Origin of the sequence: Nostoc sp. (assembly GCF_036916575.1) — a bacterium.
In the GTDB taxonomy this organism is placed as follows: Bacteria; Cyanobacteriota; Cyanobacteriia; order Cyanobacteriales; family Nostocaceae; genus Nostoc.
The window spans coordinates 1-115,343 of the sequence record NZ_JBALGC010000054.1 but is presented as its reverse complement, the minus strand read 5'-3'; the positions used below and the strand labels follow the sequence as shown (position 1 = coordinate 115,343).

At 42.2% G+C, this 115,343-nt stretch carries 100 protein-coding genes and 2 pseudogenes (1 of these 102 running past the window's edge); 59 read left to right on the top strand and 43 right to left on the bottom strand.

What is annotated here, in order from left to right:
- From V7L29_RS12845 to V7L29_RS12835, 3 genes are all read left to right on the top strand, one after another.
- Nucleotides 1–13: the 3' end of a DUF4214 domain-containing protein gene (locus tag V7L29_RS12845; protein ID WP_334735705.1), read on the top strand. Its footprint begins 2,396 nt before the window's first position; only the last 13 of its 2,409 coding nucleotides appear in the window; its start codon lies beyond the left edge, outside the window; its stop codon occupies nucleotides 11–13.
- Between the two features lie 351 nt (nucleotides 14–364).
- Nucleotides 365–1,324 (top strand): tRNA pseudouridine(55) synthase TruB, encoded by a 960-nt coding sequence (truB, locus tag V7L29_RS12840; protein WP_334735704.1) that lies wholly within the window; start codon nucleotides 365–367, stop codon nucleotides 1,322–1,324.
- Nucleotides 1,325–1,817: 493 nt separating this feature from the next.
- Nucleotides 1,818–2,681 (top strand): alpha/beta fold hydrolase, encoded by an 864-nt coding sequence (locus V7L29_RS12835; protein WP_334689391.1) that lies wholly within the window; start codon nucleotides 1,818–1,820, stop codon nucleotides 2,679–2,681.
- 215 nt (nucleotides 2,682–2,896) lie between these two features.
- Here V7L29_RS12835 and V7L29_RS12830 read toward each other — a convergent pair whose 3' ends face one another.
- The 5 genes from V7L29_RS12830 to carA all read right to left on the bottom strand — a co-directional run bounded on the left by V7L29_RS12830 (nucleotide 2,897) and on the right by carA (nucleotide 7,311).
- Nucleotides 2,897–3,205, bottom strand: a complete 309-nt coding sequence (locus V7L29_RS12830) for a DUF1816 domain-containing protein (protein WP_334689390.1) — start codon at nucleotides 3,203–3,205, stop codon at nucleotides 2,897–2,899.
- Nucleotides 3,206–3,292: 87 nt separating this feature from the next.
- Nucleotides 3,293–4,450, bottom strand: coding sequence for a 23S rRNA (guanosine(2251)-2'-O)-methyltransferase RlmB (gene rlmB / locus V7L29_RS12825; protein WP_334689389.1), 1,158 nt, complete (start codon nucleotides 4,448–4,450; stop codon nucleotides 3,293–3,295).
- 93 nt (nucleotides 4,451–4,543) lie between these two features.
- On the bottom strand, nucleotides 4,544–5,023 hold the full coding sequence (locus V7L29_RS12820) for a Mini-ribonuclease 3 (RefSeq protein WP_334689388.1): 480 nt from the start codon (nucleotides 5,021–5,023) through the stop codon (nucleotides 4,544–4,546).
- 581 nt (nucleotides 5,024–5,604) lie between these two features.
- Nucleotides 5,605–5,970, bottom strand: coding sequence for an STAS domain-containing protein (locus V7L29_RS12815; protein WP_190727785.1), 366 nt, complete (start codon nucleotides 5,968–5,970; stop codon nucleotides 5,605–5,607).
- A gap of 174 nt (nucleotides 5,971–6,144) precedes the next feature.
- Complete coding sequence (carA, locus tag V7L29_RS12810) at nucleotides 6,145–7,311, bottom strand: glutamine-hydrolyzing carbamoyl-phosphate synthase small subunit (RefSeq protein ID WP_334735703.1); 1,167 nt, start codon at nucleotides 7,309–7,311, stop codon at nucleotides 6,145–6,147.
- 515 nt (nucleotides 7,312–7,826) lie between these two features.
- Between carA and V7L29_RS12805 the strand changes: the two genes are divergently transcribed.
- Complete coding sequence (locus V7L29_RS12805; protein WP_334689386.1) at nucleotides 7,827–8,876, top strand: retropepsin-like aspartic protease family protein; 1,050 nt, start codon at nucleotides 7,827–7,829, stop codon at nucleotides 8,874–8,876.
- Here V7L29_RS12805 and trpD read toward each other — a convergent pair.
- Entirely contained in the window at nucleotides 8,806–9,897 is a 1,092-nt protein-coding gene (gene trpD / locus V7L29_RS12800) for an anthranilate phosphoribosyltransferase (protein ID WP_334735702.1), read from the bottom strand. The genes V7L29_RS12805 and trpD overlap by 71 nt on opposite strands.
- Before the next feature lie 132 nt (nucleotides 9,898–10,029).
- Here trpD and V7L29_RS12795 point away from each other — a divergent pair, with 132 nt between their 5' ends.
- From V7L29_RS12795 to V7L29_RS12775, 5 genes are all read left to right on the top strand, one after another.
- A complete protein-coding gene (locus tag V7L29_RS12795; RefSeq protein WP_298918215.1) occupies nucleotides 10,030–10,362 on the top strand; it encodes an ArsR/SmtB family transcription factor in 333 nt (110 codons plus the stop codon).
- Nucleotides 10,350–10,919, top strand: coding sequence for an SRPBCC family protein (locus tag V7L29_RS12790; protein WP_334735701.1), 570 nt, complete (start codon nucleotides 10,350–10,352; stop codon nucleotides 10,917–10,919). The genes V7L29_RS12795 and V7L29_RS12790 overlap by 13 nt, the downstream gene beginning before the upstream one ends.
- A gap of 123 nt (nucleotides 10,920–11,042) precedes the next feature.
- The gene (locus tag V7L29_RS12785; protein WP_334735700.1) at nucleotides 11,043–11,381 is read left to right on the top strand and encodes a cupin domain-containing protein; all 339 of its coding nucleotides are present in this window, start codon (nucleotides 11,043–11,045) and stop codon (nucleotides 11,379–11,381) included.
- Nucleotides 11,382–11,655: 274 nt separating this feature from the next.
- Complete coding sequence (gene clpP, locus V7L29_RS12780; RefSeq protein WP_334735699.1) at nucleotides 11,656–12,264, top strand: ATP-dependent Clp endopeptidase proteolytic subunit ClpP; 609 nt, start codon at nucleotides 11,656–11,658, stop codon at nucleotides 12,262–12,264.
- Between the two features lie 49 nt (nucleotides 12,265–12,313).
- The gene (locus V7L29_RS12775; protein ID WP_334735698.1) at nucleotides 12,314–12,724 is read left to right on the top strand and encodes a hypothetical protein; all 411 of its coding nucleotides are present in this window, start codon (nucleotides 12,314–12,316) and stop codon (nucleotides 12,722–12,724) included.
- A 387-nt stretch (nucleotides 12,725–13,111) separates the two neighbouring features.
- Here the strand turns inward: V7L29_RS12775 and V7L29_RS12770 are convergent, their stop codons facing one another.
- From V7L29_RS12770 to V7L29_RS12740, 7 genes are all read right to left on the bottom strand, one after another.
- Nucleotides 13,112–14,674: an ammonium transporter gene (locus V7L29_RS12770; RefSeq protein WP_334735697.1), complete on the bottom strand. Its 1,563-nt coding sequence runs from the start codon at nucleotides 14,672–14,674 to the stop codon at nucleotides 13,112–13,114.
- A 1,395-nt stretch (nucleotides 14,675–16,069) separates the two neighbouring features.
- Nucleotides 16,070–16,252: a phosphatase PAP2 family protein gene (locus V7L29_RS12765; protein WP_334735696.1), complete on the bottom strand. Its 183-nt coding sequence runs from the start codon at nucleotides 16,250–16,252 to the stop codon at nucleotides 16,070–16,072.
- Between the two features lie 57 nt (nucleotides 16,253–16,309).
- Nucleotides 16,310–16,468 carry a hypothetical protein gene (locus tag V7L29_RS12760; protein ID WP_334689378.1) on the bottom strand — a complete coding sequence of 53 codons (159 nt, stop codon included), beginning with the start codon at nucleotides 16,466–16,468 and terminating at the stop codon, nucleotides 16,310–16,312.
- A 13-nt stretch (nucleotides 16,469–16,481) separates the two neighbouring features.
- Nucleotides 16,482–17,327 carry a DNA adenine methylase gene (locus V7L29_RS12755; RefSeq protein ID WP_334735712.1) on the bottom strand — a complete coding sequence of 282 codons (846 nt, stop codon included), beginning with the start codon at nucleotides 17,325–17,327 and terminating at the stop codon, nucleotides 16,482–16,484.
- Nucleotides 17,328–17,342: 15 nt separating this feature from the next.
- Complete coding sequence (locus V7L29_RS12750) at nucleotides 17,343–18,092, bottom strand: DUF5131 family protein (RefSeq protein WP_334735695.1); 750 nt, start codon at nucleotides 18,090–18,092, stop codon at nucleotides 17,343–17,345.
- A gap of 51 nt (nucleotides 18,093–18,143) precedes the next feature.
- Nucleotides 18,144–19,088: a hypothetical protein gene (locus V7L29_RS12745; RefSeq protein ID WP_334735694.1), complete on the bottom strand. Its 945-nt coding sequence runs from the start codon at nucleotides 19,086–19,088 to the stop codon at nucleotides 18,144–18,146.
- Nucleotides 19,028–19,438 carry a hypothetical protein gene (locus V7L29_RS12740; RefSeq protein WP_334735693.1) on the bottom strand — a complete coding sequence of 137 codons (411 nt, stop codon included), beginning with the start codon at nucleotides 19,436–19,438 and terminating at the stop codon, nucleotides 19,028–19,030. Before V7L29_RS12740 ends, V7L29_RS12745 begins: the two co-directional genes overlap by 61 nt.
- A 277-nt stretch (nucleotides 19,439–19,715) precedes the next feature.
- Between V7L29_RS12740 and V7L29_RS12735 the strand changes: the two genes are divergently transcribed.
- Entirely contained in the window at nucleotides 19,716–19,895 is a 180-nt protein-coding gene (locus tag V7L29_RS12735) for a high light inducible protein (RefSeq protein WP_334692790.1), read from the top strand.
- 102 nt (nucleotides 19,896–19,997) lie between these two features.
- On the opposite strand, the gene V7L29_RS12730 is transcribed toward V7L29_RS12735, so the two are convergent.
- Together V7L29_RS12730 and V7L29_RS12725 are read right to left on the bottom strand one after the other, a co-directional pair.
- Nucleotides 19,998–21,089, bottom strand: coding sequence for a hypothetical protein (locus tag V7L29_RS12730; protein ID WP_334735692.1), 1,092 nt, complete (start codon nucleotides 21,087–21,089; stop codon nucleotides 19,998–20,000).
- A gap of 193 nt (nucleotides 21,090–21,282) precedes the next feature.
- Nucleotides 21,283–24,258, bottom strand: coding sequence for a molecular chaperone (locus V7L29_RS12725; RefSeq protein ID WP_334735691.1), 2,976 nt, complete (start codon nucleotides 24,256–24,258; stop codon nucleotides 21,283–21,285).
- Between the two features lie 239 nt (nucleotides 24,259–24,497).
- On the opposite strand from V7L29_RS12725, the gene V7L29_RS12720 reads away from it, so the two are divergent.
- Both V7L29_RS12720 and V7L29_RS12715 read left to right on the top strand, forming a co-directional pair.
- Nucleotides 24,498–25,310, top strand: a complete 813-nt coding sequence (locus tag V7L29_RS12720) for a hypothetical protein (RefSeq protein WP_334735690.1) — start codon at nucleotides 24,498–24,500, stop codon at nucleotides 25,308–25,310.
- Between the two features lie 171 nt (nucleotides 25,311–25,481).
- On the top strand, nucleotides 25,482–26,138 hold the full coding sequence (locus tag V7L29_RS12715; RefSeq protein WP_334735689.1) for a Uma2 family endonuclease: 657 nt from the start codon (nucleotides 25,482–25,484) through the stop codon (nucleotides 26,136–26,138).
- A 481-nt stretch (nucleotides 26,139–26,619) separates the two neighbouring features.
- On the opposite strand, the gene V7L29_RS12710 is transcribed toward V7L29_RS12715, so the two are convergent.
- Nucleotides 26,620–29,172: a proteasome protein gene (locus V7L29_RS12710; RefSeq protein WP_334693979.1), complete on the bottom strand. Its 2,553-nt coding sequence runs from the start codon at nucleotides 29,170–29,172 to the stop codon at nucleotides 26,620–26,622.
- Between the two features lie 378 nt (nucleotides 29,173–29,550).
- On the bottom strand, nucleotides 29,551–30,507 hold the full coding sequence (locus tag V7L29_RS12705; protein WP_334735688.1) for an aldo/keto reductase: 957 nt from the start codon (nucleotides 30,505–30,507) through the stop codon (nucleotides 29,551–29,553).
- Between the two features lie 224 nt (nucleotides 30,508–30,731).
- Here V7L29_RS12705 and V7L29_RS12700 point away from each other — a divergent pair, with 224 nt between their 5' ends.
- A complete protein-coding gene (locus V7L29_RS12700; RefSeq protein ID WP_334735687.1) occupies nucleotides 30,732–31,472 on the top strand; it encodes an SDR family oxidoreductase in 741 nt (246 codons plus the stop codon).
- A 46-nt stretch (nucleotides 31,473–31,518) separates the two neighbouring features.
- Here the strand turns inward: V7L29_RS12700 and V7L29_RS12695 are convergent, their stop codons facing one another.
- Entirely contained in the window at nucleotides 31,519–31,683 is a 165-nt protein-coding gene (locus V7L29_RS12695; protein ID WP_334693982.1) for a hypothetical protein, read from the bottom strand.
- 215 nt (nucleotides 31,684–31,898) lie between these two features.
- Complete coding sequence (locus V7L29_RS12690) at nucleotides 31,899–32,942, bottom strand: cyanophycinase (RefSeq protein WP_334693983.1); 1,044 nt, start codon at nucleotides 32,940–32,942, stop codon at nucleotides 31,899–31,901.
- A gap of 554 nt (nucleotides 32,943–33,496) precedes the next feature.
- Between V7L29_RS12690 and V7L29_RS12685 the strand changes: the two genes are divergently transcribed.
- Nucleotides 33,497–33,637 (top strand): hypothetical protein, encoded by a 141-nt coding sequence (locus V7L29_RS12685; RefSeq protein WP_334693984.1) that lies wholly within the window; start codon nucleotides 33,497–33,499, stop codon nucleotides 33,635–33,637.
- Between the two features lie 8 nt (nucleotides 33,638–33,645).
- Here the strand turns inward: V7L29_RS12685 and V7L29_RS12680 are convergent, their stop codons facing one another.
- Nucleotides 33,646–34,296: a hypothetical protein gene (locus tag V7L29_RS12680; protein ID WP_334735686.1), complete on the bottom strand. Its 651-nt coding sequence runs from the start codon at nucleotides 34,294–34,296 to the stop codon at nucleotides 33,646–33,648.
- Between the two features lie 388 nt (nucleotides 34,297–34,684).
- On the opposite strand from V7L29_RS12680, the gene V7L29_RS12675 reads away from it, so the two are divergent.
- Together V7L29_RS12675 and V7L29_RS12670 are read left to right on the top strand one after the other, a co-directional pair.
- Entirely contained in the window at nucleotides 34,685–34,828 is a 144-nt protein-coding gene (locus tag V7L29_RS12675; protein ID WP_334735685.1) for a hypothetical protein, read from the top strand.
- Nucleotides 34,829–34,858: 30 nt separating this feature from the next.
- Entirely contained in the window at nucleotides 34,859–35,803 is a 945-nt protein-coding gene (locus tag V7L29_RS12670; RefSeq protein ID WP_334735684.1) for a putative 2-dehydropantoate 2-reductase, read from the top strand.
- Between the two features lie 112 nt (nucleotides 35,804–35,915).
- Here V7L29_RS12670 and V7L29_RS12665 read toward each other — a convergent pair whose 3' ends face one another.
- Together V7L29_RS12665 and V7L29_RS12660 are read right to left on the bottom strand one after the other, a co-directional pair.
- Nucleotides 35,916–37,328 carry a thioester reductase domain-containing protein gene (locus tag V7L29_RS12665; RefSeq protein ID WP_334735711.1) on the bottom strand — a complete coding sequence of 471 codons (1,413 nt, stop codon included), beginning with the start codon at nucleotides 37,326–37,328 and terminating at the stop codon, nucleotides 35,916–35,918.
- Nucleotides 37,329–37,343: 15 nt separating this feature from the next.
- Nucleotides 37,344–38,993 (bottom strand): 4-coumarate--CoA ligase family protein, encoded by a 1,650-nt coding sequence (locus V7L29_RS12660; RefSeq protein WP_334735683.1) that lies wholly within the window; start codon nucleotides 38,991–38,993, stop codon nucleotides 37,344–37,346.
- A 286-nt stretch (nucleotides 38,994–39,279) separates the two neighbouring features.
- Here V7L29_RS12660 and V7L29_RS12655 point away from each other — a divergent pair, with 286 nt between their 5' ends.
- The 6 genes from V7L29_RS12655 (at nucleotide 39,280) to V7L29_RS12630 (ending at nucleotide 48,572) form a co-directional block, all read left to right on the top strand.
- Complete coding sequence (locus tag V7L29_RS12655; protein WP_334693989.1) at nucleotides 39,280–39,465, top strand: hypothetical protein; 186 nt, start codon at nucleotides 39,280–39,282, stop codon at nucleotides 39,463–39,465.
- Nucleotides 39,466–40,128: 663 nt separating this feature from the next.
- Nucleotides 40,129–42,006: an NAD(P)H-quinone oxidoreductase subunit F gene (locus tag V7L29_RS12650; protein WP_334693990.1), complete on the top strand. Its 1,878-nt coding sequence runs from the start codon at nucleotides 40,129–40,131 to the stop codon at nucleotides 42,004–42,006.
- Between the two features lie 51 nt (nucleotides 42,007–42,057).
- A complete protein-coding gene (locus tag V7L29_RS12645) occupies nucleotides 42,058–42,771 on the top strand; it encodes a carbonic anhydrase (RefSeq protein ID WP_334693991.1) in 714 nt (237 codons plus the stop codon).
- 104 nt (nucleotides 42,772–42,875) lie between these two features.
- Nucleotides 42,876–44,372, top strand: coding sequence for an NADH-quinone oxidoreductase subunit M (locus V7L29_RS12640; RefSeq protein ID WP_334735682.1), 1,497 nt, complete (start codon nucleotides 42,876–42,878; stop codon nucleotides 44,370–44,372).
- 94 nt (nucleotides 44,373–44,466) lie between these two features.
- Complete coding sequence (locus V7L29_RS12635) at nucleotides 44,467–45,774, top strand: CO2 hydration protein (protein WP_334693993.1); 1,308 nt, start codon at nucleotides 44,467–44,469, stop codon at nucleotides 45,772–45,774.
- Between the two features lie 569 nt (nucleotides 45,775–46,343).
- Nucleotides 46,344–48,572, top strand: a complete 2,229-nt coding sequence (locus V7L29_RS12630; RefSeq protein ID WP_334735681.1) for an EAL domain-containing protein — start codon at nucleotides 46,344–46,346, stop codon at nucleotides 48,570–48,572.
- A gap of 1,208 nt (nucleotides 48,573–49,780) precedes the next feature.
- Here the strand turns inward: V7L29_RS12630 and V7L29_RS12625 are convergent.
- On the bottom strand, nucleotides 49,781–50,722 hold the full coding sequence (locus V7L29_RS12625; RefSeq protein ID WP_334735680.1) for an N-acetylmuramoyl-L-alanine amidase: 942 nt from the start codon (nucleotides 50,720–50,722) through the stop codon (nucleotides 49,781–49,783).
- A gap of 300 nt (nucleotides 50,723–51,022) precedes the next feature.
- Complete coding sequence (locus V7L29_RS12620; RefSeq protein WP_334735679.1) at nucleotides 51,023–51,187, bottom strand: hypothetical protein; 165 nt, start codon at nucleotides 51,185–51,187, stop codon at nucleotides 51,023–51,025.
- 610 nt (nucleotides 51,188–51,797) lie between these two features.
- On the opposite strand from V7L29_RS12620, the gene bchH reads away from it, so the two are divergent.
- The 4 genes from bchH to V7L29_RS12600 all read left to right on the top strand — a co-directional run bounded on the left by bchH (nucleotide 51,798) and on the right by V7L29_RS12600 (nucleotide 56,826).
- Complete coding sequence (bchH, locus tag V7L29_RS12615) at nucleotides 51,798–55,490, top strand: magnesium chelatase subunit H (RefSeq protein WP_334735678.1); 3,693 nt, start codon at nucleotides 51,798–51,800, stop codon at nucleotides 55,488–55,490.
- A gap of 709 nt (nucleotides 55,491–56,199) precedes the next feature.
- A complete protein-coding gene (locus V7L29_RS12610; RefSeq protein ID WP_334735677.1) occupies nucleotides 56,200–56,385 on the top strand; it encodes a hypothetical protein in 186 nt (61 codons plus the stop codon).
- Between the two features lie 34 nt (nucleotides 56,386–56,419).
- A complete protein-coding gene (locus V7L29_RS12605; RefSeq protein ID WP_334735676.1) occupies nucleotides 56,420–56,641 on the top strand; it encodes a type II toxin-antitoxin system HicB family antitoxin in 222 nt (73 codons plus the stop codon).
- The gene (locus V7L29_RS12600; RefSeq protein WP_334735675.1) at nucleotides 56,641–56,826 is read left to right on the top strand and encodes a type II toxin-antitoxin system HicA family toxin; all 186 of its coding nucleotides are present in this window, start codon (nucleotides 56,641–56,643) and stop codon (nucleotides 56,824–56,826) included. The genes V7L29_RS12605 and V7L29_RS12600 overlap by 1 nt, the downstream gene beginning before the upstream one ends.
- Nucleotides 56,827–57,157: 331 nt before the next feature.
- Here the strand turns inward: V7L29_RS12600 and V7L29_RS12595 are convergent, their stop codons facing one another.
- The gene (locus V7L29_RS12595; protein ID WP_334735674.1) at nucleotides 57,158–57,325 is read right to left on the bottom strand and encodes a hypothetical protein; all 168 of its coding nucleotides are present in this window, start codon (nucleotides 57,323–57,325) and stop codon (nucleotides 57,158–57,160) included.
- 201 nt (nucleotides 57,326–57,526) lie between these two features.
- Between V7L29_RS12595 and V7L29_RS12590 the strand changes: the two genes are divergently transcribed.
- On the top strand, nucleotides 57,527–57,967 hold the full coding sequence (locus V7L29_RS12590; RefSeq protein WP_334735673.1) for a hypothetical protein: 441 nt from the start codon (nucleotides 57,527–57,529) through the stop codon (nucleotides 57,965–57,967).
- A gap of 685 nt (nucleotides 57,968–58,652) precedes the next feature.
- Nucleotides 58,653–61,247, top strand: a complete 2,595-nt coding sequence (locus tag V7L29_RS12585; protein WP_334735672.1) for an NACHT domain-containing protein — start codon at nucleotides 58,653–58,655, stop codon at nucleotides 61,245–61,247.
- Nucleotides 61,248–61,263: 16 nt separating this feature from the next.
- On the opposite strand, the gene V7L29_RS12580 is transcribed toward V7L29_RS12585, so the two are convergent.
- The gene (locus V7L29_RS12580; protein WP_334735671.1) at nucleotides 61,264–61,968 is read right to left on the bottom strand and encodes a Uma2 family endonuclease; all 705 of its coding nucleotides are present in this window, start codon (nucleotides 61,966–61,968) and stop codon (nucleotides 61,264–61,266) included.
- A gap of 172 nt (nucleotides 61,969–62,140) precedes the next feature.
- Between V7L29_RS12580 and V7L29_RS12575 the strand changes: the two genes are divergently transcribed.
- Nucleotides 62,141–63,061, top strand: coding sequence for an NADP-dependent oxidoreductase (locus V7L29_RS12575; RefSeq protein ID WP_334735670.1), 921 nt, complete (start codon nucleotides 62,141–62,143; stop codon nucleotides 63,059–63,061).
- A gap of 756 nt (nucleotides 63,062–63,817) precedes the next feature.
- Complete coding sequence (locus tag V7L29_RS12570) at nucleotides 63,818–70,423, top strand: HAMP domain-containing protein (protein ID WP_334735669.1); 6,606 nt, start codon at nucleotides 63,818–63,820, stop codon at nucleotides 70,421–70,423.
- A gap of 77 nt (nucleotides 70,424–70,500) precedes the next feature.
- On the opposite strand, the gene V7L29_RS12565 is transcribed toward V7L29_RS12570, so the two are convergent.
- From V7L29_RS12565 to V7L29_RS12545, 5 genes and pseudogenes are all read right to left on the bottom strand, one after another.
- Entirely contained in the window at nucleotides 70,501–70,977 is a 477-nt protein-coding gene (locus V7L29_RS12565) for a hypothetical protein (protein ID WP_334735668.1), read from the bottom strand.
- A 139-nt stretch (nucleotides 70,978–71,116) separates the two neighbouring features.
- Complete coding sequence (locus tag V7L29_RS12560; RefSeq protein ID WP_334735667.1) at nucleotides 71,117–71,281, bottom strand: hypothetical protein; 165 nt, start codon at nucleotides 71,279–71,281, stop codon at nucleotides 71,117–71,119.
- A gap of 86 nt (nucleotides 71,282–71,367) precedes the next feature.
- Nucleotides 71,368–71,562: pseudogene (locus V7L29_RS12555) on the bottom strand (tyrosine-type recombinase/integrase); the annotation flags it as partial.
- 4 nt (nucleotides 71,563–71,566) lie between these two features.
- A complete protein-coding gene (locus V7L29_RS12550; RefSeq protein WP_334735666.1) occupies nucleotides 71,567–72,622 on the bottom strand; it encodes a mevalonate kinase family protein in 1,056 nt (351 codons plus the stop codon).
- 177 nt (nucleotides 72,623–72,799) lie between these two features.
- Nucleotides 72,800–73,087: a hypothetical protein gene (locus tag V7L29_RS12545; protein WP_334735665.1), complete on the bottom strand. Its 288-nt coding sequence runs from the start codon at nucleotides 73,085–73,087 to the stop codon at nucleotides 72,800–72,802.
- 311 nt (nucleotides 73,088–73,398) lie between these two features.
- On the opposite strand from V7L29_RS12545, the gene V7L29_RS12540 reads away from it, so the two are divergent.
- Nucleotides 73,399–75,666 carry a cation:proton antiporter domain-containing protein gene (locus tag V7L29_RS12540; protein ID WP_334735664.1) on the top strand — a complete coding sequence of 756 codons (2,268 nt, stop codon included), beginning with the start codon at nucleotides 73,399–73,401 and terminating at the stop codon, nucleotides 75,664–75,666.
- A gap of 113 nt (nucleotides 75,667–75,779) precedes the next feature.
- On the opposite strand, the gene V7L29_RS12535 is transcribed toward V7L29_RS12540, so the two are convergent.
- Nucleotides 75,780–76,001 carry an Hfq-related RNA-binding protein gene (locus tag V7L29_RS12535; protein WP_334693589.1) on the bottom strand — a complete coding sequence of 74 codons (222 nt, stop codon included), beginning with the start codon at nucleotides 75,999–76,001 and terminating at the stop codon, nucleotides 75,780–75,782.
- Nucleotides 76,002–76,070: 69 nt separating this feature from the next.
- On the opposite strand from V7L29_RS12535, the gene dapF reads away from it, so the two are divergent.
- The gene (dapF, locus tag V7L29_RS12530; RefSeq protein ID WP_334735663.1) at nucleotides 76,071–76,910 is read left to right on the top strand and encodes a diaminopimelate epimerase; all 840 of its coding nucleotides are present in this window, start codon (nucleotides 76,071–76,073) and stop codon (nucleotides 76,908–76,910) included.
- Nucleotides 76,911–77,141: 231 nt separating this feature from the next.
- Here dapF and glf read toward each other — a convergent pair whose 3' ends face one another.
- The 3 genes from glf to ada all read right to left on the bottom strand — a co-directional run bounded on the left by glf (nucleotide 77,142) and on the right by ada (nucleotide 81,119).
- The gene (glf, locus tag V7L29_RS12525) at nucleotides 77,142–79,022 is read right to left on the bottom strand and encodes a UDP-galactopyranose mutase (protein WP_334735662.1); all 1,881 of its coding nucleotides are present in this window, start codon (nucleotides 79,020–79,022) and stop codon (nucleotides 77,142–77,144) included.
- 189 nt (nucleotides 79,023–79,211) lie between these two features.
- Complete coding sequence (locus tag V7L29_RS12520; RefSeq protein ID WP_334693592.1) at nucleotides 79,212–79,874, bottom strand: DNA-3-methyladenine glycosylase family protein; 663 nt, start codon at nucleotides 79,872–79,874, stop codon at nucleotides 79,212–79,214.
- Between the two features lie 171 nt (nucleotides 79,875–80,045).
- On the bottom strand, nucleotides 80,046–81,119 hold the full coding sequence (gene ada / locus V7L29_RS12515; protein ID WP_334735661.1) for a bifunctional DNA-binding transcriptional regulator/O6-methylguanine-DNA methyltransferase Ada: 1,074 nt from the start codon (nucleotides 81,117–81,119) through the stop codon (nucleotides 80,046–80,048).
- Nucleotides 81,120–81,487: 368 nt separating this feature from the next.
- Here ada and V7L29_RS12510 point away from each other — a divergent pair, with 368 nt between their 5' ends.
- From V7L29_RS12510 to V7L29_RS12480, 7 genes are all read left to right on the top strand, one after another.
- The gene (locus V7L29_RS12510; RefSeq protein ID WP_334735660.1) at nucleotides 81,488–84,076 is read left to right on the top strand and encodes a sensor histidine kinase; all 2,589 of its coding nucleotides are present in this window, start codon (nucleotides 81,488–81,490) and stop codon (nucleotides 84,074–84,076) included.
- Between the two features lie 63 nt (nucleotides 84,077–84,139).
- The gene (locus V7L29_RS12505; protein WP_334735659.1) at nucleotides 84,140–85,921 is read left to right on the top strand and encodes a sensor histidine kinase; all 1,782 of its coding nucleotides are present in this window, start codon (nucleotides 84,140–84,142) and stop codon (nucleotides 85,919–85,921) included.
- A 71-nt stretch (nucleotides 85,922–85,992) separates the two neighbouring features.
- Nucleotides 85,993–86,439 carry an urease accessory protein UreE gene (ureE, locus tag V7L29_RS12500; RefSeq protein WP_334735658.1) on the top strand — a complete coding sequence of 149 codons (447 nt, stop codon included), beginning with the start codon at nucleotides 85,993–85,995 and terminating at the stop codon, nucleotides 86,437–86,439.
- On the top strand, nucleotides 86,414–87,106 hold the full coding sequence (locus tag V7L29_RS12495) for an urease accessory protein UreF (protein ID WP_334735657.1): 693 nt from the start codon (nucleotides 86,414–86,416) through the stop codon (nucleotides 87,104–87,106). The genes ureE and V7L29_RS12495 overlap by 26 nt, the downstream gene beginning before the upstream one ends.
- Before the next feature lie 60 nt (nucleotides 87,107–87,166).
- Entirely contained in the window at nucleotides 87,167–87,763 is a 597-nt protein-coding gene (gene ureG, locus V7L29_RS12490) for an urease accessory protein UreG (RefSeq protein WP_334735656.1), read from the top strand.
- Between the two features lie 104 nt (nucleotides 87,764–87,867).
- Complete coding sequence (locus tag V7L29_RS12485) at nucleotides 87,868–88,056, top strand: hypothetical protein (RefSeq protein WP_334735655.1); 189 nt, start codon at nucleotides 87,868–87,870, stop codon at nucleotides 88,054–88,056.
- A gap of 372 nt (nucleotides 88,057–88,428) precedes the next feature.
- Nucleotides 88,429–88,920, top strand: a complete 492-nt coding sequence (locus V7L29_RS12480; protein WP_334688891.1) for an orange carotenoid protein N-terminal domain-containing protein — start codon at nucleotides 88,429–88,431, stop codon at nucleotides 88,918–88,920.
- Between the two features lie 392 nt (nucleotides 88,921–89,312).
- Here the strand turns inward: V7L29_RS12480 and V7L29_RS12475 are convergent, their stop codons facing one another.
- Together V7L29_RS12475 and shc are read right to left on the bottom strand one after the other, a co-directional pair.
- Complete coding sequence (locus tag V7L29_RS12475; RefSeq protein WP_334735654.1) at nucleotides 89,313–90,617, bottom strand: FAD-dependent oxidoreductase; 1,305 nt, start codon at nucleotides 90,615–90,617, stop codon at nucleotides 89,313–89,315.
- Between the two features lie 134 nt (nucleotides 90,618–90,751).
- A complete protein-coding gene (gene shc / locus V7L29_RS12470) occupies nucleotides 90,752–92,659 on the bottom strand; it encodes a squalene--hopene cyclase (protein ID WP_334735653.1) in 1,908 nt (635 codons plus the stop codon).
- A gap of 123 nt (nucleotides 92,660–92,782) precedes the next feature.
- Between shc and V7L29_RS12465 the strand changes: the two genes are divergently transcribed.
- The 3 genes from V7L29_RS12465 to V7L29_RS12455 all read left to right on the top strand — a co-directional run bounded on the left by V7L29_RS12465 (nucleotide 92,783) and on the right by V7L29_RS12455 (nucleotide 95,578).
- Nucleotides 92,783–94,021 carry a glycosyltransferase gene (locus tag V7L29_RS12465; RefSeq protein ID WP_334735652.1) on the top strand — a complete coding sequence of 413 codons (1,239 nt, stop codon included), beginning with the start codon at nucleotides 92,783–92,785 and terminating at the stop codon, nucleotides 94,019–94,021.
- Between the two features lie 544 nt (nucleotides 94,022–94,565).
- Nucleotides 94,566–94,802 carry a hypothetical protein gene (locus V7L29_RS12460; RefSeq protein WP_334688896.1) on the top strand — a complete coding sequence of 79 codons (237 nt, stop codon included), beginning with the start codon at nucleotides 94,566–94,568 and terminating at the stop codon, nucleotides 94,800–94,802.
- Complete coding sequence (locus tag V7L29_RS12455) at nucleotides 94,799–95,578, top strand: nucleotidyl transferase AbiEii/AbiGii toxin family protein (RefSeq protein ID WP_334735651.1); 780 nt, start codon at nucleotides 94,799–94,801, stop codon at nucleotides 95,576–95,578. The genes V7L29_RS12460 and V7L29_RS12455 overlap by 4 nt, the downstream gene beginning before the upstream one ends.
- Before the next feature lie 20 nt (nucleotides 95,579–95,598).
- Here V7L29_RS12455 and V7L29_RS12450 read toward each other — a convergent pair whose 3' ends face one another.
- Nucleotides 95,599–95,949 carry an ArsR/SmtB family transcription factor gene (locus V7L29_RS12450; RefSeq protein WP_334735650.1) on the bottom strand — a complete coding sequence of 117 codons (351 nt, stop codon included), beginning with the start codon at nucleotides 95,947–95,949 and terminating at the stop codon, nucleotides 95,599–95,601.
- An 80-nt stretch (nucleotides 95,950–96,029) separates the two neighbouring features.
- On the opposite strand from V7L29_RS12450, the gene trxA reads away from it, so the two are divergent.
- From trxA to V7L29_RS12405, 9 genes are all read left to right on the top strand, one after another.
- Nucleotides 96,030–96,353, top strand: coding sequence for a thioredoxin (trxA, locus tag V7L29_RS12445; RefSeq protein ID WP_334688899.1), 324 nt, complete (start codon nucleotides 96,030–96,032; stop codon nucleotides 96,351–96,353).
- 212 nt (nucleotides 96,354–96,565) lie between these two features.
- Complete coding sequence (locus V7L29_RS12440; RefSeq protein ID WP_334688900.1) at nucleotides 96,566–97,360, top strand: SDR family NAD(P)-dependent oxidoreductase; 795 nt, start codon at nucleotides 96,566–96,568, stop codon at nucleotides 97,358–97,360.
- A gap of 119 nt (nucleotides 97,361–97,479) precedes the next feature.
- Nucleotides 97,480–98,592 carry an alkene reductase gene (locus V7L29_RS12435; RefSeq protein WP_334735649.1) on the top strand — a complete coding sequence of 371 codons (1,113 nt, stop codon included), beginning with the start codon at nucleotides 97,480–97,482 and terminating at the stop codon, nucleotides 98,590–98,592.
- Nucleotides 98,593–98,710: 118 nt separating this feature from the next.
- Entirely contained in the window at nucleotides 98,711–99,142 is a 432-nt protein-coding gene (locus V7L29_RS12430) for a YybH family protein (RefSeq protein WP_334735648.1), read from the top strand.
- A 94-nt stretch (nucleotides 99,143–99,236) separates the two neighbouring features.
- Nucleotides 99,237–99,902: a nitroreductase family protein gene (locus V7L29_RS12425; RefSeq protein WP_334735647.1), complete on the top strand. Its 666-nt coding sequence runs from the start codon at nucleotides 99,237–99,239 to the stop codon at nucleotides 99,900–99,902.
- A 505-nt stretch (nucleotides 99,903–100,407) separates the two neighbouring features.
- The gene (locus tag V7L29_RS12420; protein WP_334735646.1) at nucleotides 100,408–101,706 is read left to right on the top strand and encodes an MFS transporter; all 1,299 of its coding nucleotides are present in this window, start codon (nucleotides 100,408–100,410) and stop codon (nucleotides 101,704–101,706) included.
- Entirely contained in the window at nucleotides 101,682–102,296 is a 615-nt protein-coding gene (locus V7L29_RS12415) for an NAD(P)H-dependent oxidoreductase (RefSeq protein ID WP_334735710.1), read from the top strand. Before V7L29_RS12420 ends, V7L29_RS12415 begins: the two co-directional genes overlap by 25 nt.
- Nucleotides 102,297–102,313: 17 nt before the next feature.
- Complete coding sequence (locus V7L29_RS12410) at nucleotides 102,314–103,003, top strand: SDR family NAD(P)-dependent oxidoreductase (protein ID WP_334735645.1); 690 nt, start codon at nucleotides 102,314–102,316, stop codon at nucleotides 103,001–103,003.
- Nucleotides 103,004–103,037: 34 nt separating this feature from the next.
- Nucleotides 103,038–103,805 carry a class I SAM-dependent methyltransferase gene (locus tag V7L29_RS12405; protein ID WP_334690717.1) on the top strand — a complete coding sequence of 256 codons (768 nt, stop codon included), beginning with the start codon at nucleotides 103,038–103,040 and terminating at the stop codon, nucleotides 103,803–103,805.
- Nucleotides 103,806–104,193: 388 nt separating this feature from the next.
- On the opposite strand, the pseudogene V7L29_RS12400 reads toward V7L29_RS12405, so the two are convergent.
- From V7L29_RS12400 to V7L29_RS12380, 5 genes and pseudogenes are all read right to left on the bottom strand, one after another.
- Nucleotides 104,194–104,496 (bottom strand): annotated as a pseudogene (locus V7L29_RS12400) (transposase family protein); the annotation flags it as partial.
- Nucleotides 104,497–104,659: 163 nt separating this feature from the next.
- Complete coding sequence (locus tag V7L29_RS12395) at nucleotides 104,660–105,253, bottom strand: FHA domain-containing protein (protein ID WP_334690715.1); 594 nt, start codon at nucleotides 105,251–105,253, stop codon at nucleotides 104,660–104,662.
- Entirely contained in the window at nucleotides 105,231–107,384 is a 2,154-nt protein-coding gene (locus V7L29_RS12390; RefSeq protein ID WP_334690714.1) for a serine/threonine protein kinase, read from the bottom strand. Before V7L29_RS12390 ends, V7L29_RS12395 begins: the two co-directional genes overlap by 23 nt.
- 212 nt (nucleotides 107,385–107,596) lie before the next feature.
- Nucleotides 107,597–108,271, bottom strand: coding sequence for a response regulator transcription factor (locus V7L29_RS12385; RefSeq protein WP_334690713.1), 675 nt, complete (start codon nucleotides 108,269–108,271; stop codon nucleotides 107,597–107,599).
- Nucleotides 108,272–108,369: 98 nt separating this feature from the next.
- Nucleotides 108,370–109,491, bottom strand: coding sequence for a sensor histidine kinase (locus V7L29_RS12380; RefSeq protein ID WP_334735644.1), 1,122 nt, complete (start codon nucleotides 109,489–109,491; stop codon nucleotides 108,370–108,372).
- A 241-nt stretch (nucleotides 109,492–109,732) separates the two neighbouring features.
- On the opposite strand from V7L29_RS12380, the gene V7L29_RS12375 reads away from it, so the two are divergent.
- From V7L29_RS12375 to V7L29_RS12340, 8 genes are all read left to right on the top strand, one after another.
- Nucleotides 109,733–110,599: a Pvc16 family protein gene (locus V7L29_RS12375; RefSeq protein WP_334690711.1), complete on the top strand. Its 867-nt coding sequence runs from the start codon at nucleotides 109,733–109,735 to the stop codon at nucleotides 110,597–110,599.
- An 89-nt stretch (nucleotides 110,600–110,688) separates the two neighbouring features.
- Nucleotides 110,689–112,356: a phage tail sheath family protein gene (locus tag V7L29_RS12370; protein WP_334690710.1), complete on the top strand. Its 1,668-nt coding sequence runs from the start codon at nucleotides 110,689–110,691 to the stop codon at nucleotides 112,354–112,356.
- Between the two features lie 89 nt (nucleotides 112,357–112,445).
- On the top strand, nucleotides 112,446–112,901 hold the full coding sequence (locus V7L29_RS12365; RefSeq protein ID WP_334690709.1) for a phage tail protein: 456 nt from the start codon (nucleotides 112,446–112,448) through the stop codon (nucleotides 112,899–112,901).
- Between the two features lie 31 nt (nucleotides 112,902–112,932).
- The gene (locus V7L29_RS12360; protein ID WP_334690708.1) at nucleotides 112,933–113,424 is read left to right on the top strand and encodes a phage tail protein; all 492 of its coding nucleotides are present in this window, start codon (nucleotides 112,933–112,935) and stop codon (nucleotides 113,422–113,424) included.
- A 20-nt stretch (nucleotides 113,425–113,444) separates the two neighbouring features.
- Nucleotides 113,445–113,801 carry a hypothetical protein gene (locus V7L29_RS12355; protein WP_334690707.1) on the top strand — a complete coding sequence of 119 codons (357 nt, stop codon included), beginning with the start codon at nucleotides 113,445–113,447 and terminating at the stop codon, nucleotides 113,799–113,801.
- Between the two features lie 41 nt (nucleotides 113,802–113,842).
- On the top strand, nucleotides 113,843–114,220 hold the full coding sequence (locus V7L29_RS12350) for a phage tail assembly protein (protein ID WP_334690706.1): 378 nt from the start codon (nucleotides 113,843–113,845) through the stop codon (nucleotides 114,218–114,220).
- On the top strand, nucleotides 114,217–114,366 hold the full coding sequence (locus V7L29_RS12345) for a DUF6760 family protein (protein WP_334690705.1): 150 nt from the start codon (nucleotides 114,217–114,219) through the stop codon (nucleotides 114,364–114,366). Before V7L29_RS12350 ends, V7L29_RS12345 begins: the two co-directional genes overlap by 4 nt.
- Nucleotides 114,367–114,375: 9 nt before the next feature.
- A partial coding sequence (locus V7L29_RS12340) for an FHA domain-containing protein (RefSeq protein WP_334735643.1) occupies nucleotides 114,376–115,343 on the top strand: 968 nt, incomplete at its 3' end.

Below are 115,343 nucleotides of genomic sequence, written 5' to 3'. Positions count from 1 at the left end.
TACATTCTCCTAATCATCACTCTTGTTTGAAAAAAGAAAGGACTGATCTATTATGGTTAGTCCTTTTTTTGGCTATAAGCATTTCAGCGGTTTTCTTTCTCAGGAATGCTCGTTTTATTGAGTTGGGTATACAACCACAAAAACCAAGACCAAGCGTAATTCCCAGCCTAACGATATAATCACTTTTATGAAGTTTTTTCTGATATTTCTCTATTCTTACAGTTTTATATATTTAAACTTAATTGTGATATTTGCGGAAAATCCTCGGCGTTATCTGCGGTCTTTGTGTATTATTCGGTAAAGCGCTGAGAGCATATCTTGAGCCTGGTTAATGCGTATAAATTAATGCTTTATCAAGAATAAAATGCCGAATATTGATGTTTTGAGCATTGAATTGAGGAGTATTTTAGAGAATCTAGAAGCTGTAATTATTAATTTTGTGTTATCTCAAGGTTTTATCAACTTAAACAAACCATTTGACTGGACTTCCCACGACTGCGTAGCGCGGGTGCGAAAATTGTTGCGCCTCAAACGTGTGGGACACGCAGGAACTTTAGATCCAGCAGCTACTGGGGTGTTACCAATCGCGCTTGGTAAAGCCACAAGATTATTGCAATATCTGCCAGAAAACAAAGCTTACAAAGCCACCATTCGGCTGGGTGTGCGTACTACAACCGATGATTTACAAGGTGAAATCATCACTTCTCAACCTTGTGCTGGATTGAGTTTAGCAGAGGTGAAAACTGCACTGGCACAATTTGAAGGCAAGATTGAGCAAATACCACCTAGTTACAGTGCAATCCAAGTGGATGGTAAACGTCTCTACGACTTAGCACGCCAAGGAAAAACGGTAGAAGTTCCAGTGCGAACAGTGGAAGTTTTTCAGATAGATATTTTGGACTGGAGAGAAGGAGATTTTCCGGAATTGGATGTGGCGATCGCCTGTGGTTCTGGTACATATATTAGAGCGATCGCTCGTGACTTAGGTACAATCTTAAAAACTGGTGGAACTCTTGCGGCTTTGATCCGTACCCAAAGCAGTGGTTTCGATTTAGCAGATAGTCTCACTTTGACAGAGTTAGAAACTAAACTGCAAGCCAAGACATTTCAACCTTCTGTACCTGATGCAGCTTTACAGCATTTGTCATCTGTTACTTTACCAGTAACAACTGCTCAAAAATGGTGTCAAGGTCAGCGAATTTCTTTAACTTTCGATGTTCGTGAAATAGTTCGAGTTTATGATCAAGAGACTCGCTTTTTAGGTATTGGGCAATTACAAGACAAAGTGTTGATTCCCCAAATGGTTTATGAACCGATTTCTTAAAACTGTGATAAGTTGAAGGTTTTAATTTGAACACATTTGGACACAATGTGTAAAATTATCATCAACAGTAACTTAAATGGTAGATTTACTATGATATCACATATCAAACAACAAGTAATTTGCTAGTTTCCTTTAGCCAAGAGCAAATAAAACTGGGAATAAGACATGACCATAATGGCAAATATTTAAAAGCTATTGAGAAAGGGCAAGTTCCGCCACGAGGATTTGTAGATGAAAATTGGCTTTTAGATATTAATTCCCCTTTTTTGGATATCAAACTTCCTCACACCTGAATACTGTAGCAGCTTGAACTGTAATTGAACACTGCAATGCTTGGCAGCTAGCCGTATGACACGATTAGAAAAATAATATAACGAACTACTATGACAGAAAGGCCAAATCGAATTGAGGCAATTTTAGAGCGGAAAGCAGAAAGGGCTGAAGCGAATACGACAATGATACAAGCGATCGCTAGACAGGAGAACAACCAGTAATGAGCGATCGCCATCCTACCACTGCTGCACGTCTCAATGTTTACATCCAAGGTCAAGGATTCCCCATTCTGGGCTTACATGGTCATCCTGGTACTGGTCGTAGTCTTTCTGTCTTCACCAATCATTTATCAAAACGCTATAAAACTTTTGCCCCTGATTTACGTGGATACGGCAAAAGCCGCTGGAATGGCAATTTTGATATGAATGACCATTTAACTGATTTAGAAGCGCTGCTAGACCGCTTTGAGATTGAAAAGTGCCTAGTATTGGGATGGTCACTTGGGGGTATTCTGGCAATGGAGCTGGCATTACGTTTGCCAGAGCGGATTACAGGGCTGATTTTGGTAGCGACAGCCGCAAAACCCCGTGGCAGTCATCCTCCTATCACTTGGCAAGATAATTTATATACTGGTGTTGCTGGCTTATTAAACTATATAAAACCAAGTTGGCAATGGAATATTGAAACCTTTGGTAAGCGATCGCTTTTCCGCTACCTAATCCAACAACATACATCTACCACTTACAACTACATCGCAACCGTTGCAGTACCAGCTTATTTGCAAACCTCTCCTGCTGCTACTCGCGCCCTCTATAGTGCAATTCAATCAGGATACAACCGACTTCTAGATTTGCAACAAATACAATGTCCGAGTTTAGTTCTTGCAGGTGACCAAGACCGCCACATCACATCTGATTCCAGTTTAGAAACTGCTCAACACCTGCAAAATTCTCAGTGGCAGTGCTATCCGAACACCGCCCATCTTTTCCCGTGGGAAGTTCCCCAGCAGGTGCTAAATGATATTGACCATTGGCTGGAAGAACATCCGCAGGTAATTGGTATTGATACTCCCCACGACGGCTAAAGCAGGGGGATTCTTGAACAGTCAATATAGACTTTCAAAGGCGTGTACCAACCGCCCCGTCAATAGTCAAAAGTCCCAGAGTTTTTGACTATTGAACAAATAATTCGTAATTAGAACTCGAAATTACTAATTACGTAGCTTGCTTCTCGCCTTCTCTACGAGACGCTACGCGAATGGCGAGTATTACGAACTCCGAATTGTGTTCATTCTCTGGCCTAACTTAAAATTTGACCGCCAAAGGCAGGCTGTACTTTGCGGTCAATCTTTTCCCCCAAGTCGTCAGCGATTGTTAAAGTATTAGGTTTGCAGCGCTTGACATGCACAGAAATTCCCTGCGCTCCCTCGACTTCCAAATCTTCTATGTATCCAATGCTTGACAATCTGGCATCAGAAGAACTCAGAAATGGTCCGAAGTAGTACGTGCAGCGGGGATTCTGCGTTACAATCTCTACCCACCAAGCCAAGCCGAGGTAGTCGAATGTGTTAATCAACACTTCCTTGAGGTTATGCCAAATGGTTTTCATGATTTTCGCCGATTTATAAACGTGCTACAGGGTATTAAACGATATGCTACTTTATTAGCTTTTACATTTCTTTATACTCTTTTACTATTATTTTTTCAAAGAAAATTTTTGTAATTTATCTAAGTGCAGCGTATTTAGCGATCGCTGCCGATAAATCTCATAAAGCACCATACCCGTTGCTACAGAAGCATTCAGGCTGGAAGTCTTACCCTGTAAAGGAATCGATACTAAAAAATCACAAGAACGTTGAGTTAACATACTCAGACCTTCACCTTCTGAGCCGATTACCAAAACGATTGGGCCAGTGAAATTGACTGTATGCACAGGTTCACTGCCACTTGCAGCAGTGCCGTAAATCCAAAAGCCAGCTTCTTTTAATTCTTCTAAGGCGCGGCTGAGGTTGACAACTCTAGCTACAGCAAAATTTTCTAAAGCACCTGCTGCCACTTTCATGACAGTGGAAGTGATCCCAGATGCCCTTCTCTGTGGAATCACCAATCCTTGAGCGCCTATTGCTTCGGCAGTGCGAATAATTGCTCCCAAGTTGTGGGGATCAGTAATTCCGTCAGCCACTACAATTACGGCATCGGTTACAGATTTGGCCTGTTCAATTAGATCCGGCAATTCGATGTAGGCGTAGGGAGCAACTTGCGCCGCCACACCTTGGTGATTGGCTTTGTTGGTGAGATGGTCTAAGCGCTTGGGTTCAACTTCATCAATAACTGTGCCATTTTCCTTCGCTTGCAGGAGAAAATGGTGAAAGCTGGGATCGTACCGCAGACGGGTAGTAATCCAGATCCGGTTAAGATTGCGCTGATTTTGCAACGCACTCAATACTGGATGACGACCGTAAATGAGATCACTCTCTTCTTCTGTCGATTGTGTAGATGCAGACGGCTGGGAGAAGTTGCTATTTCGTTGTCGCGAGTTGCCATTGAGGTTGCTATCTATTTTTCTGGGATTGTGAGTGGGATTAGCAACAGAAATGGGGTTGCGAGTCGGATTAGCAACAGAAATGGGGTTGCTATCTATTTTCCTGGGGTTGCGAGTCGGATTAGCAACAGAAATGGGGTTGCTATCTATTTTCCTGGGATTGCGGGTCGGATTAGTAACAGAAATGGGGTTGCTATCTATTTTTCTAGGATTGCTAGTTGGATTAGTAACAACACCCTTACCTTTAATTTTTACGGGTTGTCCTCGATTTGGTTCGCTAGAAGTCTTGACTTTTCTCGGTTTATTCTGCATTGGAGTTATGGATTATAGCGTATGGTTGATCATCCCTATTACCTGAATTTATTGAACCTAATCTAGTGTTGTGGCTACTGTGAAATTGAGTTTTCACTCTTTTTCTATATGAAGTATTTGCAACAGTTCGGTTAAACGTTGGTAATCGGTGAGATATAAGTAGCCTATTAAAGTTTCTAGACTAGTTGCCTGTTGATAAATTTCGGGATTAAGTCGCTTAGGGCGTCCTGTAGCGGCGTTTCTGCCCCGTCGGACAATTTCTAATTCGGTGTCCCTGAGATAAGGAATCAGCGATCGCAAATGTAGCGCTTGTGTTTCCGCTCTTACCTGCTCCACTACCAGACGATGGTAAATTCCTGACCGCTGCAATGGCATTAGATAAAAGATTCTAACATACAACTCATAAATTGCATCCCCCAAATATGCTAAAGCACTAGGAGAAATTTGTTGCACTTGTAAGAAGGAAATCTGTTGGAATGGGGCTGTGGTTGCCAAGAGTGCTTGAGTCCAAGATAAACTCTGTTTGGGAGTTTCATCTTGTCCATCTAATAGCTCTTCCTCCTGTGACTTCACAAATAAATCATTCCTTGACGGGCTAGATTTGGCAGGCATTCTTTGCAAAGACTGATTTTTATGAAGTATGCCATGATAGTATACTTAGCATAATCAATACTATCAAAATTACTTCCTAATTTCATCTTTTTGATTGAGAGTTGGCATTTTAGATCACCCTGATGTCAACGCCTGTAAACCGAATTTCGTCTACTTCTTGTGGTCTATGCCTAAGATATAGTAAAATCTGCACATCAAATTCACCCTCTTAGTTGATCACATTGCCATGCTTACTTAGTAAGCGACAATTTTTAACTATACAGTATCAAGTCAAGTTTACATATAAACAAATTTGCTAGCTTTGTATTTCTTAGAACTTTTTCAGACTTGATTGTTTATCCGAATATTCTAGTCAATAATTACATACCCAAGAATTGGGGTGTTTATATCTTTAATTCTTACTCAACTTTAAAGATAATAGCTTAACTGGCTTTCTCCCTCTCCCACAAGGAGAGAGGTTTTCTGCCAGAAGTTGTAAAAATTAAGCTATCCGATGTTGAATCTGGATAGCTGAATTGATCTCTCGGTTCAAGCAATCAAGACTACTTGACGTTTTCTAGAGCTTCTTCAACTGATTTTTGCAAGGAGAGAAACTTCTCTAGGCGAACAAGCTTGACCGTTTGAGTGACGCGGGCATTCGTGACAATTTGCAAAGTGCCTTCAGCAGTTTGAGCCTGTTTGGCTAGCTGCACCAGAGCACCCAAACCAGAGCTATCAATAAAATCGATTTGTGAGAGATCCAAAATAATATGCTTAGGGCCCTCGTCAATCTTGCTGCCAAGTACCTTGCGAAATGTCGGCTCAGAAAAGGCATCTAACAAACCTGTGAGGCGGAATAGCTGACAGTTATCCCGGACTTCACGAGTGCCCCTCAGGCTAACGGTTAGATTCAGTGGTTCAGCAATAATTCCCTCCTCATGAGTTAGAGTGAACGCTCAAGTATAGATGGTTTTTGAGCAAGTTGTCTACAATCTGCTGGAATAGGGTACTGGGTACTGGAGATTGGGGATTGGAAGAAAATAGTATTTTTAATCTTATTTCCTATTCCCCAGTCCCCAGTCCCCATTCCCCACTCCCTATTTTTACCTCACCTCGGCTGCCACGGCTTGACGTGCTGTTCGCATGGCTTGGACAAATTGCTCAAACAAGTAATCAGCATCGTGGGGGCCAGGACTGGCTTCTGGATGATACTGTACGGAGAATACAGGTAGAGATTTATGACGTACCCCGGCAATGGTGCGATCGTTTAAGTTCAGGTGGCTGATTTCCACAACTGCCGTAGGTAAAGAATCTGGGTCAATAGCAAAACTATGGTTTTGGCTGGTAATTTCTACTCGTTGTTGTGACCCGGCAGGCTGATTTAAACCACGGTGACCAAATTTGAGTTTATAGGTTTCTGCCCCTAGTGCATGACCTAAAATTTGGTGTCCCATACAAATACCAAAGATGGGTTTTTGACTTAACAAGAGCGCTTTGGCAGTTGCAATCCCTTCTGTGACGGCAGCAGGGTCGCCAGGCCCATTAGAAAGAAACACACCATCTGGATTGTAGTTGAGAATTTCCTCTGGTGAGGTATCAGCAGGCACAACAATCACCCGACAACCGTAACTTGTTAAGCGACGCAAAATATTGCGTTTTACGCCAAAGTCAAGGGCAACAACGGTAAAGGGTTCCCCAAGATTTTCCGCAGCCTGAGAATTGAATTCCCAAGCTGGGATTGTGGGATCTGACCATTCATAAGCCGTTGGAGTAGTGACTTCACAAACCAGATTTAATCCTGCCATCTTGGGAGCCGCCTGTACTTGCTCTAGCAATTCCGCCTCATCGAGAATGGCTGTGGAAATGCCACCGTTCATGGCTCCGAACATCCGAATTTTGCGGGTGAGGGCACGGGTATCGATGCCGTAGATCCCTGGTACTTGGTTTTGTTTAAGGTAGTCAGGCAAGGATTGTCTTGATCGCCAATTACTTGGTTGGTGACAAATATTGCGGGCGATCGCACCTCGCACTTGGGGTCGATCTGATTCCTCATCTTCAAAATTGACGCCAGTATTCCCCAATTCAGGATAGGTAAAAATGACAATTTGACCGCAGTAGCTAGGGTCGGTCAGGACTTCTTGGTAGCCGGTCATCCCAGTGTTGAATACCACTTCTGCAATCGCGGTTCCCGTAGCACCGAAAGACCAACCGCGATAAGTGGTTCCATCTGCCAGGACAAGTAAAGCTGGTATTGCGTCAGACAGGGGCATAGGTGATAGATTAAGGATTGGGCATGGGGGAGGCAGTGCGGTCTTCTCCCTTCGCGCAGCGTCTCCAAGAGTTGGGGAGACGCCCGCCGTAGGATGCCCGTAGGGCTGTAGGGCGATAGCGGAGCGTAAAGCCTTTTCTTCTCCGTTGGCGTTAGCCTCTCCCTTTGGGAGAAGGGGAGACGCTGTTCGCGTCCCTTGGACTTGTCTGCGACACGCTGTTAGCGTTCGCCAACGGCATAGCTTCTCTACGAGACGCTAACGCCAACGCTTAGAGCGAGTCCGCGAGCGTCTAGGGTTTCACCAGTGGAGCAACTGCCGTCATTGGGCATTGGGCATTGGGTATTGGGAAAACTTTTTTCTATTCTCTATACTTTATGCCTCATGCCCTAATACTGCGCTTGTTAATTATCCCATAAGTTGAGCAATTGGAAGTTTTTAAAATAGTTAATTAAAATTAAAAGGGAATTAAATTAGCGGGAGTGGATTTGGCAAAGCTTGGGCAGTTAATATTAATTATGCTTCAGTTCTTTTTATCCCGTGCAACCCTAATTTTTCTATCAAGCGCTCTAGCGGTTTTGTGTGTTGCCTGTAGTGAAGACAAACAAAATACTGCAACTGGTGGCAATGAGCAACCCGCGCCAATTGGGGATCTGGCATCAATACAGCCTGCTGTCGAACCAACTACACCAGTAGCTACCCCAGAAGCACAGCCGCTAGAGCCGTTTGAAAGTGAACCAAGTCTTTTTGAGATGGGGCTAGACAAAGCCGTTGGCGCTTGGAGTATCAGCCAATCAGCTCAATCTCCAGATGATTGGAAATTGGTAGCGAGTCAGTACCAGGATGCGATCGCGCTGATGCAAAAAGTGCGGCGACAAAGCCCAGAATTTGCGATCGCTCAAACCAAGATTACTGAATATCAGCGGCAAATCAAATATGCTCAACAGCAAGCTATTCCTCGCCCTGTGCGCGTTGCCGAACCGAAGAGGATAGTAGTTGTTGTTCCCCACACAGCAATCACACCAAAGTATACCTCACCTCTATTGCCTCCTGTAGAAACAAAACCGTTGCCACCAAAACCAGCTTTGCCCTCATCAGTAGTACTGATTCCAGATGAAGCAGTATTTACAGCCCCGATTAAAAGGCGAATTGGTGGAACGCCAATTGTCGAAGTTACTTTTAATGGCCAGCAACAATTTGAGATGATTGTGGATACAGGAGCCAGTGGCACTGTAATTACCCAACAGATGGCTGATGCTTTGGGAATAGTGCCAGTGGGGAGAGCTAAGGCAAACACCGCTAGTTCTAGAGCTGTAGAATTTCCTGTGGGCTATGTTAATTCAATGGCAATTGGTGGCGTAATAGTAAATAAAGTAGCAGTAGCGATTGCAGGTGCGGAACTAGAAACTGGACTTCTAGGACATGACTTTTTTGGCAACTACGATGTCACCATCAAACGTAATGTGGTAGAATTCCGCCCTCAATCGCGATCGCAAATCAATTCCCCAGAAACTCAACTAACTGCTCCAACTTTGTCCAAGCTGCGCCACTTTGTAGGATATCCTTAGCTACTTTAATACCTTGGGCGTGATCCAGCAGGGCGATGGCATCGGCTACTTGCAGCGCCAACGACGCATTCAACGCTACTGCATCCTGTTGCGCTTGAGTTCCCTTACCTTGCAGTACCGCCTTAAGAATCACCGCATTCTCTTGGACATCCCCACCCCGAAGCATACCTATGGAAGCAGGCGTTAGATCCAAATCCAGGGGATTAATCGTAGTTAACTGCACTTCTCCATCTGATAAAACCGCTAAGTCAGTTACATCTCCTAACCCAGCCTCATCGAGTTTTTCTCGCCCGTGCAGCACAATCGCCTTTTCCTTGCCCAAATTCTGTAAAGCTTCGGCAACAGTTGCCAAAAGTTTGGGAGTAAATAACCCTACCACTTGCCCAGTTGGACACAAGGGATTTACTAACGGCCCAAGCAAATTAAAAACTGTTCGCACTTTCAAAGTCCGCCGTAATGAGGCAACCGCCTTGAGTGCTGGATGCCAACCAGGGGCAAACAAGAAAGTGATCCCCACTTCTTGTAATGCTGCTTGTACTTTTTCACTAGAAGCACTTAAGTTGACTCCCAAGGTTTCCAAGACATCTGCACTTCCCGCGAGACTTGACGCTGAACGATTGCCGTGTTTAGCGACGGGTACGCCATAAGCAGCAGCAACAAAAGCAACCGCTGTAGAAATATTAAAGGTTGATGACCCATCTCCACCAGTGCCACAAGTATCTATTACAGTAGTGTTAGCGGTAGCGGGGCTTTTAGCCCGTGCTGATTTATGAGTGCTAAGTGGGAAACATTGAGATTGTAATACTTCAGCCATGCCGGTCAACTCATCGGCAGAAATACCTTTAAAGTTCAGCGCTATTAAAATAGCCCCTGATAACTCTGGGGGAACCGCTTCACCGAGCCATCCTTGCATCAATTTAGCAGATTGAGTACGGGACAATGATTGACCATCTATTAATTGTTGTAGCAAGATATACCAGCTAACAGAGGATTCTTGAGCAGGGATTGGGGAACTTGTCATAGCTAAGGTTTTTGTGGGTATGGGAGCTATCCTACCGAAAAATGAGAAAGGTTCTTAGGGGTTGACATTTAAGCAATTACTTATGTATTATCTAAATAGTTAAGCGTTTGCTTAAATATATGGTTAATTGGAATGAGTAGACCTGCTGCCAGTGCCGATGTTTTTGTGGCGATCGCAGATCCCACACGCAGGGCGCTACTGGATCTGTTACGTAGTGGTGAGCAACCAGTCAAAGAACTAGCCCAGCCATTTGCCATGAGCTTGCCAGCTATTTCTCAGCACTTACAGATTCTTTGCGAAGCAGGCTTAGTACAAATGCGGAAAGCAGGGCGACAGCGTTTGTATCGGCTAAACCCGGAGCCATTAAAACAGATATCTGAATGGATTGCTCATTACGAGCAATTTTGGCAAGAAAAACTCGATGCTCTTGGCAATTATTTGGAGGAAAATTCATGTCCCGATTGAATATGGAAGTGTTCTATCCCTATCCTCCCCAACGGGTTTGGCAGGTACTCACAAACCGTCAGGCATTAGCCGTATGGTTAATGGAAAACGACTTTGAGCCGTGTTTGGGACACAAATTCCAATTTGTGCATTCGACACTCCCAGGGCTGGAGGGAAACATAGACTGTGAGGTAATTGAACTTGATGAGCCAAGACGGCTTGCGTTCACTTGGCAAGACAGTATGATGTGCCAGCCTTCAATTGTTACCTGGACAATCCAACCCGTAGTTGGGGGTACGAAACTTCTACTTGAACATAAAGGTTTGATTCAAAAAGCCATCAAGCTAAATGAATCAATGCAACTTTCCCAACCGTGGCAAGGCAAATTTATCCATGAATCCAAAGCAGGGATACAGACAATAATACCAAATAATCGCAGCACTGTATTTTCATCAATACCCGTTAGTAGATATGAGGCATTAGATAGTATCGTTTTTAGTTATTTTCTTAATGGTGGATGGAACTACAGTTTACATGAAAAGTTACCGCAAATCTTAGCTACACTCTGCACAAATTAAAATGGGAATTCACATATTGCACGTCAATATCTACATTGAAATTCAAAGCTTGGCAACATTATTATTTTTGGTTAGACGAGTATTAGCCAAGCCAAATTAAATTGAGCTTTTGGAGAATTCAATATGAATAAGCAGACTTTTGTTGACACAGAAGCTGAAACATGGTTTGAGTTTCAGCCTGTTCCGGGTACAAAATTATTGCCATTAGCTGAACCAGTGCCAAAAGGTTCAATTCATAGACTAAAAATGATTGCTGGCACAGTGATTCCAGTTCACTACCATCCTTGTGATGAATATGTTTATGTTTTGAATGGAATTATTGAAACTGCTGGACGTGAATGCAAAGCAGGAACATTTTGGTTTACGCCTGCTCATACCCAGAATGGGCCTCACAAAGCAATTACGTGCGTTGAAATTATTACAATTCGTCTTGGTGAGATGGGAAGATTTGAGGAGTTATAAAAATCCTAATTTATTCAAAAAACAGCCTAACGGGACTTAAACATTTTTGAGGGATAAACAAGCCTCAAACCCATGCAAGGCAAGGGAAATACACCAAGTACTCAAAAATGGCCCAAACCCAGATATATCAATAAACTAAGCAAAACGATGTCAAAATCTATCTGTGTATGGATTTGAGGCTTTTTTCTGGGTGTTTTTTGTCTAAATCCCACTAAGCATTTTATTAAAAACTATGTTTTGAATGAAATTTTTATCTTACTTGGAGATATCAAATATGAATTCTCAAATTCAAATTAGCATCCCAATGATTATTCAACAGTCAGAAAGAGGGGAGCTAGCATTAGACATTTATTCACGCTTACTTGCAGAGCGAATTATCTTTTTGCGAAACGAAGTTACAGATGAGACAGCTAACCTCATCGTTGCACAAATGCTATTTCTTGATGCTGAAGATCCAGAGCGAGATATCACATTATATATTAACAGTCCTGGAGGTTCAGTGACAGCAGGCATGGCTATTTACGATGCCATGAATCAAATTCGTTCAGAAGTATGTACTGTATGCATCGGTATTGCTGCCTCAATGGGATCATTCTTGCTTGCTGCTGGAAATAAGGGCAAAAGATATGCTCTACCAAATGCTCGAATTATGATTCATCAACCATTAGGAGGTGCTCAGGGAAAAGCATCTGATATTGAAATTGCAGCCAAAGAAATTTTGTATTTCCGCCAATTAATTAACAAAATACTCGCTGCTAATACTGGTAAAACGCCAGAGCAGATTGAACTGGACTCTGAACGGGATTTTTTCATGAGTGCCGAAGAAGCAAAAGCCTACGGTTTAATTGACAGTATCATCTTGAAAACATCAGCATCTATTTAATCTGTAAATAACTCTAATATGGATAAGCAGTAATGGAATGGAAACCAAAATGAAAATACTCATCATTGGTGGCACAAATTTTATTGGCCCTCCTGTCGTCTGTCAACTGATTGCAATGGGTCATCAAGTGAGCGTATTTCATCGAGGAAAAACTACAATTAACTTACCACTAGATGTGCATGAAATTTTGGGCGATTGCTTCCATCTTTTTGAGATGAAAAGCAAGTTTAAGCAGCTTTCGCCTCAAGTCGTGGTAGATATGATTGCCTATAACGAACAAGATGCACTAACTCTAACGAACACATTTGAGGGTATTGCCCAGCGTGTTGTTGTGATCAGCAGTATGGATGTGTATCGTGCATACGATGTGCTTTGGCGTAAGGAATCTGATGTTGTGCCTGTACCACTTACAAGTAAGCGCAGCAGTTTGCAGCACCGTGGTTGCTGGACTATGCAATAGAAGATGCGATTTTGTCTAAATTCTGAATCGCTGAAACAGAAAAAATATAGGACTTACGCAAAAACCCTCTCAAACTCTCATTACTCCGTGATCTCTGTGTCCTCTGTGGTTCGTTTTCCGTTACCTGTGCGTAAGTCCTAAAATATTCAAACTACCAAATACCAACATTTTCTCCATAAAAACGCCTCACCGAGTGATGGGGAGGAAGACTGATGGATTTTTGGCACTTTTCTGTATTAGGACTTACGCAAAAAACCTCTCAAACTCTATATTCCTCCGTGTCCTCTGCGTCCTTTGTGGTAGCCTGCGGCAAGCCGCTTTGCATCTACGATTTTCCGTTGCTTGTGCGTAAGTCCTATGTAATTTAGGGTGCGCTTGGCTTTACCTCTATCTATTCACTTCTCCTAATGGAGAGCTGTCAGGGTTAGCTGATGAACTAATGACATATTCAGGGTAGGCTGATATGCCATGCTCGTGTAAATCCAAACCCTCCAATTCGCCTTCTTTCGACACACGCAGTGTCCCGGTCAAATTTACCAAATACATCAACCCCATTGCCACAGCGAATGTAGATACAGTAATAATTAGGTTGCCGATAACTTGTGCGCTTAACACCTGTATCCCCCCACCATAAAACAGACCTCTTAATGGAGCAGAGACATCAGGTGAGATGGGACCAGTCGCGCCGAATTCACCAGTGGCAAACAAGCCCAGCGACCACGTTCCCCAGATACCGCAAAAACCATGTACAGGAACTGCACCGATAGGGTCGTCAATCCGAAGCCATTCCAACAGGTCTATGCCTAGAATGACAACTACGCCAGCCACCGCCCCAATGATGATAGAACCTGTCGGATTCACCCAATAGCAAGGGCAAGTAATCGCAACCAAACCCGCCAAGAACCCGTTGACTGTGAAGCTCAAATCCCACTTTTTTGTTTTCGGATATCCAAAAAACAGTGCCGACAGACCGCCTGCACATGCTGCCAAGGTAGTATTAGCGGCAACCCGTCCAGTCCCCACAAAGTCCATCGCCGAGAGTGTCGAGCCAGGGTTGAAACCGTACCAGCCAAACCACAAAATTAGACCGCCGGAAGCAGCAATTACAAGGTCATGGGGTAACATCGGCCCACCACCGTCGCGCTTGAACCGACGACCCAAACGCGGGCCGAGGGCGATCGCACCCGCTAGGGCAATGAATCCTCCAATGGTGTGAACAACTGTAGAGCCTGCAAAGTCATGGAAGCCAATTCCCAAGAAAGGCAGGAAAGTGTCTTTGCTGCCCATCGTTGCCAGAAAACCGTCTGGCCCCCAAGCCCAGTGTCCGATAATTGGGTAGATGAATCCAGAAACACCGAAGCTGTAGAGAAGATCGCCAATAAACCCTGTCCGCCCAATCATCGCCCCAGAGGTAATCGTCGAGCAAGTGTCTGCAAAGGCGAACTGAAACAGCCAGAATGCCAGAAACGCTACGCCTGTACTTTCATAAGTGGCAGGAGCTCCTTGCAAGAAAAACCAATTCAGTCCAATCAAGCCGTTACCATGACTGAACATGAAGGCAAAGCCCCAGGCATAGAACAATAAACCGCAAAGACAGGTGTCAACGATGCACTCCATCAAGACATTGACGGTTTCACGAGAGCGACAGAAACCTGCTTCCAGCATCGTAAAACCTACCTGCATTGCAAATACTAGGAAGGCAGCTAGCAGCGTCCAGAGGGTATTAATCGGGTTAACGATGTCATTGCCTTTGAGTACTGGATCGGCTGCCAAAGCTGGTGTTTCTATTAAATTGGGGATGAAGGCAAATACTATGAACAGCATCATGATAGCCATTGCCTTGCCCAGCAGTAGTAAGTAACCGTAGCGCCTCCACTCCGGATCACGTAAACGCTGTCCCAATCGTGCCAACTTGTTAACTTGCTGACTTTGCCCAACAGTCGTCGGCATTTTTTTCATTGTGGAGAATTGCTGATGCTTAAAGAGAAAAAAGCCTTTCTTGACTGGGGTAGATCCCGCCTTCACGAAAAAGACAATAAAGCTTGTTACCAAATAGCCAAATATGTTGAGGCAATTTAAGCTCTTTTTTACCAAAGAACTACAAGCCTTAAATAAGATAGTTTTTAGTCTGCTTTTCTTGTTAACCACTAAGTCAAACCTCCATCAAGGTAAGTATTTTTAAACAACCAAAGCTTCAATTACCAGTCAAGCTGTTGAGAAATAATCTAAAGGTCTTATATGTCAAATAAACTTGAGCGTGATTGTCTCAAAACTGACAGCCAATCACACTAGGATAGTTGCAGCGGCATCAACAAAAAAGGAGTTTTTCTGTAAGTATTTAACCATATTTTCCTAATATCAAAATCCTGATATTGCGATAAATCTAAATGTTCATTTACAGGAATGAACTAATAAATTTGACTAATTGTTTATTTCTTTCTGAAAAAAAACTGTATTATATAATACAGTTTTTTTTTCAGGAGGTCACATGAAGTTACTTTCGCCACATCATATATAACAACTGTATTCTTTACAGTATGAGTATTTACCGATATTAAAATAGAAACATTCAGAATGTTATTAATTTTATATACAACAAGTCAATAATTTGTTACTTTTTGGGTTCACAGCCTCATCAATATCGTCACACTTTTGTCATTATTTTGTCATATCATCGTCAATCTGATATGCAACTATGACCCACAAGAGGTTTATTCATTTTTATCAGGTGGGATGACCTGTCTTTCACTTATTTTTTAAGTTCTCCTCATCACCTCACCACGTATTCTAGAGGCTTTATTAATTTATGTGACTTATTGAGCAGTCCTACAACTTTGTACAATGGTTTTTTCTATCACGCGGTTGTGGTTCGTTGTAAAGTTCATAGTATTTTGTAAGAAAAAAATTAAAATAATTTTGTGAACAGAATATTGAAGATTTTGACCTAAAAGTCTGGTCAAAAAGAGTTTTAATAATTAGAAGTTATATCGAATATTAAAAACTAATTTAAATTAACTTTATATGGTTGCATAAATATCTCCGTAGACAGCAAAGAATAACTTAACCAAAAGCTGACTCCAGCATCAATCAAAGCGCAACATTCCCAACTCAAAACGATTGAATCTCAGTCAGAATTGAATGCTTTTAAAAATCAATTAGGCGAGTATTTACCTGAATAGATGAAAGGGTATCTCTTAGTGAAGATACCCAGGTGCTTAAGAAAAATAATGTAACCAAGTTATGAATTTACCACACAATGTCTGTATAGGACTTGGCGCTAGTGTGTCAGGAGTGTGTATTGGCATGGCGATTTTTGCAAGCACTTCATATAATCCGAAAATTTCTTCAATCATCTATAGAACCCATTTGACAAGCTGACTCCAACCGTCCACCCACTGCCACCATCCATCCTGCTAACACATCAGAAGGATAATGGACTCCTAGATACAAACGTGTCCAACCAATTATTAAGACAAACAGGGTTCCGATACTCAGAACAAACCAACGCCAACGGCTGTTCCAACTCAAAATGCTCTTGATTAAATCATCTGCGATCGCAGAACCTTGTCTACCACCACTGCGTAATTAATCCCACGCTGTCACTTCACCCATTGTCTGCATTAACTTATCTAAACGTCCCAGCTTTCCATCCCACGCCAGTAAACTCACTTGAGCTTGTACTGGCTGCAACTCTCGCAAAACAGCGAACTCATTCACCTCAAGAACCACAGCAGTTTGCAGCACCGTGATTGCTGGACTATGCAGTAGAAGATGCGATTTTGTCTAAATTTCGTTGAACTTCATAGTTAGTAATGAATAGCTCTTTTCCTTTAGCTGCACCACTTTGTTTATAGTTATTCATGCCGTACTGTAATTCCCACTCTGAAATATTAGCCCATTGAAAATTTTCTAGAATTTGCGTTGAGTTGTCGTAGGTAATTAGCCAGCGATGATGACATTGTTGCAAAAGTTCAGCAAATCTCTGATGTTCAAAATAAGTGTGTAAATTACCATCTTTACCATATAGCTTTGATTTGGTAGCAATAAAATATGGTGGATCTAAAAATAAAAATACATCTTTACCCTCTGATTTCAATAGATGGCTATAATCTAAATTCGTAATTTTGACGTTCTTTGATAAAATATTTTCTAACTTTTCTAATCGTTCTATTGAAGAATCAGTAAAGCGCTTATCAAAAGCTTCTTGGGAAAAACCGCCTGATTCTACAGTTCCAGAAAAAGTAATTCTGTTAAGGACAAAAAAGCGAACGGCTCTTTGTAAATCAGATAATTTATTGACATCTACACTGTTCAATTCTACAAACAATAATTTACCATCTGTATACTTTACTTTTATATAGCGAATTTCTTTAACTAACTGAGCTATATCAGATTGGGCAAATTTCCAGAATAGAAAGAGTTCGCGGTTTAAATCGTTAATCCAAATTTTGAGATCGGGAAACTTTTGTCTTAAATAAATAAATACAGAACCACCACCCACAAAAGGTTCTCGATATTCTGAAAAGCTCTCTGGCAAGTATTCAACTATTTGATTTATTGCTTTCGACTTACCACCAGGATATCGGAGAGGGCTTTTGATAATCATTTACGGACATATTCATTTTAAAACTGATAGTTGTTTAGTGCTTGTATCAGCTACATTTTCTGGAAAACTATCCCAAGTTCTTCCATCAAGTTCTCTGCCATATTTTTTCTTTTGAACACCTCCCCATTGTTTAAAGAAAAATGGCACATTAGCTTGGATACACTGCTCTCTAATATCTCTTACCCATTCAATGTTCATCGGACGAGCACCTACACCAGATTCTCCACCAACAATAATCCAATGTAGATCATCTAAACACAGCGTTAAAGAACCTAAAAGAGGCTCACAAGATAAAAATCTAGTTTTCGCAGGAATCTCTTTTAAAATTTCACTTCTCCATACCCAAGCTTGAGATTCAATACTTACTCCAGCCCAAACATTAGAAGGCCACTCTTTTATGCAGTTAGCTATTTTAAGCATCCTTTGGGGACGTTTAGTTAATACCTGAAACTGATGGCAACTAGCTTTTTTCATAACATCAAATACATCTTTGATAAATTCTTCTGAAATATCATCAAGGAATAAATCACTCATAGAATTAACAAAAATTAGGCGAGGTTTTTTCCATGAAAGAGGCATTCTTAATCTTTCATTCCAAGTTTTTAAATCAAAACCTTGTTCATAGGGATGACCAGCAACACCTCGCCACCGTTCTGCAAAACGTTCTGCATAACAATTTTGACAACCAGGACTAATTTTATGACAGCCAGTGGTAGGATTCCATGTAGCTTCTGTCCATTCTATTGTTGAAGATACTGACATAAAATTTTACTTTCCAACTAAAACTAGCTTAACTATATTAGTATGTTAGTATTATTGTACTGCTCTGACGTAATTATCCAAAGTTAAATTACCTCTTGCGCCCAATTCTTTAGCTTCTATGATATTTTTTTTATGAAAATCCACTAAAATTTCTCTATACTTAGGTCTACTTAAATAACCTAGTTTGCCAATTTCAAGAATAATAAGACTTATTACGTCTTTCAACATTATCCAATCTTGATTATTTCTTCGTAAGATTTCAATGATTTCAGGTCTAATTATTTCAACTCGCTCATCATTTTCACGATTCCATGATTGAGTCAAAAATTTATGATTTTTTCCACTTTTGTCATCTTCAAAGAAAAGCAACCTATTTTCTTCACAAAAAAATTCGTTTAAAAATTCACCAAAAGCCTTCCTTGGATGGTTGCTACCAACTACAATATTATACTGCGGTCTAGAATCATTGTATGTCTCCTTTATTTCAAAACTAGCCACTCCTTTAAAACTACTTTTTTCTTGAAGCCTAGACTTAAAGTAATCAAGCGCCCACCTTTCAAATTTTTGTTTTTGCTCTTGATCTTGGCATTCTAGCCACTTGGGTTTCCAGTCTAAATCAGAATTATGACCTAATAAGTTAGTTAAATTTTGTGTATATGTTTCGGCAGTTTTCTGATCTTTGGAATTTCTATAGCTTGTTTTATATAAACCTGCATGACGGGCTACTGCGCGGTTATGAAACAGTAAAAATAACTCTCCTTTATATTTACTGACGTAATCGGCAATAGAACATATTTGCTCAAAAGTTACTCCCTTAACTCCAAAGGCATCTAGAAAAAATAACGTTGGGTATTTGTCCAATTCATTCATGATTTGAGTTAACGCTTTATCGAATCTTTGAGGGTCATAAACTTTATAGGACAATCCTTCACCTATTAAATTACAATTACTCTTAAGTTCTTGGTTAAGGTCTTTATCTTCCTCAGTAAAAAACATCTTAAAGTAACACGTTCTTCAAGACCGAATATCTTAGCACATTTAAGAGCTATCAAAGGCGAACCGTCAGTATCCAAAAGTTCAGTGTTATATCTTTGCCAAAACTTCGATTGATCTACAAAGTTTTCAATACCAATACCTTCATCATATTTGCCTGCTCCTGCAAAACCATCAACATAGTTAATATACATAGATTGATAGGATTTGCTGCCGCCCAAATTATAGCAATGAGCCTGTATATATTTCAGCATTATCCTATGTTTGGCTGCTGACCAGGGTCTTTTACGAGCAAAAAATTTATTTAAATCTTCTGGTTGTTGATCAAATAGAGATAATTGTTTTACTGACATTGCTGAACCTTATGAAGTAACAAAATATCTGATGGCTTTGCACTAGGTTAGCAAATACAGGTAACGTTGGTAAAAATTGCAACAACTCTCCAAAAATTACTGTACCAATCTGCTGAATAGTGCGATCGCAAACCTGTTAAAATAAAATTACGTATCCGTAATATACACTCACTAACTGAATTTTGTCTTGAGTGTATATTGCATTTTTGTAAAAATCTGTTACATTACTTTACATACAGTTATAACTGTTACAACATAAAAGCTCGGAGTATTGTTTATGGCAAACGTTAAGAAGACTACGCCTTCGGTTTCCGAAGATCCTAATGCTTTGCGCTGGGGTTTCACTCCTCAGAGCGAAAACTGGAATGGTCGTTTTGCAATGATTGGTTTTTTATCTGTTGTTCTACTTGAAGTGTTTTCTGGCCAAGGGATTTTACACTTCTGGGGCATCCTTTAAATTTAAACGTTTTTACCTTCATTAGATTATGAGGCAAGGCGGGGATTAGTAAAATTGTCTAGCTTGCCTCATAATCTCAAGAATTAAAAAACTTGCCAGCAACTAGCGTGATGAGCGAAATATTACACGACCTGGAGATTCTTCCTGATTAATTCGCGTATATAACCGAAGGCAAGTTAACACTTCGCCAGGAATACCACCACAGTCTAGTTGTAAGTCATCCTTAGATGAAGCACAGATATCTGCATAAAGTCCCGATAATTGGCGAATTCGCACTTCATTACCTGCATTAATTGCCTCATCGGCGACTTTCTTCAGGATGCGTCGTGATTCATGTTGTAGTTTTCCCCACCAAGAATAGCGTTCAGCCGGTGGTACAAATACTAGAGAATGTATCGCTTCGTCCATGTCAATCCAAGCACGGAGAATTGACAGGGGATCAGTGTTTTTCTCTGCTTTTTGGGTGCGTTGGAAGCGATCGCTTAAAGCATCAATATATTGATGGCGCTGTTCTAGTTTGGAGTGTAAAGAGATGACATCGAAGTTAAAAACGCTTTTTAAAGCATGATGTAAATCTGGGTCTATTTCGATAAAATTCATATATAAAAATAGGAATGCCGCTGGTAAATCAGATGCATTACCTTGAGTAACTAGATGATTTGAAAGTGGTTGTTGATACAAGCTCAATCCCTGAGTTTGAACAGTACCACTAAGACCGGGGTAGATAATTTCATCGCGGATAAAGGGAAGTTGATAGAGGTTAGAATGATCTGCGATCGCACCAACTTCTTGAGCCAGATCCAAGGTGCGTTGTCGCCAAGATGCAGCTAAATCCTCTGGGACTCGCAGCAGTTTGCGTTGAATCTCATTCCACAAATCAGAATCTGTTTGACTTTGCAGTTGGGAATTACCCAGATAATAACTAAGTTCTGAGTCAGAATCGAAAGCTTCTCGGAGGTGACTTAGTTTTAACTCATTTGGCGGATCTTCCCAACCAGTATTTTGCTGTGGCGGTGTAGGTTGCAACAGGCTATGAAGTTCTTGCAGCACATCATCGCATACCTTGGCTCCTGGATCTAGTGGAAATTCTGTGCGAGCCTGATTTAAAGTAGCCTCTAATCCATAGAGATTAAACCACAGTAACCGGGCTAACTCCGAGTTATTTATCTCTAATAGCTGACGCAAGTGCTGCATGAATATTGCCTCCAAATATTACCTGTATGTAATGATTTTTTTAAAAACCTCACGCAAAGGTTTTCTTAGTACAGCATTTCATTAATTCGTAGCGAATTAAATTTGGCAAAACTCTGCGCCCCTACCCTACAAGAAAGCGAAGCGCCTATACGTTTAAATACTAAACTTTTGCGTGAGGCTATCATCACTCTAGTTAATGTATGCCGCAAAATGGATCGCGTTCTTTATCAACTTCATTAGGTTGCAGCTCTAATTCAGCAAGATAAACACATCCCTCTTCCTTCAGGCATTCCTGACTTTTTGATGTCCAGTAAGGCACTTCACCAGCGTGCATCCGCAGAATACCTTGATCATCGAGAGTTACACGATATTGGCAAGGATAATCAGTAGTCACATCGGGTTTGCTGAGTGCGCCAATTCGTATCCATTTTTTACTATTGGTTTGGGCGTCTGTTTGATAAACATAGAAAGTGTGTTGGCCAGTTTGCGGGAAGGGAGGTAAGGGATTACTAATTAACCCGGTTCCTGGTTGCGTCACCCCATCGCGCAAATAGTGAAATTTTTGGAACGTTCTACTACCATCATTTCCTACTTCAAATACAAGATGATAGGCATCTGGTTGATCAACAGTTGCTGACTCAATAACATTGACGGCAATATCACCATCATTCAAGTCTTTATTGAAGCGTTCTACAGCCAGATTCCAGTTCAATTTACCACCAGCAAAGAGTGCTGAAGTTTCTGAAACTACCGATTCCAAATCAATGCCAGGAATATCAATTAAATAATGGGGATTTCCCTGACAAAGCAAGACTTTAAATTCAAGGGTTTGGTCAATCTCAAACTGGACTTTGATTTTTTTGAGAAACTCTGCTTCTTGCATCCCCAGTTTTTTCATGAGATTTTTGCCGTCAAAGCTACCCCAAAGTCGTAAATCTCCATCTTCGTAGTCTTGACGATAGATGATATTAGTTAATTGTATTCCTTGCCACGCGGTACGAACTTTGGCGACAGTTTCCCAAGGCGCGAGTTGATAGAGTTCTTGTCCTGGCTTGAATATAGTCAGCAAATCGTTACTTTGAGTTTTGCGTTTGAAGTTGCAGGGCAAATAATAGAACAGGTTTTTGACATCAATTTCTAGCTGGTTGGCTCCCTTACGCAGCAAGCTTTTAGACTCTTCTGGATCGAATCTCAATCTTCGCAGTTTCTCGGCATAGCAAGCCCCGGCGGAAGTAGCTAGTTTGGTAAATTCCAATATAAAGGTAATTCGTTCTGGATTCCAGACAAAATATGGAGATTTACTAAATTCCTGGTAGATTTGGCGCTGCACTATGTCTAAATTACAAGTTTTACCAGACAAAATTAACCAATCAACTTTTTGAGAATTCCAAGAATCTTTGGTGAGATCATCGGGACGCAAACGACTTTCCATTAATCCTTTGGCAATACCGATCGCTTCTTTAATTCCAGAAGCGGCGGCTCGTTCAAATTGCTGGTTATCTAAGGTAACGCAGATTTTATTTGGATCATTGACTTGCAATTTCACGACGCTTTGGGTAAGCAGTTCAGAAATTTGCTGCTCAGAAAGTGTGAAGGTTAATAAAGAATTCTCTATTGGTGGCTTTTGTCCAAGTTTAAGTTTAGCTGCTTCTGCATAATCCCAGAGAATATAAAAGGATTGCAGACGTTGGGGTGCTGGTTGCCAACGGGTGGGCAATACTTTCTCAGCAGTATCTAGGGCATCTTTGTAAGTAACATCGCCTTCTGGATTTTCCTTGTCGAGACATTTCAAAAGACTGCCACTTTTGAATTTTCCTTGTTCTAAAAAGCGCTCATTTAACTCAGAGTTAATTAAATCTTCGAGCTTTTCACTTTCAAGATCACCTGTTGTTACTGCTGTTAATAAAAAGTCGGCGATCGCAACTTTTAATAATCTAAAAATTCGCAGTGTAATTAATTCACCGCCTAATTGTAAATGACCTGATGAACCTAATAGTTTTGGGGTAAGTTTATAGTAACGTCCTCCTAAACCTCGGTCTTCATAATCAGCAAAAGTAGGGGTTTTATCTTCCAAAGTCAGTTCAATTAAAGCTAAGTCGGTTGTTCCTCCGCCAATATCCAAGACGAGAACATTTTGTGACCATTTGTTTCCTGCTTGATGACAACGAGTTTTAAATGACTCAATCCCAATGTTGAGATTACCGCCAAATTCTCGCCATAAAAAGAATATTGCCACGGAAACGGCTTCATCATAAGCAGTTTGTACATCATCGATTCCCAATTGCTCAACCAGTTCTTTAACTTCCTTGCGAACAACTGGTGGGGCAACAGTGGGATAGGTAACAACTGCTGTTAAAAAATTCCCTTCTGAAAATCTGCGTCGGGCGCGTTGGCGATAATCTTCAGTTAACTCAATTAAATGCGCCCAAGCAGATTGGATCAGTTGGTTGGCGGTAATTGTTTCTTCTTCACCATCCAAAATAACTGAAAACGATCGCTCCTGACCAAAATAGCGTTTGGGTGAATGGTGAAACCTGCTGATAATTTCCTTTAAAGAACTGCTTGTACCTTGAGCGATCGCTTTTTTTCTGTTATCTCTAGCTTCCCTACCCATCCGCAGTTTTAAGTCCCCTAACTGCGAAATTTCCGACTCGCTAGGAATTTCTGTGTCGCGGCGATCAATATCCAGCACAACTGAAATCAGATTTTGCGACTCTAGGGTAGGGACGCGAAACACCTGATGATAGATTTGGTAAAGTTTTTTGCTGACAGCACGGCGGAACGTCTCGCTGTTTCCTAAGGAAAGTTCAATTTGGCGAATTGCTTCCAAAAATCGCTCTTTATTATCACTTTCAAATACTTCACTCAATTTTCTTGGTTCTATCTCCAGGTTTTTGCTAATTTCTGCAATAAATTTTTCCCAATCATCATCGCTAACATCTGGTAAAGCTTCTGAGGCGGGAGAACTTAGCCATTGTGATAAGCGATCACGCAACCGCATTTCTTGTTCTTTGGGTAAAATTTCTGCGATCGGCACTTCAATTGGATCGAAAAGTGTGACTGTAGAGTTCGACGTGCCAAAATCTAAGGCAAACCATCCTGGAAATCTTTTTTGTTGTTTCTCGCTTGGTTGTTGATCAGTATAGTTGTTCAATTGGAAAGGGTTCATTATACTATAATTTTCTGTTGTTTGCTTTATAGTTCGCTAAAAACTGTGGTATTATACCATAATATGACAAATTTAGATAATCTTTGTAGTAAAGACTTTTAATCTAAAATCTCAAATTAGTATAAGTTGCTAAAATTATTGCAGCACTATCCCCGCACTACATGAGTCAGTTTTAGTAGCAAAGTAGTTCAAAAAGGCTGCAACTGTTTCATGCAGACTGTTGAGATATCATCTGGAGAATGCCTGATTCTCTTGGCAGTAAGTATGTTCAGGACATTGAGTTGGGTGATGTTTACGAAGCACAGTTCCAGGTTGGCAACCAGGGTTTACTCAGTCCTCAACTCGATTTTTCCAGTCCATTAACATCCGATGGTCGCGTGCGCTACCGACTGAATGCGTTATACCGTCATGAAGATAGTTTGAGAGATAAGGCACAAGACTTTGAGCGGTTTTTTGTTGCGCCTGTTGTGAGTTGGCAGATTAGCGATCGCACCGATCTAACGGTGCAGTTAGAGTATTCCAATGATAAAGGAAACTTTGATGTCGGTCTTCCCGCTTTCGGAACGGGGATTGTCGATGTTCCCTTTGACCGACTAATTAACGAACCTAGCGATCGCACTGATAACAAACTCCTCAATGTGGGCTACAACCTGGCACATCGATTTAGTGACAACTGGCAGATCCGCAACGCCTTTCGCTACACAAACCGGGATCTTCATTTCAATAGAGATTTAACGCAACGAAATACGTTTCCCTACTCATTTGTTATTTCGGCGAACTCATTTGTTATTTCGGCGAACGCATTTGTTACTTCGGCGAACGCATTTGTTACTTCTGCGAACTCATTTGTTATTTCGGCGAACTCATTTGTTACTTCGGCGAACGCATTTGTTACTTCTGCGAACTCATTTGTTACTTCGACGAACGCATTTGTTATTTCGGCAAACGCATTTGTTATTTCGGCAGTTGCATTTGTTACTTCGGCGAACTCATTTGTTATTTCGGCGAACTCATTTGTGATTTCGGCAGTTGCATTTGCTATTTTTGCGTAGGCGTAGCCTGTTGTAGACATCGCTCATACAGCTACCCATAATTACACCAGTTATATAGATTAACGTTGACTTGTGTGCGATCGCTTTTACGTTGGATTTACCTCAACTGTGGGCGGTCATGCTAGGCTAAACCCATTCGCTTAACGTTCTATCTTCTTGCTTTTCATCTCAATGGTGACTCTGCAACTACGACAACTTGACGTTCCTCCTGGGCATCGCGTCATGTTTCATGATATCAGTTGGTCAGAATTTGAATTGATTCTTGATGAACTTGGACAACATCGAGCAGCTCGTTTAGCCTACAGCAACGGAACGTTGGAGATTCGGATGCCGCTACCGGAACATGAAGTTGATAAAGAACTTATTGGCGACATGGTGAAGATTTTGCTAGAGGAGTTAGAGATTGATCGCGAGTGTTTTGGCTCTACAATGTTTAAGCGCGAAGATATGGCTCAGGGAATTGAACCAGATCAGTCTTTTTACATTCAAAACTATGCTCGGATGATTGGGAAGCGACGGATTGATTTAACGGTTGACCCGCCCCCCGATTTAGCAATTGAGGTGGATGTGACTTCTAAGACTCAACTAAATGCCTATAAAGCATTGGGTGTGCCGGAGCTTTGGCGGTTTGAGTCAGGACAATTATACATCAGTGTATTGCGGAATGGACAGTACCTTGACTCACAAACTAGTCCAACGTTCGCAGGGATACCGATTGTAGAAATCTTCTCTGAGTTTGTGCAACAGAGTTTAGTAGAGGGCAGTAGCACCACGTTGAGAGCGTTTCGACGGTGGACAAGAGAATGGTGCGAACGCCCAAACAATTGAGTTGTGTAGTCAAAGAGTAACGGCAAAGCGCGATCGCCTATATTAGATAGTTTCCACCATCAACAACTCCACTTAGGGAATGAAACAGCCCTGCTTTTGCAAGGGGAGGGCTGAGGAGAGGTCAAAACTGCCAGGAAATCGTTCCTTGCACTGTGAACGGCTCACCTGGGTGAACACTCAACCTGCTTGCGGCTGATTCAAAATAGTTCACATTAAACAGATTCTTGAAATTAATTGCTGCCCGAAATTGGTCTCGCTTGTAGAATATAGCAGCATCAGTGCGAAGAGCAATCTTATCTATTTCAGAGGGGCGGTGATCCGCTTGAACCTTACTTGGGAATTGATACAGGTGGTGGCTGTTCTACTAACTCGAAAAGCAACTCTGGGACATGCTTGAAAATTGTATAAAAAATAGCATCATGTCTCACAAACACATCCTCGTAGCCGTACCCGATCGCAATCAGTCATTTTCTAAGTTGGCTTATCTCAAATCATCAGAGTAAGAAACAGCGGCGAGTTCTGAAAGAATCTGCAACCAAGTAGGAATTTCTATCTCAGATGGCAATTCCCCAGCTGCTAAATATCTCAGCAAAGTTTCTTTTTTTGAGAGGTTTTGCAGACTAGGAATAATTTGATCCAAAATGCCTCCTATTTCGGAATTAATTTGCTGATTAACTTCGCTAACATACTGGACAAGATGAAGACTGGCGCTAGCAGTGATTTCATCTCGCAGTCGCAGTACTAAAAGTTGGTGATTGCTCGATCTGGGTAAGCCTTGGCTTTTCTCTGGTGCCCAGTCAAAGATTTGACCAACGTTGTGTTTGTCGTCTTGACGTGCTAGGGGAAAGATGATTTCGGGTGCAACGGTTTTGTCTTTGCTACTGATTTCCGAGAGAATTGCTTCTTTCCATTCGTTAGGATCGCATCCTAGTAATAATTTGTAAAAGAGATCAGCATCTTCAAAACCAAATTTTTCTTCAATTTCTTGTTCCATTTCTGGATGGAAAAATGCCTGCAAGTGTTCGCGTTCTGGGGCTACAAAAATTGACAATTGGTTCAACAAATCTACCACTGCTTGATGGATGCGATCGCGGGCAAAATCTTCTACTTCCTTAACGGTTTTCTCAAATACTGGATAAAAATCATCACTCTTAGTCGGAAGGGAGCTATTTACACGGTTTCCCCGATCAAATAATTTCCCGGCTGCACCTTTAGATTCTGCCAGAGCGATCGCTCCATTGTTGGCTTTGTTGAAGAGTAAAGTCCACTGGTTCCAATTGAGGATTCTAAAGGTGAGTTCGTCTTTCACTACATCGCTGACGACAACACCGCGCCGATCTTTGAGCGGTTCTTTCCCCAAATCTTTTTGAAAATTCCTGTAGATTTTATCCAAGCTTTCGACCAGAAAGCGCAACTCGATAAAAGCGGGACTGTCTCCTGTGGAGATGCCTTGCTCGTGAATTTCATCTATGATGTCTTTCAAGTGATCTTGTTGTTGACTTACCACATCAGCAGCTCTTTTAGTATCTTCATACAGTTGCTTTAGACCATGAGTAGCTACGTGGGTTTGAATTAATTCCCGCAGCTTACTAAGACCCCCATCTTGACTAAAGTAACCCAGTTGTCTGCCCAAATAGCTGCGGGTGTCAGATTCTAACAACCGTTCACTTAATAGCTCCCATTTTTCTTGTAGCCGTTTAGACCGATCTAGGTAATCAGGATAGTCTAAGTTAGCCAAAAACTCTGGTGAGCCTGCTTTGACTGTAGTAGAACGTTTTGCTAATTCAGCCAATCCTAACAGTGGCGACAGTAAAACGATGCGGTCTTTTTGGGTTGTAAAGGCTTGTGCACCGTCAATGGTAGTTTGCAGAACTTTGAGTTTTTGGAAAACCGTTTCTTCCTGCAAATGGCTATTAGCTGGGCTATCTTCAATCAGTTGGTCAAGTTCTCTTTCGCCACCCTCGCTGTCTAAGGGTAGTTGATCGAAGCGACCCACACCTACGAGAATTAAATCTTTCAGGTCTTGTCCCGGTCGCTGCTGCTGCATCATCGTAAAGATTTTATTGGCGCGATCGCTACCCGGAGATTTACCATTTAGCAGTACTAAAATCGTCTGGACTTCTGCCAATTCCCGCAGTGACAAAAAGGTATCTCTAGCCCCGGAATTAGCAGCCCCCAATCCGGGAAAGTCGATAAGAATAAATTTAGCTGCGCCTGCAAAATCCCAAATTTCCCGTGATATTTTTACATCGATATCTACGCGGCGGATCAGTGGGAAGCTGTTTTGCAATAACTTTGTTGGTAGCCTTTGGGGTGGACTCGGTAATCGGATATGCGCTGGAGGTAGATCCTCAAAGTTCAGAGTTTGGATTGCCATTGGCTGTTCGACTAGCTGTAGTCCCTCGTGGGCGGTAGTAGCATCAATCTGGTAGCGGCCACCACACATAACTTCCCCATAAGCTTGATAAGCCCGCAAAAATAATACCAACTCCCGGAGTAAATAACGTAGCTCCAAATTATTACTACTATTCCATGCTTCTTCACACCAGCAAATAATATCTTTGCCAGAGTTGAGTTTTGATACTGGTATAGGAGGAAGCCCTGCTGCTGTTGTCCGTTTATTGGCTTCCCCTAGCATGAAGCGTAGACACTCATGTACTCCTTGATGAGAAAGATACTCTACAGTAAAATTACTTAATTGAGTGGTTGCAAAGTCGTCTTGCGGGATGATATGTATGGCGGTAACATTACCTGTAGTCGGGTTTTCACTGACTGGCAAAGCATCTGCATATCCAATTAGACTACCTAAAAGTAAGGTTTTCCCACTACTGAATTCCCCCATCACACCAATTTTCACAGGCGAAGTTGCAAGGTCTACAGTTTTCTGGGCAGCTGACCGCAGACGAAGCAGACAGTCATCAAGACTAGCTGGAACCCAATCTTCTTGTTTAGAAGGGTACTGGGGCACAGAATCTATCTTTCGGAGGATGAATTCGCCGTACTCCTTAAAACGGCCCAGTTTATCTGGTTCCATAAAGTAGTTTCCGCCTAACATGAATTTCTGTGAGCTTTATAACATATAAAATGGGTAAGCGTAGCTGGTCGTAGACATCGCCAGCCATTGTTACAAGGTAATGTATAAATAAAACTCTTTTATACAGATGATTTGAAGAGAATGTCCGAAAAGTATTAGGTGAATTCAATGAGACTATTGGCGAATTAAAAGAGGCTAAAACCAAATATCTGATAATAATGGCAGAGGAATTATAATCGGGCAGAGGGAATAGTTGCCGTAACCATTCTGGACTTGAAGACTGATACAAAGCTGACAATTAGTGATGATGGTCATCACCAATTGTCAGTGTCAAATATTGCCGTTCTGTTTTTGACTTTGGTAGGCGGTTCAGAGATTTTATGGATTCTCGCGCAGGAAAGTGCCAATCTGATCTAGTTCCTGCTGATTGAGGCGAAATTCTCCAGCACCAATGATTCCTTCCACCTGCTTTGGATTGCGTCCGCCAACGATCGCCCCTGTCAATGCCGGATTATTTAAAGTCCAAGCGATCGCCACCTCACCGGGGGAGCGATCGTGTTGTTGACTAATGTGCTGCAATACTTCCACCAGTTTCAGGTTACGAGATAGACGTGGTTCCTGAAATTCACCATTATTCTTGCGCCAATCATTATCTGGGAAATTAGCAACCCGTTCAAGTGTCATCTTTCCTGTAAGCAAGCCAGATTGCATCGGTGAATAAACAATCACACCTATGTTGTTTTCCTTACAAAAAGGTAGAATCTCCTTTTCGACATCTGGCTTAACTAGTGAATAAGGCGGTTGCAATGAGGTAACTGGTGCAATCTCCTGGATACGTTTCAACTGTTCTACATTGAAGTTTGAAACCCCGATATTGCGAACCTTCCCCTCATCCTTGAGCTTGGCCAAAGTCGTCCAGCCTTCTTCAACTTCTGAGTCAGGGTTGGGCCAGTGAATCTGGTAGAGGTCGATAGTTTCAATATCGAGTCGGCGCAGACTAGCTTCAACCTCCCCCCGCAGAGAATCCGCCTTCAGGCTGTGACCAATTTCACCCTTTTCATCCCAGATCAGTGAGCATTTAGTGAAAATGTAGGGGCGATTAGATCGACCTTTGAGCGCTTTAGCAACAACCTCCTCAGAATGCCCCAGACCATAGACAGCTGCGGTGTCAATCCAATTAACACCGAGGTCGAGAGCGTGATTAATCGCTGCGATCGATTCCTGGTCATCTTGCTCTCCCCAACCAAAAGCCCATTCACCTCCACCAATTGCCCAGGCTCCAAAGCCGATTGGGGTAATGTGAAGTTCCGAATTCCCAAGCTGTTTGGTTTGCATATCCACTTTCTCCAAGAATTTTTGAGTCAATTGCTAGTGTAGGCTGCAAATATTTTCTCAACCGCTATCTGAAGTGTGAATGACTACTGGTGGAAACACAACAGCCAATCACTACTTATGTAGGATTACTAAATCCTGAATGTTGTGTTGACACATACTTCTTATACATTAGATTTGCTCGAAGATAGTAACAGTGTCAGTGTTTATCAAAATAGAGAAGTAATATGTCAGAAGATTTAAAAGGCAAAGTTGCGCTAATTACAGGTGCAAACAAAGGTATCGGGTATGAAATTGCACGCCAATTAGGTTCTAAAGGTGCAACTGTTTTTGTTGGTGCAAGAGATATCGGACGTGGTGAAGAAGCAGCAAATAAACTTCGTTCAAATCAAATCGATGCCCGATCAATTCAGCTTGATGTCATCGACCAAAAAACAATCGAGTCTACGGCTGAAAAAATCGAGAGCGAATTCGGAAAACTTGACATCCTTGTGAACAATGCTGGCATAGTAAGTGATGGCGATCGCCTTCCACCTAGTCAAGTTGATATCGAAACACTGCGACACACTTACGAAACGAATGTATTTGGAGTATTTGCAGTTACAAAAACGCTGTTGCCACTTTTGAAGAAGTCAAAAGCAGGGCGAATAGTGAATTTATCAAGTAGCTTAGGTTCCCTGACTGTAAACTCTGACCCAAATAGTGAGTTCGCTGATTTTAAGTATCTTGCTTATAACTCATCAAAGACAGCAGTGAATGCGATCACAGTTATTTTGGCTGCTGATCTTAAAGATACCGCGATTAAGGTGAATGCTGCTGACCCTGGTTTCACAGCAACTGACATTAATCAACACCAAGGATACCGCACTGTTGAACAGGGAGCCACAGCAGCAGTGAGACTTGCTACTCTACCTGATGATGGTTCTAGTGGAGGATTTTTTGATGAAAATGGCGTGGTTCCCTGGTAGAAAGTAGGGGGCAGGGGAAGCAGGGGAGGCAGGGGAGGAAAGAGGATTATTGTTCAGTAATTCTTCTTTCCCCCTGCTTCTCTTCTTGAACTGCCCAAGAACAGCCTGCCTCAATCAAGAAATTCCTTAACCGAACGGTATTGGGAAGGATGGGGAATTGAGCAGGAGTTAGAAAACTCGGTTCATCCACCTTTGAACTGGATTCATCCACCTTTGATACTCATTAATGAGTCTTTTAGCTTCATTCATCCACCTTTGATACTCATTAATGAGTCTTTTAGCTCCATTCATCCACCTTTGATACTCATTAATGAGTCTTTTAGCTCCATTCATCCACCTTTGATACTCATTAATGAGTCTTTTAGCTCCATTCATCCACCTTAGAACCCCGTTCATCCACCTTGCCCCCTTGTCCCCACTTCTCACTTAATAGGGATTTGAATCAATCCGTCCCCTTTTGACGCTTCTGAGATAGTATCCAGAGGTTGGTCTGTTTCTCAAGTTAAAAGTGTCGCCACTGCGAACTTTCCAAATTTTGTAATTGGAAAAGGTCAAAGGTGTTCGGGGTTCGCATACTTCTGGCATATGATTGCCAAGTACAAAGTACGCCGCACCCCTACCTATAACTTTCACCAAACCGTTTTTATCCACAAGAACCGATGTACTTTCACTAACCGCTATGCCTAAAACACTGCTAAATACACCGTCTTTAATTTGACGGGCAATGAAAGTCATAATTCGACCCATTCTTTCCCGCCTATCGAAATGCGTATCTACGATGGTTCCCTTCAAATTGCTCCAATTGAAAAAGTTGTAAGTGAAAGTGATGTCCCGGTAAGGATCTTCGAGTGCATCCCTAGTTTCAATGCCTTTTTCGGAAGAAGCGCAAGCATCATAGACACAATCACTTTGGATCATCGCACCCGCACTAGTGCCACCAACACCACCTCCCTTTAGGTAAACTGACTTAACGGCAGTTTCAAGCTTGGTATCTTTCCAGTTGCGGATGTATTCACACTGGTCGCCGCCAGCAAAGAAAATCACATCAGCATTTTTGACTTTTTCAACAATCTCAGCTTTGTTTGCCTCTTGCCTATTGCTAATCACAAGAGTTTCCACAAAGTTTACGCCCCTCATGGCATAAATTAGCCGATTGTAATCGTGATTACGATTAGTGCGGATAACTACAACATTAACTTTAGTGGAGGAGTTAGTACCTCCCCTAACTTGGTTAATCATCCACTGGATAGCATCATCGACATCGGGGCCACCCCCACCTAAGCTAAGGACTGGGCCCGCTAAAGAAGAACGGACATCAAAGGAGGGGGAGGGGCGGACATCAACAGTGTCACCCAAGAAGTAGCGTTTCCAGTTTTCGATAAAACGGGTTATTAGGAAGGTTCCCATATTCAACAACTTGATTCCTGTACTTTTCAAGCGCCTTGCTATGCTTGGGAATGCCTTTGTCATACTAAGCTTCTGGAGCAAACTGCAATTATTGCTAGGCTGTTACGCATTTTAATTGCTTATTTATTCGCGATCGCCCTTGATCATTGGTCGTTAGTCACTTGTATTTACATTGGACTTTGGACTAATGACAGTTTTAACGAAAAATCCGCAATTTAGACGCGCACTAGCTTAACTCTGGCACTAGAGAGGGTAGAATTTCCAGCGTACAGGGCTTGTACTGTTTTTTAACGCGATAATAACCCAGAGTAATCATTAATTCTCTGCCCTACTCTGTGAAAATTTTCACATTGCTTGTGTCCTTTATAGCGTGGCGATCACCCTGACCGACAAAGACTCATGATACAAGCCCACGTAGGCTCCCTTACCTTGGCTTCTCTACGAGACGCTACGCGAACGCTCCGCACAAGTCGGCGTCGAAGTGGGCAAGCCGCTCAGTGCATCGCCTAAATTTATTTATGGGAATTATTAATTTTGACTTTTGAATGAGTGACTTTTTACTTCCCCGTACTCCTAGGTCGAAGCAAGCTACGCGCAGCGTCTGGTAGAGAAGTGAGGTGACTACACCCACTCATCCTGAATATCAAGGAGTAGCCTTCATGCGATCGCACTCCTGCACAGTCACTTTCGGAAAGTCGCAAAGCGCACCAGATGAAAGCTGTTCGCACTTCTTTGAATTTTTAACTACACCACTATAGCTGATAGTCTATTGAGTAGTAGCAATAGCAGATTTCAGTTGAAGTTTAATATTTGTACCTTTTTTAAGGGCAACTTCTCCACCAGGGCTAGACAAAACGAAAGCAGTCGCAGCCGCACCACCTGCTAGCCCACCATGCTTGAACTTAGCTTTATCACCAAGAAAATGACCTGCAACTGTACCACCTAAAATAATCCCTGCATTTTGAATGAACTTACCTTTAGTTTTTGTTTCTAATTTGGTGTTTACTAAAGTTGCATCAATCGGATAAGATGAGCCATTTTTAAGCGAAACATCATCAAAAACCAAATGTAAACTTGCTTTGTTTCCTTTAGCCGCTTTGACTACATCTTCCAAATGTCCCTGTATTTGACCATCTTGAAGAACTTTATTTCCTCCGACTAAGGAATTCTTAATTTTTAAGACAAAGCTGTCATTATTTTGGCTTTTAGCCGTAGATATATCTTGTTGAAGAACAGTATCAAAACTTGTTCCAGCAGGTACGGATATTTGTTGATTGTTTGACTGACTAGGTGTCTGTTGAGCGATTGCAGTTTTGTTGTTACTAGAAGTGCTGTCGGTCTGGCTATTAGTTTTATTACAAGCCACAGTGCCACTTAATAAGATAGCACTCAAGAATAATGAAAACAAATTTTTCATGGCTGGGGTGTTGATAAAATCAATAATCAGAATACAATCTTTTAAGCAAGATAAAAATTACAAAGCTGAAACTTAACGTTTAAAGGGTGAATCACCACAGAAGCGACACAGCTGATTACATCTGCCAAGGTAAGCGCATTATGTTAACAAAAGGATTTTAAGGCTTGCTCGGTGGGATCTTAATACAACTGTAGACTTTACAAACATCCTTTAAGCAACAGGACTTACGCACTCAAAACCTGAAACCTCGTTCGCGTAGCGTGCGCGAAGCGCACTCCCCCCTAACCCAATACGCTTGGGTTAAAGCCAAAAACGATTCGTGACAAATTAAGGTTTTTTAAGTTTTGTCAAGAGCCAGTATAAAGAGATTTAAAAAGCTGGGAAACTAGTGGTAGTGCATCATCTCGCCCAAAGCAATGCCAGTCAAAAAACCTTGAAGGGAAAAGCTCCGCCACAATTACATGAGCGTGGTTCACTACCTAGTGCCACACCAGCAGTTTTTGGCTGTGTATGCGGCGTATTTGCCTTATGATCATCATAGAAAAATCTCATTGTTAGCAAAATGTCCGAGCGTAGTTACGCCATTCTAGGAACTGGTGCATTAGGTGGTTTTTATGGTGCCAAACTGCAAAAAGCTGGTTTAGATGTCCACTTTCTGCTAAAGAGTGATTATGAATATGTCAGTAAATCTGGTTTGGTTATTGAGTCAAAAGATGGTGATTTCACGCTGACTCAAGTCAATGCCTACAATGATGTAGAAAAAATGCCACAATGCGATGTGGTGGTAGTAGCACTAAAGACGACACAAAACCATTTATTGCCGCAGATTTTACCGCCTGTCGTCAGGGATGATGGGGTAGTGTTGGTATTGCAAAATGGACTGGCGGTGGAAGAAGAAGTTGCCAAAATAGTTGGCAATGTCAGCATTATTGGTGGGTTATGTTTTCTTTGTTCCAATAAAGTCGAAGCAGGACATATCCGCCACCTCGACTATGGACAAATTACACTTGGAGGATATGCTTCTGGCTATGATCCTACTGGGATTACTGATAAGATGCGGCAAATTGCCAATGACTTGAAGCGTGCTGGTATCTCAATAGAATTAGCTGAAGACTTATTACTAGGGCGATGGAAAAAATTGGTGTGGAATATTCCCTATAATGGACTGTCTGTAATTCTCAACGCTAGAACAGATAAATTAATGTCCTATGTCCACACCCGCAAATTAGTTGAACAGTTGATGTATGAAGTTGCAGCAGGTTCCAAAAGTTGCGGACGCATCATTCCTGATAGCTTCATTCAAACAATGCTGGATTACACTGTGAAGATGAAGCCTTATCGTACCAGCATGAAAATTGACTACGACGAAAGGCGGCCTTTGGAAGTAGAAGCAATTTTTGGGAACCCATTACGGAAAGCGCATTCTAGGGGTGTGGATTTACCGCAGATTAGCTGTATATACCAGCAGCTAAAGTTTTTGGATGAGATTAGAAGAGTGGGAGATTGAAAAAACGCTTAATTCCTTTTGCTACTCTGCACTCCGTCCAACGCCAGGACTCAAGAATTATCGCCGTTGTCATTAAACATAACAGCACAAAGAAGTGTTTTAGTAATGTTCATCATTTCGCATCCAAAAAACTGCTACGAGTAAAGTAGTCAAAATAAGTATTCAGCAATTTAGTATCTACCGGAGGACAGATAATCGAACTTTCTGCCAGCGCGGTCTGCGTTGCTTGACAGCTAATTTCCGGTTCTCTAGCTTGTTGAGGCTCTGGAGAATTTTTGAGAAAGAAAGGCAAAAGAGGATATAAAGGATGTGATTGCGATCGCGCTTGGTTACTAAGCTGTGACTGCCAATCTTGATAAGAAATATGCTTAATGGGATAGCCTAAAGAACGAATAAAATCAGTTAGCTCTTTCCAAGAAATAGGTTGAGGATTGTTTAAATGGAAAGATTTACCAAGAGCTTCGCGTTGTCTTGATAAATAGACAATGCTTTTGCTGACATAATCAACAGGAGATAAATCCAATATGTCAGTTATACTAGCCATACTTCCTATTTGGATACAACCTTTAATCATTCGACAAATAACATCATCTGTATACCAAGCACCTGTTTGACTATGACCAGAGATAAAGGGTGGTCTATATATAGAAACGGGAATACCTCGCGAGCGTGCAATAGTAGCTAATTTTTCTGCAACCCATTTACTTTGAGAATAGGAAAGTTTCATTCCAGAGCTATGAGCAAGTGGGTCTGATTCGTTAACTGTTTTTCCAAAATAAAAAGATGACTCAAAAACAGCAATGGTAGAAATATGATGTACTGGTTTAATTTTACCAAAACTTGCCAATCGGAAAATCTCTTGCGTTCCCAAAACATTGCTAGGCTTTAAAGCTTCGTAGGGATAAACATAATTTAGCCAAGCTGCACTATGATAAATTACATCAATTTGACTAGCAATTTTTTGAAAATATTCGGTTGACAAACCCAACTGAAATTTTGATAAATCGCCTAAAATCGGAATAATTCTGCTCCGAAAAGCATCCTGCCAAATCCCATAATATTCTAAGTTATTTTGCACTTTGATTTGAGCAGAATCATTATCAGTAGCACGAACTAAGCAATAAATATCAGCTTGAGTTTGTTGCAGAAGTTCTTGCAGTAAAAAAGCTCCTAAAAATCCTGTCGCTCCTGTGAGGAAAATGGCTGTTGGTTCGGTAAGAAATGAGTCATAATTATGTTCTAGGTAGATTGCATGGTCTAAAATCACTTCAGCTTCTAAATCTATGACATCATTAGTAGCAATGCTTTTTGATGTTAATTGTTCAAGCAATATATCTACCAATTGATGAATATTTGACCCTGCCAGCAAAATTTCTATAGGTAAGTTTACACCAATTTCGGTATCAATCCGGTTTTTCAGGTCGATATTGCTTAAAGAATTTAGACCCATTTCATTTAGTGGCTTTTGTAAATCTAGATGTTGGGATTCATCTAACCCTAAAACTTTGATAACTTTTTCTCTAATGTAATTAACCAGAAGTTATTGGCGTTTTGTTTCGTCAAAGGAAGATGCTAGTTGTTGAAGCAACTGCAAATTTTTGGTCAATTGAGGTTCTGGTGGTTTTTCTCCTATATTTGCTATTTCTCGTTGAACTAAAAGCCGACGCAAAATTTTACCAGAAGCTGATTTGGGGATTTTATCGACAATTTCCAACCGACGAATTCTTTTATGTGGTGCGACAAGTCCTGCGACAAATTCCATAATTTCCCCAGTTGTAGCTTCGCTTTTGAGGACAACAAAACCTTTGGGAACTTCACCCGTACTTGGATGGGGACTGGGAATGACAGCAGCATCAGCGATCGCTGGATGGGATAACAATACAGCCTCTAGTTCTGCTGGTGCAATTGGATATCCGTTGTATTTAATTAACTCTTTAATCCGGTCAACTATGTAAAAATAACCATCTTCATCCACATAAGCTATATCACCAGTGCGAAACCAACCATCGGCATCAATTACTTTTGCAGTTGCTTCCGGGTTATTTAAATACCCTTTCATTACTTGTGGCCCGCGAATCCATAGCTCCCCTTGCTCGTGGAAACCCAAGGGTTTATCTGTTTCAATATCTACAATTTGACATTCAGTATTTCTCATGCAGGGGCCAACAGAACCGGGTTTGATTTTTTCACGTTCGTCAGGGTTGATATGCGTTACTGGGCTGGTTTCTGTCAAACCGTAGGCTTGTTTAACAACACAATTTAAACGCTGTTCGCATTCCCAGGTCAGTTCATTACCCAGTGGAGCAGCTCCACTGGTAATTATCTTTAAGCTAGAAAGGTCGTATTTATCTACTATTGGTTGTTTTGCTAAGGCTAAGACTATCGGAGGTACTAAATGAGCGCGAGTAATTTTATACTGCTGTACAAGTCTTAAAAAAGTCTCTAAATCAAATTGCGGCATCACAACTACGGTAGCACCGCAATAAAGGCTATAGTTTAAGAAAATTTGCAGTCCGTAGCTATGAAAGAATGGGAGAATGCCAATAATTGTGTCTGCTGAACTGATCAACTCGCGGTTTGAAAGTTGGTACACGTTGGCTGCTAGATTATAGTGTGTCAGTGTGACACCTTTAGGCAAACCAGTTGTGCCACTAGAATAGGGCAAAGCAACCGCGTCTTCTTTGGGATTAATTTGTACTTTTGGTAAGTCGTCAAAATCTTCTAAAAGTACAGAAAATGGGATTGCACCCGCAGCGTTACCAAACACAAATACTGATTCAACTTTTGACTGACTAGCGGCCTCTAATCCGCGTTCTAGCAGTTCCGGTACTGTCAGCAAATATTTAGCACCAGCATCATTTAATTGATATGCAAGTTCACTAGCTGTATAAGATGGATTTGCCGTGGTGCTAACTCCACCTAAACTAGCGATCGCCTGAAAAGCGATTGGATATTCCAGACAGTTAGGACTATAAATAGCAACTACATCCCCCTTAGAAAAACCCCTCGCAGCAAAACCAGCAGCCACCCTGTCAATTGAGTCTGCTAGTTCTCTATAAGTTATTGTTCGACCAGTTAGCCCGTCAATCATCGCTGGTTGAAGAGCAAATTCTATCGCTCGTTGCAAGACAATTTCCGTTAAGGGCTGTTCAGGGATGGAGATATTTGGTTCTGTACTGCGAAAAATCATCGGGTTTCCTTAGATAGAGAAAAGTTAGGTTTACAAGTATTAGAGCAGAAAGCCCACCAGTAGCAATTTGAAAATCCAAAAAATTTTCAGATTGCTACGTCCTTCAGGGGTGAGGACGCGAATAATACGGGAGGTACAGCCACACCGCATTTTCGCTCATGAATGCGTAGCGCCTTTAGGCGCAGTCCGTTGCACCCATCGCTAAGTCTGTGGTGTGTGTCTCAAGTATTCAAGTATTAATGTAGAGATAGGCACAGCACAATAACTTGCATTATAGGAAATACTAATGAACCGCTCGAAAATAATTGCCATTCTTACAGGTGCGATTTCTGTCATTCTAGCGATCGCCTACCTTATCCTAGTCCAACTCCTGGACTACCGGGACATGATACCCGCCCCCATCAGTCAAGTTTACTCAGCACCTGCAATTGCTATCTCTCACTGGCAGGTTGACAAAATCACGCAAATATAAATTAAATTTAAGTAGATGGGTGTAAATAAATATAATATCGACTGTCATGGCGTTGCCTTAGTCTCGTAAACAGAAAAGAAGCAATCGCAATGCCTGCGAGTGATTGTTACCCTTTTCTTGGTAAAGACCAAGGCGAAGGGGAAGGGTTCCTCCTCTCTACGAGGCGCTACGCGAACGCAATGACAGATATTACATTTAATTATACCTACCTACCTAATCGATTTTTAGAGATGCAAGTGATTGCGTCTCTTTTCATTTACAGCGTATTTCAGGTAAATGAAGTACACGGGTAGGGGCACAGCCATGTTCCCTACGATTATCTGTACCTCACCTTGGCGTAGCCCAAGGTAGAGAAGTTGCAATCTGCTGTATGTCAATTGATAAAACTAATGATGACTATTGATTAATACCAGATTCAGTTCATAAATAATAAATTATAGCTATTATTGATTAATCAAATAGTTTATTATATAAGAATTAATTAGAGTAATCATCTCAGATTTATTTAGATAAACTAATTCCATTGTGACACATATAACGGTAAGCTGTTTCTAACAAATTAAGCAAAGATAAATTTTGATTATCTGTGCTCGCTAGGTGACTGGGATCAACATAAGTTGATTCCAAACCCAGAAGTTTTAATGAAAATCTAGAGGTAAGTTGATGGCTCAGTTTCTACTTGAGACTGTTTGGCTAGTTCCTTGCTATGCCTTAATAGGTGGCTTGTTAGCCGTGCCGTGGTCGCCGGGAATCATTCGGAAAACGGGGCCAAGACCGGCGGGTTATGTAAACTTGGTGATGACATTTTTGGCGTTTGTACATAGTGCGATCGCCTTACAAGCAACTTGGAATCAGCCAGCCCAAGAAGTATTTATTCCTTGGTTATCTACGGCTGGTTTAAACCTGACAATTGCTTTGGAAATTTCCTCGGTGAGTGTCGGCGCTATGGTTGTGATTACTGGCTTGAATTTGCTGGCGCAGATTTATGCGATCGGCTACATGGAAATGGATTGGGGTTGGGGACGCTTCTATTCTTTGTTGGGATTATTTGAAGCGGGATTATGTGCCCTTGCTCTGTGTAATAACTTGTTCTTCAGTTATATAATTCTGGAAATCCTTACTTTAGGAACCTATCTGCTAGTCGGCTTATGGTTTAGCCAGCCGTTGGTAGTCTCAGGTGCAAGAGATGCTTTCTTAACCAAGCGGGTGGGAGACTTATTCTTGCTGGTGGGCGTGTTGGCATTATGGCCTCTCGCTGGAACTTGGAATTATACAGAACTAGCCCAGTGGGCGACTACTGCCAACGTCAACCCAACAGCAATTACACTAGTGGGTTTAGCTTTAATTGCTGGCCCGATGGGTAAATGTGCCCAATTTCCCCTGCATTTATGGTTAGATGAAGCGATGGAAGGCCCTGTTCCCAGTACAATTTTGCGGAATTCGGTAGTAGTCGCTAGTGGTGCATGGGTGCTGATTAAACTCCAACCTGTGTTAAGCCTGTCGCCGATAGTTTCCGCGACGATGGTGGGAATTGGTTCGGTGACAGCCGTGGGTGCTTCTTTAATTGCGATCGCCCAAATTGACCTAAAACGCTGTCAATCCTATTCTGTCAGTGCATACATGGGCTTAGTGTTCATCGCTGTGGGGGTGCAACAAGACGAAGCAGCGCTGTCGTTAGTCCTTAGCAACGCCATATCCGCAGCATTGTTGGTGATGAGTACTGGCGGAATTATTTGGAATAGCATCACCCAAGACGTAACCCAACTTGGTGGATTGTGGACACGCCGCCCAATTTCCGCAATCGCCTTTATCGTTGGAAGTTTGGGGTTAATTGGTTTTCCACCATTGGGTGGCTTTTGGGCGCTGATGGAATTAGCAGATGGGTTGTGGGAAACTCAACCTTGGTTAGTGGGAGTATTAATAGCTGTAAATGCTTTGACAGCTGTGAGTTTGACCAGAGAATTCGCTTTAATTTTTGGCGGTAAAGCTAGACAAATGGCCCAGCGATCGCCTGAAGCTCACTGGCCAATGACTCTGCCGATGGTAATCTTACTTGGCTTGAACCTACATCTTCCTTTAGTGTTGCAAAACTTATCACTTTTACCAGATTGGGCAAACCTAAATAAAGATGTCGCACTACTTTTAATGTGGTCGAGTATTTTTGGTTGCACTATCACTGGTGTGATTTATTTAAGCAATATTCCTAAACCGATTCGTCTTCCTTGGAAAGGTTTACAAGACTTAATCGCATACGACTTTTACACTCCCAAACTCTATCGGATGACCATTATTTTCAGTGTTGCCAAAATTTCCCAGCTTGCTGATATGATTGACCGCTTTGTAGTCGATGGCATCGTTAATTTAGTTGGTTTGTTTTCGCTATTAGGTGGTGAAAGTCTTAAATACAGCACTTCTGGACAAACCCAGTTTTATGCCTTCACTGTTCTTTTAGGAGTAGGCGTTTTAGGAATATGGGTAACTTGGCCATTTTGGGGAGTGCAGTTTTTAAATTTGATTTTTCAAATCTCGACGTTTAGGTAGCAATAACTATCCTACTAAAAGTTAATAGTTTGATATTGTGAGGATAATTACATGAGCATACAGCATTCCCAATTAAATCTTTCCAGAAGGAGTTTATTCCAGTTTGGTGCAGGTGCGATCGGTACAGGTATATTGACAGCAGGACTTGGCTCAAACTTACTTGCGCCCGAAAAAGCCTCAGCAGAAGATGATATTACCCCTGATAAGGCATTGCAAGAGTTATTAGATGGGAATGATAGATTTGTCAACAGAAAACGTCGCAGTCCCCACCAAACCTATTCACGTTTAGCCGAAGTTGCCAAAGGTCAAAAGCCCTTTGCTTCTATTCTAAGTTGTGCAGATTCACGAGTGCCTTCAGAGATTGTCTTTGACCAAGGACTTGGAGATTTATTTGTCTGCCGTGTAGCTGGTAATATTGCTACACGAGAAGAAATTGGTAGCCTAGAATTTGGCAGCTTAGTATTAGGTTCCAAATTAATTATGGTAGTGGGGCATGAAAGATGTGGTGCGGTAGATGCTACAATCAAAGGCGCTCAAGTACCAGGACAAATTGGCAGTTTGCTTGAGGCAATTAGACCAAGTGTAGAAAGCACAAAAGAGCAATCAGGAGATAAGGTAGAAAACGCCTGTAAAGCAAATATTTTGTCACAAATTAAAAAGTTGAAATCATCGTCAGTTTTATCTAAGTTAATAGATGAAGAAAAACTGACAATAGTTGGTGGTTACTATGATTTAGACACTGGCAGAATCACTAGAGTAGACTAGGTTTTTTTCACTCAAATCTTGTTTTCTCGTTTCCAGTCTACCACTGGAAACGAGGGACAGAGAGATTTATCACAATTACCAATTTCCTAAAATCCCAAATTACCATGTTAAGTGTTTTGATTTGGCTTCCAATTTTGGCTGCTGTTTTCATAGCAATATTACCTGTAAATATCCCTAATCATCGCATTCGGTTGACAGCATTAATTTTTTCAGCGGTAGTTTTTCTCTGGAACCTTTTCATCCTGCTGAAATTTGATATCAGTAATCCTGGGATGCAATTTGAAGAATATCTTCCCTGGAATGAAACTCTCGGTTTGAGTTATCAATTAGGAGCTGATGGGCTTTCTATATTGATGTTGGTGTTAAATAGCCTGCTGACGTGGATTGCTATTTACAGCAGTAGTAAAGAAACTGAACGCCCTCGCTTGTTCTACTCCATGATTTTATTAGTTAGTGGAGGAGTTGCAGGTGCTTTTTTAGCAGAAAATTTGCTGCTATTCTTTTTATTTTACGAACTAGAATTAATCCCCTTTTATTTACTAATTTCCATTTGGGGAGGGGAAAAACGGGGTTATGCTGGAATTAAATTCCTGATTTATACTGCCGTTTCGGGAGCATTAATTCTGGCAACATTTTTAGGTATGGTGTGGCTGAGTGGTTCTACCAATTTTGCTTTTGATGCAGTCTCTACAGAAAACCTGTCAACAGCAAAGCAAATCCTTTTACTAGCAGGAATAGTATTAGGTTTTGGCATCAAAATTCCCTTAGTTCCCTTCCATACTTGGCTACCAGATGCTTACGTTGAGGCTTCAGCACCAATTGCAATTCTTCTCGGTGGTGTGTTGGCAAAGCTGGGAACCTATGGACTGCTGCGATTTGGGTTGGGTATGTTTCCCCATGCTTGGAGTATTATTGCACCGACTTTGGCAATTTGGGGAGCAGTCAGCGCTATCTATGGGGCAGTAATTGCGATCGCTCAAAAAGATATCAAGCGCATGGTAGCATACAGTTCTATTGGCCACATGGGCTATGTATTGCTAGCTGCTGCTGCTAGTACTCCCCTAGCACTCGTTGGTGCAGTCGCCCAAATGTTTAGCCACGGTATCATCCTGGCGATTCTCTTCCACTTGGTGGGAGTCGTGGAAGCCAAAGTCGGCACTCGCGAGTTAGATAAACTCAATGGTTTGATGAGTCCTATACGCGGCTTACCTTTAATTAGTGCCTTACTAGTTTTAAGCGGCATGGCTAGTGCAGGTATTCCCGGTTTAACAGGATTCGTCGCTGAATTTATCGTCTTTCAAGGCAGCTTTTCTGCCTTTCCCATCTCGACAATTTTGTGTGTAGTAGCTAGTGGCTTAACCGCAGTTTATTTCGTCATCCTCCTCAACCGCACTTGTTTTGGCAGACTCGATAACTTAGCCTACTATCCCAAAGTCCTATGGTCTGAGAAAATGCCAGCTTTAATTTTGGCAGCTTTTATCATCTTTTTAGGAGTACAACCCATTTGGTTAGTGCGCTGGAGTGAACCCACAACTACAGCAATGGCGGCTGCAATTCCTTCCTTAGAAAAAACCGTAATCTCTGAAGTAGTAAATAATTGAGAGTTGGAATTTAAACGCAGAGTAGCGCAAAAAGGCGCAGAGTTTGTGAATTTGATTAGCTAGAAATTTACGCAATTTAGCAAATACCATTACCATGACAGCAATTAAGATAGCGACTAAGTTACCTCCTTCAAAGCACGAATTTGCTGAAGTAATTCATCGCTTAGAAGCAGGCGGTGCAATGTTACCCGATACCCCAGAAAATTTGATGCAAATCATCGGTTTATACAAAGCTTATGCTGTGCCGATGGATTTTTACTGGCGCGACCTACTTTATATTGCTGAACGCGAATTTTTAAACCCGCTTCCCTTGTTTAAATACTTTTTACCCAAAGAGTATTTAGAACTGCATAATCATTACGCTGGCGATGATGCCGATTTACGAATTTGGCGCGGTGAAGCTACTGCACATCCAGAACTTTTGGCATTTATTGAGAAGGGTGAAACTTTCAAAATGCCAAAGTTGCTGCACCACTTGTTCCACGATCGCATTAACATGGAATTTGCTGAAGCTTGTATGCGGGCGATGTTGTGGCATAGAGGAATGGGTGGACAATTTGACCCTTACCTAGATTCTGAAGAATACAAAGCCAACGCCGACAGAGCAATTAAAGCTTACTTCCAAGGCAACCCCGTAATGCTGGGACTGTACAAGCTGTTCCCCGATATGTTTTTAGAACAGTGTCGCCAGATGTCATACTACGCTAATCTGGGCTTATTCTGGGAAGTCATGGCCCCGGTATTCTTTGAAATGTCTGACCGCTATGACGAAGGCACGATTACCAGCGTTCCAGAAGCGATGAGTTTCTTAGTTAATGGTATATTCGCGATCGCAGGTCGTCCCATTTATCATCACGTTTATATTCGTGGTGAATGCTACGAAATTATCCCCAAATCCAAAGGTTTCATGTGGCTATATGAAGCTGCATTACCATATGTCGAAGCAGTTTTCTACCGCACTGCACCCTTCCGGGGAACAAAATCTTATAATGCTCAAGCGCGTCAAGTACCGGAAGACCAGAAAGATTTTCACTATGGTATTCTTTACGCTGATGTATTTCCAGTGGGTACTGCTGGCATTCCGCCAACATTATTAATGCAAGATATGTTGCATTTTTTGCCACCATATCTTGTTGATTACTACAGCCAACATTGCCGAGGTGAACAAGATATGTTGATTCAGTTGGGAGTTAGTTTTCAACGGTCAATGTACTGTGTCACTTCTGCGGTAATTCAAGCCTTGCGAACTGCACTTTTATATCCATTAGATGACCAAAATATCAAGCATTTGCAAGCCAATCGAGATTTTTTTGAGATGCAGCTAAATCGCTTTACTCGACTTGAATATAACATTCGTGATGCTGCACGTTTGCGAAGTATTCAAGAGCAAGATTATAGATAATATCTCCCTCCTATACTGCGCTGGCTCCCCTGAAAAAGGGGGGCTTTTTTACTAATAGTGGATTTACGGTTTTTCCTGATAAATATCTATGGATTTGATTAAAATCATGCCTTTAATAAATTAAACATTACTCAAATCCCTATCGGGACTTAAACATTTTTTCGGGACAAACAAGCCTCAAACCCATACAGGGTAAGAGAAATACACCAAATACTCAAAAATGGCTCAAACCCAGATATATCAAGAAACTAAGCCTAACGATGTCAAAGTCTTTGTGTATATAGATTTGAGGCTATTTTATGGATGTTTTTTGTTTAAGTCCCACTATGCATTCAATAGATTAAATTGTTATCTAAATGCTGATAAACTTACTTATTTGCAGAAAATATATCGGCAAATAGTTGAGCATTTAGGATAAATTTGGGGATATGTTGGTAAGTCAACAGTTCAACGAAAATATTTAGTTTGCTGAAATCATCAAATCTTCATCTATTTGAAGTTTAGTTTATCTTTTCCAAGAAAAATAGTGGGAATAATAAAGGAAATTGGATTGAGTAAATTAGTTAGCTATGAGCCAAATATGTCCTATCTCCAAAACCTGTGCTTGTCGCAATGTTACACGCTGCCGGACTAAGGAAGCAGGCAGGCTCTTTCTGTGGTTTCCCGTTCCACATACCTTAAAAAAAGTTACCTCCTACCTACAGCAGTTTGCCCTTAAGTATGAACTGATGCATGAGCGACCAGGTTTGAGTTTGGACTGTAGATCCGGAGAGTCCCTAGAAATTGCCCGTAACCTGGCTCAACTACTTGCACCGAGAGAATTAAAACAGACACAAGTCCTTTTCATTCGAGGCGCTATCCAACCTCAACTCCATGATTTTAGTGACATAACCTCATTACAACGCTTCATTAAGTTCAACCAATCCGACTGGCTGGTTGAAATGCTGGCAACGGAGCGATTCACCAGTTACTTCCAACCCATTGTCTATATTAAGGATACATCGAAGATTTTTGGATATGAATCGCTCTTGCGGGGACTGGATGAACAAGGCAATTTAGTGCTACCGGGACCAATTCTGGAGTTAGCAACTGAAGCCGGACTTCTACCACAACTTGACCAAGTTGCTCGCTTGAGCACAATTACTCAAGTCAGCCGCTATCAAGTAAGTGGGCACATCTTCATCAATTTTGCACCAACGTCACTTTATGACCCAGCTTTTTGCCTACGTAGTACGGTAGAAGCAATTGATGCTGCCGGCATTTCCCATGATCGGGTTGTTTTTGAAGTCGTGGAGTCAGACAATCCTCAAGATTTAGCCCACCTCAAAACAGTGCTTCAATACTACCGGAATGCTGGGTTTTTAGTCGCTCTTGATGACCTCGGTTCTGGCTATTCCAACTTAAACTTGTTGCATCAGTTACGTCCAGACTTTATCAAGCTGGATATGGAGTTAATTCGAGATGTGCATCAAAACCTTTACAAAGCCTCGATTACCGAGAAGCTTCTAGAGATTACTCAAAAGTTAAATATCCAGACTGTTGCTGAAGGAATTGAGTGCATTGAGGAACTGAACTGGCTGCAAGAACGAGGTGCAACTTTTGCTCAAGGCCATTTGATTGCTAAACCCAGTGCAGTTCCTGTCACTACAACCCCTTACTTTGATCCGATCGCGTTAACTGTAGCATCGGCAAATTGTAAGGTGGTTGAGCAGCAGGTTCAACAGCAAAGTGAGTCTGAGCGAATTGTCGCAGCTGTGACGCAGCGCATTCGACAATCGTTGGAGTTAGATGAGATTTTGCAAACCACAGCAGCCGAAGTGCGACAACTATTTGAGGTAGATCGAGTGGTGATTTACCAGTTTGAGCCAGACTGGAGTGGTTTAGTCGCTGTAGAATCCTTAGCAGAAGGATGCATGTCCATTCTGGGATTTCACGTTATGGACACGTGCTTTCAACCTAGCCGTGCAGCTTACTATCAACAAGGTAAGACCAAAGCGATCGAAGACATTGAAACTGCGGGACTATCCCCGTGTCATATTGACCTCCTGCGGAGTTTAGAAATCAGGGCAAACCTGATCGTGCCCATTTTGCAGCAAGAGCGTTTGTGGGGACTAATGATCGCTCACCAATGCCGTCAAGCCAGACAATGGCAGCAATCGGAGATTAACTTGTTTAACCAGTTAGCAGGTCAAGCTGCGATCGCTATTCAGCAATCAGAACTGTACCATCAATTACAACAAGCAAACCAGGAATTACAGCGCCTTGCCTGTTCGGATGGTCTAACCCAAGTGGGAAATCGACGCTGTTTTGATGACACGTTCAACGCGGAGTGGCAACGGTTGGCACGCGAGCAAGGCTCACTATCTTTGATTTTGTGTGATGTCGATTACTTTAAGCTTTACAACGATACGCATGGACATTTGGCAGGAGATGATGCACTTAGACAGGTTGCCAAGGCAATCTCTCAGACAGGTAAACACCCTGGTGATTTAGTTGCTCGTTATGGTGGAGAAGAGTTTGCAGTCATTTTGCCGAATACTGATAGCGAAAGGGCTATTACAGTCGCAAGAGATATTCAGAGCAATGTTAGTGCATTACAAATGCCTCATCACCATTCTCATGTCAGTGAATTCATCACGCTAAGTCTTGGTGTCGCAACCATCATTCCTCATAGCCAATTATCTCCTGCAACCTTAATTGCTGCTGCTGACCAGGGACTCTACAAGGCAAAAGCACAAGGAAGAAATTGTGTGGTGCAGATGAATTGTGAGGATGCTAACCGAATAATTTATAATTAAAGACATTCTACAGAGCGAGTATTGGCATAAGGATAATCGCATTCCCTCAACTTACGTAAAATTAGCTCGACGGGCGCTCAGAGCATTGGCAGTTTAATTTTAGCGGCGATCGCACTGAAATTCCTGAAATATTGGCTGGAGGTAGCGAGCACTCGCGCCAGGAACTTAGAAAAAAACACTGCTGATGCTTTCTTTGGCTTTGAAACCTAGAAAAATTGTGTTTATTTATACAACAAAGTCATAACAAATGTTATAGGCTTGAAAAGCCCTTGACTTTTATATTTTTGGCGAAACTTCACCGCCAAAAAAGTACCAGAGCGATAGGAAATTACCTGTGACCAAGTGCGATTGATAATTATCAAACGCAAACCTGGTTAAGTTGAACATATTCCTGTCAGCAGCATAGATGATTTCCTACGCCCTGGTTATTTCTTTTAATTATTTTAGGTTAACGGCTTCAGGCGATGTCTGTCTTGAAAAGTGACGCTCCTACCGGGACTTAAACATTTTTGAGAGAGAAACAAGCCTCAAACCCATGCAGGGTAAAGGAAATACACCAAATGCTCAAAAATAGCCCAAACTCACATACCCCGCTTTTGTCACTCTCCGAAAACAAAAATCAAAAGGAATGTTTAAAACTTTGACTGGGACTGGGTTTGTGACTTTATTTCCTAATATGATAAACGTTATCATTGCTTTAGACTGAAACCCTTGTGCAGCAAGTATTTCAGATTTTTATCTATGGAAAGTGACAGAAGAGGGATACAGCGTATTTCAGGTAAATAGACCACGCTCTACGGGCACAGCATTGCTGTGCCCCTACGACAGATGTGGTTCAAATACATGAAAACTGCTGTAAGTCCCACTAATGCTTAAGTGTGAGTATGTATTTTGGGTTTTAACCCTTTAACTTACTCAATAGGTTGAGCTTGATTTTTTTATCTACCTGATGTCAAATTTTTTCGAGCAATTTTGACCATCAAGATATAAGCTGTCGCGCATTTAAATTTGATAATTTAGCGCCTGAAACCGTTTCTTATCTTAGATTGCCTTGTAAAACTAGATGACGAACAGCTTAGAACTTTAAAAGGGGGCTTCAGCTTCAGTAGCTGACCCCCCTATCTCAAGTGAAAATAGCTATAGGATGCAGAAATTTACATTTGCGATCGCTATAGTTTTATAATCTAGATGAGCAATTTGCCATCAGCCTAACCAATTAATTTCTGCCAGCTAGCAGGTCCGACAATCCCATCGGCATCTAAACCATTTTGCTTTTGAAAGTTCTTAATTACAGCCTCTGTTTGCGGGCCATAAACGCCATCATTATCAACACCTAAACGGTATTGCAAGTATCTGACAACTGCATTACCAGCATGGTTTGGTCTGAGTATTCGTTTTGCCAAAATTAGATTTATGGCATTCCATGTAGCTGAATCAGTAATTCCAGTCGGCTGAACCCCGATAATAGTCTGAAATTTTTCTACGGCAGATTTTGTGTTAGCTCCGGTGAAGCCATCTTCCACTAACGCCTTACCGTTTTTATCAGTTATTTTGAGTCGATTTAAGGCTTTTTGCAGTCTTTGAATAGTCGTATCTACGTTGCCTTCTTCATCTGGTACGGGGTTAACAGGAACACTTGACACTTTACCAGTTAAGCCTTTGACGATCGCATTAGCCATTGCTTCCGGATTAAAAAGATTCATATCTTTTTGCGAATCCACAAAGCAACCTTCTACAAGAATCGCAGGCATATCCGTATTTTTCAGAACAAATAAGTGAGAACCACTCTTAACGCCGCGATTAAAAAATCCTAATTTGACGATTTCATCTAATACAGGTTTAGCGATTTTACTCCCAGTATCGCTAGTTGCAAATACTTCTGTGCCATTAGCTTGTCCGTTAAAGGAGTTAAAATGAATTGAGACATAAATATCTACTTTACTCCCATTCGCTGTAGAACATCTTTTTGAAAGCGATTCTCGAACTGTACTAGCACTACTTGGTCTACATACTACGACTTCATTCCCCAAAGCTCTTAACTTAGCTATAACTCTATTACCTACATCTAGAGTTAAATTATCTTCAAATTTAATCCCTCTGGCTCCTGTGTCTGGTGGACAATTGTGCCCGCTATCAATTCCGAATTTCATGATTTTATCCTCAACTTACTTATTTTTACACTAGTTCCAAACTCTTCCAATTATAGTGACAAAGTTTTGTTAATAAATTTATTGAAGTACTTGTTGGCAATGACCGCTTTCTTTTAAGCATTACTACGCTGGTAGACAACATCAGTTTTTGGGCGAACCTTAATAGCAAATTTTATGTGATAAAATCACTTAATTACAAGGTATATTTTCGCCAAAAATACAACAATTATAATTTATCAAAATCAAGAATAACCAGTTAATTTTTGCAATAAATTGAAATGCAGCAATTGCCTCCATGATTCAGATAATAACGCCTTGTAAAAGTAGAAAGCCATGACAAATGTACCTAGTACAGCACGGCGGAAATAGCGCAAAGTCGAGCCAGTCCGTTGGTGGGGTTCCCTCACTTAAAGGAACTGGCGTTGAGCGGCGGTTCCCGCCGTTGGCGTAGCCCGCCTTCGGCATCAGTTAGCGCAGCCTCTTCGACGCAGCGCAAAGTCTGAGCCGTACCACTTCGTGGAAGCAAGCTACGCGAAGCGTCTCGTAGAGAGGCTTCCGACGCTCTCTACGAGACGCTGCGCGAACGCGGACTCGCTCTAAGCGTTGGCGCAGCCTCTCGTTCGCTGTCTTCGTCTCTGAAAGAGAAGAGAAGCTATGCCGTTGGCGTTCGCGGAGCGTGTCGCAGACAAGCCTCTCGTTCGCTGTCTTCGTCTCTGAAAGAGAAGAGAAGGCTTTACGCTGCGCTATCGGTTGGCGTAGCCCGCCGTAGGCATCAGAACTTTGTAACAGAGGAGCGTCACTTTGCAAGACGAGCAACCATTTAAAATCCCTAAAAAGCTCATTCCATAATACTTTTGACTTTTGACTTCCGCCTTGCGGTACTAGTACAGCACGGCGTCAGTTTGCCTACCTTTAACAACTTGCTCTGAGCAACTTGTCTGGTTAATTGAGATGGTAGCTGGATTTACGCCCTACTTTAAGGAATTACTGACCGGAATCTGTCGGTAGATATTTAACAATCAGCCTAAAAGCACGTTTAAAATTTAAGTAAAGAAATATTTCGTAGCTTACAGGCATGAAACGCATCGTCTTGGTTGCTGGGTTTGAATCGTTCAACGCTGACTTGTACAGGAAAGCAGCTTTTTTGGCTAACTCTCGCTGTCCTGAGTTGGATATTCGGGTATTTAGCGATCGCGATCTTACCAACAAACGCACCGAGGTAGAAACAGCGCTTGATCACGCTGATGTGTTTTTCGGTAGTCTGCTATTTGATTATGACCAGGTTGTGTGGTTGCGCGATCGCATTGCTCAAATTCCCATCCGTTTGGTGTTTGAGTCAGCCTTGGAATTGATGAGTTTAACCAAGCTGGGTATCTTTGCCATTGGCGACAAACCTAAAGGAATGCCCAAACCAGTTAAATTCATCCTCGACAAATTTAGCAACGGACGAGAAGAAGACAAACTCGCTGGTTACATCAGCTTCTTAAAAATTGGCCCCAAACTACTGAAATATGTGCCAGTGCAAAAAGTCCAAGACTTACGCAACTGGTTAATTATCTATAGTTACTGGAATGCTGGCGGTTCAGAAAACGTCGCTTCATTATTCTGGACACTGGCAGAAAAATACTTGGGTTTAAAAGTCGGCGACATTCCCCCGCTAGTCGAAACCCCCAATATCGGATTACTCCATCCCGACTATCAAGGGTTTTTTGAATCGCCCCGCGAATATTTGAAATGGTATAAAACCTATTGTGGAGACGCGATGAATCGCGTCTCTACAAAACCGATTATCGGGATTTTACTCTACCGCAAACATGTCACTACCAAACAACCTTACATTCCGCAACTGATTCGCCGTTTTGAATCAGCTGGGTTAACTCCTTTACCTATTTTCATCAACGGTGTAGAAGGACATGTGGCGGTACGGGATTTGATAACAACCGACTATGAAATTCAGCAACGACAACTAGGTAATATAGAGACTGCCTCACTATCTAGTGAAGCAGTGAAAGTGGATGCGATCGTTTCGACAATTGGCTTTCCTTTGGTGGGTGGCCCGGCTGGTTCAATGGAAGCTGGGCGTCAGGTGGAAGTAGCAAAGCGCATCCTCACTGCCAAGAATGTACCTTATATTGTTGCTGCACCACTGCTAATTCAAGATATTCACTCGTGGACGCGTCAAGGTGTCGGCGGATTGCAAAGTGTAGTTTTGTACGCTTTACCAGAATTAGATGGGGCTATTGATACCGTTCCCCTCGGCGGTTTAGTGGGCGAAAATATTTATTTGGTTCCCGAACGGGTGCAGCGATTAATTGATAGGGTAAAAAGTTGGGTGGCTTTGCGGCAAAAGCCTGCATCGGAACGCAAGATTGCGATCGTTTTATATGGGTTTCCCCCAGGTTATGGTGCTGTGGGCACAGCTGCATTATTAAATGTTCCACGTAGTTTGCTGAAGTTTCTCCATGCACTCAAAGACCAAGGTTACACTGTTGGGGATTTGCCTGATGATGGGGAAGAATTGATTCGCTCTTTGAAAGAGGCGGATGAATCTTTAAATGATGTGGAGAATATCCCTGCCTCTGTCAATGTTCGCACATTAGAAAAATGGTTGGGATATCTGCAAACCTCCCGCATTGAAAAACAATGGAAATCTCTGACGGGGACTGGAATTAAAACTTATGGCGATGAATTCCAGATTGGTGGTGTGCAATTAGGGAATGTGTGGATAGGTGTACAACCACCTTTGGGTATACAAGGCGACCCCATGCGCTTAATGTTTGAACGGGATTTAACGCCCCATCCGCAATATGCTGCTTATTATAAATGGCTGCAAAATGAGTTTCAAGCTGATGCTATAGTTCACTTTGGGATGCATGGGACGGTGGAATGGTTACCTGGTTCTCCGCTGGGTAATACGGGTTATTCTTGGTCGGATATTCTGTTAGGAAATTTGCCTAATCTATATATATATGCGGCGAATAATCCGTCTGAATCGATGTTGGCAAAACGTCGCGGTTATGGTGTGTTGATTTCTCATAATGTGCCTCCTTATGGACGAGCAGGTTTATATAAGGAATTGGTGGCGTTGCGGGATTTGATTTCGGAGTATCGCGAAGATCCCCAAAAGAATTATGTTTTGAAGGAAGGGATTTGTAAAAAAATTGTGGATTCTGGGTTGGATGCAGATTGTCCGTTTGAGGATGCTAAACGATTGGGGATTGCGTTTACTCCGGAAAATGTGCGGATGTTTAGTGTTCATGCTTTTAATGATTATTTGGTGGAGTTATATGAATATTTGCAGGTTTTAGAAAATCGGTTGTTTTCTTCTGGGTTGCATACTTTGGGGGAAGCACCTAATGAAGAGGAGTTGAGGTCGTATTTGGAGGCTTATTTTGGGGAGGAGGAAGGAATAAACGAACCGCAAAGACGCAAAGGACGCAAAGAAGAAAGAGAAGAGGAGGAAAGATTAATAAGGGATTTGTTGATGCAATCTACGGATGAGTTAAGGAATTTGTTAAGGGGATTGAATGGGGAATATATTCCGCCTGCGCCTGGTGGAGATTTGTTGCGGGATGGGGCTGGTGTTTTGCCTACGGGGAGGAATATTCATGCTTTAGATCCTTATCGGATGCCTTCACCTGCTGCGTATGAACGAGGACGAGAAATTGCTCAAAAAATTATTGTGCAGCATTTGGATGAACATGGAAAATATCCGGAAACGGTGGCGGTGATGTTATGGGGATTGGATGCGATTAAAACTAAGGGTGAATCTCTGGGGATTCTGTTGGAATTGGTGGGGGCTGAACCTGTTAAGGAAGGAACTGGCAGAGTTGTTCGTTATGAATTGAAGCCTTTGGCGGACGTTGGACATCCCCGCATTGATGTCTTGGGTAATTTGTCTGGGATTTTCCGGGATAGCTTTGTAAATATCATCGAATTATTGGATGATTTATTTCAACGGGCGGCTGATGCTGATGAAGCGGATGATCAGAATTTTATTAAAAAACACGCTTTAGCTTTAAAAGCCCAAGGTGTAGAGAATGCATCGGCAAGATTGTTTTCTAATCCGGCGGGTGATTTTGGTTCTTTGGTGAATGATCAAGTTGTCGATGGTAACTGGGAATCTGGTGAGGAGTTGGGCAATACTTGGCAAAGTCGCAATGTATTCAGCTACGGCAGAGAAGATAAAGGTCAAGCTAGACCGGAAGTGTTGAATACGTTGTTAAAAACTAGCGATCGCATTGTTCAAGAAATCGATTCGGTTGAATATGGTTTAACTGATATTCAAGAATATTACGCTAATACTGGCGGTTTGAAAAGGGCAGCAGAAAAACAAGGCGGTAAGAAGGTTACAACCAGTTTTGTGGAAAGTTTCTCAAAAGATACTACACCCCGCAATTTAGATGATTTGCTGCGAATGGAGTATCGCACTAAGTTGGTAAATCCCAAATGGGCACAAGCAATGGCAAATCAAGGTTCTGGTGGTGCTTTTGAAATTTCCCAACGAATGACGGCGTTGATTGGTTGGGGTGGTACTGCCGATTTTGGCGATGATTGGGTTTATGACCAAGCCGCAGATACTTATGCATTAGACGCAGAGATGGCGGATAAATTACGCAAGGCAAATCCTGAAGCTTTTCGCAATATTTTAGGGAGAATGTTGGAGGCACATGGGCGGGGTTTCTGGGAAGCTGATGGTGAGAAGTTAGATAAGTTGCGGCAATTATATGAGTTGACAGATGAAGAGTTGGAAGGTGTCGTGGTTTAATTCAGTATTTATACTGGATTAATATTTAAATTATCTAAATAGAATAATTAAACCAATTTATATGCAGAATACTTTCCTGAAATAGGCTGTTTATGCTTATATTTTTATGTGACACCAAATATTATTCATAATTCTGGTTATCCAAAATTCTCTAAACGCATCTACACGTCTTGAAAATGTCTCGCGCGAACTATGGCAATTTCTTGGTTCCTATGAATCTGACATAAACGATCCAGCCAAATGCAAGCATATACACCAGAGGCTCTTATACTTCAATCAGAATCATTCAGAGAACTCAGACCATATCTCTGATGTTATCCAAGCTTTATCAAAAGGATTTTATCTGATTAAATCTGGCTTAGAATGGCAGGAGCCGACAGTTGGTCATAGCTTCGTTGACAAACCCGATGATACACATAAAGCACGTGGTATTCAGTGGCGACTTGTAATGACTTGGGGTGGATTTGAAACAATTACAAAAACATTGTTATTGAAAAAAGGTCATGGAGGTTTAAAGACATAAAATATTAAATATTTCACGGTTAAATGTGATTTACTAAACAATTATAATCCATTAAATCCACCCGATTTAACAAGACTCAATCTTGAGAAATGGCTTAATAAAAATCCATCAATTCAAGGAAAGAGCGCACTTGCAGATTTTCTCAGTCTTGAAAATGGAGATCAAGAAATCATCGAATATTGGATAGTGAAATCTCAACCTGTTTCTAACTGGGTTGAAGCTGTAAGACTCGCAAAAGCATTGCGAAATGCAACGGCTCATGGCGCTCTTTCTGCAAGTAAAGTTAAGGATTGGGGACTCCAAAAGCCACTTCTAGCTTTATCAGATAACCTGGCAGAAATTGTTGTGGCTGCAATGCAAAAGCTAGTATAGTTATAGACTCGAAGTGAGGTATTTGGGGTTGGGTATGGAAAACTCTTTTACTGCTGTATATGAAAAGTTAGATGACTGGTATATTGGCTACGTTCAAGAGTTACCCGGTGCTAATGTACAAGAAAGAACTCTGGAAGAAGCTAGAGAAAGCCTACGGGAAGCGATAGAGTTAATTCTAATATCAAATCGGGAACTTGCAGAGCAACAACTCTCCGGTAAAAATGTCGTCCGTGAACAGATTACTGTCAAATTATAGTGAGAAGACGTGAATTGATTCGCCATTTGGAAGAAAACGGCTGTTTGTTTCTTCGGGAGGGTGGAAGGCATACTATTTATTACAATCCATCAAACAACAGAACCTCGGCAGTTCCAAGGCATACTGAGATTGTTGATATTTTAGCTATCAAAATTTGCAAAGATTTGGAGATTTCCCCACCCTAGTGTTGTAAGTGTGTTATGGCTTCCGCAGGGTATCAAGAATCAGACGGAAATGGTGCGTTACGCGTTTCACATAAGGCAATACGGTTGGGTTGAACTTTAGTGTTACCCAACAAACCCCGCAAAATGTAGGGTTACCCTGCGGGAAGCAAGCTACGTTCCCCAACCCAACCTACGCAGTTCAAGAGGCAACTCTCTGGTAGTGACCATGCATTTAGTGATGTTGCTTGAGTACGACCAGATAAATAATAGGCTCTTTGGTGTTTTTATTTTTGATTCACTCCTACGCTTGAGATTGTAAAAATTTAAACCTTTGTAGCTAAAATTACTTCATTTATAAGAAAGGCTTAAGTTTTTCTTGCAAATGTATAAGCCCTTCCTGCAAACGCTTAATACTTTGCAACAATTGTTCTCCCATGTATAAGAAAGGCTTAAGTTTTTCTTGCAAATGTATAAGTCGTTGCTGCAATTGATTAATACTTTGCAACAAATGTTCTTCCATGTATAAGAAAGGCTTAAATCATTGCAGCAATTGTTGTAACAAACTTATAAATTTATTTAATACCTGGAATAAAAAATAGTCTAAGTGAAATTAACTAAACTTTGAAAAAGTCAATCGCAACTGATTTGCTATATTTTCCCATGACAATCAGAAATTTCTTAGTATAAAACAGTACTATTAACCTAGTAGCAGAGATGCATTATGGCACGTCGTAAAAGAAATTCCAGCGTTTTAGAACGAGCCGATCGCCGGATTGAAAGTTTACAATCTATCAGTGTAGAACTTGACTTTGGGGAAGGATTGACTATACAAGCTTACACCATGACAATTAACGATCTCCGGTCTAAGCTTGCTGCCTACAACACTGCATTATCTACCATTGACAAACTCACAGATGACGTGAATAACGCCGAACAGGTTGTAATAACCATGTCAGAAAAAATGTTACTAGGAGTTGGCAGCCGTTACGGTAAAAACAGCCAAGAATACGAGATGGCGGGTGGTGCGCGACGAGGTAATACCAAGAAGAAGCGAAGCGTACTAGGCAATTCTAAACTCAACAATTCTTTAGCAGCTGATTCTGTTAAGGTTTCTTCTGCAAATGAATCTATGAATGGGGTGTCGAGTGCGATCGTGAGTTGAGTAATAATCCAATAGGGTTTAGTGTCAACTTAAGCTCAAACACTCAATTTACCGTGGTTTGAGATCCCTCAACCCCATTAAAAAGGGGGCACTAGTTCCCCCCTTTTTAAGGCTACCGTGTATACACAAGTTAAATTACCCCTCTTAATCCCCCCTTGGAAAGCAGGATGGTTTCATAAGTAGTCATGCAAAATTAAATATACATTGTCATTGCGAGTGTAGCAAAGCGAAACGTTCGCGGAGCGTCTCGCAGAGAAGCAACCGCAAGGGTTTGGGATTGCTTCACTTCGTACCCTTCGGGTTCTCCGAAGGAGTACGCAATGACATAAATATTTTTGCATATACACTTACAAGCAGAGAAAAATTAAAACTGGGTTTCAAAGCCTCTCCCCCCGTGGGGGAGAGGTTTGGAGAGAGGGAAAAAGCCACGTCACAAAACGATAAATCAAGACTTATGTCTTTTTCTTTTTTCGTATGAAACCACCCTGCTTGGCAAGGGGGGTTAGGGAGGATCGAAAATCTAGGTAGTACATCGAAAAATTTTGAAATGCTTATCAGATATTCTTCAAGTTGAGCGCAGCCCGCCAGTTACTTCGTTTGTAGGACGGACACCATAAAAAGAATTGAGCGTTTTATTGTGTAGTATATAAAAGAGCGCTTAAAAGTCCTCGGTCAATTTACTACTATGGTTGCAGACCACAGCATAGATTTTCAAACGTATCTAAAATCTATCAGCGAGGATGACACATATAGAGATTGGCAAGATTTATACACGCCAACTGATGCCATAGACCGTCAAAGACTTGAACCCAAAAAATCGCGCAGACGCTTAGATTTGAGTTTGATGGTGCAAACGGTACCACAGCAACGAGAAGGTGAAGCACCAGACAGAGAAAAAATTGAACGGTTGAATATCTTCGAAGGGTTACGGAAGTATGCACCCGTCCATGTATTGCTAGTAGGAAAACCAGGTTCAGGGAAATCTACAGCTTTAGAACGTTTGTTGTGGGAAGAAGCCCAAAAGGGGAAACAGGGAGAACCAAATCAGAAAATTCCCGTGCTAGTGGAGTTAAGGCGCTACAAAACTTCGGTGCTGGATTTAATTCGCGACTTTTTGACTCGCCATAACTTAGACCTCAACAGCGAAGAGATTGAAAATCTACTGTTTACAGGGCAATTTTTGTTACTTGTAGACGGTTTGAATGAATTACCCAACGATGAAGCTAGACGAGATTTAGACGGATTTCGGCAGAAATACCACCGATTCATGCCGATGATTTTTACTACGCGGTATTTGGGGGTGGGGGGTGATTTAGGTATTGAAAAAAAACTGGAAATGCAACCCCTCACGGAAGCGCAGATGCAGCATTTTGTCCGCGCCTATTCAGAGGTGGGTGATGAAATGCTGCGACAGTTGGCTGGACGCTTGCGAGAATTGGCACAAACGCCGCTGTTATTGTGGATGCTGTGTGAAGTCTTCAATGATGCTAAACAAATTCCTACTAGTTTAGGTGAGTTGTTTCGTTGGTTCTCTGGAGAGTATCACAAACTGAAGGGAGATATACCAATTGCTGAAGGGTTGCGTAACTGGCAGGCTGATTTATTGCAGCATCTAGCATTTGTCATGATGCAAGGCGACAATTCGACTGAGTTGCGATTAACTATTTCTAAACAGCAAGCAAGGAATGTTTTAGCGACATTTTTACAGAACAAAGTAGCTTTTAGTGAGAATTGTGCAAGAGAATGGCTAGAAGATTTGCTCAAGTATCACTTAATTCAATTGCGAACAGATGACCAGATTGAATTTCGTCATCAGTTAATTCAGGAATACTACGCCGCAGAATTTATACTTACACAGCTTGACAAGATTAGTGATGAGAAACTTAAACAGGATTATTTAAATTATTTGAAGTGGACAGAACCTGTGGCATTGATGTTGGGGTTATTGGGTGATACAAGGCAGGCTTTACGAGTGGTGAAGTTAGCCTTAGATGTGGATTTGAAGTTAGGGTCAAGATTGGCAGGAGAAGTAAAGCGTGAGTATCAGAAAGAAACAGTTAATTTAATTTTAGAGTTAGATATTCATAAATTACTTAAACTTAAGTTTTTGGGTATCACTCATTCTGAGTATGCCGTTACTTTTTTAAGTAATTCATTGCAGGATGAATATGACTCTGTTCGTTGGAGAGCCGCACAGGCGTTAGGAGATATCGGCAATGAAGCAGCGGTATCTGCCTTAATTAATGCTTTGCAGGATGAATATAACTCTGTTCGTAGTAGTGCCGTAGAAGCGTTAGGAAAAATCGGCAATGAAGCAGCGGTATCTGCCTTAATTAATGCTTTGCAGCATGAAGATAACTATGTTCGTTGGAGTGCCGCACAGGCGTTAGGAAATATCGGCAATGAAGCAGCGGTATCTGCCTTAATTAATGCTTTGCAGCATGAAGATAACTATGTTCGTGGGAGTGCCGCACTGGCGTTAGGAAAAATCGGCAATGAAGCAGCGGTATCTGCCTTAATTAATGCTTTGCAGCATGAAGATTATTCTGTTAGTTGGAGTGCCGCACAGGCGTTAGGAAAAATCGGCAATGAAGCAGCGGTATCTGCCTTAATTAATGCTTTGCAGCATGAAGATTATTCTGTTAGTTGGAGAGCCGCACAGGCGTTAGGAAAAATTGCTAGCTCTGAAGTTTTGCATCATATCTGGAAGTTACAATTAAAAACTCCGTCACAAGATAAAAGCGATGCAATTTCTAAAATTCAAGAGCGGTGCAAATTTTATAACCATGAAATTTGTGATTCTGTCTTGAATGAGGAAACAAACAACGCCGATCCTTTAACTAGCGTTCTAAGCAAACTTGATAAAACACTCATAACTATGTCAGAAACTCCTAAAAATGATTTCACAGGTGCTACCTTTGGCAACATTGTAGGCAGTGTTACAGGAAATATCGAAGGTAATAACATTGGCACTCAAAACAATTACGCGTCTACAGAAGATATTGCTGATTTAAAAACCGTGCTTGAGCAGTTGCTTGAGAAAATAGAGCAGGATAAACCGACTGTAATCGATGCTCAACCTATTGTTGCTCAAGCTGTTGAAAGTCATCCAGTACTTAAAAATAGGCAAGCGATTGAGCAAGTTATCAAAAATAATCCAACACTCAAAGTACGTTTGCAAAGAGCAGTGACAGCAGCAGGTATTGAGACTGTAAAGGTTTTATTTGCTCCAGCTGGTATTGCGATTGAAGCGATTAGGGCTTGGAATGAACCTAGCTAGACGTGCCCTCCTATTCCTATTTCTGCAACTGCTGCACAAACGCATCATGTTCCGGTGACTTCAACCCCGCTTGCACCACCTCCAACACTCGCACCATCTGATTATTTAACAGCACCTCCACCGCTAACCACAAACCCGGAAACACCCCAGAGCGAATAATTCCATCTGCACCGGGAGATAGCAATCGATAGTCGCCATCAATTAGGCAAAACCATTCAATTTTATTCTCGTAAGATTGCCAGATTACGTACTCTAACACCCGATTACGGCGATAAACCTGCTTTTTGCTGCCTGTATCAATAGCGGCACTACTCGCTGCAATTTCAACAATCAATTCAGGAGATCCTTCAATGTAACCGTCGCTGCTTAAACGGGTTTGTCCGCCTGCGTCTGGTTCAATAAACAGCACTACATCTGGCTGGGGTTCATTGTCTAAATCTAGTCTGACTGTTGGTTCAACGCTTAAGTCAACGCCAGGAGTCAGTGATTGATAGACTCCTAACCAAGTTACCACCCGACTTTGGGGTTTGCCATGTTGCTCGTGTCTTACAGGAGATGCGATGTAAACGATTCCTTCAATCAGTTCTGCTTTCTTGATATGAGGTGCAGCCGCATAACGCCGTTCAAATTCAGGGCGAGTTAGGCGATGTCTACGACGGGCTACGCCTACGCCACTTTCAAGCGGAGGCAGATGTCTCTGGGGTGAATACTCTCTAACCATTTGCCAATCCTTGGAGTTGCCGGATATTTCTGACTTTAGCAAACCTCAGTTATCAGTTAAGAATTCTTGATTTACTGCTTTCCTCAAATTTTAAAAATCATAAAATGTAATCTTAATTGTCATCGTGAGTTCAGACACCGCTTGGTTAAAATATCATTTGATAGGAGAAAAAATGAAAGCAATAGTAATTAATGAATACGGCAATGAAGACGTTGTGAATTATACCGATATTGAGCGTCCAGAGCCGACGGCAAACGAAGTTCTGGTGAAAGTTCACGTCGCGGGGGTCAATCCGGTTGACTGGAAAATCCGCAACGGCGCGGGCGAAAGGCTGGGGCTGAAATTACCCATTATGCTTGGCGGCGAGATTGCCGGAACAGTCGAAAAGATTGGCGGTGATGTCAGAGATTTCAAAGAAGGTGATGCAGTCTACGGCATCATCACTTCTGGAGGTTTCGCCGAATACGCGATCGCCAAAAAGGGCGACATCGTGCCCAAACCGCAAAGCCTCGATTTCCAGAATGCAGCAGCGATTCCGCTCGGCGCGTTGACCGCTTGGCAAGCGATTTTCGATTTAGCCAATCTCACGAGCGGACAAAGAATTTTTATCACTGGCGCATCGGGCGGAGTCGGCTCGCTGGCTGTCCAACTCGCCAAAGCAAAAGACACATACGTGATCGGTATGGCTTCGGGACGCAATGAAGATTTCGTCAGGAATTTGGGCGTGGATGAGTTTGTTGATTACACGAAGCAAAACTTCGAGGATGTTGTCAAAGATGTTGATGTCGTCTTCGATACGGTCGGCGGCGACACTTTTGAAAGAGCGTTTCAAACTTTGAAAAAAGGTGGCTTTCTGGTGACGTCGGTAGAATTTCCGTCCGAAGAAAAAGCGCGAGAATTCGGCATTAAAACCGCGCGGGTTTTTTGCAAGCCGAACGCGGAAGAATTAACCGCGATTAGCAAATTGGTTGACGAAGGACGATTAAAAGCTCACGTTTCAACTGTCTTGCCGCTTGCAGAAGTGAAAAAGGCACTTCAACTTTCCGAAGGCGGTCGCACGCGGGGCAAGATTGTGTTGCAAGTCGAGCCATAGCAGTGCTGAGTGCTGTTAGTGGTAGCGGGGCGTTTAGCCTGTGCTGAGTGCTGAGTGAAAACCCATAGAACTTACGGACAGTTAACGGAAAACGTAGACGCAAAGCGGTGAAGCAGCGCGGTCTTGGGGGTTTCCCCCATGAGCGACTGCTAAACCCGGAGGACTTGCCGCAGGCTACCACAGAGAACACAGAGGTCACGGAGAAACGAGAGTTTCAGAGGGTTTTCCGGTTTCTGCATAGATTACGGGAATTATAACTTAATACAGTTCAGTTAAGGCTAAAACTCTTTGCCAAAGTCAATTTTTTTAACGAACCGCCTTCTCTACGAGAGGCTTCCGCCAACGCGCAGCGTCTCGTAGAGAAGGACGCAAAGGACGCAAAGAGAAGAAAGAAATGCTTAACCCAAGCGTATTGAATTATAACTAATTAACCGGACATGATATCACTTCATGCCATTCTGTTAACTACTTTTAACCATACCCTCGCCCAAGTTAGGCATCGCCGACAATTGATGCTGCATAACAGACGCCAAGTAGCTATCATTGGCTAAATGGGATGCCAAATACATCGATGGCAATACCATTTAGCTAGCAGTCTTTATCAACTGCTTACACTCGCACCCATAAAAATTAGTTTGATCCATTTTTTATTTCCTGCTCTCTATTGTGATACGCATTACCTAAAAGTACTCTAAGTAAGTACGGGGTGCAAAAAATACAAAAAATTCTTCAAGAATCAAGATTAAGGATAAGGCTATGGCAACCGAACAGTTAACTAGAGACAGCGACAATCTTGATTTAAATCAGCTGTTAAGAACGCTGAATGCTGTTAAACAGGGTGACTTTTCGGCTCGGATGCCCATAGACCATACTGGTGTAGCAGGGAAAATCGCTGATACGCTCAATGGTATTATTGATCAAAATCAGCGGATGGCGGCCGAACTACAACGCATTGGTAATGTTGTTGGCAAAGAAGGCAAAATTGCCGATCGCGCCTCTCTCGGAGATGTTCGTGGTTCTTGGTCAGATTGTGTTACTTCTGTCAATACTTTAATTACAGATTTAGTTCAACCAACAGCTGAAACTACTCGTGTGATTCACTCAGTCGCCAATGGTGACTTATCGCAAACGATCGCCACGGAAATTGACGGCAGACCTCTGCAAGGTGAGTTTCTCCAAACTGCTAATATTGTCAACACGATGGTGCATCGACTCGGTTCTTTTGCATCGGAAGTAACGCGGGTTGCGCGGGAAGTGGGAACTGAAGGTAAGTTGGGCGTTCAAGCCGAAGTGCAAGGTGTTGCTGGCACTTGGAAAGATTTGACTGATAACGTGAACTTGATGGCGGGAAATCTGACTGGACAAGTTCGCAACATTGCCGAAGTTGCTACTGCGATCGCTAATGGTGACTTATCCAAAAAAATCACCGTGAATGTTAAAGGCGAAATTTTGGAACTCAAAAACACTGTCAACACGATGGTGGATCAGCTTAATTCTTTTGCAAGTGAAGTAACGCGAGTTGCGCGTGAAGTAGGTACTGAAGGAAAATTAGGCGTACAAGCCGAAGTTAAAGGTGTCGCAGGGACTTGGAAGAATCTCACCGACAACGTTAATTTGATGGCAGGGAATTTGACTGCCCAAGTCCGTAACATTGCGGAAGTGACAACGGCGGTAGCAAATGGCGACCTTTCTAAGAAAATCACTGTTGATGTCAAAGGTGAAATTTTGGAGTTGAAAAACACCGTCAACATCATGGTGGATCAACTGAATTCCTTTGCATCGGAAGTAACAAGAGTTGCGCGTGAGGTGGGTGCAGAAGGCAAATTGGGCGGTCAAGCAGAAGTTCGCGGGGTAGCGGGTACGTGGAAAGACCTTACCGATAGTGTGAATTTCATGGCGGGAAGCTTGACGGCACAAGTGCGGAATATTGCGGAAGTGACTACGGCTGTGGCGAATGGCGACTTATCTAAGAAAATCACTGTTGATGTCAAAGGCGAAATACTAGAACTCAAAAACACCATTAATACAATGGTGGTTCAGCTTAATTCCTTTGCATCAGAAGTCACAAGAGTTGCGCGGGAAGTAGGAACTGAAGGAAAATTGGGCGTGCAAGCGCAAGTCCAGGGAGTAGCAGGAACTTGGAAAGATTTAACTGACAACGTTAACTTAATGGCAGGTAATCTCACCGGACAGGTGCGGAATATTGCCGAAGTTGCGACTGCGATCGCAAATGGTGATTTATCTAAAAAAATCACCGTCGATGTCAAAGGTGAAATTCTGGAACTGAAGAATACCATCAATATCATGGTGGATCAACTCAGTTCTTTTGCATCGGAAGTAACGCGGGTTGCTCGTGAAGTGGGCAGTGAAGGTAAACTGGGTGTGCAAGCCGATGTTAAGGGCGTGGCTGGCACTTGGAAAGATTTAACTGACAGCGTAAACTTCATGGCGGGAAGTTTAACGGCACAGGTACGCAACATTGCGGAAGTGACTACTGCTGTAGCAACTGGTGACCTTTCCAAGAAAATCACTGTTGATGTCAGAGGTGAAATTCTGGAACTCAAAAACACCATTAATACAATGGTGGATCAACTCAATTCCTTTGCATCAGAAGTAACAAGGGTTGCGCGTGAGGTAGGGAGTGAGGGTAAACTGGGCGTGCAAGCAGAAGTGCGCGGTGTGGCTGGCACTTGGAAAGACTTGACTGATAGCGTGAATTTCATGGCGGGAAGCTTGACAGCACAGGTGCGAAACATTGCCGAAGTCACGACAGCGGTTGCAACAGGCGACCTTTCTAAGAAAATCACCGTCGATGTCAAAGGCGAAATTTTGGAGTTGAAAAACACTATTAATACAATGGTGGATCAACTTAGTTCCTTTGCATCGGAAGTAACAAGAGTTGCCCGTGAAGTGGGAACTGAAGGTAAATTGGGTGTGCAAGCAGAAGTGCGCGGAGTGGCAGGTACTTGGAAAGATTTGACCGACAACGTAAATTTAATGGCGGGGAACCTCACCGACCAAGTGCGAAACATTGCCGAAGTTGCAACTGCGATCGCCAATGGCGACTTATCTAAGAAAATTACTGTAGCTGTCAAAGGCGAAATTCTGGAACTCAAGAATACCATCAATATAATGGTGGATCAACTCAACTCTTTTGCAAGTGAAGTCACAAGGGTGGCGCGGGAGGTGGGAAGCGAGGGTAAGTTGGGCGTGCAAGCAGATGTGCGCGGTGTGGCTGGCACTTGGAAAGATTTAACTGATAGCGTGAACTTTATGGCGGGAAGCTTAACTGCACAGGTACGAAACATTGCCGCCGTCACCACCGCCGTAGCAAATGGCGACTTATCCAAGAAAATCTCCGTCGATGTCAAAGGTGAAATTTTAGAGTTGAAAAACACCGTCAACACGATGGTGGATCAACTAAATTCCTTTGCTAGTGAGGTGACGCGGGTGGCGCGGGAGGTGGGAACTGAAGGTAAGCTGGGCGTACAAGCAGAAGTTAAAGGTGTAGCAGGCACTTGGAAAGATTTAACTGACAGTGTAAACTTCATGGCGGGAAGTTTGACGGCGCAAGTGCGAAACATTGCTGAAGTTACCACAGCAGTAGCTAACGGCGACCTCTCGAAGAAAATCACTGTTGATGTGAAAGGCGAAATTCAGGAACTCAAGAACACCATTAATACAATGGTGGATCAACTTAATTCTTTTGCATCAGAAGTTACAAGGGTGGCGCGGGAGGTGGGAACCGAAGGTAAATTGGGCGTGCAAGCTTACGTTAGAGGAGTTGCAGGCACTTGGAAAGATTTAACGGACAATGTTAACTCGATGGCGGGGAACCTCACCGGACAAGTTCGCAACATCGCGGAAGTTACAAAGGCGGTAGCTAATGGCGACCTTTCCAAGAAAATTACCGTCGATGCCAGAGGCGAAATTTTAGATTTGAAGAACACCACCAACACGATGGTAGATCAACTTAGTTCCTTTGCATCGGAAGTGACGCGGGTGGCGCGGGAAGTGGGAACTGAAGGGAAGTTGGGCGGACAAGCACAAGTCAAAGGTGTTGCAGGGACTTGGAAAGATTTGACGGATAACGTTAACTCGATGGCGGGGAACTTAACGGCACAAGTACGCGGGATTGCCAGAGTTGTAACGGCGGTTGCTAACGGTGACTTGAAACGGAAACTGATGCTAGATGCCAAGGGAGAAATTGAAACTTTGGCAGAAACAATCAACGAGATGATTGATACCCTAGCGACGTTTGCCAATCAAGTAACCACAGTGGCGCGAGAAGTGGGAATTGAAGGAAAGTTAGGGGGACAAGCGAGAGTCCCTGGGGCGGCTGGAACTTGGAAAGATTTGACAGATAATGTCAACGAACTCGCTGCTACACTGACAACTCAGTTAAGAGCGATCGCAGAAGTTGCTACAGCTGTCACTAAGGGCGATTTAACTCGTTCAATTGCCGTCGAGACACTAGGCGAAGTTGCCATCCTCAAAGACAACATCAACCAGATGATCGCCAATCTGCGGGAGACAACGCAGAAAAACACCGAACAAGACTGGTTGAAAACTAACTTAGCCAAGTTTACCCGGATGCTCCAAGGGCAGCGAGACTTGGAAACTGTATCTAAACTGATTCTCTCAGAACTAGCACCCTTGGTAGGAGCGCAACACGGCGTATTCTTCCTGATGGAGTATGGGGAAAATACGCCGTATTTGAAACTAATTAGTAGCTACGCTTACCGCGAACGCAGACATCTGGCTAACCGCTTCCAATTGGGTGAAGGTTTGGTGGGACAATGCGCTTTAGAAAAAGAGCGAATTCTGTTGACGGAAGTGCCAAGTGATTATGTGAGAATTTCCTCTGGTTTAGGAGAAGCAACTCCGCTTAATGCCGTAGTGTTACCTGTACTCTTTGAAGGACAAGTGACAGCGGTGATTGAATTAGCTTCCTTCCGCCGCTTTAGCGAAATTCATCTAACATTCTTCGACCAACTTACCGAAAGTATCGCGATCGTCCTCAACACGATCGCAGCATCCATGCGAACTGAAGAATTACTCAAGCAGTCGCAATCTTTAGCTGAAGAACTCCAAACCCAGCAAAGCGAACTCCGGGAAACCAACCAGCGTTTAGAACAACAAGCCCAATCACTCAAAGCCTCTGAGGATTTACTCAAAGGACAGCAAGAGGAATTGCAACAAACCAACGCTGAGTTAGAAGAAAAGGCAGAGTTGTTGGCTCAACAGAAGAAAGAAGTCGAGCGCAAAAATCAGGAAATTGAACAAGCAAGACTATCTTTGGAAGACAAGGCTGAACAACTAGCGCTTTCGTCAAAATACAAATCAGAATTTCTCGCCAACATGTCCCATGAACTGCGGACACCATTGAACAGTTTGTTGATTTTGGCGAAGTTGTTGGCAGATAACATTGATCACAACCTCACCGCCAAGCAAGTCGAATACAGCCAAACAATTTACTCAGCAGGTACTGATTTGTTGGCGTTAATCAATGACATTCTGGATCTCGCTAAAATTGAATCTGGAACTATGTCAATTGACATAACCCAAATGCCGTTAGCAGAGTTGGGCGAACAGACTGAGCGCACCTTCCGACAAATAGCTCACAGCAAAGGACTTGCCTTCGTAATTGAATTTTCTCCCGAATTGCCAATCAGCATCTATACAGATGTTAAACGCTTACAACAGGTGTTGAAAAATCTCCTCTCCAACGCTTTTAAATTTACAGAGCAAGGGGAGGTACGCTTACGGATTGCGGTAGCGAAGCAGGGGTGGAGTAACGACCAGGAAACTTTAAATCGCGCCCAGCATGTGATTGCCTTCTCAGTCAGCGATACAGGCATTGGCATTGCCCCCGACAAGCAGAAAGTTATTTTTGAGGCATTTCAGCAAGCTGATGGCTCTACCAGTCGGAGATACGGCGGTACTGGATTGGGCTTATCAATTAGCCGTGAAATCGCCCGTCTGTTTGGCGGTGAAATTAAATTAATAAGTCAACCCGGTCAAGGTAGCACATTTACGTTCTACTTCCCCCAATTGAATCCTGAATCTACATCAAAACCACTCCTCAGTACAGACGCGATTAATCGCGTCTCTACAGTACAGACGCGATTAATCGCGTCTCCTGACTCCCCACTCCTAAATGATGATCGCACTACTATCGGCATAGGCGATCGCGTGTTGTTGATTGTCGAAGATGACGTTAACTTTGCGCGTATCCTCATAGAAATGGCGCAACAGCAAGGATTCAAAGTAATAACTGCCCAAAACGGCACTACAGGTTTGACACTAGCGCAGCAATTCCTGCCTTCAGCGATTTTGCTAGATATCAGGTTGCCAGAAATGGATGGTTGGACGGTATTGGATCGCCTGAAACATGATCAAAACACGCGTCACATTCCTGTACATATTATGACTGTTGAGGAAGGACAACAGCGCAGTTTGCAACTAGGAGCGATCGCATATCTGCAAAAGCCTTTAAGCAGCCAGACAATATCCGAGGCGTTGACCAAAATTAAAGGTTTTGTTGAGCGCCAGGTGAAAAATTTGTTGGTAGTCGAAGACGACAACACACAACGGCTTAGTATTGTTGAGTTAATTGGCAACAACGATGTTTCTACCACTGCTGTGGGCATGGGTGCAGAAGCACTAGAAGCTATTCGCGCCCAGCATTTTGATTGCTTAGTTCTTGATTTAGGTCTACCTGACATGACCGGGTTTGAACTGATCGAGCAGATAAAGCTTCTACCTAACGGCAAAACATTGCCAATTATTGTCTACACAGGTAGAGAAATTAGCAAAGCTCAAGAAACGGAACTCAGGCGAATTGCCGAAACAATCATCATTAAAGATGTGCGATCGCCCGAACGTCTCCTTGATGAAACAGCATTGTTTTTACACCGAGTCCAAGCAAATTTACCTGCTCCTAAGCGAGAAATACTCGAACAACTGCATTCACAAGACTACTTACTTACTGGCAAAAAAGCGTTAATTGTAGACGACGATATGCGTAATATCTTCGCGCTTACCAGTATGCTGGAGCGTTATCAAATACAAGTTTTATATGCTGAAAATGGCAGGGAGGGTATCGCCTTGTTGGAAACTACACCAGATATTGATGTCGTTTTAATGGACGTAATGATGCCAGAAATGGACGGTTACGAAACAACACGCTTAATCCGTCAAAATAATCAGTTTCAATCTTTGCCAATCATTGCACTGACCGCTAAAGCCATGCAAGGCGATCGCGACAAGTGTATTGAAGCAGGCGCATCAGACTACATCACCAAACCTGTAGATACTGAACAACTGCTTTCACTATTACGTGTTTGGCTATACCGTTGACCGAAGAGACTCTTGATAAAGGAGCCGTCCCTTTCTTTTATTTTCACCACTTTATAGTATCAAGGAAGGTCGTGATTTTAGTCTATATAATCCGTTGGCATTTGCCAATCAATAGTGTTATCTGAAACTATTGGGCGGCTACCATCTATCTCTAGAGTATCTTGAACTTGAAAATTACTCTTAGCGATCGGACGTTGACCGTCTATTTCAAGAATTTCCTCAACCTCTAAATCACTAGGATCAATTGGACGTTCGCCGTCTAGGATTAGCATCTCATGCTCTTGAAAAGCGCTCTTACCAATCGGGCGTTGACCATCTATATCGATTGTTTGATTAGAATAATTTTCATTTTTGACAATTGGGCGCTCACCATCTATATAAATTGTGTCCTTAATTTCAATGTCACTTGGATCAACTGGACGCTGACCATCTATATTAATTGTTTTAGTTATCGGTATCAGTTCGTTAGATGATGAACGAATATCAGTTTCATTGCCTATTGTTTGCTGATCCAAATTATTTTTAGTAGTATCAGCCTTGTTCGTATTATCCATTTTTCTTCTATGATTATTTATTTAAAAATTTTCTTTCTTAACAAGGATACTGAAATAAAACTAAAAAATCTTCTACCATAGCACATAAAGCATCTCAGACTTGAGAGAGATTTATCACTGCTGAGTGCCCTTAGCTCACCTAAAATTTAATGTGCATTGGGGAGCCAGCGCGGTCTTCTCCCATTCGGGAGAGTCTAGCGGCTTCTCTGCGAGACGCCCGCCGTAGGATGCCCGTAGGGCTATAGCGCGAACGCGGAGCGTCTCGTAGAGAAGGGGGTTTTCCCCCATGAGTGACTGGTGTCATTAAGCAGTTCTTACTGGAGGTAGGAGTTAGAAAACTCGGTTCATCTATCTTCGATACTCGTTAATGAGTCTTTGAACTGGATGAATTCACCATCTAGAACAGTATATTTTTAGCTTACCCAGAAACATCTCTGACATCTCCCACAAGTCTTTATTCCGATTATCATCATAAATCATCAACGTTCTGGGGTCAGCATGACGGATCAATTTCTGCACCTTTCTGATATTTCCGCCTGTGACATCAAGCGCTGCTGTAATCGTTGAATGCTTGACCCTGTGTGGTCAATCATACGGGGAGTTTTGAAATAGTTAACTGTAACGCTTGCATTTGGGGAAAATCGCGCTGAATAATTTCGATAGTTTTTGTTTGACTTGATTGATTTTTAACGAGCAGTTGTGCAGTGCCATCACCCTGAGAACCCACACCTTTTCCTCCGAAAATATAAGGACTCAGAGGCTCGTGATGCAGAAGGAGATGCAGCTTTTTTGCAGTTAATTGTTCTGGACAAGCCGGAACTACGTGCTGATCAAATTCAGCTTGGGCTTTTGTCATTAAAGCTCCCAGAAGTTGGGCATCTCCGAGTTGTATTGCTTCAACTGCTGCCTGAGTAATTTCCGCACTAATAGAACCAAAATATTTTTGCACATTTTGCTCTTGAGGATTAGTAGCGAAAGGATAACACTCATTCAATCGTCTTAGTATTTCTTGTGTGTTTTTGCTGCCGCCCAGATCAACAATTACAAAAAACAAATCTTTGCTAACTTTCAACTCAATCAGATCGATTTGTTCACCATCAAATATCATCAAGATTGGGCGATTTCCATAAGCACAAGCTTGATCCATACGACCGCAAAGACTAGGAGTGGTTCTTTCTGCCTGGTAGGCCAACTCCATTTCTGAACGAATTGTCATCTTCAAATCATACAGACGATTAAAAGCCCTAGCAATGAGAACGCAAAAGGCAGCACTTGAAGATAATCCCTTTTGAATGGGTAAGTCGGTTAGATAATTATCAACCTCAATTCCGCCGACACCATAGTGAGTCAGAAATTGATAAGCTGTACCAGCAGCATAACTAAAAAAACCGCCCTCTTGCGCTACGCACTTGAGAGTATTAGATTCCATAGGTAATCTGAACGGTTCATAACGCCTGCCATCACAGAGAGAAGCACGAATAATTAACTCAGTAGAATTAGGTTTGATATCGGCATAAATTCCTTGATTAGTACCAACAATTAAGGTGTAGCCCTTTTCAATTAGAGGATTAATCCGGCGATATTCTCCTGCCCAATCGCTGTGTTCTCCGAACAAACAAAGACGGCCAGGAACAAAAATTCTCATTTGAAGTTTCCTATTGTTAATCGGGGTATAGACAATAACGATAGCAATGTTGCTATCAACTATTGGAATCCCTACCTCTTTTCCTGGAGTTTAGACTAAGGCAAACGAAAATAACTCGACAGAGGATTTGATTAATTCCAAGTCTAACAGTTATAGGATGAAGTAAGAGTAGAAGCATTAATTAGTATTTTTAGATACTTTATTGGGCTTAGTAAAGCCTTTTTTAACAACAGGATAACGAGTTCGTTGCTGTCGGGGTCTGCCTGGAGTCCAACCAGGAGACTTTCCTCTGGGTTTAGGAGTAGTGGCGGGTGTTCCAATCCGAGTCAAAACTGTTGCAAAGCAGTTAGCGACTCGACCAGGAGATAAATTTTGGGCAGGTTTTTGCCTTGGCGCTAGCCTCTCCCTTTGGGAGAAGGTAGGGGGCAATTTTTGATACATTCTTTGGACAACCACACCTGCCACGAGAGTAAAGGCATCAAATCACTCTAACATTCAGACTGCTCTGGAGTCGAAAAATGGGGTAGAGTCCAATGCAATCGTTGTTTCAAGAAACGATATCAGTGGTCAATAGCAAAACGGCGTAAATACGTCGAAACACTGGTGATATCGATAACTCAACAGATGACTTAGCAACTTCCAAAATTCCCCCCTGCCTCCCCTGCCCCCTGCTCAAAATAAGCAAATTTTGTCGCACCTTCACCAAACAAGCTGTTTGAGATGATAAAACTTTGTATGCTGAATTAATAGGTCTTAAATAGTTCTTTTTAAAACTGGTGCAAGAAGATTTTAGGCTAATTGTTGATTTAGTTTTAGTTCTAGGAGTTGCAGCCTGTGGCGGACTGTTAGCGGCACTTTTGCGATTGCCGGTGCTGCTAGGATATCTGATTGGCGGGATGATCGTTGGCCCAGCCGGACTGGGACTGATTAAAGAACTTATTCAAGTAGAGACTCTGGCACAGTTTGGCGTCGCCTTTTTGTTATTCGCCTTGGGTGTAGAATTTTCCTTTGGGGAACTCAAGAAGGTAAAAGCGATCGCTCTTGGCGGAGGTGGACTCCAGATTGCTTTGACAATTTTGGTCACAGTTGTGGTATGCGGGTTAACCGGAGCCTGGGGAGCCTTACCTGCTAAGGGGATGTTTTTGGGGTGTATTCTGTCCTTGTCTTCCACAGCCGTTGTCCTTAAGTGTTTGATGGAAGCTAACCAAACAGAAACACCTCACGGGCAAGTTATGCTAGGGATTTTGGTAGTACAGGACTTGGCATTGGGATTAATGCTAGCAGTCTTACCAGCCCTTAACCAACCAGCAGAAAGCATTGGCATTGCCGTGCTAACAGCGCTACTGTCGATTGGTTTATTTGCTGCTGGTGCAATAGCTGCGGGGATTTGGCTGATACCGCCTTTGTTGCAACTGTTAGCCCGTACTGAAAGCCGAGAACTATTTTTATTAGGGGTTGTAGCCCTGTGTTTGGGCATTGCTCTGTTGACAGAGCATTTGGGGTTATCGATTGAAATGGGGGCCTTTGTCGCAGGTTTGATGATTTCTGAGGTGGAGTACGCTGATCAAACCCTGACTTATGTAGAACCCCTGCGAGATATCTTTGCCAGTTTATTTTTTGCCGCCATTGGGATGTTAATTGACCCAGTGTTTTTGTGGAACAATCTAGAATTGATTTTGGGGTTGGTGGCAATAGTTTTTGTCGGTAAATTTTTGATTATCACCCCCCTAGTAAAGCTGTTCCGCTACCCTTTGAAAACAGCCATAATCGCCGGTTTGGGACTGGCACAAATTGGGGAATTTTCCTTTGTTCTCGCCAGTGAAGGGCAATTCTTGGGGCTGGTGTCCCGACAAATATACTTATTAATTTTAGGAACCACCGCAGTCACTCTCATGCTTACTCCCTTTGTCCTGCGGTTAGTGCCATTTTTATTTAACTTTGCCGAATCAATGCCCTGGTTGAAACCGTATTTAGAAGAACAAGAGGCGCGGGATGTGTCGGAAGATTTGCCCTTGAAAAACCATGTGGTAGTCTGTGGCTATGGGCAAGTTGGCAAAAATTTAGTCAAGTTGTTGCTCCAACATGACCTGCCTGTGGTAGTAATCGACCAATCAGAGAGTAGAATTCAAAAGTTGCGTGAGGCTGGGGTGTCTTATGTCTATGGTAATTGCGTGAGTTTGCATGTTCTGGAAACCGCCGGAGTGAATCATGCCAAAGGAATGGCGATCGCACTCCCAGACCCCATGAGTAGCCGTCTTTGCTTGAAACGCGCTTTGGAACTGTGCCCAGAATTAGATTTGGTTGTCCGTGCTACCCAGGATAAAAATATTGAGGTGCTGTATCAATTGGGAGCCAAAGAAGTTGTGCAACCAGAGTTTGAAACCAGCTTAGAAATGGCAACTCATTTATTAACTGGCTTAGGTTTGTTGTCGCCAGCTGTCGTCCAACGCCAAATGCAGCAAATCCGCAACGATCATTATTTAGATTTACGACCAGAGCGTTCTGCTACTGAAGTTGCTCGTGATTTGCGCCAAGCAACTCGCGATTTAAATCAGCGCTGGTATCCTTTACCATCTGCTTCGCCTTTAATTGGCATGAGCATAGAAGAAGTAGATATGCGCTACTTAACAGGAGCGAGTTTGATGGCGATTCGCCGCGCTAACGGGGATGAAATCGATTATCCCAATAATCAAACCAAATTGGAACAAGGCGATCGCTTGCTGGTAGTGGGAGCAGATGAAGAAATGGCGGCTTTGGCAGAGTTAGCTAAAGGACAAGCTGTTGTTCCCGGAGAAAATAGTGCTTGCCAGTGGATTACAGTTAATGCAGATGCGCCAACGCTAGGTAAAACCCTTAGAGATTTAGATATCGGCAAGCAATTTGGAGTACAAGTACAGGCGATTCGCCGGGATGGCAAATTTATCCGCTATCCTGATGGCGGTATGGACTTGCGAGTCGGCGACCAAGTATTATTATGCGGTGGCTTAACGGGTTTGAGTCAATTAGAACAATTATTTGTCGTCACCAGTAGAGTTAAGAATTAGGAGTTAAGAGTTTTACAGCAGTTTTCATATATTTGAACCACATCTGTCGTAGGGGCACAGCAATGCTGTGCCCATAGGGCGTGGTCTATTTACCTGAAAATACCTGTAACTCCTCACTCCTCACTCTTGGGTTTAATATAAGCAATCGCTTGTTTCCAAACAATGGTTTGCTGACTGTTTTGATCAGCAATACAGATACAGTGTGGATCTTGCCATAAAACCCTTCCTGTGATTACATCACCAGTCAGCAGCTTCAACTCTACTGGTTTTGTTTGTTTAATCAGGTTTTGGACTTGTCTAATACTAGGCAAAGAGGTGTCAAATTCGGTAAGCATTTTTAGTAAAGATCAACCTACAAGGCAAAATAAAGAGTAACTAATCCTTAATAATTCATCCTTGAGGAAATGGCAATCGAATTTACTAAGTATCATGGTCTAGGCAACGACTTTATTCTGATTGACAATCGCTTGTCATCTGTGCCTGTATTGACGCCAGAGCAAGCCATTAAGTTGTGCGATCGCCACTTTGGTATCGGTGCTGATGGTGTAATTTTTGCCCTACCTGGAGAAAACGGCACGGACTACACCATGCGGATTTTTAATTCCGATGGTTCAGAACCAGAAATGTGTGGCAATGGTATTCGCTGTTTAGCTGGCTTTTTAGCAGACTTAGAAGGCGAATCCCGAAATAAAGACTCATATCGCATTCATACTTTGGGTGGTGTAATGACTCCCCAACTCTTATCTGATGGTCAAGTTAAAGTAGACATGGGTTTACCCAGGTTACTAGCTAGCGAAATTCCTACCACCCTTGCACCCGCTCAAGAAAAAGTAATTTCTCAGCCGTTGAAGGTAGCGGGACAAACTTGGGATGTCACTTGTGTAAGTATGGGAAATCCTCATTGTATTACCTTTGTGGAAGATGTCGCAGCAATTGAGCTAGAAAACATCGGCCCGAAATTTGAGCATCACCCAGCTTTTCCGCAACGCATAAATACGGAATTTATGCAAGTGGTGCGCCGTGACTATTTGAAAATGCGGGTGTGGGAACGGGGTGCTGGGATTACATTAGCTTGTGGTACTGGTGCTTGTGCTTCCTTGGTGGCTGGAGTGTTAATAGGGAAATGCGATCGCACCGCGACTGTAGAATTACCAGGTGGTCTCTTGCAAATTGAATGGTCAGAAATCGACCAACGGGTTTACATGACAGGCCCGGCTGAACGAGTATTCACGGGTAAACTGTAACCGACTTAGGAACCGGGATTTAATAAGATCCACAACTTTTTTCTGGTAGCAGCGCACTGAAATGTTTCTACGTAGGAAATCTGGAAGTTAATAAATCCGCATTCCTTAGCATTGGCATTACTCAAGTAGTAGTGCCATAGAAATCAGCGATCATCAGATTTGGCGATCGCTGATTAAGCATTAAAAAATTGTAGACTGGGCAGTACCTGCCCATGATTAACGTCAACAAACTCAAGCTTTAACCGCTATTTGTTTGTATGTTGCCAAAGCCTGCGCTACACAATGATCCATGTTGAGATACTTGTATGTAGCTAGCCGTCCCACAAAATGTATTCCTGGTTTTTCATCAGCCAGCGCTTTGTATTGTTTGTAAATTTCTTGATTTTCAGGACGTGGCACAGGATAATAAGGCTCGCCCTCTGCCTTGGGAAACTCGTAAACAATACTAGTTTTGGAGTGTTCCTGTCCAGTCAGGTACTTAAATTCGGTGACACGGGTATACAGCTGTTCGTTAGGATAGTTAATCACTGGCGCTGACTGAAACACAGGGGTGTGATGCGTCTCGTGTTTAAAATCTAGTGAACGATACGGTAGTTTACCGTAGCGATAATCGAAAAACTCATCAACTGGGCCAGTGTAAACGATTTCGCGGCAAGGTATTCCTTTCTGGATTTCACGGTAATCAGTGTTGAGCATTAGCTTAATGTTCGGGTGATTTAGCATATTCTCGAACATCCGGGTAAAGCCGTGCAGTGGCATTGCTTGGTAACTATCCGTGAAATATCGACTGTCACGGTTAGTACGGGTGGGAATTCGGGCAATTACTGTTTTGTCAAGTTCCGATGGATCAAGTCCCCATTGTTTACGGGTGTAATTTCGGAAGAACTTTTCATAAAGTACTTGACCGACTTTACTTACCACTACATCTTCAGAGGTACGGATGTGTTCTCTCGGTTCCGCAACTGACTGAAAAAACTCTTCCGCCTGGAACGAATTAAGGTTCATTCCATAGAGTTTGTTGATGGTGTCAAGGTTAATAGGTATGGGAACGAGTTGCCCATCTACACTGGCTAGAACATGATGCTCGTAAGCACGCCAGGGTGTAAATTGTGAGAGGTATTCAAATACTTCACATGAGTTGGTATGAAAGATATGAGGGCCATATTTATGTACGAGAATCCCGTGGTCGTCATAATGGTCGTAAGCATTGCCGCCAATGTGGTTGCGCTTGTCTACAACCAATACTTTTTTACCGGAATGTTTCGCCAAACGTTCAGCTAGAACGCTACCAGAGAACCCCGCACCGACAACTAAGTAATCAAATAAAAACTCTCTGGTAATGATGCTTGGTGCTTCTAAGATATTTGTTGAGATATGAGATTTGCCATTTGTACCATTAACTGTGGCATCTTGTGTGCTAGCGATCGCAGACTCTATTAACTGCATCATTGATCCCCAAGTCCAATCCCAAGAAATTTGCTCTAAATCTGTAAACACTAAGCCTGCACGACAAAACAGTTCTGCTTCGTAGTTTTTTAAAGTAGGTGATGCTCCCTTAAAAGGAGACAATTCATCCATGTAATCATATATAACTGCTTGGGGTTGCAAATGACGTGTCCAAGCGATCGCCATTGGAGTGTAATACCAACAAATGTACTTGTTGATGTTATGCTCTACAAACAAACCATTAATCAACACTTGTAAATCTGCGTTTATTGCTTTTTCGCTCAGACCTTCTGGTAAGTGTGGTACAACAACAACAACTCCACTATCATCTTGGCTGACATTCAATCGCCCCGATGGTTCCTGGCTAAAAATTGGCTCTTCGATAAAGAACACCCGCTTTCCTTGAGCGCAGCGGCTTAGTATATGTTGTGGTCTTTGATAAACGAAATTCCAACGCAAATGAGATAGGCAAACTATATCAGGTGTCTCTGTAAATTTTTTTCTTCGGGAAGTTTTATTGAGTGAGGATAAATTCAGTGATGATGTCTTTAATGATTGGAATTTGGCTGGTTTTGATAGTTTTGCTTCACTCAGCTTTGGCGATACAATATCACTGACACCGTAAGTAGCACCGTTATTTTCTACTTGCACTTTCTTGCTTGACATAAATAATGATTAACTCAACTTTCCGAATATTGGAATAACAATTTTTATTCCTTTTATAAGTATTTCTAATATTTAATTTTTTTTCCCGGTTATTCATCTATCTAAATAAATGATAATGGACTCCTTTATTATTCCTAGGTATGAAATTTTCCTCAATTAACAGATGCCACTCTGTGCTAAAGTGCAAGTTTAGGGAGAATTGGCATTACTCAAGTAGTAGTGCCATAGAAGTCTTGCAGCAACTGCCCGCCACGGTCGCCAGTGCTGTGTCATTGCTTCTAGTTGAACTGGTGTTGGCCGCGTTGCCAATCCTTTGAGTTTTTGTAAAGCGATCGCGATTGCTAAATCACCTTTGGGAAAGACATCAGGACGTTGCAGCGCCATTAGCAAGTAAATATCAACTGTCCAGTCTCCTATCCCTTTGAGACACTTTAGCTCAGTTCTGATCGCAGTTTCATCCATTTTTTCCAACTTGTTTAGGTCAAGCTGACCACTTGCGATCGCATTTGCCAACCCACGACAGTATAGAATCTTTTGCCGACTGAATCCAATTCCTCTCAATTGAACATCATCCAATCTCAGAAAATTTTCTGGCGTTAGAGTTACAATAACTCCACATAGTCGGGTAAATACAGCCTTTGCAGCTGCTACGGAAACTTGCTGTTCCAGAATTATACACAACAACGTTGCAAAACCCGGTTCTCTTGACCATATAGGTGGAGGCCCCAGTGTCTCTAAAATCCGAGCCAAATCGCTATCAAGATTGGCAAGCACCATTAAACCACGGGTCAGATTTTCTTCAGTCAACGATTCTAGTTCAGGTGTTTGAGCGGCTGTTTCTTCCAATGTCATGTTTAATAAATTGCGATCAAAAAAGGGACTGGGGACTCGTTCATCTCTCTCAAATACTCATTCATCCACCTCGGAACTCCGTTCATCTCTCTCAAATACTCATTCATCCATCTCAGAACTCCGTTCATCCACCTCAGAACCTCAAACTTCCTAATCCCCAGTCCCTAATACCTAGTCTTGCGTGCAGCGTGACTCTTGTATGAGCAGTTTTTGTTTGCGCTCAATCCCCCAGCGATAACCACCAACACTGCCATCACTCCGCAGGACACGGTGACATGGTACAATCAGCGCTATCGGATTAGCTCCACAAGCATTACCCACCGCGCGGACTGCCTGGGGTTTGACAATATCATGTGCAATATCAGTATAGGTGCGGGTTTCGCCATAGGGAATTTTCTGTAATGCTTGCCAAACCTGTTTCTGAAATGCTGTCCCACGGACATCAAGTGGCAAATCAAGATGTGCTTTACCTCCTGCAATAAAATCGAGGATTGCTTGTATCCATTCCTTGTGTGTTTGGTCATCACGCATAATCTGCGCTTGGTGAAATTCCTTGATTAAAGTATGTTTAAGTTTGTCTGCTTCATCACCTAGTTTAACGGCACAGATACCCTTCTCTGTTGTTGCCACAAGCAAATATCCTAGTGGACATGGAGCGATCGCATAGACAATGCTGATTGTCTTTCCAGCTTGTTGGTAAGTCTTTGGTGTCATTCCCAGTTGTTTAGGTGCTTTCTCATACAGTTGACTACTTGAACCATACCCCGTGTCGTAAACTGCATGAGCAATTTCCTCCCCTTCTTGGAGACGCTGCTTTAATCGTTGGCTACGCAGCGCATCTGCATATTGAAAAGGGGATACGCCAATTCTTTGCTTAAATACCTTTTGTAGATAACTGGGACTCATTCCCACCTGAGAGGATAATTCTGAGAGGGTTGGGATGTGATCGACTTGTGCTTCAATATATCGACATGCTGTTAAGACTTTGGTTTTGGCCGGATTTGGAACTGTTTGAAATTGTGGCTGACAGCGCTTACAAGGTCGAAAACCTGCAATTTCAGCCTCTTGTACCGACTCGAAGAAACAAACTTGATTGCGATTCGGTCTGCGACTAGGGCAAATAGCTCGGCAATAAATGCCTGTAGAGCGAACACCGTAGAAAAGCTTGCCTTCAAAACTGGGATCTCGATTGAGAACTGCTTCCCAAAGAGTTTCTGACAAAACTGATGTCTGTTGTAGTTGCATTTATACCTCCTTGGATGTATAGCAAAGTATCGACTCTGAAATGCATCTTGTCTGTTGATAACTTTGTTTATTCTTTAGATAAAACTAGATTAAATGTATTGATAAACTACTTTCTATCTGATTATTGCGATCAAATCTGAAAAAGTGCCGTTGATTACTCTTTACAACTAACTTTTTTCTCACCTGATTCGCCCTCTGGCAAATGGTTCACCCGATTGGGTGAATGCGATCGCCTCATCAGGAACTACTCTGAAAGAAGGTACTATTTTGGTTCTGTTAGCGATTATGCCTACAGAATTAAAACTGTTAAATTCCTTATTCTGGCTTTTAATTGTATATCAATAGCTTATCTATCAAAGGGTCAAAGAGTGGATGAAACCGTTGTAAAATCGCAGTATACACCAGATTGCCAGCAAAAGCCTAACAACCTCCTCTCAAAACTTGCCGTCAATTTACCAGGAATAATTTTCCAAGTTCTGCAAAAGCAGGATGGTTCTATGTCTGTCCTTTATGTCAGTTCTGGTTGTCAATATTTGGATGAATTAGAACCAGAAGCTATACAGGCAGACTTTCAGGTGTTATACAAACTGATTCATCCACAGGATATAAAAGCTTTTACAGAATCTATTGCTGTTTGTAGTACCACTATTACACCTTGGCATTGGGAAGGTCGCATCATCACGCCTAGTGGCATTAAGTGGATTCAAGGTACTTCGCAACCCGAATTACAAGGTAACGGCGATTTTCTTTGGAATGGCTTGGTCATGGATATTACAGACCGAAAACTAGCCGAAGAAAAATTGCTTGAGAGTGAGGCACGGTATAAAGCAATTTTGGATGCTATCCCCGATTTGATGTTTCGCATCAGCCGTGATGGCGAGTATCTAGATTTGAAAAGTCAGGGAGCAAATATCACTCTTTCGAGGGAAGAAATAGTTGGAAAAAATTTGCACGAGTTATTGCCCAGTGATGTTGCGGCGATTAGCCAAGTAGCGATCGCTAAAACTTTAGATTCTGGAACTTTGCAAACTTGCGAATATCAGCTACCAACGCCTTTGGGAGTCAGAGATTATGAGGCGCGGTTGGTAGTGAGTGGTCAAGATGAGGTACTAGCAATTGTCCGAGATATCACAGAACGCAAACAAGCAGAAGTCAGCTTACAAAATCTTGCCCAAAAATTTGCTAAAGCTTTTAGTTGCAGTCCCGATTCAATTACGATTAGCACGCTGCAAGAAGGACGCTTGGTAGAAGTTAACGATAGTTTTGTGAAACTCTCAGGTTATGAGCGAGATGAAGCGATTGGTAAAACTTCTTTTGAGTTAAATGTTTGGGTACACGAGCGCGATCGGCTGAAGTTGGTGCAGGAGTTGCAAGCCACAGGGGTTGCTCGGAACTTGGAAGTTGAATTTCGGCCAAAGTCTGGCGAGATAATTACAGCATTGCTTTCAGCCGAAGTTATTGATTTGGATGGTATTCCCTGCATCCTAGCAGTCCATCATGACATTACAGAACGCAAACAGGTAGAAGCACAATTACGCCTATCAGCACAACGCGATCGCTTGTTGGCAGAAACCCTAGTGCGAATTCGGTCTTCGCTTAACTTAGAGCAAATTCTCCAAACCACCGTGACGGAAGTCAGGCAATTTCTGCAAGCAGATCGAGTTTTCATTAGTCTAAATAATGCCAAGTTAGGAGTCAGAACTCTTGCCGAATCAGTAGATCCCAAGTATCCATCAGTCTTAGGTTGGTCTACTAATGATGAAGCTTATTTACAAGAAGTGCGAAACTTACTAAAAGATAATCTTGTGCGTATCGTTGAAGACATCACACAAATGCCAGTATCTTCCAAAGTTAAAGCACACTGTCGGAAATTTCAAACGAAGGCTAGCTTGGCTGTACCAATTATGCTAGGTGACGAATTATTTGGGGCGTTAATTGCCAATCAATGCTCAGGTTCGCGTCATTGGCAGCCAATAGAAATTGATTTGTTACAGCAGATGTCAGAACAGGTAGCGATCGCCATTCAGCAAAGCCAGATATGCCAAAAACTAGCAGAACTTAACACTAATTTAGAATACCAAGTACAAGAACGGACATCACAGTTGCAGCAGAAAATGCAAGAAGTTGAAAAATTGCATCGCGTCAAAGATGTTGTTTTGCATACGGTTACCCACGATTTACAAACTTCGGTGATGGGTAACTTGATGGTGTTAAAGAATTTGTTAAATCAGGGAGTGGGGGGAGCAGAGGGGCAGAGGAGCAGGGGAGCAGGGGAGCAGGGGAGCAGGGGGGAAATTACAGCAATTTCCCCTCTGCCCACCATCCCCTCTGCCCCTCTGCCTCTTTCCCATGTCCAGTCCCCAATTCCAGTATCTCGCTCAATAATTGAGCGGATGATTCAAGGTAATGATCGCCAACTGACGATGATTAACTCATTGCTAGAAATTAATTCCTGTGAAAAACAGGGTATTGACATCAAGCCTGAACTTGTGCAATTTAGCACCCTACTGGGAGGAATATTTGCCCAGTTGGAACCCATGCTCACACAAAATCAAGCGACTCTGAAGAATTTGGTTCCCGCGGATTTACCGTTAGTAATGGCAGATGCAACTTGGTTGCAGAAAGTTTTGGCAAATTTATTAACACATAGTTTGCAAAATAATCCACCAGGATTAAATTTTCTTCTGAGTGCCACTGTTGAGGCAGGAATGATTCGCATTCAGATTCAAGATAACGGTGTGGGAATGAGTAAACTAGAGTGCGATCGCCTCTTCGATTTGCATGTCCGTGATCCCCAAGACTGTTGTTCCACAAGCATTGGCTTAAAAATGTATCTTTGTCGGAAAGTTCTGACGGCACATGGCGGTGAAATCGGTGTTATTAGTAACCGTAAGCGCGGGTTAACTTTCTGGTTTACATTACCTTTGGCAACTTCATCCGCAACAAATCGCCCATAAATCACCAAAAAATGCGAGGGTGTTATTTATGGCAATGTTGAGTAAGGGAAACACCCTCAAAGTATGGGCAAAGTTGCTCGGATGCTAATGGCTACTCCATTTACAACAGTGCAAAGCTGGTGGAGAAAAACCTTTTCTGCACCAACAAGAGATGAAACCACTACTTTTTACAGAACTTGGCGTAACCGTTTTTTGTGGCAGAGATTACGTTTATGGTTATGGCTGGCGCTGATCTGTCTGTTGTCTTTTACTTTGCGGGACATTTACGACTTGTTTTTCCCTTTTCAAGAGTTGGATAAGCTGCCAGAAGTACTTAGAACTCAACGCCTTGTAATCAATATTGCAATGCTCCTGAGTATACTGTTCTGCTTTGCTTTACATAAAACTAAATTAGGTCGTCATCGTCCAGATTTATTATTTTTGGGGTCTTCTTGGGCAATTAGTTTAGCATCGCAGTTGTTTGCAACTCTTAGAGGTTTCGCACTACCCGATACCATCGGCTGGTCACTGCTGTTCTTGAGCCAAGCTGTGTTGATGCCTGTCTGCTGGATTATTCACTTGCTGACTCAATTGAGTGTGCTGGTTTACTATTTTGGTGTGAATACGGCACTTGGGCTAAAAACATTAATCCCTGAACACCCAGAAATATATAATGTAACGTTCATTTTATACATTTTTTGGTTTTGTATTATATGTGATATTGGTGTTTATCTGTACGATCGCCTGCAACGTTCTGAGTTTTACGCCCGTCAAGAACTGGAATCTGCTTACCAAAAACTCAAGGTTGCAGAAGCTAAATATCGCAGCATTTTTGAAAACGCTGTTGAAGGGATTTTTCAAAGCAGTCCCGATGGACGTTATATTACCGCAAATCCGGCTTTAGCACGCATTTATGGCTACTCTTTAGCAGAGGAGGTGACAGCAAATTTCACTGATATAGAACATCAACTGTATATTGATCCGAACCGCCGGGCAGAATTTGTGCGCTTGATGGAAAAGTATGGCAGTGTTTCTGAGTTTGAGTCCCAAATTTATCGCCGAGACGGGAGTATTGTCTGGATTTCGGAGAAAGCCTACGCAGTGCTTGACGAACACGGAAAACTGCTTTACTACGAAGGTTTGATTGAAGACATTACCCAGCGCAAACAAACTGAAGAAGAACTACGAGTATTTTTCCATGCAGTTTCTCACGACTTACGCAACCCAGTGCTGGGTACTTTAATGGTGCTGAAAAATTTGCTTGCACGTCCAGAGGAAAATATTTCGATTTCCCGCTCAATTTTAGAGCGGATAATTCAAAGTAGCGATCGCCAACTTAATTTGATTAATTCGTTGATGGAAGCTCATCTGGGCGAAGTACAAGGTGTTGTTTTGCAACGTCAAACCGTACAATTACTGACAGTTGTCGAAGCTGCGATCGCTGATTTAGAGCCATTACTAGAGCAAAATCAAGCAACCTTAACAAATCTGGTATCCGCAGATTTGCCATTAGTGAATGCTGATCCCACGCAACTATGGCGAGTTTTTTCTAACTTAATTGTTAATGCCCTGAAACATAATTCTCCTGGATTGGTTTTGACAATCAACGCTACCCGTAAGGATGACAAAATTTATTGTACTGTTAGTGACAACGGCGTGGGAATTAGTCAACAACAAAGCGATCGGCTTTTTGACCTTTACTTTCGGGGTGCAAGTATCCGCAATTCTGTAAGTTTGGGATTAGGCTTATATTTGTGTAAGCAAATTATCAATGCTCACGGCGGCGAAATTGGTGTAAACAGTGAATTGGATGCAGGGGTAACATTTTGGTTTACCTTACCAATTAGTAGCCCATCTACAGGATGAAGTTGCTAATTAAACCTTCCTTATTAGTTAAATTAGAAGCATAATCAAAAGCGGAAGTTCAGGCGAAATGTATGCTGACATTTACCCAACTGAAATCACCTAACCCTGATGCCGCAGTCACTTTCACTCTGGCGCTGACAGCAGAAGAACGTACCCGCAGTCGTCATCGCTTTGAAACAGAAGATGGTAAAGTTGTGTTTTTGCATTTACCCAGAGGAACTGTTTTACACGATGGTGATATTCTGCAAGAACAAACCCATAACAGTTTAATCAGAATTACTGCCAAACCGGAACTCGTGCTAACTGCCTTTGCCCAAACACCACTTTTATTACTAAGGGCAGCATACCATCTGGGAAATCGCCATGTACCAGTAGAAATTACTCCGACTTATTTACGCTTGTCCTCAGATTCTGTTTTACGCACGATGTTGGAACAACTGGGGTTAAAAGTTAAAGAAGAAATTTTACCGTTTCACCCAGAATTGGGAGCTTATGGACAACAGTATCATGCTCACTGATAGCCATCTTTTGAGCATTTTGCAGTTGGCTAGCCCCGCTTTGCCTGTGGGAGCATATAGTTATTCTGAAGGCTTGGAAATGCTGGTGGAAAATGGTATGATCGCTAACCAGACACATCTCAAAGATTGGTTAAAAGCAGAGTTACTCTACGGGGCAATTCGACTAGAGGCAGCGGTGATGGTACGATCTGAGCAAGCTGCAAAAATAGGTGATGTTCAGTCGCTATGCCGTTGGAATCTGTGGTTATCCGCTGCTAGGGAAACAGAAGAGTTACGCGCTTCTAGTTGGCAGATGGGGCGATCGCTTATCCAATTACTTGCTAAACTAGAACCGCAGATTATACCTATTGCCAATGCTGTAGGTAATCCTTGTAATTATGCGATCGCTTTTGGCATTGCCATTGCTCATTGGCAAATCAGTATCAAAGCTGGATTACTCGGATATCTGCATAGTTGGGCAACTAATTTGATTACTGCTGGCGTGAAACTTATCCCCCTTGGACAAACAGCAGGACAGCAGTTATTGCTAGATTTGCAACCATTATTTAGCGCTGCGGCGTTAGAAATTCTAGTGTTGGAGGATGATCAACTCGCCTGTTGTAGTTGGGGTTTATCGCTGGCGAGTATGCAGCATGAAACGCAGTATACAAGGTTGTTTAGAAGTTAGTCATTGGCCATGAGGGCAAAGGAAACAGGATAATAACTAATGACTAATGACTAATAACTTATGAATGCATTTAGAGTAGGAGTTGCTGGGCCAGTGGGTTCGGGGAAGACGGCTTTGGTAGACGCTTTGTGCAAGGGATTGCGTGAGCAGTATCAGATTGCGGTAGTGACGAATGATATTTATACTCAGGAGGATGCTCAGTTTTTAGTGCGTTCTCAAGCGTTGGCAAGCGATCACATTTTGGGTGTAGAAACTGGTGGTTGTCCTCACACTGCTATCCGCGAAGATGCTTCGATGAATCTGGCGGCAATTGAACAGTTAGAGGAACGTTTTCTCGATTTGGATTTGGTATTTTTGGAAAGTGGCGGCGATAATTTGGCTGCTACTTTTAGTCCAGAATTGGCAGATTTAACGATTTATGTCATTGATGTTGCGGCTGGCGATAAAATTCCCCGCAAGGGTGGCCCCGGCATTACTAAGTCTGATTTGTTGGTGATTAACAAAACTGATCTTGCACCCTATGTCGGTGCAGATTTAAGTGTGATGGAACGAGATGCTAAAAAAATGCGCGGCGATAAACCTTTTATTTTTACTAATTTGAAAACTCAGTCAGGACTTGCAGACGTAATTAACTTTGTTTGCACAAATATCTGTTAAAAATAAAATGTTCAGGAATCAGAATTGAACAAAAATGCTTCGCTTCTCTACCAGACGCTTTGCGAACCCTATCGAGCGTCGGCACGAGCGTCACCCGAAGGGTCTTGGCATCTTCCCCGTTCCTTGAGCGTCCCGTTGGCATAGCCCAAGGTAGAGAAGGCAAGGAGAAGTTCACAGCAAAGCAAACCTCTACTCTGACTTTTCAGCAAGTGATGCAGGTAGTACGTTGCATATTTTCCACGGCAGTCGCTCATGGGGGGAACCCCCAAGACCGCGCTGCCTCCCCGTTGTAGCAACTGCCCTCAAGTGGCGTGGGTTGGGGGGAGCGACTATTTGATACCTTTCAAACATCCTTTAAACACTGTCACAATAAAGCTAACATCTATCCACAGAAATACATCCTGAAAATCTCTGAATCTTGTAGCAAACTTTCAATTCCCAACTCCTTTACCTTACCCTTCCCAAGCATTATTTTAGCTTTTGATTTCGGGTGCTTATCCAACTGTAATGCTTTGAATGCAGGACTAGACTCCGCCCGATTTATGTTCTATTTCTAATTGTTCTTCTTTATGATTCCAAAACATCTGTCTTCAGTAGGGTAAAACTCCGAATGTAAATTTGATAACGTTGTTCATAACACTGAGAAATCAAAATTGGAGTTAATAATGACATCTACGCAAACTAACGATCCAACTATTCGTGAACATGTTCAAGCTTGGCAAAACTTAGGTGTGGATCAACAGCTTGCTTTGTTTTGGTTTATCTATAAAGAAATGGGTAGCTCAATTACGCCAGCCGCCCCTGGTGCCAGTACTGTTTCCCCAGAAATAGCTGAAGGTTTATTTAATCAAGTTAAGGAATTATCTCACGAACAACAATTACAAGTTCAGCGTGATTTGATTAATAAAGTGGATACCGAAATTTCTCGTGAATATGGCTCTTTGGGTGATACCACTAAGCTACTGTTTTGGTATCGATTATCTCAAGGTATGGATAATGGTACTATCATTCCTGTACCTTCTGACTATGAACTTCCCTCAGAAGCTAAACCGTTGTTTGGCAAAATTCAAGGATTAGAGTATGAGCAACAGATTACTCTTTTCCGTGATTATGTTTCGCCAATGGGTGCCGAAGCAAAAGCAGGGGCTGAAATTTAGATTTAGTCACTTTCTTCAAACGTGTGCTGTAACAGCTTTGAGTTAGTAATCGGAGGTGGGGCTATGCCTCACCTTTATTTATAATTAGGAAGACTTGCATTTTTAAGTTAATTGTAATGGTATCTTCTCCCGAACAAATGAAAAACGCAGATTATAACTTTAAAGCACAGATTTTTCTCAACTGATGTTACTGGTGCTTTGGATGAACCACTGAATATCGCAAATTTAGCAAAAGCGATCGCCTCACTTGGTGGTAAGCATACAACAATCTGTAAGTCACTTTAGATAGAGATATAACTATGGGAAATCGTACCTTTAAAAAAGGCAATATCTTCAATACCAGACTGGATATTTCCCAGATTCTCTTTTTCCTTTATAAGTTATTAACCGCATCAATTACATAAAAACTTCTCATTTGCCCGCTTCACTTTTGCAATCCAATTCTTATAGATATTCAAAATTTCTGAGTAGGGAACTGTGCTTTCAGAAAGGAGTTGCAAGAATGAGGGGGAGAAGTATTTAGGAAATAGTTGATGCAGAATTTGAGCAGATCGCAATCTGATAAAAAACTCTAAAAATAGCAGTTTATTGGATATTGGAAAGGCATTGTCACTTAGCTCTACTAAAGCATGAGCATCTGGCTTTCGACGTAGAGAAAATTGCGCGATCGCTTTTGCAATATCATCAGAATATTCATCTAATAACTTATCAAAGAAAGCTACATCCTCAAAGGAAGCATTGCAACCTTGACCCAGCGAAGGAGAGGTGGCGTGAGCTGCATCACCAATCAATAGAACACTATCACCATGATGATAACGATTACAACGAATTGTTATAATGCTTGAGATAGGTCGATTTAAAAATGCTTCGGCTTCCGATTCTGGTAAAATCTGAGCAATTTCTGGAAACTGATCGTTAAAGAATTGGGATACTTCCTCTGTAGTAGAAAAATTTGCAATCAGGTTATTCTCTCTGGGAAAGTTAATGGTTCCGCTCAACGAACTGTCTGTACGATGCACCAGTATGGCTGCGATTCCGTCACTTCCTCTCCAAGTATGAATGTAGCCTGGTTTGAGGGATGTTACAGAATTTGCAGGTAAAAAGATAGATTTATAAGCTGAGGGAACATATTTCTGCTCCACCTCAAATTCATCTGTTGAGAGAAATTGCTCTCTCACTTGCGATCGCGCTCCATCTGCACCAATTAATAAGTCATAATTAACGGTGATATTTGTTGTATCATCTGTATTGCCAACGTTTGAAAATTTTACTGTTTTTGTCTCAAAATCAACTACATTACATTGATTTTCAAAATAAATCTTCAGGCGATCGCTATTATATTTTCCGGTCAGCGTTTCCAATAACATGATAATTAGTTGGGTCCGATCAAGAATATAAATAGGTTGACTTCGAGGTATTAATTGCGTTTTTCCATTTTTCTCATGATTCAAAGAGCCAGTACTCTCAATACTTACAGATTTGAGGATTTCTACAAGTCCTTTAATATTGCTGAGTGCAGTAATTCCTCGCTGATTAATAACAAGCGGAAATGTTCTAGATTTTGACAGGGGAATTGAGCGTGGATCGTTACGTCGTTCATAAATTTCCACCTGATAGCCCTGATCACGTTGCAACAAATAGTGAGCCAGAAGAACTCCACTGGGACCAGCACCCACAATTACAACTTTCCTAGCCATTCTCAATCCTCGTTTACTAAACTGTTGATAGAAAAATCGGGCTATTTGCTAATTTCAATGTTTAATTTCCAAATTTTACTTCTGAATCCTGTACAGACGCGATTAACCGTGTCTCCTGAATTCTAAATTATATTCTAAATCACTGTTTGATAGCGACCTAGAGCGATTAAGGGAAAGTATTGTTGATACATATGATATTTGAGATAAAAATGGCTAGGGAAGCCAGTACCTGTAAAGTCCGCCTCAAACCAAGTACCATCGGGCTGTTGAGTTGCCACTAGGTAGGCAATTCCCCGCTCAATAACCTCAAGAGCTAATTTACCAGTTGCTTCACCTGCTGCCAAGAGGCCAATTAAAGCCCAAGCAGTTTGAGATGCAGTACTATTTCCTTTTCCTTTGAGACTGGGATCGTCATAGCTGCGGCAAGTCTCACCCCAACCACCATCTGGGTTTTGACATCCAACTAACCAAGTTGCTCCTCGTTCTATACTGAGTTTATGCCTTTGAGGGTCAATCAACGCCAAGGCTGACAAAACGCCACTTGTCCCGTAGATATAATTTACACCCCAACGACCGAACCAACAGCCTTCGGTTTCTTGTTCGCGCAGAAGATAAGTAAGCGATCGCTCCAAATTATCACTATCAATTGACAGGTTACAAGCACCAAGCATTTCTACCACCCTAGCCGTGACATCTGCAGTGTTTGGATCAATCATCGCTTTCAAGTCGCCATAGGGGATGGAATTGAGCCAATCTTGGTCATTGTCCAAATCAAAAGCAGCCCACCCACCTGGTTTACATTGCATAGATGCAATCCAATTTAAGGCACGAGCGATCGCAGCCTGCTTGATTTTTTCATTAGGGAGTTTTGCAACATGTAGTGCCATCACCACCACAGCCGAGTCGTCTACATCAGGATAAAAGCGATTGTCAAACTCAAACGCCCAAGCCCCTGGTTTTCCCTGGCGATTTTTGACAGCCCAATCTCCGTAATCTAAAATTTGTTTTTGCAATAACCATTCTCCAGCCTTTACCACAGCCGGATGATCTGCTGCAAAACCAGATTCTACCAAAGCACGCATCGCCCAAGCTGTATCCCAGACGGGTGAAATACAGGGCTGTACCCGGTAGCTATCCTCTGTTTCAATCGCAAAGTTATCAATTGCTTGCAAACCTCGTTCCACAATCGGGTCGTTTGGGTGATAATCCAGACACCGCAAAGCTAACATTGAATTCAGCATCGCCGGAATAATGCCGCCCCAGTCGCCTGTAGCTTCTTGCCGTTCTAAAATCCACTTTTCGGCAGCTTTGATGCCTTGTTGGCGGAAGGGCACTAAATTAAGACTTTCTGCCAACTTGAACCCCTGATCAAGCGTGAGGAATAAATCTGTCCAATCGCCACTTTGAGGTAATTCCCACCGGACTTGATCAACACCTTCAACGTATAGCTCATCTAGGTTGATAGTTGGGTTGGTGATCAAAACAGGTTTGCGATCGCATACAATCAGCAGCGGCACAGTGCTGGAACGTGCCCAGCTAGACATTTCATAGATATTTACGGGGAAAGCTTTTGGCAACAGCATCACCCAAGCTGGTAGCGAGGGAATACCGCGCCAGTTGTAGCAGCCAATCAAAGCTAGGTGCAACTTGGTAAAAATTCGAGTTTTGCTGATCCCACCCCGTTGGAGAATAAAGGCTTGCGCCCGAATCATCGCCGGATCGGTTGCTGGTACACCTAGTAGCCTCAACGCCATGTAAGCTTCAACCGAGGTGCTAAGTTCTCCGCCATCACCATAAAAAAGTTCCCAACCCCCATGCTGGCGTTGCTCTTGACGCAAATATGCTTCAACTTTGTCTAAGGCTCTTGTTTGGTCTGTTCCCCAAATTTTATGCAAGAGGACGACTTCAGCAGTGATGGTGACATTAGATTCTAACTCTGCCCACCAGTAACCTGTCAGATTTTGAATCGAAAGCAAATATTCTTGACTGGCTGCGATCGCCATTGTGACTTGATTGACTTTTACCCTGTCTTGTGTTTGCATGAAAAACTATTTGACCTCAACACCTAACACTAGATATGAACACGGTATTACAGCGAAAAAATTTTTTTCTCTATTCAGTAGACATAGTATTCTGTCTGAGTTACTGAGAATTTGCAATAGGTCATGGGTGTAATTGTATTAGGATTGATGCTCTTATCCTTGACAATTTGGTTGGGATTACTATGTTTTTGGGGACAATTTTGGCGGACAGACCAGCAATTAGAGATTGGAGAAACTCAGCTAAAATCGTTGCCTGTGGTTTGTGCGGTAGTTCCAGCTCGTAACGAAGCTGAATTACTACCAACCACACTGCGATCGCTCCTACTCCAAGACTATCCTGGTTCTTTAAACGTATTTTTGGTAGACGATCGCAGTACAGATGGTACAGCAAATTTTGCCGAAGTGGTTGCACACGCTGTAAGTAAACCTGAGCAATTGCATATTATCTCAGGCGAATCACTGCCTCCCGGTTGGTCAGGCAAACTTTGGGCAGTTGAGCAAGGTATAAACAGTGCAAGTTTATTTGCACCTGACTATTTTTTGCTGACCGATGCAGATATCGAACATGATCCTAGTAATCTGCGCCGACTGGTTGCTAAAGCTGTGCAGGAAGATTTAGACCTGGTTTCGATAATGGTGCGACTTAGGTGTGAAAGCTTTTGGGAAAAACTTTTGATTCCAGCTTTCGTCTTTTTCTTCCAAAAACTCTATCCCTTCCTCTGGGTGAATAACCCAAACAATCTAACAGCAGCAGCGGCTGGGGGATCTATTCTCATTCGTCGAGAAGCTTTAGAGCGAATCGGAGGTATTCAAGTCATTCGCCAAGCTTTAATCGACGATTGCACCCTTGCTCATGCTGTTAAGAGAGGGACAAGGAGACAAAGAGGACAAGGAAGAATTCAACAACTATCTCCCTTGTCTGCCCCCTCCTCTTCAGGGGGGCGTATCTGGCTAGGATTGAGTACCTTGACTCACAGTTTGCGTCCCTATAATTCGCTGGGGACGATTTGGGATATGGTTGCCCGTAGTGCCTATGCCCAACTGAATTATTCTCCATTAGTACTAGTGGGAACTTTGGTGGGAATGATCTTGATTTATCTAGTTCCACCTGTGTGTGTAATTCTGGGTGCAGTTTGGGGCAATTGGGCAATCGCACTTACAGGTTTATTAGGATGGCTTTTAATGACCTTGGCTTACTACCCGACAATCCGCTTTTATAAATGTTCTCCCTGGTTAGCCTTCAGCTTACCTGCGATCGCTTTTCTCTATACCCTAATGACTCTAGACTCAGCACTACGTCACTGGCAAGGGCGCGGCAGCGCTTGGAAAGGAAGAGTGTACACCAACCCAAATAATTTATAGTTGGGATGTGGGGGCTTATAAAGGCGATCGCAATATCAAAGGCAGCAGCGATGAGTAACAAAACTTTGACAAATAGCATTTATTGTATAATCAAGCAAATAAGCATCAATATCTATACAATACTGTTTATTTGCTACATTAGGTCACGGAGAAACGAGAGTTTGAGAGGGTTTTTGCGTAAGTACTAGGAGCGATCGCCCTATGTCATTCTCGTAGAGCATTACTTTGCAGTTGTGCATCACCAAAAACAGTTTTTAATGAATGCTCTACCAAGCTTTGACTGTCCCTTTGATTATTCCACATCGACTTTTTCGCCATCTTCTAATACCAGTCTGATATCTAAGTTATTCTGTAAGATCCCATGCTTGGTCTAAATTGATAAAAGCAACATAAGTCTCAAACAATTGTGGCACATCGATAAAGGCAGAATCCAGATGAGAGTTTTTTAAAATTGGCTAAGGTATTGTGGAATAAAATTAAATTTCAAAATCGGTAGTGCTAATCTAAAATTAAAGTATGCCTCAAGTGGTTAATTAAAAGAGTTATGACAACCGTAACACCAGCAAATAATCCTGTTATTGCTCCTAAAAAGCTGCCTTTTTTGGAGTCAATTTGTTGGCAAACAGCCGATGTCTATCGCTTTACTCCAGAACAAATGCTGAGTCGCTACGAGCGTGGTTGGCAATATCGCAACCTATTTAATAATCTTGAGGCTGAAGAACTCAATTTCCTTAAGGAACTCGCCAAACGCTATAAATCCTGGTTACAAGTTTGTTTATGACCTCCAGGTTTGAACACCATAAAAAAATTCTCACAGTTCTTGAATGCTTAGATTCTGACATACTTAGGAAGGGTTCTGCTTACTTCGGTGGCGGAACCCTTCTTGCATTTGAGTTTGAAGAATATCGCTGGAGTAAGGACATTGATTTTATCGCTTGTGTTGGTACAGAAGGCTACAAATGCCTGCGGACAGTGGTATTTGAGGGTGGGCATGAAGCATTATTTCGTGATTTAAGTAAAATCCAAGTTGGACGTAGCACAACTGACCAATATGGAATTCGGATGATCGTTTTTGTAAATAATGTGCCGATTAAAACAGAAATTATTGCCGAAACTCGTTTTCAACTAGACCCACCAAGATATCTAAAGTGGTCACTCGTTCCTTGCTTAAGCTTCAATGACTGTTTTACCTCTAAGCTGCTGTCAAATTCTGACCGTTACGCAGATGACAGCGTTGAGGCAAGAGATTTAATTGATCTAGCAATTCTCAGGCTGCAATCTCCAATCCCACAAGCATCAATTGAGAAGGCTGAAAAAGCCTATGAGGTTATGCGCCCTTTGAAAAAAGCAGTCGAACGCTTTCAAGAAAGACCAGATTACAGGGAGAAATGCTTTCTCGGTCTGCAAGTTGATCAAGCTCAGATACCCAAAATTATTGACGGTATTGATTTACTCTCTACAGATTTAGGTTTATCTCACACTCCAAGGACTTTTCGAGAACAACATGATATCTTTGCTGATTTAGAAACACAAATTGAAAAACGAGCAGATTCTTAAACAGGTCATGCCTGATACCCCTAAATTCTTGAAGCTGTTTGTTTAGTACTGGCGGGTTCAACAGGCAATGGTTGAGCAGCTTTCAATACCACATCCAATAGCCCTGGAAACAGCACCTCTAAATCTTCACGCCGCAGGATGTTAATATGGTGTGTCCCTTCTTTGCGTGTCAAGACTATCCCCGACTCCCGCAAAATCTTGAAGTGATTGGACATAGTTGATTTGGCGATCGCAAAATCAAATTTGGCACAGCATTGTTCCCCCTCAGTCGCCAACAGCCGCACAATCTCTAGCCGCACTGGGTCGCCCAATGCATACAGCACTCCCGGTAAAGTAATATTTTTTCGATCTGGATGATAAAGAAATCTCATAGTTGCATTATCTCATCAGGTGGCATATATTTTTATTATTCGATATTATCGAACTATAGAATTAATTAGGAAGGCAATTTATGTCATCCATTACAAATGTCACAGAAGCCACATTCAAGCAAGAAGTCTTGGAAAGTGAAATTCCGGTATTAGTGGACTTTTGGGCACCGTGGTGCGGCCCTTGCCGGATGGTCGGCCCAGTCGTCGATGAAGTTGCTGCTGAACACCAAGGACAGGTGAAATTTGTGAAGTTGAACACAGATCAAAATCCTACTGTCGCTAGCCACTATGGAATTCGCAGCATTCCGACATTAATGGTTTTTAAAGGAGGTCGGCAGGTCGATACTGTCGTAGGGGCGGTTCCAAAAACTACCTTGAATAAGACCTTAGCACAGCATCTTTAATTTAAGTGAAGGGGATTAGGGACTGGGGATTAGGGATTGGGGATTGGATATTAGGGAGAGACTTCTTTAATATTTTTGTCCCTCTTGTCCCTGCAAAGTTTTGAGCGCCGGAAGTCGGCGCTTATACTTTTCTCTTTGTCCCAGTTCCTACTACCTAGTCCCCAATCCCCAATCCCAGATCATTCTGTTTCAAATAACGGGGAAAGAGCAAAATGGACTTGAAATTGCATGGTAAATCCGCCTTGGTGAGTGGCTCAACCGCAGGTATTGGTTTGGCGATCGCCCTTGGGCTAGCTCAAGAGGGTGCATCAGTGATTGTCAATGGTCGGTCTGAAGAACGAGTAGCTCAAGCGATCGCTAAAATTAAGCATTCTACACCCGACGCGAAAGTTTCTGGTGTTGTTGCTGACGCAGGCACTGCATCAGGAGTAGAGAAACTCATTCAAGAGGTTCCTCATGTTGATATACTCATAAACAATGTGGGTATTTATGAGCCAAAAACCTTTTTTGATATTACTGATGAAGACTGGTTAAAGATATTTGAGGTTAACGTTCTCAGTGGAGTCCGTTTGAGTCGGCAATATCTACAAAAGCAGCTAGAGCAAAATTGGGGGCGGATAATTTTTATCTCCAGCGAATCTGCTATCCAGATCCCAGTGGAAATGATTCACTATGGCACAACAAAGACAGCCCAGCTTGCCATTGCACGAGGCCTGGCAGAAATCACTGTCGGGACTGGAGTTACAGTAAACTCCGTCCTCCCAGGGCCAACTCGTTCAGAAGGAGTTGAAGATTTTATCAACAACCTGGCGCAGGAACGCGGTATTACTCGCGCTGAAGTTGAAGCTGAATTTTTTCAAAATGTGCGCCCAACTTCCCTAATTAAACGCTTTGCAACTAATGAAGAAGTAGCAGCGATCATAGTTTACCTTTCTAGTCCTGTAGCTTCAGCAACTAATGGTGCAGCTTTGCGGGTAGATGGTGGTGTTATTCGGTCGATTGTTTAGTATTTGAACTACATCTGTTGTAGGGGTACAGTCAACTTAACGCCAACGTACTGGCTCGTCTACACGAAACTTTACCCACCTCCGTGGGTTAAAAAACTTTAAATTGGAGCAACGCCAACATGACTACTGGTATCAACTTATTCTCTCCTTACCAATTAGGAAATCTGGAATTACCTAACCGGATAGTAATGGCACCCTTAACTCGAAACAGGGCAAGTGAGGGAAACGTACCATATCAACTGAATGCTACCTACTACGCCCAACGTGCTTCCGCCGGACTGATTATTTCTGAAGCAACACAGGTAACTCCTGAAGGACAGGGCTATCCCGCTACACCAGGAATTCATTCACCAGAACAGGTGGAGGGATGGAAGTTAGTAACCGATGCTGTGCATCAGCAGGGAGGGAGAATTTTTCTGCAACTATGGCACGTAGGCAGGATTTCTCACCCTGACTTACAACCGAATGGAGCTTTACCTGTGGCACCTTCTGCGATTGCTCCTAAAGGTGAAGCTTCAACTTATGAGGGGCCAAAACCCTTTGTTACTCCCCGTGCTTTAGAAACTTCAGAAATACCGCAGATAGTGGAACAGTATCGTCAAGGAGCGGCAAATGCTTTAGCAGCGGGGTTTGATGGGGTGGAAATTCACGCAGCCAATGGTTATTTAATAGATCAGTTTCTCCGCGATCGCACAAATCAACGTACAGATAAATATGGGGGTTCCATTGAAAATCGCGCCCGACTGCTGTTAGAGGTGACAGAGGCAATAATTAGTGTATGGGATTCTAACCGAGTCGGAGTACGTTTATCTCCAAGTGGGGCTTATAACGATATGCATGACTCGAATCCTCTAGAGACATTCGGTTATGCGGCTCAAGCGTTGAACCAGTTTAATTTGGCATATCTGCATATTTTTGAGGCAATAGAAGCAGATATCAGACATGGCGCGATAATTGTACCCACCAGTCATATACGCGATCGCTTTACAGGTACACTCATCGTCAATGGTGGTTATACCCGTGAAAAAGGTGATGCTGTACTGGCAAACAAAGCAGCAGATTTAGTTGCTTTTGGCACATTATTTATCTCAAATCCCGATTTACCCCGACGCTTCGCTTTAAATGCACCACTAAATCAAGCAAATCAAGCAACCTTTTATGGTGGCGATGAACACGGATATACAGACTATCCATTTTGGTCAGCTGCTAATGAGCAGGTGGTCAATGCCTAATTCTTCTCATCTGAGTAATTAAAACCCACTTTCCGCGCTCGAAAGTATCAAATCAAACTAATGAGTTTGAGATTTTTCCAAGATACAACAAAATGGTTGTGTAAATTGGTTGTCAACTATGAAAGATACTTTAGAAGAAACGGAAATCATAGAACGTGTTAACGATTGGCTAGCTGCGTTTAGTGCAGGCAATAAACCATTTGATTTTTCTGTCCTAGACAATCTCTACTGGCAAGATGAACAATTCCTCGCCTTCGATACCCTCTCACCGCAGACCACTCAAATTCAAGGATGGCAATCGTATGAGGAGATATGGAAGCCCTTCATGGCAGCACTAGCACAGTGGCAAGTTAAATCGGCTGGGGATATTCAGATATTTACAGGTGATAACATTACCGTCTCTGCTCTGATTTTTGAGAGTACAGCAACCACCATAGCGAATGAGGCGGTTAAAATTACGGCTCATGCGACGCTTGTATGGGAGAAGCGAGAGGGACAATGGCGCATTATCCACGAGCATATCTCTAACCCAGTTAAGATTGCCAATTAGAGAGGAACACATTACATTGCCCTGCTCTTTAACGCTCTAAGCAGAGTAAAATCCGAAACCCTTTCATAACTTATAAATCCATCAGGAGAATCTTATGAGTTCCATCACTCAAACCCAACCTTTAGATGTACCCAGTGCGATCGCTAAACGTCGTGCCATCAAAACTTTTAAAACAGACCCCATCGTCCCAGAACTGCTCAAGCAACTGGTAGAGTTAACCGTGGCTGCACCCAGCAGCTATAATCTCCAGGACTGGCAAATTATTCTTGTGCAAGATGAAGCGCAAAAGGCAGCACTGTCAGCAGCATCTTTTAATCAACAGCAAATTGTCCAAGCACCTGTAACCTTTGTCTTTGCCGCCGATCCGAACGCAGGCGAACAAAACTTGGCGCCAATTCTAGAGCAGGGACTCGAAACTGGAGCATGGAATGAAGGTACGGTAAACTACTTTAAAACCGCCATCCCGCAATTTCAATCAACGCTGGGCGACAAGCGACGCGAATATGCGATTAAAGATGCCATCATTGCCGCTACCCATTTGGTGTTAGCGGCAGAAAGTCTGGGATTATCCAGTTGTTTTATGAATGGTTGGATTGAGGATCAGGTAAAACAAGTGATTGGTGCTGGAGATAATCCAGATTTAGCGATCGCTGTTTTAGTTCCTGTTGGTTATGCAGCAGAACCACGCTTAAATCCAGGTCGTTTGCCATTCTCCTCCAACGTCTCTGTAGACAGAATTGGTAACCCTTATGCAGGGTAGCTTTCCCTAAATTAGGAATGGGGTATTGGGGAGCCAGTGTGTTGCGGAGGTTCCCGACGCTCGATAGGGCAGCGTTAGCGACGTAGGAGCGTCTGACTCGCTAACGCTGCGCTATCCATTAAAGCAACTAGCGTCATTAGGGATGAGTCTTTGATACTCGTGAATGAGTCTTTGATACCCGCCGACGAGTCTTTAATACTCGTGAATAAGTCTTTTATACTCCAATACGGTTCAGTTAGCGCCAAAAACCTTTCAGGACTTACGGAAAAACTCTCTGGAACTCTTATTCCTTTGTGTCCTTTGCGCCCTTTGTGGTTCGTTTTTCTTAATTTTCGGGTAAGTCCTGCTCTTAAACTAAGTGTATTACTTTATACTTATCTATGAGTCTTTTATACTCATTCACGAGTATCAAAGACTCGTGAATGAATCTTTGATACTCGTGAATGAGTCTTTGAACTCCACTCCCCTGCTCCCTGCCCCCTGCCCCCACTCCCCACTCCAAACCATGTCCTTAGCCTCCTTCTTAGTGCGTCGTTCCTTTCACTATGGCTGGCTCGTCGCGGGTTTAACATTCCTAGCCTTGTTGGTTGCAGCCGGAATTCGCTCTGCTCCCGGAGTATTTATAGTCCCTCTCGAACAGGAGTTCGGCTGGAGTAGAGCTACTATATCTTTGGCAATCTCCATTAATTTAGTACTTTACGGATTAATTGGCCCTTTTGCCGCCACACTTATGGAGCGGATCGGGATTCGCCGGATGATGGTGTTCTCACTTGCTGTCATTGCTCTCGGTGTCGGTTTAACCACTTTGATGTCAGCTTCCTGGCAACTAGTCTTGCTGTGGGGTGTAGTTGTCGGTTGTGGTAGCGGAATTATCGCCCTGGTTTTGGGTGCTATTGTCGTCAATCGCTGGTTTTTGGAAAAGCGGGGTCTAGTTCTGGGCATTTTAACTGCCAGTACAGCCACGGGGCAACTAGTGTTTCTGCCGATGCTGGCTTCAGTAGCCGATCGCTTTGGGTGGCGAACTGCGGCTCTAGCTCTTAGTGGTGCAGCACTTTTAATTATTCCAGCGATCGCAGCCTTTATGCGCGATCGTCCGGCAGATGTCGGTTTGCGGGCCTTTGGCGACAACAGCGAAACGGTGGAAGTCTCACAGCCGAGAGTGAATTCCATCACCTCCACCCTGAATGCCCTGTGGCTGGGAATGCGTAATCAAGACTTCTGGCTGTTATTTGGTAGCTTTTTTATCTGCGGTGCTAGCACAAATGGGCTGATTGGCACTCATCTAATTCCCGCTTGTATTGACCACGGTATCCCTGAAGTCAAGGCTGCTGATCTTTTGGCAATCATGGGACTATTCGATTTTTTTGGAACTACTATGTCCGGTTGGCTATCTGACCGCTGGAACAATCGCTACTTATTGTTTTGGTACTACGGATTACGGGGTTTGTCTTTGATTTTCTTACCCTTCAGTTTCAACTTTTCCTTCTATGGACTTTCCATTTTCGCCGTCTTCTATGGACTTGATTGGATTGCCACCGTACCACCTACAGTACGTCTTGTTGCTAATGTCTTTGGTAAAGAAAATGTCGGCGTAATGTTCGGTTGGATTGTAGCAGGACACCAGCTCGGTGCAGCCACAGCAGCATTCGGAGCCGGAGTGTTGAGAACTTGGACGGGTAGTTATTTACAAGCGTTTATTTTATCAGGCATTCTCTGTTTGATTGCCGCAGTTTGTGTACTGCAAATTGGTCAAAGTCCCACTAAGGGCAATTCACACTTATCTTCAGTCACACTCAATTCTTAGTATGTAAGATAAATGTCTTAATCGTTTATGCCCACCCAAATCCCAATAGTTTTAATCACGCCATTCTTGACTCTGTGGTAACTGGACTCAAACAAGCCGATCATACTCCCAAAATTAAGGATCTTTATACTTTATCTTTAAAAATTACCCTTGATGCCGAAGATTTCGAGCAAATTGCCAACGGAAAAACGCCAGATGATATCTTAAAAGAACAACAAGATATTCTTTGGGCTGAGGGACTTATTTTCATTTACCCCATTTGGTGGTATGACTGTCCAGCTATTCTCAAAGGCTGGATTGATCGGGTGTTTTTACAAGGCTTTGCCTTTGATATAGATGCCGATGGTATCAAAGGTTTACTCATGCATAAAAAAGCCATCATCTTTCAGACCACTGGCGGCACAGAAGCAATGTTTACACACATCGGCACTGATAAGGATGTACTCCGACACACCATGATGGAAAGTACTTTACAGTTCTGTGGCATTCAAAACATTATTTATAAGCCCTTTTATGGTGTGCCATATATTTCGCAAGCAGACCGAGAACAAATGCTGTCGGAAACTTATGAACTGGCTAAAAATTTCTAACAAGGAGAATTAAATTTATGGCAACAACAGCTTTAATTGTCGGTGCAGGTAGTGGACTGAGCGCTTCTTTAGCTCGCCTATTTGCCAAAGAAGGATTCACCGTCGCTTTAGCGGCTCGCCAAATTGAAAAACTCACTCAATTGAGCAGTGAAATTGGCGCAGTTAGTTTTGCTGCTGATGTCTCAAAAGCAGAGGAAGTAGAACAGTTATTTATTGATGTTGAAAATAAAGTCGGTTCCCCGAATATTGTCGTTTACAATCCCAGTTTCCGGGTGCGGGGGCCTCTTGTTGATCTAGACCCTGGTGAGGTGGCAAAAACTTTAGATGTAACTGCTTATGGAGGCTTTCTTGTGGCTCAAGCTGCTACCAAAAGGTTTTTGCAACTTGGCGGCGGTGCTATATTTTTTACTGGAGCCTCAGCAAGTGTTAAGGGTTATCCTCTATCTGCTCCCTTTGCAATGGGTAAATTTGCACTGCGCGGTTTGGCTCAGAGTATTGCTAGAGAATTAGCACCAAAAAATATCCATGTAGCGCATTTCGTGATTGATGGTGGAATCCGCTCCACAGACCGCCAAGATCCAGTAGATAAACCTGATAGTACTCTTGACCCGGATGCGATCGCTCAAACTTATCTCAGTATTCTCCGCCAACCCCGTAGTGCTTGGACATGGGAGGTAGAACTACGTCCGTGGGTAGAGACCTTCTAGCCTAGACAACTGTTAAAAAGATAGTTTTGCAGGTATGAGAATTGATTTTGGTGCAACTACTACTGATTATGCAAAACACCGCGCTGGCTTTCCCAGTTCATTATTTAACAAACTGTCTGAATATGGTATAGGTTTACCAGGGCAGAACATTGTTGACCTTGGCACAGGAACAGGAACACTAGCGCGGGGCTTTGCGAATAGAGGTGCTTACGTGATTGGCATAGACTTATCACTATCACTTTTAGAACAAGCCAGACAGTTAAGCGAATCTGCCCAACTCAAAGTAGATTATCGAGTCGCAACTGCCGAGAATACTGAGTTACCAGATGCAAGTGCGGATGTGGTCACCGCTGGACAGTGTTGGCATTGGTTTGACCGTCCGCGCGTCATCCAGGAAATTACTCGGATATTGAGAAGAAATGGCTTGATTGCGATCGCTCATTTTGATTGGATACCCTTAAAAGGTAATGTAGTTGAAGCAACAGAACAATTGATTAAGGCTCATAATCCAGCGTGGACACTGGACGGCGGTAATGGATTATATCCCCTGTGGTTACAAGACATTGGAGAAAGAGAATTCCGAGAAATCCGCACATTTTCTTACGATGTATTTGTGTCTTATACACACGAAGATTGGCGGAGGCGAATTCGTGGTAGTGCTGGTGTGGGAGGCAGCTTGACACCAGCAAAAATAGAAGTATTTGACCAGGAATTGGCAACATTACTCGAAGCAAAATATCCCACACCAATTCTTCCGGTTCACCATAGAGTTTGGGCAGCGATCGCCAAATCACCGCTATGAAAAAGTATAATGGTCACTGCAAAAATCGGAAAATTCTTTTTCCCCCACCAAGACCTGCGGTCTTAATGATACCCCGCTTTTGTCACTCTCCGAAAACAAAAATCAAAAGGAATGTTTAAAACTTTGACTGGGACTGGGTTTGTGACTTTATTTCCTAATATGATAAACGTTATCATTGCTTTAGACTGAAACCCTTGTGCAGCAAGTATTTCAGATTTTTATCTATGGAAAGTGACAAAAGAGGGATACAGCAGATTGCAACTTAGTGAGGTACAGATTATTGTAAGGGCACAACATTGTTGTACCCCTACCTGTGTACCTCATTTCCCTGAAAAACGCTGTAAGTCTTTAACTGGATACAATAGAGTTGTTAGGAAATAATTTAGGGTTAGGTTGAAATTCTGATTTCTGTGGTTTCTAATGTAATTTTCATGCTGCCTTCACATACTACACGAGATTGGCTCAATTCTCGATTGGAGGCTTTTTGTTCCTGGGTCAATTTTCCACCTCTAGGTTTTTTGTGCGGAATGCGGATATTGTCATACTGCTTTTGGACTCCGAGAAACTCCAAATTTAGTTCAATCGGAATTTCGTCAGGCACCCTGGGCACAATATCTTCTTGATCATGAAATTTTTTATCGTGTAGCTTCCCTTCAGGCGCCTGACTCAATACCAACACGTGCTGGTGTTGATCTACTGCCGCTTCTTAATTATCAACAAAATCAAATATTTTGGTTGCGATCGCGTAGCTTGCCGGAGGTAATCGCATTCTGAAATTGGCTATTTACATCCCAGATTTTAGCACCTCATTGTTACAGCATTGCTCCAATTCGGTCTCTATATGTAGGGTATAATTACATTACTACTATCGTAAAAGTAACTAGACCATCTTGACCAAGCTGTAAAGAATCACCGTTGAGTAGACGGTAAGATACACCAGAATTAAGAAGATTACCGTTTAAATAAATACCATTTGTACTTGTATCAACAATCATATAAACATTCTGTGACCAGTCCCAAAATATACGGGCATGTCGGCGAGAAACAACTCCTTCTTGAGGAATGCCAGTTAGGTCAATTTCTGGTGGAGTTGGCATACTTTGACTTCTACGCCCGATTGAACCACCTTCTCCGGACAAATGAAACTCTCTGCCGGTATAGTGGACAAGCTTCAAAACTGGCAGCCTTGGTGGAGGTATGGAGGGGGGAAGGTATGTTGGGGGTGAGTATCCACGCTCTTGCTGTTGTGTTACGTAAGTAGGAGGTTGATAACTTGATTGCCCTGGTATTGCTTGTGGTTGAACTGGTTGTGAATTGGTTGGGTTACTTGGTGTAGCAGGAATTACATTACCTAAAGGAGTCGAACACCAGGGACATACCTTGGCATTGTTTGGCAAGGCACGATTAAAATATTCGCAGCTAGGGTTAGGGCACCGATTTGCAGGCATAATTTCTTATATCATTAGGCACAGGTTGTAAAGGGACAAGACCTGACTTAGTAAGTAAACACTGACCTTGACGGGTTATTAGCATATTAGCAAAAGTAGAACCTCCTGACTGACGAGTATTGTCTTTAGGATACACTACATACAGTGGATAACCCAAAGGATAATTTGCTGTTCCATTTGGCTGAAATCTCCTGGTATCAAAATCTGGTCTATCACAGAAGTTATCAGAAGGTTCAAGTGGTTGTTTTGTAGTGCGATCTAAGAGCGGTTGAATCTTTTGGTTGTTATTAACTATTGCTAGGGGGTAACCTGAACACTGAGTCAAAGTTTTACTAAAAATACCGAAACTTATAATACCAGTAGTCTGTCCATTATTGTTTGCAGTACTAATCTGTGTTTGGGTAACACCTGTATTTTGGGTTCGAGTTTTGGCAATTTTATCAAATAAAGCTATATCCTGTGGATTGTTTTTAAGAACTAGCTTTTTGAATTGCTGTATAGCTTCTGGTTCGATCGGAACATAAGGTTCAATTTTAAGATTCGGAACATTTTCGTTAATTTCACGCCAGTCTGTAACTGTTCCTGTATATATATCACGTAGTTGTTTAAGAGAGATTTTTCCATCCAATGCTTTATGGAGACTAGAATCGTTCCGACTAAATGCCACAAAAACCAGTAAACCATCATAAGCAACTTGCTGTTGATTCATATCAGGTGTGATATCGTCGAATAAAGTCGTTATTGCAAAGTCTTTTGGAACTTTTTGCATTTCTTCTCCTACTTTTACTTGCACTTCTTTTATAGGTTGACTAACTCTTGCTATATCGCTAGACTTATCTGGTTTATAGATAAATGTTGCTTTTGCATCTGGTTTTGGATTGATTAATATCTCGTTTAATTTCTTTGTGTTATCAGGTGCTTGTTCCAAAATGTGACTCCAAGTGCCATTTTGTTCTCCTGTATAAATAAATTTACCTGAAGATACGTTATCTACTTTAGAAAAATTTTGTATAAGTCCTCGCCATTCTAAGTATTGGTCTTCATCTAGTTTAGAAAACTGCCAAAAGTAATACAATATAGCGCCTCCTAACAATAAAAAAGTCAGTACTGCTAGCAATAACCAATATTTTTTTGGAAAGCGCTTTTTCTGTTCTTGAGAGTCAGCATAAGGTTGGAAATTATTGCTTTCATCGGGTTGTCGAAGCCTTAGCAGTTCTTGACGTGCAATTTCTGTACTTCCGTAAGGAGTATCTAAAGAAAGCAAACGATAGAGAAACTGTTTTAAATAATTATCATTATCGGGCCATACTTGATGGTCTTTAGGGTCAAGCTGCGTTTGCCCAACCCATAGCTGAAACGCGACTAACCCTAAAGATTCTAAATCCCGCATGTGCGTTTTAGCTGCGGGTTGAGGAATGCTAGGAGGAATAAACAGATTTTCCCAGATAGCGACATCACATAGGTACACTACAAATCTTTCTTTATTTTCAACTTTAATTAATACGCTATCTAAATTAATATTGCCATGCTCTAAACCCCGCTGTATTTGATTCGAGGGAAAACGCAGCTTTTGGGTGTGCATAAATTCTAAAGTTTGTAGCACCTCACTCAAAAACTCACGGACTTGGCTTGGACTCATTCCACCATTTCGCTTCAAGTACTGCTTTAGCGTTTGGGATGGTTGTACATCTTTAGTAATTAAATAACAGCGTTCTCCCTTTTCGGGACTAATAGCTTCCCAGGTTTGAATTAAACGAAAGTTTTGAACTCGACCATCTGCTAAATCTATCCCTCCTATACGTCTAAAGGTTTCTTTTCGTTGCAATGTCTCATCTTGGTTAAAAGTACGACTAGGTAATAAATACTCTTTAATAATCACTGGCTGTTTGTCTTTTAACTGTATACCTGAATATAAACGTCCAAATCCGCGGACACCGAGAAACTTTGTTACTTGATAGCTACCTCTATACCCTTTAATCTCAGCTTCCTCTGGTAAAAGTGCCGGAAAACCACACTCAAAACAAAACTTGGCGTCCTTAACTTCCTGCAAAGTTTTTATTATGTTCTCGCAATCCAATAGAGAATTGTAAGAACAGGGATACTCTTTGTAAAATAATTCGGTAGAAGACATAATGAACCTATTCAACTAATAAAACTCTTTGAATCCAATATCTAAACTAAGAGGTTGTTTTAAAAGTCCTCTTATCGGTATCAAAAGTTTTAGATCCTCCTAAATCCCCCCGATAAATTGGGGAACTTTGATTCCGGTTCCCCCTTTTTAAGGGGGGTTAGGGGAGATCAACAAGTGCCTAAAATCACAGCCAAAAACTTTTCAAATATCCTCTAAGCTTGAATCAGTCCTAATTTGATAGCAGCGACAATTGCCTGAGTCCTACTATTAACTTTCAATTTCTCAAAAATATTAGTCAGATGAGCTTTAACTGTGGCTACAGTTATATACAAATTTTTTGCTATTTCTTCGTTTGAGGAACCTTGAGTCAATAATTGTAAAACTTCTTGTTCTCTTTCGGTTAGATGTAACTGCGAAGATGCTTTATAGACGGAACTCGCATTTTCTTGAAAACATCGAAAAAAACCACTTGCCGCTTCTGGCGGCAAATAAACTTCTGACTTAAGTACTGTATTAATTGCATCACAAAGCTGATTTGCCACACGACTTTTAAAAACATAGCCAGCGGCACCTTTTTGCATAGCTTGAAAAATCCACTTATCTTCTTGGTGGGCAGATAAAACCAAAACCTGACCAGAGTAAGAAATATCTTTCAAGCGTTCCATAGCTGTCATTCCATCACTATTAACCAATTCCAAATCGAGCAAAATTAGATCGGGACTCTTTTGAACCGTTAATTTCACAACTTGCTCAACACAATCTGCTTCACCTATAACATTTAGAGGTAATGAAGCACTAGTACTATAAAAATTCAAGAGAGTTCGTAACCCTTGACGAAAACGCTCTTCATCATCTACAAGTAAAATCGAAATTTGTTTATTTTTCATAATCTTTTCATTTAGTGATGGGGCGAGCAAAGATGCCCACTCCGCAATAATTTAATACAATGAGTAATCTTGTAAGATGGGCAGTCCCACCCGTCCTATTAATATTTCTTTTTAGTAGGTAAAATCAAACAAAATTGTGCCCCTCTTCCCGGTAAATTATGTGCCCAAAGATTTCCATAATGGTCTAATACAATTTTTTGGGCTATAGTTAGACCCAATCCTGTACCACTAGGGCGCAGTGAATAAAACGGATTGAAAATTTTTTGCATATCTAAGGGTGAAATTCCTTGCCCTTGGTCTGAAATTTTAATTAATACTTCTTCGTGAAAAGCCTGCCAACTAAAGGTGATGACGCCGCAATTAGGGCTAAAGTGAATTGCATTACTAAGTAAATTATCAAAAACTTGCTTCATCTGTAACCTATCTAAAGGTAATGTAGCAGATGTATCAGGAATGTTAACTTTTAATTGTTTTTGATTAATTAACGGCTGAAGGTATTTTATACTTTCGTCTACTAAAGTTCTAAGGTCTTGATGAATTATTTTTAAATTTGACTCTTGACCACAGGAAATTATATTGGTTAGATTGGTATCTAAATCATTCACGCTCTCGCAAATGACTGCTGCTTGCTCTTGCCAAGAATTATCTTGTAAGCCCAAAAATAAATTGTGTGCGTAAAGTTTTACTAAAGCGATATTATTCCGCAATTGATGACCGACTTTTTGAAGTAGATGTTCTAATATCTCAGTCTTAGACTTTTGTTGAAAATTATCTGAGCATGTATCTATATATTTACTGAGAATTTGGGCTGCATTTTTGACGTAATGCTGCGATTTTGCCGAAAGAGGTGCATGAGTGATTACTTGAATATATTCTGGCTTTTGATTCCTATAGCCGATCGGACAGATGTAAGAAAAAGATTCTGGTAACTGGGTAAGTTGAAATTCATGTACATTCCAAACATGGGGAAAATCAGTTAACCAAGTTTCCGACCGTAAATATGCTATCTCTCGTTGAGAAAAGCGAGGTTGATTATCTGCGTATTCAATTGTTTCTTGAAATTTTTTTAGCAACTGATTGTAGCAAACTATACGTACAAAGAAAATTGGGGAATGAAAGGTAAGTTGTTCTGCTTGTAGCCTAATTAAAGTTTCTGTAACAAGTGCGTGTGAATCATCACAGTTACTTTTTTCTTTTTCGATAGAGAAGCTGACAGCCATTGCTTTACTCACTTTTACATTAGATATTAGTTTCCCTCTACTTTTAATTACTAGATGATTACGTCATTTTACCCAGCAAATAGCAGTATTAGTAACATTCCTTTATATTTTTTAATATTTCGTAATTATTTTCGAGTTTGGATGAAATCTCGACAAAAGTCTAATTAACACAAGAGTTTGCATTCATATAACCTAGATATATCTAAGAAGCGTTAGTAGCAAGTATGGACATCATGCTTACATGATTATTTTTATTCTTCAAACCCTAGCAGGAATTCTCGCTGGAGGAACATCGCTTTCTAGCACCGAGCAAATTGAGTTTAGTCATCCGAGTAATCGTAAAGAAGAAGGTGGAGGAGCGATTCTCAATTTGTACGTCTATGACATTCGTGAGAGTAAGCAAATCCAACATTCGGGAAGGCAAGTTGAACGCAAGCTGACACAAGCTTTGCAACCTGCTTCTGTGAATTGGTCTCCGACTTGGGTTGATGTTTCTATGCTATTAACGGCTTGGGATCGAACGGCTTTAGGTGAGCATTACCTACTTTCACAAGCTTTAAGTATACTACTGCGCCACCGTGCCCTCAAGGAAGAATATCTGGTTCCTGAATTGCGCGGTTATGGAAATTTGAATATGACGGTTGCTGTAGAACCCCAAATCGAACCTGGGTCTTTGTGGAGTGCACTAACTATCGCTTTACGTCCAGCTTTGTATCTGATGGTAACAGTTCCTATAGAGCCGCAAGTATCTTTAGTGTCTTTAGTTTGGGAACGAACTATGGGACTGCATAATAATTTTCAACTTGAACTTGAAAATGGAAGTGTTCATAGAAATGGAAGTATTGAAAGTCTCACCAAGCGGGTAGTGGTTGCAGGAATAGTTAAAAATGCTGTTACCAATTTACCGATGAAGGAAGCAAAAGTTGAGGTGATCGGAACGAAAAAATCAACTACTACTACTAAAGAAGGGTTGTTTTACTTTGAAGAACTTCGTAATGGTAACTATATATTACAAATTAACAGTCCGGGATATTCGTCCCGTCAAGTCAATGCATTGGTAGATGGTTTAAGCTGTACCTTCAAAGAAATCTCATTAAATCCCGCTTAGAGACGTGAAATCCCGCGTAGAGGCTGCATAGAGATGCGTATTGCATCTCTACAAATAGTTGATTAAATTTTTACATTGGAGATATTTTTATGGCAAGACTTGATTATTTTGCTCCGGGTGTCTATATCGAAGAAATAGACCGAGGTAGTCGTCCAATCGAAGGTGTTAGTACGGCAATTGCTGGATTTGTGGGCTTTACTGAAGATGTGCGCGGTGGGGCTGAATTGTTCAAGCCAATGCTTGTTACTAACTGGACACAGTTTTTAAACTATTTTTCTCGTCTCAATTCGGATGGTTTTACTGATTTTAATGCTTATTTACCTTTTGCAGTTTATGGCTACTTTATGAATGGTGGTGGCCGCTGCTGGATTACTAGTATTGGCACTTCTTTACCCGGCGCCCCTAAACCACCAGATCCACAACCAGCTTCACTTCGGATTACTGGTCGAGGCAATCGTCCGTCGCTACGTTTTAATATGCGTCCGGAACAAGTTGCAGCAGGCACCATTATAATCAATGTTAGCGATAGTGGACCTCGTGTGTTACCAGAAGGAACAGAAGGGTCTGCCCCACCGAATACAGGTGAATACTTTAAGGTGCAAATTCGTCGAGGAGATGAAATTCTCGAAGAATATGACAACTTGACAATGAACCGCGAAGGCAATGCTCAATTTGCAACTTATGCGGTTGCGGCATTGCGAAATTCAATGTTTATAACCATCGAAGACATTTCTCAAACTGGACAACCTTTAGCGCGTCGTCCTGGGAATGGTCAATACGAACTTGCAGCACCAATAGTTGCCACGGCGCCCGATAGTTTTTCCAGCGATATCGAGGGTGTACGCGACGACCGTACAGGGGTACGCGGACTATTTGAAATCGATGAAATCACAATGGTTGCTTGTCCTGACTTGATGCGTGCGTATCAATCAGGATTGATGAACTTAGATCAAGTTCATGGCATCATGGAATTGATGATTAGCATGTGCGAAGGCGCCAACACTGGGGATATTCCTAACCCGCCCAACCGCATGGTAGTTCTTGATTCTCCCCCTGACTGTCCCAAACCGCAGCAGGTTGTAGAATGGTTGAACCGATTTAATCGCCGTTCAATGTTCGGCGCACTTTATTATCCTTGGATTAAAGTCGCTAACCCACGCGATCGCGGCAACCCGATCAGTGTTCCTCCTTGCGGTCATGTTATGGGTGTTTGGGGTCGTACCGATGAAACTCGTGGAGTTTACAAGGCACCTGCTAACGAAGTACCTAGAGGTGTAATTGGTTTAGACTACGACACCAATTTCCGCGAACAAGAACTTTTAAATCCCATAGGTATAAATTGTATCCGTAGATTTCCGAATCGAGGCATTCGGATTTGGGGCGCCCGTACATTGGTTGAACCCGATAAAACCGAATGGCGTTATATCAGTGTTCGGAGATTGATTAGCTATATCGAAAAATCTTTAGAACTAGGTACTCAATGGGTAGTATTCGAGCCAAATGACGAAGATTTGTGGGCACGCGTGCGACGAACTGTCAGTAACTTCCTGGAAAGAATCTGGCGTGAAGGAGCATTATTTGGAGCCTCACCCGAACAGGCATTTTACGTCAAATGCGACGAAGAATTAAACCCGCCAGACACCAGAATTCTAGGCCGTTTATACATCGAAGTCGGTGTATGTCCCGTTAGACCAGCAGAATTCGTTATCCTCCGTATCAGTCAGTGGAACGGAATTGAAGACAACGAACAACAGTAGAGACGCAATTAATTGCGTCTCTACCAAAATTGTGTTTTGACGAATGATTCATTTGAACAAATAACTAATTACGTAGGAGTTAGGACAGTATGCCAGGAGAAATGCTTACTGCTTGTAAATTTTACTTTGAAGCAGACGGAATAACAGATAAATTTATCAAAGAAATAAGCGGCTTAGGTATAGAAAATACCCCCGCTCAAGAAGTTCATGGCTCATCAAGACAAGGAAAGATTTTCCGGCAAGCAACACCTACTGTCGTCAAATTTACTAATATAACAATAAAAGTTATAGCGACTGATGATACAGACCTATATAAGTGGTATCAAAAGTGTAACGAAGATATGGGAGACCCTAGGCAGTGGCAGCAAAATCGCAAGGGTGCTTCAGTAGTTGCTTACGATCAACAAGGTACTGAAAAAGCGCGCTGGGTTATAAAAAGTTGTTATCCCTGTAAATACACAGGACCAACTTTAACCGCATCTGGTGGGGATATGGCAAATGAAACAATTGAACTAGTTCACGAAGGTATTAAACGTGAAATGTAAGAAAGAAGGAGTAAAGGGGGAAGAGTAAACAGTGGTACAAGCAGGTGGGAAAAATCCTGAGATTCTTACTGCACATCGTTTCTATTTAGGGCTAACGCTAGACGGGCAAAATGAAGCTGATGCTTACTTCTTAGACTGTCAAGGTTTTACAAGGACGCAAGATGTAATTGAAATTTGTGAAGTTACTTCCCAAAGTTGGGGAACCGGACAATCTAAAGGTTTAGCAGTCAGAACCAAGATTCCAGGCAATGTCAAGAGTGGCAATATTACTCTTCGTAGAGGTATGACCAACTCAGTAGATTTTTGGAACTGGTTTGACAAAGTGCAAACAGGTCAATGGGCAAAGCAACGAAAACTGGTTGCTTTGTCGATTTACAATCAAGCAAGTATTGAAGTTGCCAGATTTGAATTAGCAGGTGCTTGGCCCACTCGTTACAAAATTGCCGATGTCAATGCACGTAGCACAGAAATAGAAATAGAGGAAGTCGAAGTGGCTTTTGAGGAATTTAAACGGGTGAAATAATTGGAGGTTGAATACAGACTATGTTTGCTACAGAGTTTGAGATTACATTGCCAAAAGGGTATATAGACTCCGATGGCAACCTCCATCGTAAAGGTACGATGCGATTATCAACAGCGATAGACGAAATTTCTCCTTTACGTGACCCACGTGTTAAAGCTAATCCAGCTTATGCCACGATTATTATTTTGGCACGTGTAATTACTTGTTTAGGTGCCTTATCTGAAGTTACTCCTGCAATAGTAGAGAACTTCTTTAGCGAGGATTTAAATTACCTCCAAGATTTTTACCGTCAAATCAACGGTTTGGAACCAGCAACTCCCCCATCAGATTCCCTAGTTCTTCAAGAAGTAGGGAATCTGAAAACTCCACAAAACTAAGAATTGAAGACGCTATATATCGCGTTTCTACATTATTATTTATGCGCCGTAAGGAACTTTGTACTGAATTCAATTTTACGCTTCCTAGAGGATTAATCGATTCTCAAGACCGAGTACATCGTCATGGTGTAATGCGTTTAGCTACTGCCAAAGATGAACTTTGGGTACAGCAAGAACGTAAAGTTCAGGAAAATCCAGCTTACGGTGCCTTAATAATGCTTTCGCGCGTCATCTCGCGCTTAGGCAGTTTGAACTCTGTGACTCCCGAACAACTTGAAGAGTTAGTACTGCGTGATATTTATTACCTTAGAGAATTTTACAACCGAATCAATCAACAATCTAATATAAATATCCCAGCGCATTGCCCAGAGTGTGATACGCAATTTAACGTGAGGTTAGAGTTAGCGGGGGAGTCATGAGCTACCCCTTAGATACTTTATATGAGGAGGTAGCTTTTATTGCTTACCATTTTCACTGGTCGCAAGACGATATTTTAAATTTAGAACATATTATTCGTCAGCGATGGGTAACAGAAATAAATAAGATTAACCAGAAAATTAACTAGAACATCAATATGAAAGTAAAAGTTTCTACATCTCCAACACAAAGCGAATTCGAGGAAATTGACCTAACTCTCACAACCAGACGAGGAACCGAATGTTTAATTGGTCGTTCCCCAGATTCTGATTTAGTTCTCGATAGTACTGATGTTAGTCGATTGCATGGGAAATTTTTTGCTCAAGCAGGAAAGTATTATTTCTGCGACGTTGGTAGTCGGAATGGCTCGATAGTCAACGGCAAATTAGCTGAGAAGGACCACTCATACCAGCTCAAAGATGGTGATATTATTCGCATAGGTGATTTTGTGCTGATGCTGGAAGATGAGATACTTGATACCCAGCAAGCGGAAACAGTTGTTAGAATCATTAATCCTTCGGTATTTTCTAACTGGCGCCAACAAAATCCCAGTACTGCACCCCAGGAATTACAACCTGTTAATAACGAATCAGATAGTTCTGTTCCTGCTGCCGAAATCAGTAATAAACATGATGAACCAGAAATTGTCAATACCTCTGAAGAAATAGAAAAATCTGAAGAAACTGTTATTCAGCCTGAAGATATTGTTATACCTGATAACGCTATCCACTCTCTGCATGGAACAAGTGCGTCAGATGTACCCTTACAAGGCACAGCAGAAGTAGACGCTAACGAATCTGATAGCATTGTTCAAGCTCTCGATCAAAGTATAGAACATGACAATAACGCACACAAGTATACCCTTGTTCAAGCTGATGATATTGCTAGTGCAGAATACGAAACCGGGAATATTCCAAATGCAGAATCTGACAATGAGGTGTCTGAGCATACCATTGTTCAAGCTGATAATATCTCTAGTGCAGAACACGAAACCGAGAGTATTACAAATGTAGAATCTGACAATGAGGTATCTGAGCATACCATTGTTCAAGCTGATAATATCTCTAGTGCAGAACACGAAACCGAGAGTATTACAAATGTAGAATCTGACAATGAGGTATCTGA

Bases quoted from the DNA above. Each gene is read 5' to 3' on its own strand.
- V7L29_RS12770 (WP_334735697.1), bottom strand. From the start codon at position 14,674: ATGCCGACGACTGTTGGGCAAAGTCAGCAAGTTAACAAGTTGGCACGA.
- V7L29_RS12365 (WP_334690709.1), top strand. From the start codon at position 112,446: ATGCCAGGAGAAATGCTTACTGCTTGTAAATTTTACTTTGAAGCAGAC.
- trxA (WP_334688899.1), top strand. From the start codon at position 96,030: ATGTCATCCATTACAAATGTCACAGAAGCCACATTCAAGCAAGAAGTC.
- V7L29_RS12465 (WP_334735652.1), top strand. From the start codon at position 92,783: ATGGGTGTAATTGTATTAGGATTGATGCTCTTATCCTTGACAATTTGG.
- V7L29_RS12455 (WP_334735651.1), top strand. From the start codon at position 94,799: ATGACCTCCAGGTTTGAACACCATAAAAAAATTCTCACAGTTCTTGAA.
- truB (WP_334735704.1), top strand. From the start codon at position 365: ATGCCGAATATTGATGTTTTGAGCATTGAATTGAGGAGTATTTTAGAG.
- V7L29_RS12700 (WP_334735687.1), top strand. From the start codon at position 30,732: ATGTCAGAAGATTTAAAAGGCAAAGTTGCGCTAATTACAGGTGCAAAC.
- V7L29_RS12420 (WP_334735646.1), top strand. From the start codon at position 100,408: ATGTCCTTAGCCTCCTTCTTAGTGCGTCGTTCCTTTCACTATGGCTGG.
- V7L29_RS12835 (WP_334689391.1), top strand. From the start codon at position 1,818: ATGAGCGATCGCCATCCTACCACTGCTGCACGTCTCAATGTTTACATC.
- V7L29_RS12355 (WP_334690707.1), top strand. From the start codon at position 113,445: ATGTTTGCTACAGAGTTTGAGATTACATTGCCAAAAGGGTATATAGAC.
- V7L29_RS12370 (WP_334690710.1), top strand. From the start codon at position 110,689: ATGGCAAGACTTGATTATTTTGCTCCGGGTGTCTATATCGAAGAAATA.
- V7L29_RS12715 (WP_334735689.1), top strand. From the start codon at position 25,482: ATGGTGACTCTGCAACTACGACAACTTGACGTTCCTCCTGGGCATCGC.
- V7L29_RS12390 (WP_334690714.1), bottom strand. From the start codon at position 107,384: ATGTCTTCTACCGAATTATTTTACAAAGAGTATCCCTGTTCTTACAAT.
- V7L29_RS12410 (WP_334735645.1), top strand. From the start codon at position 102,314: ATGGCAACAACAGCTTTAATTGTCGGTGCAGGTAGTGGACTGAGCGCT.
- glf (WP_334735662.1), bottom strand. From the start codon at position 79,022: ATGTCAAGCAAGAAAGTGCAAGTAGAAAATAACGGTGCTACTTACGGT.
- V7L29_RS12680 (WP_334735686.1), bottom strand. From the start codon at position 34,296: ATGAAAAATTTGTTTTCATTATTCTTGAGTGCTATCTTATTAAGTGGC.
- V7L29_RS12605 (WP_334735676.1), top strand. From the start codon at position 56,420: ATGGAAAACTCTTTTACTGCTGTATATGAAAAGTTAGATGACTGGTAT.
- V7L29_RS12735 (WP_334692790.1), top strand. From the start codon at position 19,716: ATGGCAAACGTTAAGAAGACTACGCCTTCGGTTTCCGAAGATCCTAAT.
- V7L29_RS12830 (WP_334689390.1), bottom strand. From the start codon at position 3,205: ATGAAAACCATTTGGCATAACCTCAAGGAAGTGTTGATTAACACATTC.
- V7L29_RS12585 (WP_334735672.1), top strand. From the start codon at position 58,653: ATGGTTGCAGACCACAGCATAGATTTTCAAACGTATCTAAAATCTATC.
- V7L29_RS12775 (WP_334735698.1), top strand. From the start codon at position 12,314: ATGAAAATACTCATCATTGGTGGCACAAATTTTATTGGCCCTCCTGTC.
- V7L29_RS12785 (WP_334735700.1), top strand. From the start codon at position 11,043: ATGAATAAGCAGACTTTTGTTGACACAGAAGCTGAAACATGGTTTGAG.
- V7L29_RS12380 (WP_334735644.1), bottom strand. From the start codon at position 109,491: ATGGCTGTCAGCTTCTCTATCGAAAAAGAAAAAAGTAACTGTGATGAT.
- V7L29_RS12795 (WP_298918215.1), top strand. From the start codon at position 10,030: ATGAGTAGACCTGCTGCCAGTGCCGATGTTTTTGTGGCGATCGCAGAT.
- V7L29_RS12740 (WP_334735693.1), bottom strand. From the start codon at position 19,438: ATGTCAGTAAAACAATTATCTCTATTTGATCAACAACCAGAAGATTTA.
- clpP (WP_334735699.1), top strand. From the start codon at position 11,656: ATGAATTCTCAAATTCAAATTAGCATCCCAATGATTATTCAACAGTCA.
- V7L29_RS12505 (WP_334735659.1), top strand. From the start codon at position 84,140: ATGGGCAAAGTTGCTCGGATGCTAATGGCTACTCCATTTACAACAGTG.
- rlmB (WP_334689389.1), bottom strand. From the start codon at position 4,450: ATGCAGAATAAACCGAGAAAAGTCAAGACTTCTAGCGAACCAAATCGA.
- carA (WP_334735703.1), bottom strand. From the start codon at position 7,311: ATGCCCCTGTCTGACGCAATACCAGCTTTACTTGTCCTGGCAGATGGA.
- V7L29_RS12750 (WP_334735695.1), bottom strand. From the start codon at position 18,092: ATGTCAGTATCTTCAACAATAGAATGGACAGAAGCTACATGGAATCCT.
- V7L29_RS12550 (WP_334735666.1), bottom strand. From the start codon at position 72,622: ATGAGAATTTTTGTTCCTGGCCGTCTTTGTTTGTTCGGAGAACACAGC.
- V7L29_RS12650 (WP_334693990.1), top strand. From the start codon at position 40,129: ATGGCTCAGTTTCTACTTGAGACTGTTTGGCTAGTTCCTTGCTATGCC.
- V7L29_RS12565 (WP_334735668.1), bottom strand. From the start codon at position 70,977: ATGGATAATACGAACAAGGCTGATACTACTAAAAATAATTTGGATCAG.
- V7L29_RS12625 (WP_334735680.1), bottom strand. From the start codon at position 50,722: ATGAAATTCGGAATTGATAGCGGGCACAATTGTCCACCAGACACAGGA.
- V7L29_RS12710 (WP_334693979.1), bottom strand. From the start codon at position 29,172: ATGGAACCAGATAAACTGGGCCGTTTTAAGGAGTACGGCGAATTCATC.
- V7L29_RS12395 (WP_334690715.1), bottom strand. From the start codon at position 105,253: ATGCCTGCAAATCGGTGCCCTAACCCTAGCTGCGAATATTTTAATCGT.
- V7L29_RS12535 (WP_334693589.1), bottom strand. From the start codon at position 76,001: ATGCTTACCGAATTTGACACCTCTTTGCCTAGTATTAGACAAGTCCAA.
- V7L29_RS12520 (WP_334693592.1), bottom strand. From the start codon at position 79,874: ATGACATTGGAAGAAACAGCCGCTCAAACACCTGAACTAGAATCGTTG.
- V7L29_RS12590 (WP_334735673.1), top strand. From the start codon at position 57,527: ATGGCACGTCGTAAAAGAAATTCCAGCGTTTTAGAACGAGCCGATCGC.
- V7L29_RS12580 (WP_334735671.1), bottom strand. From the start codon at position 61,968: ATGGTTAGAGAGTATTCACCCCAGAGACATCTGCCTCCGCTTGAAAGT.
- V7L29_RS12435 (WP_334735649.1), top strand. From the start codon at position 97,480: ATGACTACTGGTATCAACTTATTCTCTCCTTACCAATTAGGAAATCTG.
- V7L29_RS12350 (WP_334690706.1), top strand. From the start codon at position 113,843: ATGCGCCGTAAGGAACTTTGTACTGAATTCAATTTTACGCTTCCTAGA.
- V7L29_RS12745 (WP_334735694.1), bottom strand. From the start codon at position 19,088: ATGTTTTTTACTGAGGAAGATAAAGACCTTAACCAAGAACTTAAGAGT.
- V7L29_RS12640 (WP_334735682.1), top strand. From the start codon at position 42,876: ATGTTAAGTGTTTTGATTTGGCTTCCAATTTTGGCTGCTGTTTTCATA.
- V7L29_RS12570 (WP_334735669.1), top strand. From the start codon at position 63,818: ATGGCAACCGAACAGTTAACTAGAGACAGCGACAATCTTGATTTAAAT.
- bchH (WP_334735678.1), top strand. From the start codon at position 51,798: ATGAAACGCATCGTCTTGGTTGCTGGGTTTGAATCGTTCAACGCTGAC.
- V7L29_RS12375 (WP_334690711.1), top strand. From the start codon at position 109,733: ATGATTATTTTTATTCTTCAAACCCTAGCAGGAATTCTCGCTGGAGGA.
- V7L29_RS12425 (WP_334735647.1), top strand. From the start codon at position 99,237: ATGAGTTCCATCACTCAAACCCAACCTTTAGATGTACCCAGTGCGATC.
- V7L29_RS12805 (WP_334689386.1), top strand. From the start codon at position 7,827: ATGCTTCAGTTCTTTTTATCCCGTGCAACCCTAATTTTTCTATCAAGC.
- V7L29_RS12460 (WP_334688896.1), top strand. From the start codon at position 94,566: ATGACAACCGTAACACCAGCAAATAATCCTGTTATTGCTCCTAAAAAG.
- dapF (WP_334735663.1), top strand. From the start codon at position 76,071: ATGGCAATCGAATTTACTAAGTATCATGGTCTAGGCAACGACTTTATT.
- V7L29_RS12655 (WP_334693989.1), top strand. From the start codon at position 39,280: ATGAACCGCTCGAAAATAATTGCCATTCTTACAGGTGCGATTTCTGTC.
- ureE (WP_334735658.1), top strand. From the start codon at position 85,993: ATGCTGACATTTACCCAACTGAAATCACCTAACCCTGATGCCGCAGTC.
- V7L29_RS12575 (WP_334735670.1), top strand. From the start codon at position 62,141: ATGAAAGCAATAGTAATTAATGAATACGGCAATGAAGACGTTGTGAAT.
- V7L29_RS12450 (WP_334735650.1), bottom strand. From the start codon at position 95,949: ATGAGATTTCTTTATCATCCAGATCGAAAAAATATTACTTTACCGGGA.
- V7L29_RS12595 (WP_334735674.1), bottom strand. From the start codon at position 57,325: ATGGAAGAACATTTGTTGCAAAGTATTAATCAATTGCAGCAACGACTT.
- V7L29_RS12670 (WP_334735684.1), top strand. From the start codon at position 34,859: ATGTCCGAGCGTAGTTACGCCATTCTAGGAACTGGTGCATTAGGTGGT.
- V7L29_RS12720 (WP_334735690.1), top strand. From the start codon at position 24,498: ATGCCTGATTCTCTTGGCAGTAAGTATGTTCAGGACATTGAGTTGGGT.
- V7L29_RS12660 (WP_334735683.1), bottom strand. From the start codon at position 38,993: ATGATTTTTCGCAGTACAGAACCAAATATCTCCATCCCTGAACAGCCC.
- V7L29_RS12620 (WP_334735679.1), bottom strand. From the start codon at position 51,187: ATGCCGAAGGCGGGCTACGCCAACGGCGGGAACCGCCGCTCAACGCCA.
- V7L29_RS12495 (WP_334735657.1), top strand. From the start codon at position 86,414: ATGGACAACAGTATCATGCTCACTGATAGCCATCTTTTGAGCATTTTG.
- V7L29_RS12790 (WP_334735701.1), top strand. From the start codon at position 10,350: ATGTCCCGATTGAATATGGAAGTGTTCTATCCCTATCCTCCCCAACGG.
- ada (WP_334735661.1), bottom strand. From the start codon at position 81,119: ATGCAACTACAACAGACATCAGTTTTGTCAGAAACTCTTTGGGAAGCA.
- trpD (WP_334735702.1), bottom strand. From the start codon at position 9,897: ATGACAAGTTCCCCAATCCCTGCTCAAGAATCCTCTGTTAGCTGGTAT.
- V7L29_RS12405 (WP_334690717.1), top strand. From the start codon at position 103,038: ATGAGAATTGATTTTGGTGCAACTACTACTGATTATGCAAAACACCGC.
- V7L29_RS12385 (WP_334690713.1), bottom strand. From the start codon at position 108,271: ATGAAAAATAAACAAATTTCGATTTTACTTGTAGATGATGAAGAGCGT.
- V7L29_RS12440 (WP_334688900.1), top strand. From the start codon at position 96,566: ATGGACTTGAAATTGCATGGTAAATCCGCCTTGGTGAGTGGCTCAACC.
- V7L29_RS12475 (WP_334735654.1), bottom strand. From the start codon at position 90,617: ATGGCTAGGAAAGTTGTAATTGTGGGTGCTGGTCCCAGTGGAGTTCTT.
- V7L29_RS12725 (WP_334735691.1), bottom strand. From the start codon at position 24,258: ATGAACCCTTTCCAATTGAACAACTATACTGATCAACAACCAAGCGAG.
- V7L29_RS12345 (WP_334690705.1), top strand. From the start codon at position 114,217: ATGAGCTACCCCTTAGATACTTTATATGAGGAGGTAGCTTTTATTGCT.
- V7L29_RS12635 (WP_334693993.1), top strand. From the start codon at position 44,467: ATGACAGCAATTAAGATAGCGACTAAGTTACCTCCTTCAAAGCACGAA.
- shc (WP_334735653.1), bottom strand. From the start codon at position 92,659: ATGCAAACACAAGACAGGGTAAAAGTCAATCAAGTCACAATGGCGATC.
- ureG (WP_334735656.1), top strand. From the start codon at position 87,167: ATGAATGCATTTAGAGTAGGAGTTGCTGGGCCAGTGGGTTCGGGGAAG.
- V7L29_RS12430 (WP_334735648.1), top strand. From the start codon at position 98,711: ATGAAAGATACTTTAGAAGAAACGGAAATCATAGAACGTGTTAACGAT.
- V7L29_RS12480 (WP_334688891.1), top strand. From the start codon at position 88,429: ATGACATCTACGCAAACTAACGATCCAACTATTCGTGAACATGTTCAA.
- V7L29_RS12690 (WP_334693983.1), bottom strand. From the start codon at position 32,942: ATGACAAAGGCATTCCCAAGCATAGCAAGGCGCTTGAAAAGTACAGGA.
- V7L29_RS12645 (WP_334693991.1), top strand. From the start codon at position 42,058: ATGAGCATACAGCATTCCCAATTAAATCTTTCCAGAAGGAGTTTATTC.
- V7L29_RS12705 (WP_334735688.1), bottom strand. From the start codon at position 30,507: ATGCAAACCAAACAGCTTGGGAATTCGGAACTTCACATTACCCCAATC.
- V7L29_RS12630 (WP_334735681.1), top strand. From the start codon at position 46,344: ATGAGCCAAATATGTCCTATCTCCAAAACCTGTGCTTGTCGCAATGTT.
- V7L29_RS12730 (WP_334735692.1), bottom strand. From the start codon at position 21,089: ATGCAGCACTTGCGTCAGCTATTAGAGATAAATAACTCGGAGTTAGCC.
- V7L29_RS12560 (WP_334735667.1), bottom strand. From the start codon at position 71,281: ATGACACCAGTCACTCATGGGGGAAAACCCCCTTCTCTACGAGACGCT.